At 66.4% G+C, this 111,160-nt stretch carries 103 protein-coding genes, 8 tRNA genes and 1 pseudogene (2 of these 112 only partly in view); 62 read left to right on the top strand and 50 right to left on the bottom strand.

Features of this window, described 5'->3' with window-relative positions; all coding sequences use genetic code 11:
- Positions 1-26: the 5' end (the start) of a hypothetical protein gene (locus B3K53_RS04665; RefSeq protein ID WP_292082934.1), read on the bottom strand. The gene continues 352 nt to the left of window position 1, outside the view; only the first 26 of its 378 coding nucleotides appear in the window; the start codon lies at positions 24-26; the stop codon falls past the left edge of the window.
- Positions 23-1,990 (bottom strand): class I poly(R)-hydroxyalkanoic acid synthase, encoded by a 1,968-nt coding sequence (gene phaC / locus B3K53_RS04660; RefSeq protein WP_292082932.1) that lies wholly within the window; start codon positions 1,988-1,990, stop codon positions 23-25. Before phaC ends, B3K53_RS04665 begins: the two co-directional genes overlap by 4 nt.
- A gap of 64 nt (positions 1,991-2,054) precedes the next feature.
- Between phaC and B3K53_RS04655 the strand changes: the two genes are divergently transcribed.
- The 7 genes from B3K53_RS04655 to B3K53_RS04625 all read left to right on the top strand — a co-directional run bounded on the left by B3K53_RS04655 (position 2,055) and on the right by B3K53_RS04625 (position 6,151).
- Entirely contained in the window at positions 2,055-2,519 is a 465-nt protein-coding gene (locus B3K53_RS04655) for a hypothetical protein (protein WP_292082931.1), read from the top strand.
- Between the two features lie 63 nt (positions 2,520-2,582).
- Complete coding sequence (recJ, locus tag B3K53_RS04650; protein WP_292082930.1) at positions 2,583-4,385, top strand: single-stranded-DNA-specific exonuclease RecJ; 1,803 nt, start codon at positions 2,583-2,585, stop codon at positions 4,383-4,385.
- 108 nt (positions 4,386-4,493) lie between these two features.
- Positions 4,494-4,568 (top strand) — tRNA-Glu (locus B3K53_RS04645).
- Between the two features lie 159 nt (positions 4,569-4,727).
- Positions 4,728-4,802 (top strand) — tRNA-Glu (locus tag B3K53_RS04640).
- A gap of 160 nt (positions 4,803-4,962) precedes the next feature.
- On the top strand, positions 4,963-5,511 hold the full coding sequence (locus B3K53_RS04635; RefSeq protein ID WP_292082929.1) for a cold-shock protein: 549 nt from the start codon (positions 4,963-4,965) through the stop codon (positions 5,509-5,511).
- 25 nt (positions 5,512-5,536) lie between these two features.
- Positions 5,537-6,007: a DUF192 domain-containing protein gene (locus B3K53_RS04630; protein ID WP_292082928.1), complete on the top strand. Its 471-nt coding sequence runs from the start codon at positions 5,537-5,539 to the stop codon at positions 6,005-6,007.
- A 67-nt stretch (positions 6,008-6,074) separates the two neighbouring features.
- Positions 6,075-6,151: transfer RNA gene (locus B3K53_RS04625), tRNA-Pro, on the top strand.
- Positions 6,152-6,298: 147 nt separating this feature from the next.
- On the opposite strand, the gene B3K53_RS04620 is transcribed toward B3K53_RS04625, so the two are convergent.
- The 3 genes from B3K53_RS04620 to B3K53_RS04610 form a co-directional block, all read right to left on the bottom strand.
- Positions 6,299-6,517, bottom strand: coding sequence for a DUF7660 family protein (locus tag B3K53_RS04620; RefSeq protein WP_292082927.1), 219 nt, complete (start codon positions 6,515-6,517; stop codon positions 6,299-6,301).
- Positions 6,518-6,687: 170 nt separating this feature from the next.
- Positions 6,688-7,044: a hypothetical protein gene (locus B3K53_RS04615; protein ID WP_292082926.1), complete on the bottom strand. Its 357-nt coding sequence runs from the start codon at positions 7,042-7,044 to the stop codon at positions 6,688-6,690.
- Positions 7,045-7,139: 95 nt separating this feature from the next.
- Positions 7,140-7,859: a polysaccharide biosynthesis/export family protein gene (locus tag B3K53_RS04610; RefSeq protein ID WP_292082925.1), complete on the bottom strand. Its 720-nt coding sequence runs from the start codon at positions 7,857-7,859 to the stop codon at positions 7,140-7,142.
- A 118-nt stretch (positions 7,860-7,977) separates the two neighbouring features.
- On the opposite strand from B3K53_RS04610, the gene B3K53_RS04605 reads away from it, so the two are divergent.
- Both B3K53_RS04605 and B3K53_RS04600 read left to right on the top strand, forming a co-directional pair.
- Entirely contained in the window at positions 7,978-9,423 is a 1,446-nt protein-coding gene (locus B3K53_RS04605; protein ID WP_292082924.1) for a GumC family protein, read from the top strand.
- Between the two features lie 56 nt (positions 9,424-9,479).
- Positions 9,480-10,181 (top strand): hfsB, encoded by a 702-nt coding sequence (locus B3K53_RS04600; RefSeq protein ID WP_292082923.1) that lies wholly within the window; start codon positions 9,480-9,482, stop codon positions 10,179-10,181.
- Here B3K53_RS04600 and B3K53_RS04595 read toward each other — a convergent pair.
- The 5 genes from B3K53_RS04595 to B3K53_RS04575 are packed head-to-tail and all read right to left on the bottom strand — an operon-like array spanning position 10,178 to position 15,801.
- Positions 10,178-11,128 (bottom strand): glycosyltransferase family 2 protein, encoded by a 951-nt coding sequence (locus tag B3K53_RS04595; protein WP_292082922.1) that lies wholly within the window; start codon positions 11,126-11,128, stop codon positions 10,178-10,180. The two genes, B3K53_RS04600 and B3K53_RS04595, sit on opposite strands and share 4 nt — an antisense overlap.
- The gene (locus B3K53_RS04590) at positions 11,125-11,868 is read right to left on the bottom strand and encodes a polysaccharide deacetylase family protein (RefSeq protein WP_292082921.1); all 744 of its coding nucleotides are present in this window, start codon (positions 11,866-11,868) and stop codon (positions 11,125-11,127) included. The genes B3K53_RS04595 and B3K53_RS04590 overlap by 4 nt, the downstream gene beginning before the upstream one ends.
- Entirely contained in the window at positions 11,865-12,797 is a 933-nt protein-coding gene (locus B3K53_RS04585) for a glycosyltransferase family 2 protein (protein ID WP_292082920.1), read from the bottom strand. The genes B3K53_RS04590 and B3K53_RS04585 overlap by 4 nt, the downstream gene beginning before the upstream one ends.
- On the bottom strand, positions 12,794-14,245 hold the full coding sequence (locus B3K53_RS04580) for a lipopolysaccharide biosynthesis protein (protein WP_292082919.1): 1,452 nt from the start codon (positions 14,243-14,245) through the stop codon (positions 12,794-12,796). The genes B3K53_RS04585 and B3K53_RS04580 overlap by 4 nt, the downstream gene beginning before the upstream one ends.
- Positions 14,245-15,801: an exopolysaccharide biosynthesis polyprenyl glycosylphosphotransferase gene (locus B3K53_RS04575; RefSeq protein ID WP_292082918.1), complete on the bottom strand. Its 1,557-nt coding sequence runs from the start codon at positions 15,799-15,801 to the stop codon at positions 14,245-14,247. Before B3K53_RS04575 ends, B3K53_RS04580 begins: the two co-directional genes overlap by 1 nt.
- A gap of 136 nt (positions 15,802-15,937) precedes the next feature.
- Between B3K53_RS04575 and B3K53_RS04570 the strand changes: the two genes are divergently transcribed.
- A tRNA-Ser gene (locus B3K53_RS04570) sits at positions 15,938-16,029 on the top strand.
- A gap of 11 nt (positions 16,030-16,040) precedes the next feature.
- Here the strand turns inward: B3K53_RS04570 and B3K53_RS04565 are convergent.
- Positions 16,041-16,253 carry a hypothetical protein gene (locus tag B3K53_RS04565; RefSeq protein WP_292082917.1) on the bottom strand — a complete coding sequence of 71 codons (213 nt, stop codon included), beginning with the start codon at positions 16,251-16,253 and terminating at the stop codon, positions 16,041-16,043.
- A 287-nt stretch (positions 16,254-16,540) separates the two neighbouring features.
- Here B3K53_RS04565 and B3K53_RS04560 point away from each other — a divergent pair, with 287 nt between their 5' ends.
- From B3K53_RS04560 to B3K53_RS04545, 4 genes are all read left to right on the top strand, one after another.
- Positions 16,541-17,938 carry an ammonium transporter gene (locus B3K53_RS04560; protein WP_292082916.1) on the top strand — a complete coding sequence of 466 codons (1,398 nt, stop codon included), beginning with the start codon at positions 16,541-16,543 and terminating at the stop codon, positions 17,936-17,938.
- Between the two features lie 136 nt (positions 17,939-18,074).
- Positions 18,075-18,749, top strand: a complete 675-nt coding sequence (locus B3K53_RS04555; protein WP_292082915.1) for a TorF family putative porin — start codon at positions 18,075-18,077, stop codon at positions 18,747-18,749.
- Positions 18,750-18,866: 117 nt separating this feature from the next.
- Positions 18,867-19,169, top strand: a complete 303-nt coding sequence (locus tag B3K53_RS04550; RefSeq protein WP_292082914.1) for an SCP2 sterol-binding domain-containing protein — start codon at positions 18,867-18,869, stop codon at positions 19,167-19,169.
- Between the two features lie 76 nt (positions 19,170-19,245).
- On the top strand, positions 19,246-20,454 hold the full coding sequence (locus B3K53_RS04545) for an acyl-CoA dehydrogenase family protein (RefSeq protein ID WP_292082913.1): 1,209 nt from the start codon (positions 19,246-19,248) through the stop codon (positions 20,452-20,454).
- A 61-nt stretch (positions 20,455-20,515) separates the two neighbouring features.
- Here B3K53_RS04545 and B3K53_RS04540 read toward each other — a convergent pair whose 3' ends face one another.
- Positions 20,516-20,752: a hypothetical protein gene (locus B3K53_RS04540; protein ID WP_292082912.1), complete on the bottom strand. Its 237-nt coding sequence runs from the start codon at positions 20,750-20,752 to the stop codon at positions 20,516-20,518.
- Between the two features lie 59 nt (positions 20,753-20,811).
- Positions 20,812-21,417 (bottom strand): sigma-70 family RNA polymerase sigma factor, encoded by a 606-nt coding sequence (locus tag B3K53_RS04535; protein ID WP_292082911.1) that lies wholly within the window; start codon positions 21,415-21,417, stop codon positions 20,812-20,814.
- A gap of 171 nt (positions 21,418-21,588) precedes the next feature.
- On the opposite strand from B3K53_RS04535, the gene egtB reads away from it, so the two are divergent.
- Positions 21,589-23,742 (top strand): ergothioneine biosynthesis protein EgtB, encoded by a 2,154-nt coding sequence (gene egtB / locus B3K53_RS04530; RefSeq protein WP_292082910.1) that lies wholly within the window; start codon positions 21,589-21,591, stop codon positions 23,740-23,742.
- Between the two features lie 74 nt (positions 23,743-23,816).
- Here the strand turns inward: egtB and B3K53_RS04525 are convergent, their stop codons facing one another.
- Entirely contained in the window at positions 23,817-24,044 is a 228-nt protein-coding gene (locus B3K53_RS04525) for a general stress protein (protein ID WP_292082909.1), read from the bottom strand.
- A gap of 188 nt (positions 24,045-24,232) precedes the next feature.
- Here B3K53_RS04525 and B3K53_RS04520 point away from each other — a divergent pair, with 188 nt between their 5' ends.
- Complete coding sequence (locus B3K53_RS04520) at positions 24,233-24,511, top strand: hypothetical protein (protein ID WP_292082908.1); 279 nt, start codon at positions 24,233-24,235, stop codon at positions 24,509-24,511.
- Between the two features lies 1 nt (position 24,512).
- On the opposite strand, the gene B3K53_RS04515 is transcribed toward B3K53_RS04520, so the two are convergent.
- Positions 24,513-25,214, bottom strand: coding sequence for an MBL fold metallo-hydrolase (locus B3K53_RS04515; RefSeq protein WP_292082907.1), 702 nt, complete (start codon positions 25,212-25,214; stop codon positions 24,513-24,515).
- Between the two features lie 169 nt (positions 25,215-25,383).
- Here B3K53_RS04515 and tig point away from each other — a divergent pair, with 169 nt between their 5' ends.
- The 4 genes from tig (at position 25,384) to B3K53_RS04495 (ending at position 28,977) form a co-directional block, all read left to right on the top strand.
- The gene (gene tig / locus B3K53_RS04510) at positions 25,384-26,727 is read left to right on the top strand and encodes a trigger factor (RefSeq protein WP_292082906.1); all 1,344 of its coding nucleotides are present in this window, start codon (positions 25,384-25,386) and stop codon (positions 26,725-26,727) included.
- A 160-nt stretch (positions 26,728-26,887) separates the two neighbouring features.
- Positions 26,888-27,811, top strand: a complete 924-nt coding sequence (locus tag B3K53_RS04505) for a hypothetical protein (protein ID WP_292082905.1) — start codon at positions 26,888-26,890, stop codon at positions 27,809-27,811.
- A 113-nt stretch (positions 27,812-27,924) separates the two neighbouring features.
- Entirely contained in the window at positions 27,925-28,566 is a 642-nt protein-coding gene (locus B3K53_RS04500) for an ATP-dependent Clp protease proteolytic subunit (protein ID WP_292082903.1), read from the top strand.
- A 90-nt stretch (positions 28,567-28,656) separates the two neighbouring features.
- A complete protein-coding gene (locus B3K53_RS04495) occupies positions 28,657-28,977 on the top strand; it encodes a hypothetical protein (protein ID WP_292082902.1) in 321 nt (106 codons plus the stop codon).
- A gap of 17 nt (positions 28,978-28,994) precedes the next feature.
- Here B3K53_RS04495 and B3K53_RS04490 read toward each other — a convergent pair whose 3' ends face one another.
- Positions 28,995-29,642: an HAD-IB family hydrolase gene (locus B3K53_RS04490; protein ID WP_292082901.1), complete on the bottom strand. Its 648-nt coding sequence runs from the start codon at positions 29,640-29,642 to the stop codon at positions 28,995-28,997.
- 204 nt (positions 29,643-29,846) lie between these two features.
- Between B3K53_RS04490 and clpX the strand changes: the two genes are divergently transcribed.
- From clpX to B3K53_RS04470, 4 genes are all read left to right on the top strand, one after another.
- Entirely contained in the window at positions 29,847-31,115 is a 1,269-nt protein-coding gene (clpX, locus tag B3K53_RS04485) for an ATP-dependent Clp protease ATP-binding subunit ClpX (protein WP_207821894.1), read from the top strand.
- Positions 31,116-31,471: 356 nt separating this feature from the next.
- On the top strand, positions 31,472-33,871 hold the full coding sequence (lon, locus tag B3K53_RS04480) for an endopeptidase La (RefSeq protein WP_292082899.1): 2,400 nt from the start codon (positions 31,472-31,474) through the stop codon (positions 33,869-33,871).
- 118 nt (positions 33,872-33,989) lie between these two features.
- The gene (locus B3K53_RS04475) at positions 33,990-34,265 is read left to right on the top strand and encodes an HU family DNA-binding protein (protein WP_292082898.1); all 276 of its coding nucleotides are present in this window, start codon (positions 33,990-33,992) and stop codon (positions 34,263-34,265) included.
- 42 nt (positions 34,266-34,307) lie between these two features.
- Positions 34,308-34,384 (top strand) — tRNA-Val (locus tag B3K53_RS04470).
- A 210-nt stretch (positions 34,385-34,594) separates the two neighbouring features.
- Here the strand turns inward: B3K53_RS04470 and B3K53_RS04465 are convergent.
- Complete coding sequence (locus B3K53_RS04465) at positions 34,595-34,825, bottom strand: hypothetical protein (protein WP_292082897.1); 231 nt, start codon at positions 34,823-34,825, stop codon at positions 34,595-34,597.
- A gap of 435 nt (positions 34,826-35,260) precedes the next feature.
- Here B3K53_RS04465 and B3K53_RS04460 point away from each other — a divergent pair, with 435 nt between their 5' ends.
- Together B3K53_RS04460 and B3K53_RS04455 are read left to right on the top strand one after the other, a co-directional pair.
- The gene (locus tag B3K53_RS04460) at positions 35,261-35,953 is read left to right on the top strand and encodes a pyridoxamine 5'-phosphate oxidase family protein (protein ID WP_292082896.1); all 693 of its coding nucleotides are present in this window, start codon (positions 35,261-35,263) and stop codon (positions 35,951-35,953) included.
- Between the two features lie 314 nt (positions 35,954-36,267).
- Positions 36,268-36,483, top strand: a complete 216-nt coding sequence (locus tag B3K53_RS04455) for a hypothetical protein (RefSeq protein ID WP_292082895.1) — start codon at positions 36,268-36,270, stop codon at positions 36,481-36,483.
- 112 nt (positions 36,484-36,595) lie between these two features.
- On the opposite strand, the gene B3K53_RS04450 is transcribed toward B3K53_RS04455, so the two are convergent.
- Positions 36,596-37,441 (bottom strand): Crp/Fnr family transcriptional regulator, encoded by an 846-nt coding sequence (locus B3K53_RS04450; RefSeq protein ID WP_292082893.1) that lies wholly within the window; start codon positions 37,439-37,441, stop codon positions 36,596-36,598.
- A gap of 226 nt (positions 37,442-37,667) precedes the next feature.
- Here B3K53_RS04450 and B3K53_RS04445 point away from each other — a divergent pair, with 226 nt between their 5' ends.
- Positions 37,668-38,438 carry a Crp/Fnr family transcriptional regulator gene (locus B3K53_RS04445; RefSeq protein ID WP_292082892.1) on the top strand — a complete coding sequence of 257 codons (771 nt, stop codon included), beginning with the start codon at positions 37,668-37,670 and terminating at the stop codon, positions 38,436-38,438.
- A gap of 268 nt (positions 38,439-38,706) precedes the next feature.
- On the opposite strand, the gene B3K53_RS04440 is transcribed toward B3K53_RS04445, so the two are convergent.
- The gene (locus B3K53_RS04440) at positions 38,707-39,450 is read right to left on the bottom strand and encodes a Crp/Fnr family transcriptional regulator (protein WP_292082891.1); all 744 of its coding nucleotides are present in this window, start codon (positions 39,448-39,450) and stop codon (positions 38,707-38,709) included.
- 288 nt (positions 39,451-39,738) lie between these two features.
- A pseudogene (locus tag B3K53_RS04435) lies at positions 39,739-39,896 on the bottom strand (DUF1328 domain-containing protein).
- 57 nt (positions 39,897-39,953) lie between these two features.
- Between B3K53_RS04435 and B3K53_RS04430 the strand changes: the two are divergent.
- The 6 genes from B3K53_RS04430 (at position 39,954) to B3K53_RS04405 (ending at position 47,192) form a co-directional block, all read left to right on the top strand.
- Positions 39,954-40,304: a TonB family protein gene (locus B3K53_RS04430; protein ID WP_292082890.1), complete on the top strand. Its 351-nt coding sequence runs from the start codon at positions 39,954-39,956 to the stop codon at positions 40,302-40,304.
- A gap of 145 nt (positions 40,305-40,449) precedes the next feature.
- Positions 40,450-43,875, top strand: coding sequence for a response regulator (locus B3K53_RS04425; RefSeq protein WP_292082889.1), 3,426 nt, complete (start codon positions 40,450-40,452; stop codon positions 43,873-43,875).
- A complete protein-coding gene (locus B3K53_RS04420) occupies positions 43,872-44,708 on the top strand; it encodes a CheR family methyltransferase (RefSeq protein WP_292082888.1) in 837 nt (278 codons plus the stop codon). The genes B3K53_RS04425 and B3K53_RS04420 overlap by 4 nt, the downstream gene beginning before the upstream one ends.
- A complete protein-coding gene (locus B3K53_RS04415) occupies positions 44,705-45,280 on the top strand; it encodes a chemotaxis protein CheB (protein ID WP_292082887.1) in 576 nt (191 codons plus the stop codon). Before B3K53_RS04420 ends, B3K53_RS04415 begins: the two co-directional genes overlap by 4 nt.
- Positions 45,277-46,416, top strand: a complete 1,140-nt coding sequence (locus tag B3K53_RS04410) for a hybrid sensor histidine kinase/response regulator (RefSeq protein WP_292082886.1) — start codon at positions 45,277-45,279, stop codon at positions 46,414-46,416. The genes B3K53_RS04415 and B3K53_RS04410 overlap by 4 nt, the downstream gene beginning before the upstream one ends.
- Positions 46,417-46,529: 113 nt before the next feature.
- The gene (locus B3K53_RS04405) at positions 46,530-47,192 is read left to right on the top strand and encodes a hemerythrin domain-containing protein (protein WP_292082885.1); all 663 of its coding nucleotides are present in this window, start codon (positions 46,530-46,532) and stop codon (positions 47,190-47,192) included.
- A 42-nt stretch (positions 47,193-47,234) separates the two neighbouring features.
- Here the strand turns inward: B3K53_RS04405 and pdeM are convergent, their stop codons facing one another.
- Together pdeM and B3K53_RS04395 are read right to left on the bottom strand one after the other, a co-directional pair.
- Complete coding sequence (pdeM, locus tag B3K53_RS04400; RefSeq protein ID WP_292082884.1) at positions 47,235-47,954, bottom strand: ligase-associated DNA damage response endonuclease PdeM; 720 nt, start codon at positions 47,952-47,954, stop codon at positions 47,235-47,237.
- Positions 47,951-50,413 (bottom strand): ligase-associated DNA damage response DEXH box helicase, encoded by a 2,463-nt coding sequence (locus B3K53_RS04395; protein ID WP_292082883.1) that lies wholly within the window; start codon positions 50,411-50,413, stop codon positions 47,951-47,953. The genes pdeM and B3K53_RS04395 overlap by 4 nt, the downstream gene beginning before the upstream one ends.
- Positions 50,414-50,485: 72 nt before the next feature.
- Here B3K53_RS04395 and B3K53_RS04390 point away from each other — a divergent pair, with 72 nt between their 5' ends.
- The 3 genes from B3K53_RS04390 (at position 50,486) to B3K53_RS04380 (ending at position 52,449) form a co-directional block, all read left to right on the top strand.
- Positions 50,486-51,700, top strand: coding sequence for an NAD(P)/FAD-dependent oxidoreductase (locus tag B3K53_RS04390; protein WP_292082882.1), 1,215 nt, complete (start codon positions 50,486-50,488; stop codon positions 51,698-51,700).
- A gap of 73 nt (positions 51,701-51,773) precedes the next feature.
- Positions 51,774-52,040 (top strand): SemiSWEET family sugar transporter, encoded by a 267-nt coding sequence (locus B3K53_RS04385; protein ID WP_409515769.1) that lies wholly within the window; start codon positions 51,774-51,776, stop codon positions 52,038-52,040.
- Positions 52,041-52,257: 217 nt separating this feature from the next.
- Positions 52,258-52,449 carry a DUF3008 family protein gene (locus B3K53_RS04380; protein ID WP_105562386.1) on the top strand — a complete coding sequence of 64 codons (192 nt, stop codon included), beginning with the start codon at positions 52,258-52,260 and terminating at the stop codon, positions 52,447-52,449.
- A 247-nt stretch (positions 52,450-52,696) separates the two neighbouring features.
- Here B3K53_RS04380 and B3K53_RS04370 read toward each other — a convergent pair whose 3' ends face one another.
- Together B3K53_RS04370 and B3K53_RS04365 are read right to left on the bottom strand one after the other, a co-directional pair.
- The gene (locus tag B3K53_RS04370) at positions 52,697-54,319 is read right to left on the bottom strand and encodes a cisplatin damage response ATP-dependent DNA ligase (RefSeq protein ID WP_292082880.1); all 1,623 of its coding nucleotides are present in this window, start codon (positions 54,317-54,319) and stop codon (positions 52,697-52,699) included.
- A complete protein-coding gene (locus B3K53_RS04365; RefSeq protein ID WP_292082879.1) occupies positions 54,319-55,338 on the bottom strand; it encodes a ligase-associated DNA damage response exonuclease in 1,020 nt (339 codons plus the stop codon). The genes B3K53_RS04370 and B3K53_RS04365 overlap by 1 nt, the downstream gene beginning before the upstream one ends.
- Before the next feature lie 204 nt (positions 55,339-55,542).
- On the opposite strand from B3K53_RS04365, the gene B3K53_RS04360 reads away from it, so the two are divergent.
- Complete coding sequence (locus B3K53_RS04360; RefSeq protein ID WP_292082878.1) at positions 55,543-56,436, top strand: SDR family oxidoreductase; 894 nt, start codon at positions 55,543-55,545, stop codon at positions 56,434-56,436.
- A 17-nt stretch (positions 56,437-56,453) separates the two neighbouring features.
- Here B3K53_RS04360 and map read toward each other — a convergent pair whose 3' ends face one another.
- The 3 genes from map to B3K53_RS04345 all read right to left on the bottom strand — a co-directional run bounded on the left by map (position 56,454) and on the right by B3K53_RS04345 (position 57,664).
- Positions 56,454-57,224 (bottom strand): type I methionyl aminopeptidase, encoded by a 771-nt coding sequence (map, locus tag B3K53_RS04355; RefSeq protein WP_292082876.1) that lies wholly within the window; start codon positions 57,222-57,224, stop codon positions 56,454-56,456.
- Positions 57,221-57,433 (bottom strand): ParD-like family protein, encoded by a 213-nt coding sequence (locus tag B3K53_RS04350; protein ID WP_292082875.1) that lies wholly within the window; start codon positions 57,431-57,433, stop codon positions 57,221-57,223. Before B3K53_RS04350 ends, map begins: the two co-directional genes overlap by 4 nt.
- Before the next feature lie 96 nt (positions 57,434-57,529).
- The gene (locus B3K53_RS04345; protein ID WP_292082874.1) at positions 57,530-57,664 is read right to left on the bottom strand and encodes a hypothetical protein; all 135 of its coding nucleotides are present in this window, start codon (positions 57,662-57,664) and stop codon (positions 57,530-57,532) included.
- 37 nt (positions 57,665-57,701) lie between these two features.
- Between B3K53_RS04345 and B3K53_RS04340 the strand changes: the two genes are divergently transcribed.
- From B3K53_RS04340 to B3K53_RS04325, 4 genes are all read left to right on the top strand, one after another.
- The gene (locus B3K53_RS04340) at positions 57,702-58,943 is read left to right on the top strand and encodes a putative DNA modification/repair radical SAM protein (RefSeq protein WP_292082873.1); all 1,242 of its coding nucleotides are present in this window, start codon (positions 57,702-57,704) and stop codon (positions 58,941-58,943) included.
- Positions 58,943-60,388, top strand: coding sequence for a UdgX family uracil-DNA binding protein (locus B3K53_RS04335; RefSeq protein ID WP_292082872.1), 1,446 nt, complete (start codon positions 58,943-58,945; stop codon positions 60,386-60,388). Before B3K53_RS04340 ends, B3K53_RS04335 begins: the two co-directional genes overlap by 1 nt.
- 232 nt (positions 60,389-60,620) lie before the next feature.
- The gene (locus B3K53_RS04330) at positions 60,621-63,140 is read left to right on the top strand and encodes a TonB-dependent receptor (RefSeq protein WP_292082871.1); all 2,520 of its coding nucleotides are present in this window, start codon (positions 60,621-60,623) and stop codon (positions 63,138-63,140) included.
- A gap of 11 nt (positions 63,141-63,151) precedes the next feature.
- On the top strand, positions 63,152-64,840 hold the full coding sequence (locus tag B3K53_RS04325) for an alkaline phosphatase D family protein (protein WP_292082870.1): 1,689 nt from the start codon (positions 63,152-63,154) through the stop codon (positions 64,838-64,840).
- A gap of 327 nt (positions 64,841-65,167) precedes the next feature.
- Here the strand turns inward: B3K53_RS04325 and B3K53_RS04320 are convergent, their stop codons facing one another.
- On the bottom strand, positions 65,168-68,458 hold the full coding sequence (locus B3K53_RS04320) for an autotransporter outer membrane beta-barrel domain-containing protein (RefSeq protein ID WP_292082869.1): 3,291 nt from the start codon (positions 68,456-68,458) through the stop codon (positions 65,168-65,170).
- A 304-nt stretch (positions 68,459-68,762) separates the two neighbouring features.
- Here B3K53_RS04320 and B3K53_RS04315 point away from each other — a divergent pair, with 304 nt between their 5' ends.
- Positions 68,763-70,013, top strand: a complete 1,251-nt coding sequence (locus B3K53_RS04315; RefSeq protein WP_292082868.1) for a glycosyltransferase — start codon at positions 68,763-68,765, stop codon at positions 70,011-70,013.
- A gap of 107 nt (positions 70,014-70,120) precedes the next feature.
- Here the strand turns inward: B3K53_RS04315 and B3K53_RS04310 are convergent.
- From B3K53_RS04310 to B3K53_RS04295, 4 genes are all read right to left on the bottom strand, one after another.
- Positions 70,121-70,197: transfer RNA gene (locus B3K53_RS04310), tRNA-Asp, on the bottom strand.
- 174 nt (positions 70,198-70,371) lie between these two features.
- Positions 70,372-70,448 (bottom strand) — tRNA-Asp (locus B3K53_RS04305).
- 99 nt (positions 70,449-70,547) lie between these two features.
- Positions 70,548-71,090, bottom strand: a complete 543-nt coding sequence (locus B3K53_RS04300) for a GNAT family N-acetyltransferase (RefSeq protein ID WP_292082867.1) — start codon at positions 71,088-71,090, stop codon at positions 70,548-70,550.
- Complete coding sequence (locus B3K53_RS04295) at positions 71,087-73,309, bottom strand: S9 family peptidase (RefSeq protein ID WP_292082866.1); 2,223 nt, start codon at positions 73,307-73,309, stop codon at positions 71,087-71,089. Before B3K53_RS04295 ends, B3K53_RS04300 begins: the two co-directional genes overlap by 4 nt.
- Positions 73,310-73,375: 66 nt before the next feature.
- On the opposite strand from B3K53_RS04295, the gene B3K53_RS04290 reads away from it, so the two are divergent.
- The gene (locus tag B3K53_RS04290) at positions 73,376-74,185 is read left to right on the top strand and encodes a trypsin-like serine peptidase (protein WP_292082864.1); all 810 of its coding nucleotides are present in this window, start codon (positions 73,376-73,378) and stop codon (positions 74,183-74,185) included.
- A gap of 56 nt (positions 74,186-74,241) precedes the next feature.
- On the opposite strand, the gene B3K53_RS04285 is transcribed toward B3K53_RS04290, so the two are convergent.
- Positions 74,242-76,026, bottom strand: a complete 1,785-nt coding sequence (locus B3K53_RS04285) for an acyl-CoA dehydrogenase (RefSeq protein ID WP_292083369.1) — start codon at positions 76,024-76,026, stop codon at positions 74,242-74,244.
- A 123-nt stretch (positions 76,027-76,149) separates the two neighbouring features.
- On the opposite strand from B3K53_RS04285, the gene B3K53_RS04280 reads away from it, so the two are divergent.
- Both B3K53_RS04280 and B3K53_RS04275 read left to right on the top strand, forming a co-directional pair.
- Positions 76,150-76,701 carry a cytochrome b gene (locus B3K53_RS04280; RefSeq protein ID WP_292082862.1) on the top strand — a complete coding sequence of 184 codons (552 nt, stop codon included), beginning with the start codon at positions 76,150-76,152 and terminating at the stop codon, positions 76,699-76,701.
- The gene (locus tag B3K53_RS04275; RefSeq protein ID WP_292082861.1) at positions 76,698-77,621 is read left to right on the top strand and encodes an L-threonylcarbamoyladenylate synthase; all 924 of its coding nucleotides are present in this window, start codon (positions 76,698-76,700) and stop codon (positions 77,619-77,621) included. Before B3K53_RS04280 ends, B3K53_RS04275 begins: the two co-directional genes overlap by 4 nt.
- Here B3K53_RS04275 and B3K53_RS04270 read toward each other — a convergent pair.
- From B3K53_RS04270 to B3K53_RS04255, 4 genes are all read right to left on the bottom strand, one after another.
- The gene (locus tag B3K53_RS04270; RefSeq protein WP_292083368.1) at positions 77,618-78,661 is read right to left on the bottom strand and encodes a patatin-like phospholipase family protein; all 1,044 of its coding nucleotides are present in this window, start codon (positions 78,659-78,661) and stop codon (positions 77,618-77,620) included. The two genes, B3K53_RS04275 and B3K53_RS04270, sit on opposite strands and share 4 nt — an antisense overlap.
- Positions 78,662-78,680: 19 nt before the next feature.
- The gene (locus B3K53_RS04265) at positions 78,681-79,478 is read right to left on the bottom strand and encodes a 3-hydroxybutyrate dehydrogenase (RefSeq protein ID WP_292082860.1); all 798 of its coding nucleotides are present in this window, start codon (positions 79,476-79,478) and stop codon (positions 78,681-78,683) included.
- 64 nt (positions 79,479-79,542) lie between these two features.
- The gene (gene yaaA / locus B3K53_RS04260; RefSeq protein ID WP_292082858.1) at positions 79,543-80,316 is read right to left on the bottom strand and encodes a peroxide stress protein YaaA; all 774 of its coding nucleotides are present in this window, start codon (positions 80,314-80,316) and stop codon (positions 79,543-79,545) included.
- Positions 80,317-80,410: 94 nt separating this feature from the next.
- The gene (locus B3K53_RS04255) at positions 80,411-81,814 is read right to left on the bottom strand and encodes an FAD-binding oxidoreductase (protein ID WP_292082856.1); all 1,404 of its coding nucleotides are present in this window, start codon (positions 81,812-81,814) and stop codon (positions 80,411-80,413) included.
- Positions 81,815-81,891: 77 nt separating this feature from the next.
- Here B3K53_RS04255 and B3K53_RS04250 point away from each other — a divergent pair, with 77 nt between their 5' ends.
- Genes B3K53_RS04250 through B3K53_RS04240 form a run of 3 tightly spaced genes read left to right on the top strand, consistent with a single transcriptional unit; the run spans position 81,892 to position 83,869 of the window.
- Complete coding sequence (locus tag B3K53_RS04250; protein WP_292082855.1) at positions 81,892-82,359, top strand: NUDIX hydrolase; 468 nt, start codon at positions 81,892-81,894, stop codon at positions 82,357-82,359.
- Between the two features lie 25 nt (positions 82,360-82,384).
- The gene (locus B3K53_RS04245; RefSeq protein ID WP_292082854.1) at positions 82,385-83,407 is read left to right on the top strand and encodes an SPFH domain-containing protein; all 1,023 of its coding nucleotides are present in this window, start codon (positions 82,385-82,387) and stop codon (positions 83,405-83,407) included.
- A gap of 3 nt (positions 83,408-83,410) precedes the next feature.
- Positions 83,411-83,869, top strand: coding sequence for an NfeD family protein (locus B3K53_RS04240; RefSeq protein WP_292082853.1), 459 nt, complete (start codon positions 83,411-83,413; stop codon positions 83,867-83,869).
- Positions 83,870-83,872: 3 nt separating this feature from the next.
- On the opposite strand, the gene rnhA is transcribed toward B3K53_RS04240, so the two are convergent.
- A complete protein-coding gene (rnhA, locus tag B3K53_RS04235) occupies positions 83,873-84,325 on the bottom strand; it encodes a ribonuclease HI (protein WP_409515770.1) in 453 nt (150 codons plus the stop codon).
- Between the two features lie 110 nt (positions 84,326-84,435).
- Between rnhA and B3K53_RS04230 the strand changes: the two genes are divergently transcribed.
- Genes B3K53_RS04230 through tatC form a run of 3 tightly spaced genes read left to right on the top strand, consistent with a single transcriptional unit; the run spans position 84,436 to position 86,115 of the window.
- A complete protein-coding gene (locus B3K53_RS04230) occupies positions 84,436-84,654 on the top strand; it encodes a twin-arginine translocase TatA/TatE family subunit (RefSeq protein WP_292082851.1) in 219 nt (72 codons plus the stop codon).
- 25 nt (positions 84,655-84,679) lie between these two features.
- Positions 84,680-85,237: a Sec-independent protein translocase protein TatB gene (gene tatB / locus B3K53_RS04225; RefSeq protein WP_292082849.1), complete on the top strand. Its 558-nt coding sequence runs from the start codon at positions 84,680-84,682 to the stop codon at positions 85,235-85,237.
- Positions 85,234-86,115, top strand: a complete 882-nt coding sequence (gene tatC / locus B3K53_RS04220; RefSeq protein WP_292082847.1) for a twin-arginine translocase subunit TatC — start codon at positions 85,234-85,236, stop codon at positions 86,113-86,115. Before tatB ends, tatC begins: the two co-directional genes overlap by 4 nt.
- Positions 86,116-86,138: 23 nt before the next feature.
- On the opposite strand, the gene B3K53_RS04215 is transcribed toward tatC, so the two are convergent.
- From B3K53_RS04215 to B3K53_RS04205, 3 genes are all read right to left on the bottom strand, one after another.
- Entirely contained in the window at positions 86,139-86,384 is a 246-nt protein-coding gene (locus B3K53_RS04215) for a hypothetical protein (protein WP_292082846.1), read from the bottom strand.
- Positions 86,385-86,496: 112 nt separating this feature from the next.
- A complete protein-coding gene (gene glnA, locus B3K53_RS04210) occupies positions 86,497-87,906 on the bottom strand; it encodes a type I glutamate--ammonia ligase (protein WP_292082845.1) in 1,410 nt (469 codons plus the stop codon).
- 72 nt (positions 87,907-87,978) lie between these two features.
- Positions 87,979-88,317: a P-II family nitrogen regulator gene (locus B3K53_RS04205; RefSeq protein WP_292082843.1), complete on the bottom strand. Its 339-nt coding sequence runs from the start codon at positions 88,315-88,317 to the stop codon at positions 87,979-87,981.
- 120 nt (positions 88,318-88,437) lie between these two features.
- On the opposite strand from B3K53_RS04205, the gene B3K53_RS04200 reads away from it, so the two are divergent.
- Positions 88,438-89,262 carry an NAD(P)H-hydrate dehydratase gene (locus tag B3K53_RS04200; RefSeq protein ID WP_292082842.1) on the top strand — a complete coding sequence of 275 codons (825 nt, stop codon included), beginning with the start codon at positions 88,438-88,440 and terminating at the stop codon, positions 89,260-89,262.
- Positions 89,263-89,268: 6 nt separating this feature from the next.
- Here the strand turns inward: B3K53_RS04200 and B3K53_RS04195 are convergent.
- Positions 89,269-89,353 (bottom strand) — tRNA-Leu (locus tag B3K53_RS04195).
- A 156-nt stretch (positions 89,354-89,509) separates the two neighbouring features.
- Complete coding sequence (locus tag B3K53_RS04190; protein ID WP_292082841.1) at positions 89,510-91,168, bottom strand: amino acid permease; 1,659 nt, start codon at positions 91,166-91,168, stop codon at positions 89,510-89,512.
- Positions 91,169-91,323: 155 nt separating this feature from the next.
- On the opposite strand from B3K53_RS04190, the gene hrpB reads away from it, so the two are divergent.
- Positions 91,324-93,759 carry an ATP-dependent helicase HrpB gene (hrpB, locus tag B3K53_RS04185; protein WP_292082839.1) on the top strand — a complete coding sequence of 812 codons (2,436 nt, stop codon included), beginning with the start codon at positions 91,324-91,326 and terminating at the stop codon, positions 93,757-93,759.
- A gap of 64 nt (positions 93,760-93,823) precedes the next feature.
- Positions 93,824-95,113: an MFS transporter gene (locus B3K53_RS04180; protein WP_292082838.1), complete on the top strand. Its 1,290-nt coding sequence runs from the start codon at positions 93,824-93,826 to the stop codon at positions 95,111-95,113.
- A 3-nt stretch (positions 95,114-95,116) separates the two neighbouring features.
- Here B3K53_RS04180 and B3K53_RS04175 read toward each other — a convergent pair whose 3' ends face one another.
- The 3 genes from B3K53_RS04175 to B3K53_RS04165 are packed head-to-tail and all read right to left on the bottom strand — an operon-like array spanning position 95,117 to position 98,335.
- Positions 95,117-95,929: a TrmH family RNA methyltransferase gene (locus B3K53_RS04175; protein ID WP_292082837.1), complete on the bottom strand. Its 813-nt coding sequence runs from the start codon at positions 95,927-95,929 to the stop codon at positions 95,117-95,119.
- 1 nt (position 95,930) lies between these two features.
- Complete coding sequence (locus B3K53_RS04170; RefSeq protein ID WP_292082836.1) at positions 95,931-96,827, bottom strand: class I SAM-dependent methyltransferase; 897 nt, start codon at positions 96,825-96,827, stop codon at positions 95,931-95,933.
- A 17-nt stretch (positions 96,828-96,844) separates the two neighbouring features.
- Complete coding sequence (locus B3K53_RS04165; protein WP_292082835.1) at positions 96,845-98,335, bottom strand: glycosyltransferase family 2 protein; 1,491 nt, start codon at positions 98,333-98,335, stop codon at positions 96,845-96,847.
- 28 nt (positions 98,336-98,363) lie between these two features.
- On the opposite strand from B3K53_RS04165, the gene B3K53_RS04160 reads away from it, so the two are divergent.
- Genes B3K53_RS04160 through B3K53_RS04145 form a run of 4 tightly spaced genes read left to right on the top strand, consistent with a single transcriptional unit; the run spans position 98,364 to position 101,540 of the window.
- A complete protein-coding gene (locus tag B3K53_RS04160) occupies positions 98,364-99,008 on the top strand; it encodes a TetR/AcrR family transcriptional regulator (protein WP_292082834.1) in 645 nt (214 codons plus the stop codon).
- A gap of 32 nt (positions 99,009-99,040) precedes the next feature.
- Positions 99,041-99,799: an ABC transporter substrate-binding protein gene (locus B3K53_RS04155; RefSeq protein WP_292082832.1), complete on the top strand. Its 759-nt coding sequence runs from the start codon at positions 99,041-99,043 to the stop codon at positions 99,797-99,799.
- Positions 99,796-100,785 (top strand): FecCD family ABC transporter permease, encoded by a 990-nt coding sequence (locus B3K53_RS04150; RefSeq protein ID WP_292082831.1) that lies wholly within the window; start codon positions 99,796-99,798, stop codon positions 100,783-100,785. The genes B3K53_RS04155 and B3K53_RS04150 overlap by 4 nt, the downstream gene beginning before the upstream one ends.
- The gene (locus B3K53_RS04145; protein WP_292082830.1) at positions 100,782-101,540 is read left to right on the top strand and encodes an ABC transporter ATP-binding protein; all 759 of its coding nucleotides are present in this window, start codon (positions 100,782-100,784) and stop codon (positions 101,538-101,540) included. Before B3K53_RS04150 ends, B3K53_RS04145 begins: the two co-directional genes overlap by 4 nt.
- On the opposite strand, the gene B3K53_RS04140 is transcribed toward B3K53_RS04145, so the two are convergent.
- Positions 101,537-103,567 (bottom strand): lytic transglycosylase domain-containing protein, encoded by a 2,031-nt coding sequence (locus tag B3K53_RS04140; protein WP_292082829.1) that lies wholly within the window; start codon positions 103,565-103,567, stop codon positions 101,537-101,539. The two genes, B3K53_RS04145 and B3K53_RS04140, sit on opposite strands and share 4 nt — an antisense overlap.
- A 119-nt stretch (positions 103,568-103,686) precedes the next feature.
- Between B3K53_RS04140 and dapA the strand changes: the two genes are divergently transcribed.
- The 4 genes from dapA (at position 103,687) to prfB (ending at position 108,771) form a co-directional block, all read left to right on the top strand.
- Positions 103,687-104,571, top strand: coding sequence for a 4-hydroxy-tetrahydrodipicolinate synthase (gene dapA, locus B3K53_RS04135; protein WP_292082828.1), 885 nt, complete (start codon positions 103,687-103,689; stop codon positions 104,569-104,571).
- Positions 104,571-105,038, top strand: a complete 468-nt coding sequence (gene smpB, locus B3K53_RS04130; protein WP_105563368.1) for an SsrA-binding protein SmpB — start codon at positions 104,571-104,573, stop codon at positions 105,036-105,038. The genes dapA and smpB overlap by 1 nt, the downstream gene beginning before the upstream one ends.
- 103 nt (positions 105,039-105,141) lie before the next feature.
- A complete protein-coding gene (locus tag B3K53_RS04125) occupies positions 105,142-107,526 on the top strand; it encodes a penicillin-binding protein 1A (protein WP_292083366.1) in 2,385 nt (794 codons plus the stop codon).
- Positions 107,527-107,654: 128 nt separating this feature from the next.
- Positions 107,655-108,771 (top strand): peptide chain release factor 2 gene (gene prfB, locus B3K53_RS04120; RefSeq protein ID WP_292082827.1). Its coding sequence is split into 2 segments (ribosomal slippage): positions 107,655-107,723 and positions 107,725-108,771, totalling 1,116 coding nucleotides; the frame shifts between segments, so codons are not numbered across the junction.
- A 51-nt stretch (positions 108,772-108,822) separates the two neighbouring features.
- Here prfB and B3K53_RS04115 read toward each other — a convergent pair.
- The 3 genes from B3K53_RS04115 to tyrS all read right to left on the bottom strand — a co-directional run.
- On the bottom strand, positions 108,823-109,380 hold the full coding sequence (locus B3K53_RS04115; RefSeq protein ID WP_292082826.1) for a bactofilin family protein: 558 nt from the start codon (positions 109,378-109,380) through the stop codon (positions 108,823-108,825).
- 114 nt (positions 109,381-109,494) lie between these two features.
- Complete coding sequence (locus B3K53_RS04110) at positions 109,495-109,962, bottom strand: peroxiredoxin (RefSeq protein ID WP_292082825.1); 468 nt, start codon at positions 109,960-109,962, stop codon at positions 109,495-109,497.
- Positions 109,963-109,974: 12 nt separating this feature from the next.
- Positions 109,975-111,160: the 3' portion of a tyrosine--tRNA ligase gene (gene tyrS / locus B3K53_RS04105; protein ID WP_292082824.1), read on the bottom strand. The gene runs 71 nt beyond the window's last position; only the last 1,186 of its 1,257 coding nucleotides appear in the window; its start codon lies beyond the right edge, outside the window — the gene reads right to left on this strand; the stop codon is at positions 109,975-109,977.

Raw genomic sequence — 111,160 nt, 5'->3', positions numbered from 1 at the left:
AGCAGGTTGGGTTCGATACGCTTCAAGACTTCACTTTCACATAGGCGCCGGGCGCGGGCTCGATGGGCTTCAGCGGGCCGGTCTTCGGGTCGCGGGCGGGAATCTGTTCGCCCGATTTCTCGCGCAGCCAGGCGGCCCAGTGCGTCCACCAGCTGCCGGGGTGTTGCTGGGCGCCCGCTTGCCATTCCTGAAGCGTCTCGGGAAGGGCTGGGTTGGTCCAGTGCTGGTATTTGTTGGCGGCGGGCGGGTTGATGACCCCGGCGATGTGGCCCGAACCGGCGAGGGTGTAGGTCACCGGGCCGCCGAACAGACGCGCCGAGCGATAGACCGAGTTCATCGGGGCGATGTGGTCCTCGCGGCTGGCCAGGAAGTAGAGGGGCGTATTGACCGTCGATAGGTCGATAGGCTGGCCGCCGATCTCGAACTCGCCTTTCGCCAGAGCGTTCTTGCCGTACATCTGGCGCAGGTAGTCGAGGTGCAGGCGCTTGGGCATCCGCGTCTGGTCGGCGTTCCAGAACAGCAGGTCGAAGGCGGGCGGCGCCTTGCCCATCAGATAGTTGGACACAAAGAAGGACCAGATCAGGTCGTTGGCGCGCAAGGCGTTGAAGGTGTCGGCCATGGCCGCGCCGGGCAGGACGCCGCCCGCCGCATCCATCTGCTGCTCGATCTCGGCCAGCCAGTGCTCGTCGGTGAACAGCAGCAGGTCGCCGGCCTCGGCGAAGTCGTGCTGGGCGGCGAAGAAGGTGGCCGAGGCGACGCGCGCGTCCTTGTTGGCGGCCATGTGCGCCAGGGCCGACCCGAGCAGGGTGCCGCCGATGCAGTAGCCGACGGCGTTCAGCTGCTTCTGGCCGGTCTGTTCCAGCACCTTTTCGACGGCGCGATAGACTCCCTTTTGCAGGTATTCCTCGAAGCCGAACCCGGCCTTGTCCTGATCCGGGTTGACCCAGGAGCAGACGAAGACGGTGAAGCCCTGGGCCGACAGCCAGCGGATCAGCGAGTTCGCCGGCTGCAGGTCCATGATGTAGAACTTGTTGATCCACGGCGGGAAGATCAGCAGCGGGATGGCGTGCTGAGTGTCCGTCGCGGCGTCGAACTGGATCAGTTCGAACAGTTCGTCGCGCCAGACCACCTGGCCGGGGGCGGTGGCGACGTTTTCGCCGACCTTGAACTGGCCGTAGTCGGCCTGGCTGATCTTCAGCTTGCCGTTTCCGCGTTCCAGATCGGCGGCGAAGTTCTGCATGCCTTTCACCAGGGACTCGCCCCCCGTCTCGGCCAGGGCCTTCAGCGCCGCCGGGTTGGAGGCGAGGAAGTTGGAGGGCGAGAAGGTGTCGGTCAGCAGGCGGGTGAAGAACTCCGCCCGGCGCTTCACGCGCGGATCGACGTCCTCAACGCTGGACACCAGGCCGTTCATCCAGTCGGAGGTGACCAGATAGGATTGGCGCATGACGTCGAAGACGGGGTTTTCGCTCCAGGCCGGGTCGCGGAATCGCTTGTCGGTCGAGGGGGCGGGGGCGACATCCTCGCCCATGGCGCGACGTGCGGTCGTGGACCACAGGTCCATGTAACGGCCGAACAGGTCGGCCTGGGCCTGGAACAGCTTTTCGGGACGGGCGGCCAGGCTGGTCATGACCGAGGTCATGGCCGGGGCGACGTTGAACGGGTCAGGCGACAGGGCGGCGGGACGGTCGGCCTGCGACAGGGCGGCCTCGGCGATGGCCGACTGGGCCGTCATGGCCGCCTTGGCCAGGTTCAGCGACAGGGTTTCCAGCAGGTGGCGCTGATCGGCGCCGAACGCGAAGGGATCGGCGGCGGGCTCGGGCCGAGGCGGGGTCTGCGGCTGCGCTTCAGCCCTTGCGGGCGATTCGGGCGCGGCATCAGGTGGCGGGGCCTTTTTCGCGCGCGGCTTGGCCGAGGTCGGCCGTCCGGATTTGCGCGGCGCGGCGGCAGCCGGCAACGGGGCGGGGGGAGCCTTGGTCGGGCGCTTGGCCATGGGCGAACCTCCGGAACCGGCGCGCGTCGGGTCGCGAGCCTTCCTCCGGGCGCGATGATGGCATATGACCGGGGTCGAGATGAACGTGTTCCTGCCGAAAAAGACCATGGCGCCGGCGATGACCGGCCTGCTGCTGTTTACGGGCGGCTGCGTCGGCTCGTTCGACCCGCAGACGGACGCGACCTCGCCGCTGGCGCCGCGCATTCAGGAACTGGTGGACCAGAAACGCGAGTACCCCCGCTGGGCTGATTTCCCGGCCACGCCGACGGACCTGCCGCAGCCGGCCCAGGTGGCGGCGAACGTGCAGGCGCTGAACGCCGACAGCGGCGCCCTGGCGCGCCAGGTGGCGGGCATCGACTGGACCCTGAGCGACGATCCGACGGCCTATGTCGAATCGATCACCCGTCGCTTTGATCCGGCGAAGATGGCCCCGATCGGCGCCCAGACGCCGGAGGAGGTTGAGGCCTTCGCTGAAGCCCTGCGTCGTCGCGCCGCCGCGCCGCCGCCGATTGATCGCCCGCGCTCCTGAAGCCGCTTCTGTCGTCTGAACGACAGAATCCCGGAATGATGGCCGGGCTGACAAGGATATTCCATGGCTGACGGCAGCAATGCTCCCGCCTTTCTCGGCGTTTCGCGGTCCCTGTCGGGGCGCGCCTGGCGACAGCGTCCGGCCGAGGCAGGAACCATCCGCGCCCATATGCAGGCTCTTGATCTGGACGAGCCGATGGCGCGGGCCCTGGCCGCGCGCGGCGTGGCGGCGGATCAGGGCCGCAACTTCCTGACGCCGACGCTGCGGGCTCTGTTCCCCGATCCCTCCAGCTTTATGGACATGGATACGGCGGCCAGCGCCATCGTTGACGCCTTGCAGGCGGGCAGCAGCATTCACGTCTTTGCCGACTATGACGTGGACGGCGCCTCCAGCGCGGCCCTACTGGTGCGCTGGTTCCGCACCTTCGGAGCGGACCTGCCCATCTATGTCCCTGACCGTCTGACCGAGGGATACGGCCCCAGCGCGCGAGCGTTCGATACGCTGAAGGCGCGCGGCGCCGATCTGGTCATCACCGTCGACTGCGGCGCGGCGGCCAATGAGGCGGTGGCCCACGCCGCGGCCATCGGGTTGAAGGTCGTGGTCATCGACCACCACATGATGCGCGAGGAGCCGCCGGCCTGTCTGGCCGTGGTCAATCCGAACCGGCCGGGCTGCGAGTCGGGGCAGGGCAATCTGGCGGCGGCGGGGGTGGTCTTTGTTTTGCTCGCGGCGTTGAACCGCGAGGCGCGGGCGAGGGACCTGTTCGAGGGCAAGAGCGAGCCCGATATTCGCCAGTGGCTGGACCTGGCGGCCATGGGGGCCATTTGCGACGTGACGGGGCTGACCGGCTTCAACCGGGCGCTGACCAGTCTGGGCCTGAAGGTCATGTCGGACTGGAACAATCCCGGGCTGCGCGCCCTGCTGGCCGCCGCCGGGGCTGAGCCGGGACCGGCCAAGTCGAACCACGCGGGCTTCATCCTGGGGCCGCGCATCAATGCGGGCGGGCGGATCGGCAAGTCGGACCTGGGGGCGCGCCTGCTGTCCACCGACGACCCCGATGAGGCCAGGATGCTGGCGCAGGAGCTGGACGGGCTGAACCTCGCCCGGCGCGAGGTCGAGGCCCAGGTGACGGAACAGGCCGTGCGCCGTGTCGAGGCGACGGGCGCGCACGCGGACGAGTCGGCTCTGGTGGTGGTTTCGGGCGAGGACTGGCACCCCGGCGTGGTCGGCATCGTGGCCGGGCGCCTGCGCGAACGCTGGAGGAAGCCGGTCATCGTCATCGGCGTCGACGCGATCAACGGCGTGGGCAAGGGGTCGGGTCGGTCGCAGCCGGGCATGAATCTGGGGCGCGCCGTGCAGGCGGCCTGGAACGAGGGCGTGCTGATCGCCGGGGGCGGACACGCCATGGCGGCGGGCCTGACGGTGGCGGCGGACCGCATCGACGAACTGCGCGCCTTCCTCAACGATCGGCTGTCGGGCGAGCGGGCCGAGGCCGTGGCCCAGGATTGGGTCGAGGTGGACGCCCTGATCGATCCGCGCGCGGCGACCCGCGACCTGTTCGAGGCTTTTGAGCAGTTGGCGCCCTATGGTCCCGCCAACCCGGAGCCCCTGTTCGCCCTGCAAGGCGTGCAGGCGCGCGAGCCGGTCGCGATGAACGGCGGCCATGTGCGCTGTCGTCTGGTCGGGCCGGACGGGGCCTCGGTGCGGGGTATCGCCTGGCGTTGCGCCGACCTGCCCGGGGGCAAGGCGCTGCTGGCGGGGCAGGGCGGGCTGAATCTGGTCGGGCGGCTGAAGGCGGACGACTGGAACGGCCGTCGCGGGGTGCAGTTCGAGATCGAGGACGTGGCCGACCCGCGCATGGCCTGAGGTTTCCAGCGTGGCCGAGCGCAGGTCTTTGAAAAAGTCGCACAAACTGCGCAGCAAGCGCTTGCAAGCGGCGGAATCGACGGCTATTACCCCGGTCCTCCGCGCAGCGGTCCCTTCGTCTATCGGTTAGGACGTCAGGTTTTCAACCTGAAAAGAGGGGTTCGACTCCCCTAGGGACTGCCACGCGGAGCCTTCGCTCTCCCCCGACATCGACAGCCTCAATCGTTCCGCAAGGGGCGTTTTCGCGCGCATGGTGCGTCGGCGAAGTCTTTGTTCGGAAAGTTGAAAAACAGACTTGCGTCGTCCGAAGAGGGCGGCTATCAGACCACTCCTCCGCGCAGCGGTCCCTTCGTCTATCGGTTAGGACGTCAGGTTTTCAACCTGAAAAGAGGGGTTCGACTCCCCTAGGGACTGCCACGCGGAGCTATCTCCCTGACATCGATGGTTTCCGGCGCGTTTTGCTGCGGCGCGCCTTTTTGTGCGCCCGCGACCTTAAAATCGTCATTTTTGTTTTTCCGCCACTCAAAGAACCGTGTTAATCATAGCGGCTGCGCGCGTTGCAGGCGGGGGTTGTGAGTTGTCGGATTACGACGAGATTGAAGCGCCGGACATCGTTTTGATCGCCGGTACGGTGAAGTGGTTCGATCCGGGCAAGGGGTACGGCTTCATCGTGCCTGACGAGCCGGACCTGACGGAATTGAAAGACGTGCTTTTGCACGTCAGCAGCCTGCGGGACGGGGGGCATGAGGCCGCCGCTGAAGGTGCCGCGATCACGTGCGAGTGCGCGCGCCGGCCCAAGGGTTGGCAGGTCGTGCGCGTCATTGATCTGGGCGAAGGGGCGCCCTTGCCGGTGCGGCGAGAGGCGGCGCGTGCTTCGGTGTCGCCGCGGGCGGCGATAGACGCTTCTGCGGACGGTCCCATGGAGACGGCCGTCGTCAAATGGTTCAATCGCACCAAGGGCTATGGATTCGTGGTGCGCGACGGCGCGGCCGGCGATATCTTCGTCCATGTCGAAACGCTGCGGCGCTGCGGACTGGATGATCTGGTGCCGGGCGATGCGGTGCAGGTGCGGTTCGCCGACGGTCCCAAGGGGCTGGTGGTGGCTGCGATCAGGCCGGGCGAATAGGTTTCGCCCTCTAAGGGGCGAAGTCATGGGTTTCTCGCGTCGTATCGTGCTGGCGGCCGCACTGGCGGGCCTGGCCTCGGCCTGCGCGCCCAAGGGGCCGGTGGATGCGGCAGGGCGGCCGCTGGAGCCGCTCAGCATCGTCACGGCCTCGGGCGAGCACAGGTTCATGGTCGAGATCGCGGATAACGAGGCCGAGCGCGAGCGCGGCCTGATGTATCGTCCCCCTCTGGAAGACGACCGGGGGATGCTGTTCCAGTTCCCGGCGGCGACCGAGCAGAGCTTCTGGATGAAGAACACGCCCAGTTCTCTGGACATCATCTATATCGATCCGCAGGGCCGCATCGTCTCCATCGCCAGCCACGCCACGCCCTATTCAGAAACGCCTCTGCCCTCGAACGGGGCCGCCAACGGCGTGCTGGAGCTGCGCGCGGGCCGTGCCGAAGAAATCGGCGCCAAGCCCGGCGACCAGGTCCGCCACAGCTTCTTTCGTCCCTGATCCAGATTAAGGCGTTGAATGCGTTGCGGTCCGGCGCCCGCCGTGTCATGAGGGCGCTCCATCGGATCGGGGTGTAGCGCAGCCTGGTAGCGCATCTGGTTTGGGACCAGAGGGTCGGAGGTTCGAATCCTCTCGCCCCGACCATGGGTTAGCCTGTTTGGGCGGGGCGGGTTTTAAGCTCGCTCAAGCGGCGGAAGCGCTGTCTTTCGATCGGTCTCTCGATCAAAATTGACCTTGGTTCCCAAAAGCAGCCGCGACGAACGTCCGCAGTGGGTGGATAGCGGACGTCAGCTACTCGTAACCAATGGCGGCGGTGATGACTTCGGCAGCGTGCCGCCATGGGTTGGCCTGGACGGCTTGCTGCGAGTCTTGCGCCCATGCCTGCATCGCTTCCAAGAAGCTGGGCAGGTCAATGTTTTCCCAGTCCTGGCCGCCAGAAATGAGTTGCTGCCTAAGCACGCCGACATAGGCAGCGAAGCTCTTGCGATCGTCAACTTGGTCGTGTTCCATGGCCAAACCTAACAGCAATCCGCAATCCGCAAACCTGAAAGCGGACTCTGTCAGCGTCGCTGACGGGTCGATTTCAGTCCTGTGCTTCGGTGCCGAAAGCGGACGTTGGCCGCTAAGCCGAAAAGCGGGCACCGTCGACGTCAGCTAGGCGTTGTTAGCGGACCCGATGGTCAGCCAGAAACCAAGCGATAAGTGGCGTGGCTTTCGATCCATTCACCCTGACGCCGATTTTTCCAGACCTTCGGCTCGGGAGTGAAATCGCACAGTTCGACATGCACGGTCTCGGTCGGCTCCCATTTCGCATCGGCATACCGAAGCTGAAGCACGACCGTCGAACCAGACAGGCTTTCGCCACTGATTGGTTCGTCGAGCTGGACCACGACAGCACGCGATCCATTCTGATCGGGTATGAACTGGCTCACCGTGCCAAGAACCGATGTCCGACCGGACAGCCAAGCGGGATCGGGTTCATAGCCGCCGCCAAGCCGCACGCGGTCCCCTATAGTCAGGCTATCTTGGGTCGACATCGGGCGACATTGGATTGTTGTGCTCGTGTCCGCAATGGGTCGAAAGCGAACCATGACGCCCTCCCGAATATGGAAGCTCGTCAGGATGGGCCTGTTCAGGTCGAGGCGTAGCCGCCGTTCAGGGCGTAGCTGAAGCCGATTGGCAGGGCTGAACGGAACAGGGTGAAGAAGGCCGCCAGTTCGCCCAGGGTCGAGCGCGGGACGAAGATGATGTCTCCGCGTCGCAGGGCCACAGCTTCGCCCCGACGGGGGCGCAGATCCACCACGCGCATCATGCGCACGCCGCCCGGTCCGCGCCGGATCAGGGCGGCTTGCCGGGTCTTGGCCGAGGGCAGGGCGCCGCCAGCCTGGATCACCGCCTGATAGGCGTCGATGTCGCCGGGCATGTCGAAGACGCCCGGATTGCGGACCTCGCCGTCGACCCAGACCTTGAGCGGACCGGCCAGACGCAAGGTGACCTCGACCTCGGGGCGTCTGAGCTGCGTGGCGTAACCCGCTGAAATATCGGACTCGAGCTGCGACAAGGTGCGGTCCGCCGCCATCACGTGCCCAAGCAGGGGCAGGGAGATGCGGCCGTCCGGCCCGATCTTGAGTTGGCGGGTGAGCTCGGAGGCGGTGGGGGTCGCGACCTCGATCTCGTCGCCGGGGTACAGGAGGTACTCGGGCTCGACATCGGTCCAGTCGGCGAAGTCGATGTCGGGGAAGCGGTCGGAGGAAACGCCCTGAATGCGGCGAGCGTCGTCCGCAGCGGCGGCGCCACAGCCGGTCAGGCCGGCGGCCAGGGCCATCAGGACGAAGCGGCGATCAGGCATCATGGAGGCGGCGACCTGGCTGAGAATGCGGACGGAAGGTGAAGCTGAACGGTTATGGGTAACGCGTGGTTAACGCACAGGCCGCAAAGGTGCGATCGACTTCAACGGAATCCCCTGGTTCATGCGTTCGACAGCCTATGCTGCAGCCCGACCGCGATACGGCGTCATCGACGTCGTGGCGCTGCTGTTGCGCGAGCTGTGGATCATGGTGCTGGTGTTCGCCGTCCTGTTCGCCATCGGCGTGGCGGCGGCGCTGACGATGAAGAAGACCTACACGGCCGGCGCCAGCCTGTTCGTCGGCGTGGGCCAGGAATATGTCTATCAACCGCGCGTGGGCGCAACCGACCGCGCCACGCCGCCCGCCGCGGGCGAGGTGGCGCAATCGGAAGCCGCCATCCTGAACAGCCTGGAGGTCAAGCAGCGGGTCGTCCGGGCTCTGGGGGTCGAGACTTTTCAGGAAGGGCATCCCGCAACAGGAACTTTGCAGGAGCAGGAAGCCTCGGCCGTGCGCGCCGTCAGCGCGGGTCTGGATGTGACGGCCGCGCCGCTGAGTCCGGTCGTCGGCCTGTCCTACAAGAGCGATGATCCCGCCCTGTCGGCGCGGGTTCTGAATACGGTCATCGACCAGTACCTGACCTATCGTCGGGAGGTGTTTCAGGACCGGGCGACCCCCGCCATCCAGACGCAGCGCCAGACCTTCGAGGGCGAACTGGCGGACGCCGACCGGGCCTATGAGGCCTTCCTGAGCAGCAACGACATCGGCGACTTCGCCACGGCCAAGGCGACCCTGGCCGGAACCTATCAGTCGGTCTTTGCGGAACGAATGAACGTGCAGGCGCAGTTGAACCAGGCGTCGCAACGGCTGGCGACCCTGGTGGCGCAGCAGAACCGCACGCCGGCGGAAATCGCCCTGCAGCAGGATCTGAACATTTCGGCGCAAGACCAGATTCTGCAGCTGCGGACCCAGCGCGAAACCTTGCTGGCGCGCTATCAGCCCGATGCGGCGCCGGTCCGTGAGATCGAAACCCAGATCGCCCAGTTGCAGTCCTATGTCGGCACCGGCACGGCGGTCGGCGCCAAGGAGGTTCGCACCGGACCGAATCCCATCTGGGTCGAGCTGGAGACCACGCGGATCAACGCCCAGGCGGAACGCGACTCGCTTGCGGCGCGTCTGGCTGTTCTGGACCGCCAGGTGGTGGATCTGCGCGCGCGTCAGGCCCGCCTCACCGAGCTGGAGTCGCGCAACGCCACCCTGTCGGGCAATCGCGAGGTTCTGTCCGCCTCGATCCGCGAATTCCAGCTGCGCGAGACCCAGAGCCGCGCCGATAACGAGCTGGTCAAGGCCGGGGCCGATAACGTCACGGTCATCGAGCGCGCCCAGCCTCCGTCCAAGGGCAAGAGCATGAAGGCCTTGCTGCTGATCGCCGCCTTCCTGTTCGCCGGGTTCACGGCGCTGTGCGTCGGCCTGCTGCGCGTCTTCCTGCGCAAGGGCTTCTCGACGCCGTCCACGGCCAGCCGGACGCTGCAGCTTCCTGTGCTGGCGGTTGCGCCGATGAAGCGCGCCTGATCGGCGGACGGCCATGCTAGGCTGACCGCTTGAGGGCGAGCGTGTAACCGATTCGAATGGTCGATCTGACGACGGAAATGGCGGGACTGTGGGCGGCGCTGGGGCCGGCCTCGGCGCATCGTGGCCGTGTGATCCAGTTCGTCTCGGCTACGTCGGGCGAAGGAACCTCGACTGTGGCGCGCGAGTACGCGCGGCTGGCGGCGGTCCGGGCCAGGAAGCCGGTTTGGTTGATCGACGGAGATCTGGCGCAGCAGGGCCAGATGGACTCCATCGGGGCGGAACCCGAGCGGTTCGGGCGCTTGACCATGCCGGTGCAGGCTTCGCCCGACGGGTCGGCCTTCTATGTGGTGACCCCGCCCATGCGAGGCCGGGACGGACGGCCGGTCGCCCCGGCGCGTCTGATGACGGCGCGAGCCTGTCTGGGGGGGCGTCTGTTCGTCACTCGTTTCCATATGGAACTGACGCGCGCCGGCCAGCGGGTCGAGGCCTTGGGCGAAGCCCGCTACTGGGACGCGTTGCGGACTCATGCCGACACTGTCGTCATCGATACACCCGCAGCGGACCGCAGCGACATGGCGATCACCTTGGCGCCCTTCGTCGACGCCACCATCATCGTCGTGGCGGCGGAAACGACAGCAGCGGGCGATCCCGTGGTCCTACGAGACGAGATCGACGCTGTGGGCGGCCATATCGCCGGGGTGGTGATGAACCGCTCGATCTGGACGCCGCCGTCGATCCTGAGACGCCTGGCGGGCTAGAGCGAAGCCTGGCGCTCCAGCCGCGCCAGTTCGCGCGTGCCGTAAAAATGCGGCTCGAAGCCCTTCATCCAGAACAGTTTTCCGATCCCGCGCGCGCAGCGGTCCAGCATATCTGCGCGACGAGGGCTGGCGACCAAGGTCAGTCCGAGCGCTGCGGCGCCCCAGACAGCCGCCTGTGCCGCGCCGACCATCATCCAGCGCGCGACGGCCCACCAGTCCCGCGCGGCGGCGGCGGTCTGGCTGGGGCCCTGACCATAGGCGAAGGCCCGTGTCAGGGCGTAGCGCAGCGTGGCTCGGTGGGGCGGCGCGAACTCATCGACCCATGCGTCTGCGGCCCAGCCGAAGCGTCCGCCGCGCGCCGCGAGAGCCGCGAACAGGGCGTCGTCCTCGCCGCCCGATTGATCGGCGGCGGCGTTGAAGGGGGCGGCGCCGGGCAGGGCGGTCGCCCGCACCAGCAGGGAGTTGCCGCAGCCGTAAGGCGCGTCGATCAACTGGGTCCGGTTGGGGCCCTCGCGACCGAAGAAGCGCTCCAGATAGGGGCGGGTCCAGCCGGTCCCGTCCGGCACGCGACCGCGGACCGGACCGAAGACGGCGTCGGCGTCGGTCATGACCTGCGCCGCGATCAGAGCGGCGAGCCAATCCGGCGAGGCCGATTCATCATCGTCGAGAAAGGCGATCAGGGGCGCGGTTGTCGCCGCCAGCCCTTCATTGCGGGCGGTGGCGACGCCGGGGCGCGGGGCGTGTCGCCAGACGATCGGAATCAGGGCGGCCTCCGCGGCGAGGCGCGCGGTCACGTCGCGCGAACTTGCCTGGGGGTCATTGTCGACCACGACGATTTCTCTCAGGCGAGCTGACACGCCGGTCTGGGCGAGCACCGATCGGACGGCGCGCTCCAGGCTTTCCGGGCGGCGCAGGGTCGGGATGATGACGGCGACGTCGGCGGTCATGCGCTCAAGACCTCGCCCACGGTGCGGATGTCGCATCCGGCTGCGCGGGCGTGGCGGATGAGCCGCTCCAGTGCGTCGGGCGTGCAGCCCCAGGGCGACGGCGTTTCGCGCACGTCGTGGGTGTAGAGGATCAGCCAGGCCTTTTCGGCCACGGCACGGTCGATCCAGCCGCGAGCAACCAACTCGCCGTCGGCGCCCTCGATGCCGACGCCGGGCAACTGGTTGCGGTCGCCGCCGTCATGAACCAGGCCCTTGTGGACCCCGCGTAGCGAGGCGTAACGGGCGCCGAGCTGCTTCTTGGCGCGCGGCGAGACCTCGCCGTAGGGATAGGCGAAATGGACGGGGTGTGCGCCGAGGCGGTGCAGGGCAGCGTCGTTGGCGTCCAGATCCGCGTTCAGGTCCGCAGGCGCCGTACGGTGGCAGTCCACATGATCGAGGGTGTGGCCGGCGACTTCGTGCCCCTGATCGACCAGGGCGCTGATCTCGGCGGCGTCGGCGAAGCGGCCCATATGTCCCTCTTGTCCGAAAAGGCCGGCGCAGACGTAGAAGGTGCCGCGCGCGTCGTGCTTCTCGAGGGCTGCTGCGCCAGCGTGAGCGGCGCTGGCGGGAATGTCGTCAAAAGTGAAGCTGACCGTAGGCCGCGTCAGGTCGAGTTGGGCTGGGCGTTGGTGGGTCAGTCGGGCGAAGCGGCGACGCAGCTTGCCCATCAGGCTGACATCGGGGGTGTAGGGCTGGATCATATCGCCTCCGCATAGAGGGCGACGCGGTAGAGCCGCAGGCTGAAGGCGCGCAGGGCGACGGGCAGGATGGGCAGGCGTGCGGCCTGTTTGAACAGCGGGCGGATGGCCTTGAGACCCGGCACGGCCTGCAGGCGTCGCGCGACGCGGTAGCTGGGATAGGCCGCGACGAAATCGGGATGGCGAGCCACCACGCGGGCGAAGTTGGGCGCGGACTGCTCGTACTTGGCGGCCAGGCTGTCGACCGTGTCCAGGCCCATGTGGGTGGCCGGGTTGTCGATGTGCTCGACCTTGAAGCGGCGCGAAACCCGCATGGCCCATTCGACGTCTTCCCAGCCCCAGCCGCTGAAGCCTGTGTCGAAGGCCTCGGTCTCGAATACGTCGCGGCGAACCAGCAGGTTGGAGGTGAAGACGTGCTTTTCGGGCTGAAGCGCGCGCTGCTCGCGGGGCGTGCAGTCGGAGCGCGCCGCCATACTGCGATGGACGGCGAAGCGGGCGTCGTCCGGGGCCTGCAGCAGGGAAAAGCCGCCGAAGGCGACGGCGGTGTCCCTTGTCGCAGCAAGGTCGGCCCAGGTCGTGAGGAAGCGGTCATGGTCGGGGCGCATGTCGCTGTCGAGGAACAGCAGGCTGGATCCGCGCGCCGCGGCCGCCAGCCGGTTGCGACCGACCGACCGGCCCTCGTTTTCCGACAGGGAGATGAGGCGGATCGGCAGGGCGCTGGCCTCGATCCGCGCGATCAGGCGCGCTGTCAGGTCGGGGTCGTTTGTGCCGTCGTCAAGAATGACCAGTTCGGCCGCCCCGTTCAGCCTTGAGGCTTCCCGGTCGAGCAGCTCGATCAAGGACTCGGGATCGTCGCGGAGAAAGGGGATCAGCACCGACAGGGCCGGGCGGGCCGAAAACCAGGCGAGGTTGTCGTGAACGGCGGCGGTCATGCGGCGGCCCTGCGGGCTTGAACCGCGCCATGAAGGCGGCGGGCCAGATCGCGGACGCCGCCAGCGTTGATGGCGAAGGCGCAAGCGCCATAGACCGTCGCTCCGACCGAGGCGTCCAGCATCAGCTCAGGGAAGCCTCCGATAGACGGAAGGAACCAGAGGGCGCAGGCCATGACGACGCAGCACAGGCCGCACTGGACCAAGGTGGTCCACGGCACCGGCAGCGCCAGGACGCGCCGACCCATCGCCCAGGACGCGACCAGGCCGATGGCGAAACTGGCGGCCGTGGCCCAGGCGGCGCCGAGAACGCCGAAAGGGGGAATGAGCACGATATTCAGCGCGACATTGGCCAGGGCCGGGACGCTCATGGCGGCCAGAAGCCAGCCGGTGCGACGGCCCAGGGTGAAGGCCTGATGGAAATAGTACACCGTCACGCCCGACAGCAGGGCCGACAGGGCGATCCACGGCGTGACCAGGGTTGCGGCGTCGCGCAGATCCTCGCCGATCATGAACTCAGACAGGGGGCGCGCCACCAGGGCCACGCCCACCGCGGCGGGCAGGCCGATCAGGATCAGGGTCGAAGCCTGCTCGCGCGCCGCCTTGACCAGTTGCTCGCGCCCGCCGCGTTCCAGCGCCATGACGAGGGCGGGCGTACCCGCCGTCCCCAGCCAGATGAACAGGACGTCGAGGGTCCGATTGGCGATGCTGTAGCCCGCGTGATAGGCGCCGACCGCCGCCTCGTCCATGAACAGGGCCAGCAGGAAACGGTCGGTGGAGGCCAGGACCAGGGCCAGGCCCAGCGAGGCGGCGATGGGATAGCCATACACCGCATAGGTTTTCAGACGCTCGCGATCGACGCGGCCCCGACGGGCCTCGCTGAGTTCAGCGGGCAGGATGAAGGGCAGGGCGAACAGGGGGGCGATCAGCAGGCCCGCCAGAGGGGCGGAGGCGCCCCCGCCGGACAGGGCGAAGGCCGCGCCGACGCCGAAGCCGGCCAGGGTGTTCCAGATGTCGAGGCTGGCGGCCTTGCGCACTTCGCCCGCCGCGCGATAGCGCTCCTGCGCCAGCTTGGTCAGGCATCGCACGGGAATGCCAAGCAGGGCCACGGCGATCGGCAGGCGGAAGCCTTCGGGCATGGGCCACAGCCAGATCGCCAGACCCGCCAGCGGGAGGAACAGGCCGGTCATGATGAAGGTTGTGCGGTACAGGCTGGCGAAATGGCTGGCCATGTCGGCCCCGTCGCGCTGGGCGGCCCAGAATCGCGCCATGGCGGCTTCCAGCCAGCTGAAGGTCGCGACGTGCGCCATGGTCATGACCGAGAAGGCCAGGGCGTAGCGGCCGAAATCCTCGGGGCTGAGCAGGCGCGTATAGACGATGATGGCCAGGAAGCCGACGACGCCCTGGATGATGTTGGCGGGCAGGTAGCCCAGCACTCCACGCCAGAACATCAGCGCACCGCCATCCGGTCCCCCAGCAGGACGGGAATGGTCACGGCGATGATCCAGAGATCCAGCCAGAAGGACTGGCGCTCGACGTAGTCGATGTCGAGCTGGACGCGGCGACGCACTTCGGGCGCGGTGTGCATGGGCCCGCGCGAGCCCTTGATGGCGGCCCAGCCGGTCATGCCCGGCTTGATCCGGTGGCGATGAGCGTAGTCAGCGACCAGCCGGGCCGACTCGACCTCGCCAGTCTTCATGCCGATGGCGTGGGGGCGGGGCCCGACCAAGGACATCTCGCCGCGAATGACGTTCAGCAACTGCGGCAACTCATCCAGGCTGGTGGCGCGAAGGAAACGACCGATGCGCGTGATGCGGTCGTCGTCGGCCGTGACCTGACGGCTGGCGGTCGCGTCGGCGTCGGCGTGGCGCATGGTGCGGAACTTCCACACCACGATCTCTTCCTGATTGAAGCCGTGTCGACGCTGGCGGAACATCGCCGGACCGGGGCTGTCCAGTCGGACCAGCAGGGCGATGAGCAGCAGGGCCGGCGACAGCAGCACCAGGCCGATGGACGCCAGCACCATGTCTTGCAGTCGCTTGTTGAAGGCGCGGCGCTCCAGATCGGGCGGTCCTTCGAGCGGAGCCATCGGCGCCTGGGCCAGCTTCTCCAGCGCCGCGTTGCGCTGTTCTGCTGTTTTCGGATCGATCAGCAGGGTCAGGCTGATAGGCAGGACGCTCAGGCGGGCGGTCAGGTCTCGCACGCGCGCTTCCGCCTTGGGGTCGATGGCCAGGACGATCCGATCGAGGTAGGGGGTCAGCCGATGATTCAACAGGGCGTCGGCTTCGCCCAGGACCGGCACGCCCTCTACGGCGTCGGGCGATCGCGCCAGGCGGTCGTCAAACACGCCGAGAACATTCACGTCGCGGCGTTGCAGCGCTTCACGGATCAGGCGCTCGGCATGGCGGGTCGCGCCGACCACGGCGATATTGGGGGTGAGCGCGCCCTTGCGTCGCCAGTCCGCGACCATGAGGCTCCAGCCGGCGTGCAAGGTCAGCAGCAGGGCCAGAACCCCGACGCTCCAACGACCATAGACCGCCCAGGGCGTCGCCGCGCCGTGAAGACCGTAGCCCAGCGCCGCGGTCAGAGCCGCGCCGATGCCGGCGACACAGGCCACCGCGCCAAGGTGTGACGGGAAGCCATGCCCCTTGTCGAAGCGATAAAGGCCCAGGGATCGAAGAAGGCCCAGAATGGCGGATCCGCCCAGGAAGAGGGGCGCCGCGTCGATCAGACGCACGGCCATCGGTGCGCCGCCTGCAAGTGCTGCGAGGCCGGCGATGACCGCGGCGCTGACTCCCAGAACATCGACAACCCGGAAATAGAAGACGCGCCGCCGCGCGGCGTTGCGCTGGCGCGTGTTCAGCCAGAGGTCGGGTCGGAAAGGGCCGCGCCGCGCACGACGGGGAGGGGGCGCCGAATCGCGCGCCGTCGATCCCGAATCAGTGGTGCGTCGCACCCGAAGACCGGCGCCGTCCGCTGTGGGAAGTAGGTTTTCGGCGGACGTCATGGGGCGAACGGCGTGATCCAGAAGCTCATATATCCGCTATTTCCTTGCATGCCGCACGTCTATCCCCCGTTAACGCGATAGAATTCAGCTCCCCCGTTGCGCAGCGTCCAAGGACTCGCTATCCACGCCGCCTGCCGGAGACGTGGCCGAGTGGCTGAAGGCAACGGTTTGCTAAATCGTCGTACCCTGTAAGGGGTACCGAGGGTTCGAATCCCTCCGTCTCCGCCAGAAACTTCCTGTCATTGCCGATCTTTCGCCTTGGCGCCCTTCGGGGCGAGCGAGGGTTCCGGCCTGCTCGAAGCGGAATGGTTCAGGTCTCTGGCCGGGACGCCGTTCTGGAGCAGGATGCGCCGCACGATATCCGGCGCGCCGATGACCGGCATGGGTTGACCGAAAACCGTCTTCCACAGGTGGTTCAGATGAGCGTCGTCGGGGGACAGTTGAGGGTTCACGGGGCGGCCTCTCGCATCAGCTTTGACGGCCATCCTAGGGGGATGCCGAGCGCGCAATCGTAAAAACCTGTCAACTTGGTGATTTGGGGACGCAGGGATGTGCCAGAGCGCTAGTTGTTGGTGGAGGATTTCACTTCTCTCGAGTTTAGGAGAATTTCATTCCGTGATGCTGTCTCGCTTCATGACTGCGCGGTGAAAAATTCTCAGGTCGCCGCATTTTTCCTCTTGTCGAGTTCGCGGATGCAATAAACAGTTCGCAACTGCGAAACGCATGAGGGGATACGCGCATGACGCAGTTCAAAAACAGCTTACCGGGGCTACTCGCCCTGCTTTGTCTCACCGGGGGGCTATTCGCGGTCGGCGCGGCGCTCGCAGCGCCCGACGCCGCCGTCGTCGCCAACGTCGCCAATGCCGCTGTAACAGCGTCGGAGCCTGCTCCGGCGCTGTTTTCACATCAGGTTCCGCTGGAGCTGGACGCTGCGGGCACGGCCTGGCTGGGGACGTCCACCGCCCTGGTCCTGCTGATGACCCTGCCGGGTCTGGCGCTCTTCTACGGCGGCATGGTGCGCCGCAAAAACGTGATCGCGACGATCACCCAGTCGGTCGCCGCCTTCGCCGTGGTGTCGCTGACCTGGTTCATCGCCGGATACACCATCGCCTTCGGCACGAACGGCGACGCCGGGGTCAATCAGTACATCGGCAGCCTGGACGCCCTGTTCCTGAACGGGGTGACGGTCGACACGGCGCACAGCCTGCTGCCTGGCATTCCTGAGTTCCTCTGGGTGTCGTTCCAGCTGACCTTCGCCATCATCACCCCGGCGCTGATCACCGGGGCCTTCGCCGAACGGCTGAAGTACTCGGGCATGCTGCTGTTCACGGCCCTGTGGTCGCTGGTGGTCTATGCGCCGATCGCCCACTGGGTCTGGGGCGGCGGCTTCCTGGGCGCGCAGGGCGTGCTGGACTTCGCCGGCGGCGCCGTGGTGCACGTCAACTCGGGGGTGGCGGGTCTGGTTTGCGCCCTGTTCCTCGGGCCGAGGAAGGGCTACGGCGTCGAGCCCATCACGGCGCACAACCCGGTTCTGACGATGATCGGCGCCTCGCTGCTGCTGGTCGGCTGGATCGGTTTCAACGCCGGTTCGGCGGGGGCGGCCAACGGCCTGATGGGCGCGGCCCTGATCAACACCCTGCTGGCGGCGGCCGCAGCTTCGCTGGCCTGGAAGTTCGTCGAGGTCGTCTACAAGAAGAAGTGGTCGCTGATCGGCGTCCTGTCGGGCGTGGTCGCAGGTCTGGTCGCGATCACGCCGGCTGCGGGCTTTGTCGATCCCAAGGGGGCGGTCATCATCGGCCTGATCGCCGGTCCGGCCTGCTACGTCTCGTCGGTCTGGCTGAAGAAACTGCTCAAGTATGACGACAGCCTGGACGCCTTCGGCCTGCACGGCGCGGGCGGTCTGGTCGGCGCTCTGCTGACGGGCGTCTTCGCCTCGACGGCGATCAACAGCCTGTCGGAAGGGGCCAATATCGGGGCTCAGGCCCTGGGTCTGGTCTGGACCATCCTGTGGAGCGCGGTCGGCACTCTGATCATCCTGCTGATCTGCAAATACACGACGGGCCTGCGCGTCACCGACGAGCAGGAGACGGAAGGCCTGGACGCCCACCTGCACGGCGAAGTGCTGGACGGCGTTTGAGGCGAGGGGGCGGGACGCGGCGCCTCCCCGCCGCGTCCCGTCAGGGATTAACCTTCGCACAAGGCTCGTCAGTCGCTTTTCATCAACGACTTGCGGGCAGACGTGCGGCAATCAAAAAACAATGAGGGGATATGTCATGAAACTAGCTCTTATCGGCGCCAGCGCGCTGGTTCTGTTCGGCGCGGGCTCGGCCCAGGCGCAGACGCAGCCCGAGGTGGCGTTCAACATCGGCGTGGTCAGCGACTACGTCTTCCGCGGCGCCAGCCAGACCAATGAAGATCCGGCGCTTCAGGGCGGGATCGACGCCACGTTCGGCAGCTTCTACGCCGGAACCTGGGCGTCCATGGTCGACTTCGGGGACGACACCGACGCCGAAATCGATCTTTACGGCGGCTATCGCACCGAGGCGGCGGGCTATGCGCTGGACTTCGGCGTGCTCGGCTACTTCTACGTCAATGAGCCGAGCGGCGCGGACTATAACTTCGTCGAGTTCAAGGCTGCGGCTTCGCGGGCCGTCGGACCGGCGACCCTGGGGGCTGCGGTCTATTATTCGCCGGACTTCTTCGGCGTGGACGACAGCGCGACCTATCTGGAAGCCAATGCCGCCTACGCCCTGGCGGACAAGTGGACGGTCTCGGGCGCGGTCGGCCATCAGTGGCTGGACGTGAGCAGCGACTACGCCACATGGAACCTGGGCGTGGCCTATGCCCTGACGGACAATCTGGCGGTGGACGTGCGCTACCATGACACGGACGTGGACGGACCGCTGACCGACGACCGTTTCGTGGTCGGGCTGAAGGCCAGCTTCTAGGGATCGGCGGGGCGGCGACACGGCGCGACCGGTCGCCGCTTTCCCTAGCGTGATCTTGGCGCCGCCCTCGCAGCGGGCTACGCCTGCGCCTCAATCTTGCTCTTGGGAGAGACGCACATGGACCTTAACGCCGTCACCGATCACATCCGTAACGCCGTTGGCGACAACTCGGGCCTGGGCAAGACCGTCAAGCTGGACCTCGGCGACGTCGGCAAGATCTTCATCGACGGGGCTTCGGCGCCCAACTCGGTGACCAACGAAGACAAGCCCGCTGACGCCACCGTTTCGATGAAATGGGATGACTTCGTCGCCCTGTCGGAAGGCAAGCTGGATCCGATGATGGCCTTCATGCAGGGCAAGCTGAAGATCGCCGGCGACATGATGATCGCCCAGAAGCTGGCGCCGCTGCTGAAGCGCTGATGCGTTTCTGAGCAGTCAGAATTATCACGGCGCGGTCCCCCGGGGCCGCGCCGTTTTGCTGTCGGAGGAACAGCCTATGAATTTCCAGCCGAGCGAACGCGGCCTGCACTGGCGCGAACGCGTGCGTCGCTTCATGAACGAACAGGTCCTGCCCCGTGAAGCCGAGTACCGCGCCCAGGTCCATGCCGATCCGAGGACCCAGCCGGCGGTGATGGAGGAACTGAAGGCCAGGGCGAAGGCCGAAGGGCTGTGGAACATGTTCCTGCCGGGGGATCACGGTGCGGGCCTGAGCAATCTGGAATACGCCCCCATCGCCGAGTTGATGGGCCGGGCCCTGTGGTCGGCTGAGGTGTTCAACTGCAACGCCCCTGACACCGGCAATATGGAGGTCCTGCACATGTACGGGGACGCCGCGCAGCAGGAGCGCTGGCTGAAACCCTTGATGGCGGGCGAAATCCGCTCGGCCTTCCTGATGACGGAGCCCGAGGTTGCCTCGTCGGATGCGACCAACATCCAGACCAGCATCGTCCGTGACGGCGATCACTATGTGATCAACGGGCGTAAATGGTGGTCGACCAATATGGCGCACCCGAACGTCGCTGTGACCATCGTCATGGGCAAGACCGACCCGGAGGCGGCGACGCACCAGCAGCAAAGCCAGATCATCGTGCCGGTCGACACCCCAGGCTTCCGCGTCGAGCGGATGCTGTCGGTGTTCGGCTATGACGAGGCGCCGATCGGCCACGCCGAGGTGGTGCTGGAGAACGTCCGCGTTCCGGTCGATAACCTGATCGCAGGCGAGGGGCGGGGCTTCGAGATCGCTCAGGGGCGGCTGGGGCCGGGCCGTATCCACCACTGCATGCGCGTGATCGGCGCGGCCGAAAAAGCGCTGGAGTTGATGGTCGAGCGGCTGCTGAGCCGCACCGCCTTCCGCAAGAGCCTGGCCGAGCATTCGGTGTGGGAGCAGCGGGTGGCCGAGGCGCGCACCAATATCGAGATGTGCCGCCTGCTGGTGCTGAAAGCCGCCTGGATGATGGACGAGGTCGGGGCCAAGGGCGCCAAGTCGGAGATCGCCCAGATCAAGGTCGCCGCGCCGCGCATGGCCCTGAAGGTCATCGACGACGCCATCCAGGCCTTCGGCGGAGCCGGCGTGTCTGGCGACACGCCTCTGGCTGAGCTTTACGCCACGGTGCGCACGCTTCGGATCGCCGATGGGCCTGACGAGGTGCACAACCGCACCATCGCGCGGCTGGAGTACGTTCTGCACGGCGGTCTGCGTCGCTAGAAAGAGATCGGGGCCGTGGCGTTCGCCATGGCCCCTTTTGCTTAACCGCCGACCGTGTCCGTCAATGCCGCTTGTCGGGCCGGAACAGCTGATGCCGGTGGTGCGAGCCGATGCCGCCTTCGGTCACGTCGCTGATGAAGAAATTCTCGCTGTGGCGATGTGGCGGCTCTGAGCCGAAGTGCTGCCGAATCCAGTTGGCGAAGCCGGATTTTCTGACTTCTGGTCCGCTGGATTGGGCTGACGACGGCGCGTCCTGGGCGGACGTCTCTCGGGGGGGCATATGCAGGGGGTTCATCATGATCGACTCTCCCAAAAACTGAGTCATCAACTTGGGAAATCTGCCCTCGTTCCCTCTGCCTAGCTGTCATTCCCGATTACATTTTGGACAGCTTCCAGAGGTGCTTCCATGTCCAGCAGTGTCGCTAGCCGATGCCGGGCGCGGTTGACGCGGCTCTTGATCGTGCCGACGGCGCAGCCCGAGATTTCGGCCGCCTCCTGGTAGGACAGGCCCACTGCGCCGACCATGACGATCGCCTCGCGGTGTTCTGGGGGAAGAGCGTTCAGCGCCGCTTGCAAGGATCTTAACTCGGCTGTCCATTCCTGGCTGGGTTCCGCCGTCAGGCCGGCTGCGTAGCGACCTTCTTCGTCAAGCACCTCACGACGGCGTTTGGCGGCGCCTGTGTACCAGCTGTTTCGCAAGATGGTGAAAAGCCAGGCGCGCAGATTGCTGCCTGGCTCGAACCGTGTCCGGTGCGCCCAGGCCTTGGTCAGGGTCTCCTGCACCAGGTCGTCAGCGTCCGCCGCATTGCGCGACAGGGAGAAGGCGAAGGCGCGGAGAGAGGGCAGGAAGTTGGTCATCGCATCGCGCCAGTCGACCGGGTCGATAATGCCGACGGGGCGACGGGAGGCGGTACGACGCGGGCCATTGTCCTGCGGCCCGTCAGGCACGCGAACATGGGGCATGCAACGGGAATCCTGAAGTCTGGGCCGCGCGCCCCCAACGCGGGTCGTGAGTGTCAGAAACGTCGCCTCGTCGCGACCGTTCCGCCGAGCGAGCGCAGAGCGGCCCAGCGGAACCGGGTTGCGCCAGCCTGCATTCAAGAGAGCTGGACAAGACTTTCCTCAGAGAGATCAATGACCCAAGCCGTGCGGGCGACGACGATCACTGGACGGGATGATGAGGTCTATCGGCGGGTGAGGGCTCGCATGCCGGATTTGGCCGCGGGGCTGTCGGCGGAGGATCTGGCCGCCCAGTCCATGTCGGAGGCCAGTCCGGGCAAGTGGCATCTGGCCCATTCCAGCTGGTTCTTCGAGGCGATGATCCTGGCGCGGCGGGCGGGCTATGTTCCCGTTGATGAGCGCCTGAACCGGCTGTTCAATTCCTACTATGAGACCCTGGGCGAACGGGTCGAGCGGGGAGAGCGGGGGCTGATGACCCGCCCCTCGCTGGCCGAGGTCATGGCTTATCGCGACGAGATAGACCGTCGCATGGAGGCGCGGCTGGCCGAAGGACTGGACGACGGGTCTGAACGCTATCTGTTCGAGCTGGGCCTGAACCACGAAGAGCAACATCAGGAACTCTTCCTGATGGACCTGCTGAACCTGATGGCGCGTTCGCCGCTGGATCCGCCGGCCTATGAGTTCGAGCCGCGTGCAAAGTCGCTACAAGAGCGGCGCGAGGGGTGGGTTTCATTCGAAGGCGGGTTGGCGGAGATCGGCGCGGGCGAGGACGGCTTCGCCTTCGACAACGAGAAACCCGTCCATAAGATCTGGCTGGAGCCTTTCTCGCTGGCCGCCGACCTGACGACCAATGCGGACTGGATCGCCTTCATCGACGACGATGGCTATCGGCGAGCCGAGTTCTGGCTGTCGGACGGCTGGGCGCGGGTGAAGGCGGAGGGCTGGACGTCGCCCCTTTACTGGCGGGAGGAGGCGGCAGGGTGGAGCGTCATGACCCTGGCGGGGCGGCGACCCGTTGATCCAGCCGCGCCGGTGCGCCACGTCAGCTTCTACGAGGCCGACGCCTTTGCACGATGGTCGGGACGGCGGTTGCCGACCGAGGCGGAATGGGAGCAGGCCGCGCGGGCCTCAGCCGGGGCCTTCTCGAACCTGGCGGGCGAGGTCTGGCAATGGACGGCCAGCGCCTATGCTCCCTATCCGGGGTTCCGTCCGACCGAGGGGACGGCGGCGGAGTATAACGGCAAGTTCATGGCCAATCAGATGGTCCTGCGTGGCGGGGCGTTCGCCACGCCCGAGGAGCATACGCGGCCCAGCTATCGCAACTTCTACTATCCCCATCAGCGCTGGATGTTCGCGGGTGTCCGTCTGGCGGCGGACGGAGCCTTGGTCGAGGAGACGGGCGCGCACGACGCCTTTCGTCAGGACATGATCGACGGCCTGTCGCGCCGGGTGAAGGCCCTGCCGCCCAAATGGTTTTATGATGCCGAAGGGTCGCGGCTGTTCGAGGAAATCACCCGTCTGTCGGAGTACTATCCCACCCGGCAGGAGGCGGCCTTGCTGCGGCGGGTGGCGCCGGAATGGGCCGAGCGCTTCGGCCCGGACGCGGTGCTGGTCGAGTTGGGCTCTGGGGCCAGCGAGAAGACGCGGATCGTGTTGAACGCGGCACGAGACCTCGCGGCCTACGTCCCCATCGACATCAGCCCGACGGCGCTGAATGAGGCGGCCGAGCGTATTGGCGCCGATTATCCGGGCCTGAGGGTTCTGCCGGTGGTCGGCGACTTCGAGCACCTGGCGCCGCCTCCCGACAAGGCCGGGCAGGGGCGAAGGATCGGCTTTTTCCCGGGATCGACCATCGGCAATCTGACGCCAGAGGCCGCGGTGGCCTTGCTGCGGTCGGCGCGGCAGGTAATGGGCGAAGGCAGCCTGTTCATCCTGGGCGTCGACCTGGTGAAGTCGCCAGAGGTTCTGATTGCGGCCTATGACGACGCCCAAGGGGTGACGGCGGCCTTCAATCGCAACCTCCTGGTTCGCGCCAACCGCGACCTGGGCATGGATTTCGAGCCCGAGGCTTTCGACCATGTGGCGCTTTGGAACGCCGAGCATTCGCGGATGGAGATGCACTTGCGGGCCGCCCGGCCGATGACGGTGCGCCTGGGCAAGCTGGCCTTCCGCTTCGGCGAGGGCGAGACCATCCACACCGAGAGTTCGCGCAAGTATGACGAAGCCTCTGTTCGGGCTTTGGCTTCGGCGGGCGGGTGGCGTCTGGAGGCGTTCGAGGTCAGCGCGTCCCCAGCAGTCGCTCTGGCGCTACTGGCAGCGGAAGAGTAGGGCGGAGACCAGTAGCGCGTAAAAAAAGCGGCGCGCCGAAAGGCGCGCCGCTTCAATGCATGATGCAGACGATCTCAGCCCTTGGGGGCGTCGTTGTCTGTCTTGCTGCGAGATCCATGCGAGGCCTCGCCGCCCTTGCGGCCCGCCTGGGCGGCCAGGCTGCGGTCCTGAGAGAAGCTGCGCTTCTCGCTGGGGACGCTGGCCCCGCCCTTGCGGGCGATCTCGCGTTGGCGTTCGGGGTCCATCGAGGCGAATCCTCGTTTGGAAACACCCGACCCGCGGGTGGGCTGACCTTCGGCCATCGGTTGTTCCTTTCTAAGACGGCGGCGCTTGGCTGATGAACCCGGTCGGAAGGTCTAGGTTCCGGGGAAGGATGATTTCCTCGTTCGCCGACCCGCGCGACCCACGGCGGATGAGACGCGCCCGGGACGTGCTCGGAACCCCGGCGGGCGCGGCGGGTTGATCGGCCATCCCCAAAAGGACTTGAGACATGCCTGATCCCTATGCGTCCACGCCCTCGCCGGAAGACATCGTCAACGGCAGTTCCTACCGTTCGCAGACGCTGGAAGAGGAAGCCGACGCCATTCTGGTGCGTGGCGCCTCGCCAAGGCCCTTGCGGGCGGCGGTGCGCGAAGACGCGGCCGAGGCGAGGGTCTGGGCTGATCGACGCGTCAAACGGGTGCGCGACGCCATCCGGGACGAGCCGATGCGGGCGACGCTTTATGCCTTGGGAATCGGAGTGATCATCGGCCTGCTGGCCGCGCGCTAGATCAGGACGGACCGCTCGCCGGACGGGCGATCGGCGCGCGCGACATGGCCTGATCCGAGACGTAGGGGTTGCTGCGTCGCTCGGCGCCGAAGGTCGAGTGGGAGCCGTGACCCGGTACGAAGGTCACGTCGTCGCCCAGAGGCCAGAGCTTTTGCGTGATGGCGTGCAGCAGGGCGCCGTGGTCGCTACGCGGGAAGTCGGTGCGGCCGATCGAGCCCTGGAACAGGACGTCGCCGACCTGAGCGAAGCGGGCCTCCCGGTTGAAGAAGACGACGTGGCCCGGGGTGTGGCCGGGGCAGTGGACGACCTCCCAGGTCGTTTCGCCCAGCGTCAGAACGTCGCCGTCGTTCAGGAAGCGCGTCGGGGTGAAGCTGCGCACGTCAGGCAGGCCGTACTTCTGACCCTGGGTGGGAATCAGATCGATCCAGAATTGGTCCTCGGCCTGGGGGCCGATGATGTCGACACCGGACTTTTCCTGCATCTCGGCGGCGGCGCCGGCGTGGTCGAGGTGGCCGTGGGTGATCCAGATGGCCTCCAGCGTCAGGCCGCGCCGCGCGATCTCGCCCAGAATTGCATCCACGGAGCCGCCGGGATCAATGACGGCGGCCTTGTTCGTCCTGGTGCACCAGACGGTCGTGCAGTTCTGCTGCAGCGGCGTGACGGGCGTGATGAAGACGCCGATGGGGGCAGGGGACTGGCTCATGGTTCTTCAGATAGCGAGGCGAAGACGCCAAAGGAACCCGCGTGCGTTGACCTTTCCGCCCCTTCTCGACATAAGGGCGGGCTTCGAGGAGCCGCTCCAAAAGGGCGGCCCTATTGCTTTATCCACCGCGCGCCGTCCGGCGTCGCCCCAGAGCGTCAGAATCCCGACCATGCAAGTCGTCGAAAAGTCGAACGAAGGCCTCAGCCGCGTGATCGCGGTGACCATCCCGGTAGCCGAGCTGAACGAAAAGCTTGAAGCGCGCATCAAGGAAGTCGCGCCCCAGATGAAGCTCAAGGGCTTCCGTCCGGGCAAGGTGCCGGCCGCCCACGTCAAGAAGACCTTCGGCCGTGACTTCATGGGCGAAATCATCAACGCCTCGCTGAACGAAACCAGCCAGAAGGCCCTGGACGAAGCCAAGATCCGCCCGGCCGCCCCGGCCGAGATGAAGCTGATCTCGGACATGGACAAGGTCATCGCCGGTCAGGAAGACCTGGCCTATGAAATGTCGCTGGAAGTCATGCCCGACTTCACCCCGGTCGACCCCAAGACCCTGAAGCTGGAGCGTCCGACCTACACCGCTTCGGACGAGGACTTGGACGAAGCCCTGAAGGAACTGGCCTCGCAGGCCAAGACCTACGAAGACAAGACCGGCAAGTCGGTCAAGGCCGCCGAAGGCGACCAACTGACCATCGACTTCGTCGGCAAGCTGGACGGTGAAGTGTTCGAAGGCGGCTCCGCCGAGGACGCCGACCTGGTGATCGGTTCGAACCGCTTCATCCCGGGCTTCGAAGAGCAGCTGAAGGGCGCCAAGGTCGGCGAAGAGAAGACCATCGAGGTCACCTTCCCGGAAGAATATCAGGCCAAGAACCTGGCCGGCAAAGCCGCCACGTTCGACGTCAAGGTCAAGGCCATCAAGGCCGAGGCCGAAGCCAAGATCGACGATGAGTTCGCCACCCGCATCGGCCTGGAGTCGCTGGACAAGCTGAAAGAACTGCTGAAGGCCAACCTGGACCAGCAGTACGCCGGCGCCGCCCGCTTCAAGCTGAAGCGCGCCCTGCTGGACCAACTGGACGAAGCCCACGACTTCGCCCTGCCGCCGAAGATGGTGGACGCCGAGTTCGAAGGCATCTGGGCCCAGGTGTCGGCTGACAAGGATGCCGGCCGTCTGCCGGAAGAGGACGCCAAGAAGTCGGAAGACGAACTGAAGGCCGAGTACAAGAAGATCGCCGAGCGCCGCGTGCGCCTGGGTCTGGTGCTGGCCGAAATCGGTCGCGCCAACAATGTCGGCGTGACGGACCAGGAACTGTCGGGCGCCATCATGGCCGAAGCCCGCAACTACCCGGGTCAGGAAAAGATGGTTCTGGACTTCTATCGCCAGAACCCGAACGCCGCCGCCCAGCTGCGCGCGCCCATCTATGAAGAGAAGGTCGTCGACCTGATCGTCGGCGTCGCCGAGGTCACCGACAAGCCGATCTCGAAGGAAGAGCTGCTGAAGGAAGAAGACGAGGGATAAGCCCCTCTTCGCCAACTGCAGATGATGAACAGGCCCTCGCGTTTCGGCGCGAGGGCTTTTTCATGGGTTCTGACCAAGAATTAATCTGTGCGTCGCCCGGAGCCTCATTCCGGCCTGCATGCTGATTTCAGTAACGTAACAACGAAATCCGGAGGCGGTAATGGGTGCAGTGTTCGCAGCGGGCCTGATGAGCATGACGATGATGATCGCGCCTGCCGATCGAGCGCAGTCACAGCAAGCCGATGGAGTCCAGGCCACGACCGAACTTGAGGATGTCGTGGTGCGGGGGCGTCGTCTGGACGAGCAGGTGCAGGGCTTTATTGACGAGGTCTCTGCTCCGCCGGTCGGGCGTGGACCCGCGAGATGGCAGGACAACATCTGTGTCGGCGTGGCCAATCTAAGGGGCGAGGCGGCGCAGTACCTCGCGGACCGCGTTTCTGAAGTGGCGACGGAAATCGGCCTCGAACCCGGGGAGCCGGGCTGTCGGCCCAACATCCTGATTATCGGAACGGATGACGGCCCCGCGATGGCGCGAGGGCTGGTCGAGGCCCGTCGCAACGTCTTCTGGCCGGGCGGGGCGGGCATGAGCCGCAGCCGGGCCGCGCTCGAGGCCTTTCAGAGCAATACGGACCCCGTGCGCTGGTGGCATATCAGTGTGCCGGTCGACTCCCAGACGGGTGCGGTCGCCGTCCGGCTGCCCGGAGAGAGTGCGCCGATGGTCGCCAAGACGACGTCCGGTCGCCTGCGCACGACGATCCGGAACGACTTGAGCCGCGTCATCATCATCGTGGACATGGCCCGGGCCGATGGTCTGGATATGCGTCAGATCGCTGACTATGCCGCCATGGTGGCGTTCTCGCAGGTCGATCCGGATGCTGACACCCAGGGCTACGATTCCATCCTCAACCTGTTCCGAAATCCGCAGCAGACTCCGGGCCTGAGCGACTGGGATATGGCCTATCTGAAGGCCCTTTATGGTGCCGAGCTCAATCAAGCATCGGCGAGGCATCAGGCCGGCGAGATCCAGGGGCTGATGGCGCGGGATCAGAAGCGCGCTCAAGCGGCGGTTGCTGAATCCGATTGAGCGAGCGCAGAAGCAGCCGTCGCGACCCTTGCGCCGTGCGCTTCGGGTGGTGATATCTTGGCGACTAAGGTCGCGGCAGCGAGTCGCGCCGGCAGAATTCGAAAAAGGCCTTCATGCGCGATCCGATCGACTACATCTCCAACAACCTGGTGCCGATGGTGGTGGAGCAATCCAGCCGCGGCGAACGGTCGTTCGACATCTTTTCGCGCCTGCTGCGCGAGCGGATCATCTTCCTGACCGGCCCGTTCGAGGACGGCATGGCCTCGCTGATCTGCGCCCAGCTGCTGTTCCTGGAATCGGAAAACCCGAAGAAGGAAATCAGCATGTACATCAACAGCCCCGGCGGTCAGGTGACCTCGGCGCTCGCGATCTACGACACCATGCAATACATCAAGTCGCCGGTCTCGACCGTGGTCATGGGCATGGCCGCCTCGGCCGGTTCGCTGATCCTGACGGCCGGTGAAGCCGGCCAGCGCATCGCCCTGCCGAACGCGCGGGTCATGGTGCACCAGCCCTCGGGCGGCTTCCGCGGCACGGCCTCGGACATCGAGCGCCACGCCGAGGACATCATCGCCACCAAGCGTCGCCTGAACGAGATCTATGTCCACCACACGGGCCGGACCTATGAAGAAGTCGAGCGCACGCTGGACCGCGACCACTTCATGACCGCCGAGGAAGCCAAGGCCTGGGGCATCGTCGATCACGTCTACGACAAGCGTACCGAGGCCGACGCGGACGGCGTCAAGGCCCCCTGAGCCTGAGCTTCAGGACCTGAGATGAGCGAGGCGGGGTCTGGCGACGGGCTCCGCCTCGAATCGTTTCAGGGCGCGTGCTATCAGGCGCTCATGCAGTACACGCGCGATTCCAAAGGCACCGTCGAAGTCGACGGCGACATCTATGAGTGGGAGATCCGCCGACAGCCCCAGCCCAAGTCGGGCGGGCAGTGGGAGGGCATGGCCGTCACCCTGTGCCTGGTCGACTTCAAGCGCGAAGCCATCATCCAGTTCCCGCCGCCGCTGCGCCCCAATGGCCGGCCGGATGTCGAGAAGCAGCGGGTCAACGTCGACGCCGTTCGCAACGCCGTGATCTCGTCGATGGAGGCGGGGTGGAATCCCACCTCGCGCGGCAAGCCCATGGTCTTCGATGTGGACGCCGACGGTCACTGACCGCAACGGCCTCGCGATCAGGGGCGGCCGGTGAAGACGCGGAAGCCCTTTTCCCCGGCGATGGCGATCATCTCGGTGTCGCCGGAGGTGTCGCCATAGGCGGCGGCCAGCGTCATGTCGTCGCCATAGGCCGCGCGCAGGCGGCGCACCTTTTCCTCGCCCCGGCAGTTCTCTCCCACGAAGGCGCCGGTGACGCGGTCCTGAGCATCAAAGACAAGCTGCGTGCCGAGCAGACCCTCGGCCCCCAGGCGGCGTGCGAAGGGGGCGACGGTCGTTTCGGGCGAGGCGGTGACGATGACACGGTGCGCGCCTTTCTCGCCCCAGGCCTTCCAGCAGGCGAGGGCGTCGGGGCGCATGAAGCGGTCCCAGACCTGATCGGCGTAGCGCTCGGCCTCGGCCTCCAGCGCCGTGCGCTCCAGGCCGTGCAGGAATTCACGCACCGAGGCGGCCTTGATGCGTCCCCGGTCGCGGTCGCTGATGTAGGCGGCCAGCGCCGGAGCCATCTTTGCCAGACCGATCGCCCAGCCCGCCGCGCCCGCCCGCCAGCGCAGGAAGGCGGTGAAGCTGTCGCGAATCGTCAGGGTGCCGTCGAAGTCGAAAGCGACGATCGGGCGCTCCCCAACGGGGGACTGGCGAAACGAGTGTGCGGCGCCCATGTCAGACATTAGCCGTGATCCCCATAGAAACTGTTCGGTCCGTACCTGTTCGCGACACTTCAATGCGTTGTCGCGTCGCAACAGGCTTGTGGCGGAACGTGTGATGGGTGATTGTCTTTTTTTGAAGACCTTCGTGCATAGATTCACGGATCAGTTGCGAAGGAAGCGCCTTTCGTCCCATGTCGGGCCGGATCGCGGGAGTGAGAAGGGTCTATGACCAAAGCCGCCGGCACCGACGCCAAAAGCACCCTGTATTGCTCGTTCTGCGGAAAGAGCCAGCATGAGGTCCGCAAGCTGATTGCGGGACCGACGGTGTTCATCTGCGATGAATGCGTCGAACTGTGCATGGATATCATCCGCGAAGAGCACAAGATCGCCTTCAAGACGACCAAGGACGGCGTTCCGACTCCGAAGGAGATTCGCGACGTTCTGGACGACTATGTGATCGGGCAGAGCCACGCCAAGAAGGTGCTGAGCGTCGCCGTTCACAACCACTACAAGCGCCTGAACCACGCGACGAAGAACAACGACGTCGAGCTGGCCAAGTCGAACATCATGCTGATCGGGCCGACCGGCTCGGGCAAGACGCTGCTGGCCCAGACGCTGGCGCGCATCATCGACGTGCCCTTCACGATGGCCGACGCCACGACCCTGACTGAAGCCGGTTATGTCGGTGAAGACGTCGAGAACATCATCCTGAAGCTGCTGCAGGCCTCGGACTACAACGTCGAGCGGGCCCAGCGGGGCATCGTCTACATCGACGAAATCGACAAGATCTCGCGCAAGTCCGACAACCCGTCGATCACCCGCGACGTGTCGGGCGAGGGCGTGCAGCAGGCCTTGCTGAAGATCATGGAAGGCACTGTCGCCTCCGTGCCTCCGCAAGGCGGCCGCAAGCATCCGCAGCAGGAATTCCTGCAGGTCGACACCGCCAACATCCTGTTCATCGTCGGCGGCGCCTTCGCCGGCCTGGAGAAGGTGATCTCGGCGCGCGGCGAGGGGGCCTCGATCGGCTTCGGCGCCAAGGTCAAGGAGATCGACGAGCGCCGCACCGGCGAGATTCTGAAGCAGGTCGAGCCTGACGATCTGATGCGCTTTGGCCTGATCCCCGAGTTCATCGGCCGTCTGCCGGTTCTGGCGACGCTTGAGGACCTGGACGAGACGGCGCTGATCAAGATCCTGACTGAGCCGAAGAACGCCTTGGTCAAGCAGTACAAGCGTCTGTTCGAGATGGAGAACGTGACGCTGACCTTCACCGACGACGCCCTGTCGGCGGTGGCCAAGAAGGCGATCACCCGCAAGACCGGCGCCCGCGGCCTGCGTTCCATTCTGGAAGGCATCCTGCTGGAGACCATGTTCGAACTGCCGACCTTCGAAGGCGTTGAAGAGGTTGTGGTCAACGCCGAGGTGATCGAGGGCCGCGCCCAGCCGCTGCTGATTTACTCGGAAGCCTCCAAGAAGAAGGCCGACGGCGCCGCCTGAGGCTGACGCTTGTCACAGACGCAGGGGGCGGTCCGGCGACGGGCCGCCCCTTTCGCTTCGTCCTCTGATGAAACGGCGCCACAGGGGGCTTGGGCGCGAAATCGCCGCAAGAACGGCGTGACGGCACGATCTGACCGGGTTCGATGAGAGCGCAGGGCGGGCCGTTCAGCGTCACCGCCATTTCACGCTTCTGTGGGCCTTGCGTCCGCTACGCTTGAACACGGCGTTCGCAGCGCCACATACTCATACGAAAGCCGCCGATAATGGCGGGCTGAGTCGAGACGTCGACGCATTCGCGCCGAGACGGGTCGGTTCAGTGGGCCGGAGATCCACGAAGGCCCTGGAAAGTACGCATCATGACCGAGAGCAAAATCCTCCCCGTCCTGCCGCTGAGAGACATCGTGGTCTTTCCGCACATGGTCGTGCCGCTGTTCGTAGGACGCGAAAAGTCCGTGCGGGCGCTGGACGAGATCATGAAGGGCGACAAGCAGATCCTGCTCGCCACCCAGAAGAACTCCGTCGACGACGATCCTGCGCCCGACGCCATCTATCAGACCGGCGTGCTGGCCACGGTTCTGCAACTGCTGAAGCTGCCCGACGGCACCGTGAAGGTGCTGGTCGAGGGTAAGGGGCGCGCCCACCTGACGCGCTTCACCGACCGTGAGGATTATTACGAGGCCGAGGCCGTCGAGATCGCCGACGAGGAAGGCGACGCCTCGCAGAGCGAGGCCCTTCTGCGCGCGGTGATCGAGCAGTTTGAAAACTACGTGAAGCTGAACAAGAAGGTCCCGCCCGAGGCCCTCAGCTCCATCCCGCAGATCAGCGATCCGTCCAAACTGGCGGACAGCGTGGCCGCGCACCTGTCGGTGAAGATCATCGACAAGCAGGGCCTGTTGGAAACCATCGCCGTCCCGGCGCGCCTGGAGAAGGTCTATGGCCTGATGGAGGGCGAGATCAGCGTCCTTCAGGTCGAGAAGAAGATCCGCTCGCGCGTGAAGCGCCAGATGGAGAAGACCCAGCGCGAATATTATCTGAACGAGCAGATGAAGGCGATCCAGCGCGAGCTGGGTGAGACCGACGACACGCGCGACGAACTGCTGGAACTCGAAAAGCGCATCCGCAAGACCAAGCTGTCCAAGGAAGCGCGCGCCAAGGCCGAGGCGGAGCTGAAGAAGCTGCGCAACATGTCGCCGATGTCGGCGGAATCGACCGTGGTGCGCAACTACCTCGACTGGCTGCTGTCCGTGCCGTGGGGCAAGGCCAAGACCAAGCCCATCGACCTGCAGAAGGCCGAGGACATTCTTGAGGAGGACCACTACGGCCTCGAGAAGGTCAAGGAACGGATCATCGAGTATCTGGCCGTCCAGGCGCGCACTGGCAGCCTGAAGGGCCCGATCCTGTGCCTCGTTGGTCCTCCCGGCGTCGGCAAGACCTCGCTGGCCCAGTCCATCGCCAAGGCGACCGGGCGGGAATATGTGCGCATGTCCCTGGGTGGCGTGCGTGATGAGTCCGAAATCCGCGGCCACCGCCGGACCTATATCGGCTCCATGCCCGGCAAGATCATCCAGTCGATGAAGAAGGCGAAAACGACCAACGCCTTCGTCCTGCTGGACGAGATCGACAAGCTGGGTTCCGACTGGCGCGGCGATCCGTCCTCGGCTCTGCTGGAGGTGCTGGACCCGGCCCAGAACTCGACCTTCGGCGACCACTATCTGGAGGTCGACTACGACCTGTCGCAGGTCATGTTCGTGACGACAGCCAACAGCCTGAACATGCCTCAGCCCCTGATGGACCGGATGGAGATCATCCGGGTCAGCGGCTACACCGAGGACGAGAAGGTCGAGATCGCCAAGCGCCACGTCCTGCCCAAGCAGCTCAAGGACCACGGCCTGAAGGAAGGCGAGCTGATCGTTCCGGAAGAGACGATCCGCGACCTGATCCGCTACTACACGCGCGAAGCCGGCGTGCGTTCGCTGGAACGCGCCCTGGGCGGTCTGGCCCGCAAGGCCGTGCGCGAGATGGCCAAGACCAAGGCCGTATCGATCACCGTGGACGCGGCCAAGCTGGCTGAATATGCGGGCGTCAAGAAGTTCCGCTATGGCGAGACGGACGCCGAGGATCAGGTTGGCATCGTCACCGGTCTGGCCTGGACCGAGTTCGGCGGCGACATCCTGACCATCGAGGCGATCAAGATGCCGGGCCGCGGCCGCATGACCGTGACCGGCAACCTGAAGGAGGTGATGAAGGAGTCGATCTCCGCCGCCGCCTCCTATGTTCGCAGCCGCGCCCTCAGCTTCGGCGTCAAGCCGCCGGTGTTCGAGAAGACCGACATCCACGTCCACGTGCCGGACGGCGCCACGCCCAAGGACGGCCCCTCGGCCGGCGTGGCCATGACCGTGGCCATGGTCTCGGTCCTGACCGGCATCCCGATCCGCAAGGACATCGCCATGACCGGCGAGATCACCCTGCGCGGCCGGGTGACCGCCATCGGCGGCCTGAAGGAGAAGCTTCTGGCGGCCCTGCGCTCCGGCGTGAAGACGGTGCTGATCCCTCAGGAGAACGAGAAGGACCTTGAGGATGTGCCGGCCAATGTGAAGTCGGCGCTGGAGATCGTGCCGATCTCGACCGCCGACGAGGCGCTGAAGTGGGCCCTGACCGGCACGCTGACGCCGGTGGAGTGGGACGAGGCGGCCGAGCCGCTGCTGCCCGCGCCGCAGGCTCCGTCGACGCCGGACGGCGCCGCCGTCAGCCACTAGGTCCGACAATCTGATCGACAGCGCGCGGCCCGGGCAACCCCGGGCCGCGTTGCTTTTGACCTCAGCGTCAGGAAGGCCTTAAGTGCGCCCCGGGGAATTTTGCTGGGGAGCAGAAACGATGAACAAGACCGAGTTGATCGGCGTCATGGCCGACGCGGCGGGCATCAGTCGTGACCAGGCCAAGCTGGCGCTGGAGGCCTTCACCGACAACGTGACCGCATCTCTGACCAAGGGCCGCGACGTGCGCCTGGTTGGTTTCGGCAGCTTCATCGCCGTCGAGCGCAAGGCCGGAACCGCCCGCAATCCGCAGACCGGCGAGGCCATCGCCCGCCCGGCGTCGCGCACCGCCCGCTTCCGGGTTGGGGAAGGATTGAAAAGCGCCTTGAACGGCTGACCAGAGACGGGCATGAAGCGCGCCTGACGCGCAACGTCATGAGGGCGGCTAGCTCAGCTGGTCAGAGCATCTCGTTTACACCGAGAGGGTCGGCGGTTCGAACCCGTCGCCGCCTACCATTTTTTCCATAAAATACAGTGAGTTGTCGGAAATCTGGCGGCGTCAAATGTTCCGAGCTCGGATCAATTTGGGGCGAGGGGCAATAGGGGGGCATTTCTGCGGATTTCGCTGAAATGGCCTGAAATGGTTCTGGTCGCTCGAGGCCGGTTTGGACCCCAAGCGATCAGCGCTTGATGGTATTTTCGCATGAAGGGTTGTTGGGGCGTCGACTAGACGCCCGAGCCTGATCCATCGGCCCCGTCGAACCCAGCCGTGACGATTGCTGCAGGGATCGAGGCCACGATTTCTTCACCGTGGATCACATGCACCATGAAGGCGCTGGCGTGCCGCGCCATCAACCGCTTGGCTTCGCTTGTGGCGGCCTGGGCGCATTCGGCTTCCAGGACCTCGAGGTGCGAGGGTGTCGGGCCACCAGTTTCGATCAAGCAGAAATAGACCACGGCAAGTCTCTCAGACCAAAAGGCGGGAGTTTGCGGCGTGCGCTACCGATCTCTTCCAGTCGCAGGCGCCCGGATGATCTCGGCCTGCAATGCATCATGGCTACACTGAATAATGCCTGTGCGTCCTAACCTATGTTGGTCGCCATATTTCCCTTCCGTGTTTCAGTCCGCTGTCGTGAAGGCTGGGGTCGGTTTTCCAGGCTCGGCGGTGGGGCAGGTCTTCCCAACCCCTTCGCGCGTTTCGCAAGGCTCCGGGAGTGTCGATGAAGCGTTCTGGATGCAAGCTGCTGATCCTCATGATTTGCGCTACCGCCATCTTCACTCTGGTTAGCCTTGGCGTCCTCGCCCAAGGCATTGTTGCCTTGGGGTGAGAACTGCGCACCGGCCGCGCTCCTCGCCGACGGTCGTCGCTGGCTGGGGGACGCATAAGACTGGATGAACTTCGTGCTCTTCGGCCTTGGTGTTCTGTTCACGAAAGGCGTCCTTTGGACAGGCAAAGACGGTGGAGACCGCGCGATGGCCATGGTGGCGCGCAGGCGGCGCCGGGGCGAGGCCGCTGTGCCGCCTTGTGTGCTCAGGAACCTGTTTCCGGCCGATCGGTTGATCGCTGACAAAAGGAGACGTTTCATGAGTGATCATCTGACTCCAGCCGAGGCGGAGACGGCGTTTTGGAAAAGCCTCAAGCAGTCCAACACGGGCATGCTGGGGATCGAACGACCGGGGTATCATCACCAGCCGATGACTGGATTTGGCGAGCCCGAAACCGGGACGATCTGGTTTTTCACGCGCAACGACACGGACTTCGCGCGAGATGTCGCCGCCGGCGGTCAGATGGGAATGTTCTGCTACCAGGCCAGGGACGAGAAGCTTCAGGCCTGTATTCACGGGAGGCTGGCGATCGATCTGGATCGCGAGCGCATCGACCGATTCTGGAACCCGGTCGTTGCGGCCTGGTATCCCGATGGAAAGGCCGATCCGCATCTGACGCTCATACGCTTTGATGGCGATGACGGGCGGGTCTGGGTTTCGGACGCGGGTGTGCTCGGCTTCGGTTACCAGATCCTCAAGGCAAACCTGACCAAGAGCACGCCTGACGCTGGCGAGGTAGCGGACGTCAATCTGGGCTGACAAACCGTCGCATATTTAAAGATGGGGGCGGATCGTCGGGTTGGGCGTCCCTGCTTGAGGGAGCGTTCGCACCCTGGCCTGATCCCTGACCTGTTCAGTCAGGGGGCGGGTTTACGACCGCGTGCCGGACAGGCCAGAGACCAAGTCAATAAGCACGGGCGAAGGTTCAAATCGCGCCCCTTTTCGGTTTCGAGGTCGGGCGCCTGCAACGCGGTAGGGTTCCAAAGGACCAGGACCTGACCTTGCGGGCCTGCGCGATCCGCTCCCGGGAACCGTAGCGCTCGGCTTTCGCTCTCTCTGGCCACGGAGGAAACATGAACCAGATCCATGTCATCGAGCGGGCCTTTCAGATCGCCGACGAAAACCGCGCCTGCATCAAGATCTCCGATCTCCATGAAGCCCTGGTGCGCGAGGGCTACACGATCACCGATCTCATGCATCTGCAGGGCTGGACCATCCGCGAGCAGTTGCGGACTCGAATGAAGGCGCGCGCGGCGGCCCGCCCGGGGCTGTGCACGGCCACGGCCTGACGTCTTTCACTCCGGGGCGAAGATCGCGGGGCGTCGAGCAAGGGCCTTCAAGGGGGCGAGGTCTGGGGACGCTGAGCCGGGTTGGGGTTGGCGCGCCGCTTTTGGTCGCCCCCTAGCCGGCGCGCGCCAATGGAGCCAAGGCGACCACGCCCCCCGGCGCGGAGAGGTCGTGAGACGGTGAACCGGGATGCGCGGGCGACCAGGAGACGGCTTCCGCATCGAGGCCTGGACTCCTTACCGCCGGCCGGGAGGCCGCAGAGGCCGGCGCGACAGCTTCGCCGCAACCGCAAGAGGCCTGACGCAGGCCGTCGAGGTTGAGCACCTGGACCCTTCCTCGCCCGAAACGCACGAGGTCCTGACTCTGAAGACGGGCGGCGGCGGCGTTGACGCTCGTTCTCTGGACCCCAAGCATCCCCCCGAAATCCGCCTGGGTGAGAAGGAGCGGCGCGCCGTTTCCGCCGCAGTGAAGGCGAACCAGCCATTTGGCCAGCCTTTCAGGCACCAGGTGCGAGGCGTTGCACGCCGCCTCCGTCGCCAGGGCGTCAAGACGGGCCGTCGCATGACGCGCCACGAGACGGGTCAGCCATTCCCGGCCCATGGCCTCTACGAGGGGAGCGGCGGCGACACGGCAGACGATGGTGTCGATCAGGGCTCGCGCCTCCGGGCGACGGGCCCCCGGCTCAAGAGCCTGGTCCCAGCCGTGGACGGACCCGGCTGTCACCGCCGCCACGCAAATGCGGCCGCCGCCCGGGAAGAGGCCGACCACGCCGGAGAGAATGAAATAGAGCCCGCCGTCGTTCGGCAGGACCTCGCCGGCCGCCAGCGACGCCATTCGACCACCGGCCTCTATCCGGGCTTGGGCGTCAGCGGGCAGGGCCTGGAATACCGGGTGATCCTGAACCTCAAGACGAGAGCGAGGGGAAGAGGCCATGGCTGTCAGGCCGGTCCTAGTCTGCATGCCGCACTCCTAAGAGGGGGAGTGTGGCCCATGGCGGGGCGGTCGCCACTTACATGGGTTAGGAGGCCTAGGGGCCGGTTGAACGCGTACGCCTGCGACCCTGGTGAACCGGGATCGTCTCGGCCCGGGGACGGTTCACCGCCTGGCCCGGGTAAGGCGCCGCTTCGGCGTCGGTTGAACGGCGGAGGCGGCGCGCCGTGCAGCGGAGGAACCGGGCGAGGGCTGGATGGTTTTGCAAGCGTTGCCGCAATGGGCGGCGCGGACTCTGGAGGTCATCCTGATCAGTCCCCTGATCGACAAGCTGTCGCGTCGAGATTTCATCTCTGACGAGGAAAAGGCCGTTCTGGCGGACGTGGTCGCGCCGCCAGTCACCTTGAAGGCCGGCGACAACATCGTCGAACAATATGATCGCCCGTCCCGCAGCACGCTTCTGCTTGAAGGCTTCGCGGCGCGATATGTCGTGCTGATGAACGGCGCCCGCCAGATCACGGAACTCAACGTCCCGGGCGACTTCGTCGACCTCCATAGCCTGCTGATGAGTCCGATGGATCATGGCGTGATCTGTCTGACGGACTGCAAGGTGGGCTATTGCCCCCACGAGGCCCTGCGCTTCATTTCCCAGACCCAACCCCATCTGACGCGCCTTCTGTGGTTGGAGACCCTCATCGACGCCGCCGTGCACCGCCAATGGCTGGCGGGTTTGGGGCGGCGCACCGCTTTCGCTCGGTTCGCCCACTTCCTGTGCGAGGTCTATCTTCGCCTGTCCTCCGTGGAACGGGCGGAGGGACATCGGATGGTGCTGCCTCTCAGCCAGGCCATACTCGCCGACGTGCTTGGCCTCTCGGCCGTCCACGTCAACAGGTCCGTGGCCCAGCTCCGCGCCGACGGCCTTGTCGAATGGAGGGGGCGCAACATCAGGATCCTGGACTGGGACCGGCTGGTGCGGGTGGCGGAGTTCGATCCGACCTATCTGCGCCTGGGGCGCGATCCGGTCTGAGCCTGTCTAAGGCGGCACGGCGAGAGGTCCCCCCGGCCGCGTTCCTCAGTGACGCCCGGTGCGTCGGGGCCAATGGGGATGGTGCAGGCGTCGGGACGTCCGCATGTCGGGCGTCCGGCCTAGCAAGATGGCGACGAGGCGCCGCCACAGTTCCTCAGGTCGAGGCATGACCGGCCTCCTCGGCAAGGGCGCACTCTGATCCTGCTCCGAGCAAGATCAAATAACATGGGTTAACCCTGCGGCGGATGAGAGGGTCTCTAGCCCGCCATCAGAGGCTTGGTCCGCAGTCGGCGCTCAGGTTGGCGGCCTGGGCCAGGCTCGTGAGGTTCTGAAGCACCGCCCGCCCCGCTCGGTAGTCGACCAGGGCGTTGCGCCTGAGCTGCTGCAGGGTCCGGTTCATGTGCACCGCGCTGAGGCCCAGGATATCGGCGAGAATATCCTGGGTCAGAGGAAGATGGAGCACCCCCGCCACGACAGGACCCAGACGCGCCTGGCGTTCGTGGAGCTCCAGCAGGAGGTGGGCTGTGCGTTCGTAGGCGCTAAGCCGACCAAGCCTTATCACTTGGCGCGCCATGCGCAGGCGTTCGGCCGTGCGGTAATGCCTCCAGGCCTCCAGCAACGGCGCGCTCTGTGTGCGTAACTCGGACATGCCGGTCCAGAAGGCGGTGCCGTCGATCGTCACGACGTCCGTCAGGGCCCAGACCAGCATGTCGGTGTCGACGGCGCCCGATGCGACAATCATCTCGCCGGGGAGATTGAGGCCCACGATCTGACGACGTCCGTCCTCCAGCATGGCGCCGCGCGCGGCCCAGCCCTTGAAGACCAGTCTGGCTTCATTGCGCTCCGGAGCCAGGATGACCGGCGTTCCCGCCGCATGGGTCTGAAGCGCGCCGGTGAAGCAGTCCCGGATGTAGGCGATGTCGTCGGCGCCGAGCGGCCCGAAACTGGACAGCATCCGCTCAAGCGACGCGGTGTGACGAGTTTCGAGATGGGTTTCCGACTGATTCTTCATGGCCTTAGACCAACAGCATGGCTTCGGCGTTTTTGTTCTTCACATAGGTTGGTTTCGCGCGACTTGGCGCGCGGCACTGGAGGCCCGGGCTCGATAGCAGAACCCTCCGGCCTTATGCATATGTCGGCTCTCCGTACCCGTCCGCTGTGAGGCGGCGGACGGGGAGGCGGGCGCATCACACGGTCTCGCGCTCGCCAGCCCGATGTCTCCAGGGATTCGCGGACGAGCCTGGCCGCCATGTCCCCGATGAGATCAGGAGTTTGCGCCATCGACGGCCAAGGCTGTCCGTCAGGTGACTTTCTTCGCGGCCGTGAAGCCCAGGAACAGGAAGACTATGAAGACAGTCAAGGCGAGGAATCTGGCGATCCCCCCGCGGTCCCGGCGATTCCGCCGAACCCGAGAAGTCCGGCGACGATGGCGATGACGAGAGACGGCGGCTGCTGCAAACGCCAGCTCGCGCTGCGGCTCCGACCTACGCTTGGACGTGGCCGATGGCCGGGGCGTTGGAACAGATCGCGACCCGCCTGGTTAAAGAAGCGGAGGGTGTTGCAATGATGATCCTAGTCTTGACCGCGGCCATCCTGCTGGATGCGTCGCCGAAGATCGACCGTCTCCCGAAGAGTGAAAAAGCCGTGGCCGCTCAGCATGACGCGCCGGCCCCGCTTCTGACTGTAGCGGTGACCCTCGAGTGCACCGCGCGGGCCGCCGGGCGGGTCGAGGATTGCCGCGTCCTGGGCGAGACCCACCCTGGTCTCGGCTTTGGCGAAGCGGCCATAGCCCTGATGCGTGACGCCGAGGTCGAGCCGGGCCCCAAGGATTATCAGTTCGCCCGCACGATCCAGTTCACGCCCTGAGCTGATTGCTTTGCCGGCGCACGCCGCTCAGGCGTGAGACCGATGGCCTCGACCCCGCCGAGAAAAACCAGCACAGGTTATTGCGTTGAGCGCTCCGCCCTCTACGCAGGGACGCTCCCGTCGCTCACCCGAGGTCAGACTGCTGATGATGTTGTTCCGTCGCCCGCCCGCGGGCTCGAAGACCGAAGCCTGGTCCGGAGCAGGACTGGCCCTGGTCCTGGCCTTCTTTCTGGCGACAAGCGGCGTGGCCTGGCTCAACGTCCAGGTGCTGAGGGCGAATAATCAGCAGATCATTCACACCCATCAGGTGATCGTCGCCGTCGACGACCTCCTGTCGACGGTTCAGGACGCCGAGACAGGCCAGCGCGGCTATCTGCTGACGGGCAACCCCCTCTACCTTCAACCCTACGACATGGCCGCGGCCGCCGTGGAACGCCGTCTGGAGGAGGTGGCGCGCCTGACCCGGGACAACCCGGTGCAGCAGGCCCACCTGAGTCAGGTCCGCAGACATGTCGAAGCCAAGATGACCGAGCTGGACGCCACCATCCAGGCGCGTCGCAGCGAGGGTCTGCAGGCCGCCGTGTCCAGGATGAGCACGGATCGCGGCAAGGCGGAGATGGACGCCATCCGGAGCGAGGTGAATCTGATGAGGCAGGAGGAGCAGAAGCTCCGCCTCGCACGCCTCCAGGAGATGGACGCCGCCTATCGCACAGCCCTGGTCAGCGGCGTCCTGTCCGGGCTCCTTGGCGCGGCCCTGACCTTGGGCGTCTACGTCCTTATCCGGCGCAGCGCCCGTCAGAAGGCCCGCCAGGAGTGGATTCACAAGGGCCAGGTCGGGCTGGCGGACGCCATGATGGGCGATCAATCCGTAGAACAGCTGGCGGAAAGCATTCTGGCCTATCTGGCGCGCTACGCCGATGTTCAGGCCGCCGCCCTCTTCAAGGGCGAGGGCGGCGTATTCCGGCGCGTCGCGGCCCTCGGCGTTCCCGCTGATGCGCCTGTCCCGGAGCGTTTCGGCCCCCGCGAGGGCCTGTTGGGGCAGGTCGCCGCCGAAGGGTGCGCCCTGACGGTGCCCGAGGTGCCGGAGAACTACCTGACGATCGGCTCGGCGCTGGGACGCTCCAAGCCCCGGCACCTCGTCATCGCCCCGGCCCGCGCTGACGGCGAGATCAACGCTGTTCTCGAACTGGGTTTCCTTCGTCTTCCCGACGAGCGTCTCCTCGCGCTCCTGGAGGAAGCCGCGCCGCTGATCGGCACGGGATTGAGATCGGCACGCTACCGGGCCCGGTTGCAGGACATGCTGGAAGAGACCCAGCGCCAGTCCGAAGAACTTCAGGTCCAGAGCGAAGAGCTACGGGTCTCCAATGAGGAGCTGGAGGAGCAGGGGCGGGCCCTCAAGGAATCCCAGGTGCGTCTGGAACAGCAGCAGGCTGAACTGGAGCAGACCAACAGCCAGCTCGAAGAACAGGCCCAGGTGCTGGAAACCCAGCGCGATGATCTGGAGCGTGGATCGGCCGCCCTGGAGCTCAAGGCCCGGGAGCTGGAGCAGGCCAGCCAGTACAAGTCCGACTTCCTCGCCAACATGTCCCATGAGCTGCGCACCCCGCTCAATTCGCTGCTGATCCTGTCGAAGCTCCTGGCCGACAATCCCGACGAGACCCTGTCGGAGGACCAGGTCAAATACGCGCGCACCATCCAGTCTTCGGGCAATGACCTGCTGACCCTGATCAATGACATTCTCGATCTGTCGAAGATCGAGGCCGGCCATATCCAGGCCCGTCCGGAAGCGGTCTCCCTGCAGCGCCTCGGAGACGATATCCGCCAGATGTTCCAGCCGGTGGCCGACGATCGCGGCCTCGCCTTCGAGATCGACCTGGGATCGGGCGATGACGGGGTTGAGACGGATCGCCAAAGGCTTGAGCAGATTCTGAAGAACCTTCTGTCGAACGCCTTCAAGTTCACCGAGAAGGGCAAAGTGAGGCTTTCGGTCACGGACGCCGGACCGGACGAGGTGGCCTTCGCGGTCTCGGATACGGGCATCGGCATCGCCCCGGAGCAGCAGAACAGCGTGTTCGAAGCCTTCCAGCAGGCGGACGGCACCATCAGCCGCCGCTACGGCGGGACCGGCCTGGGCCTGTCCATCTCGCGCGAACTGGCGCGTTTGCTCGGCGGCCGCATTGGTCTGGAAAGCCGGGCCGGCGAAGGCAGCGTCTTCACCCTGATCCTTCCTCGAACCTATGACGCCGCGCGCGTGGCGCCGCGCGAAGCGCCCTCCGGCGCGAAGGCTCCGGCCCCAACGGTCCGGGGGCCAGCGCCTCTTGCGGCGGAAGCGGCGACACTCGCCCGGGCCCTGGACGATGATCGTGATCACCTGGCCGGGACACGTCGCCTGCTTCTGGTCGTCGAGGACGACGACCGTTTCGCCGCCATTGTCCGGGACCTGTCACGGGAGCTGGGATTCCAGTGCATTCTGGCGGGCACGGCCCAGGAGGCTCTCAAGCTCGCCAAGCGCTATCGACCCAACGCCGTCGTGCTGGACATCGGCCTGCCGGACCAGTCCGGCCTCACCGTGCTCGACGTGCTCAAGCGCGACGACGACACCCGCCATATTCCCATCCATGTCGTCTCCGCCGATGATCACAGCCAGACGGCCCTGTCGTTGGGGGCAGTCGGCTATGTGGTGAAGCCAGTGGGGCGCGAGGCGCTCGCCGAGGTGCTGCGATCGCTCGAGGAGAAGCTCACGCGAACCGTGCGGCGCGTCCTTATCGTCGAGGACGACGTGGTTCAGCGCGAAGCGGTCAGCGAGCTGCTGGAATCGGGTGATGTCGAGACGGTGGGCGTCGGCACGGCCGCGGAGTGCCTGGAGCAACTCAAGAGCCAGACCTTTGACTGCATGGTCCTCGACCTGACCCTGCCGGACGCGTCCGGCTTCTCCCTTCTGGAGACCCTCAGCCGCGAGGGCGGGCAGGGCTATCCGCCGGTCATCGTCTACACCGGTCGCGATTTGTCGCCAGAACACGAACAGCAGCTTCGTCGCTATTCCAACTCCATCATCATCAAGGGCGCCAAGTCGCCTGAACGGCTCCTCGACGAGGTTTCCCTCTTCCTTCACCAGGTGGTCTCGGAGCTGCGCCCTGAGCAGCAGAAGATGATCCGCAAGGCCCGCCATCGCGACGCCGTGCTGGAAGGACGGCGGATCCTCATTGTCGAGGACGATGTGCGCAACATCTACTCCCTGACCAATGTTCTGGAGCCGCGCGGCGCCCGCATCGAGATCGCGCGCAACGGCAAGGAGGCGATCGAGCGCCTGGAGCGGTCTGCTGAAGATGCCGAGCAGGCGATCGATTTGGTCCTGATGGACGTCATGATGCCCGTCATGGACGGCCTGACCGCCACGCGCGAACTGCGGAAGGATCCGCGCTGGCGCGACCTGCCTGTTCTGATGCTGACGGCCAAGGCCATGCCCGACGATCAGGAGCGCTGCATCGCAGCGGGGGCGAATGACTACATGGCCAAGCCTCTGGACGTGGACAAGCTGCTCTCTCTCGTGCGCGTCTGGATGCCCCGTTGAGTCCGGTCGCACCCCATGAGGTGGAGGACATAGAGATCCAGCTGCTGCTGGAGGCCCTGTTCCAGCGCTACCATTACGACTTCCGTCACTATGCGCGGGCTTCGATCAAGCGCCGCCTGCTCCAGGCGCGCACCCATTTCGGCCTGCCCAGCCTGACGGCTCTGCAGGAGCGGGTTCTGCATGATCCGGAGATGCTGCCGCGGCTGCTGGGTTTCCTGACGGTCCAGGTCAGCGAGATGTTCCGGGACCCGGCCTATTTCCGGGCCCTGCGCGAACAGGTGCTGCCGCACCTGCGGACCTATCCGTCCCTGAAGGTGTGGATCGCGGGGTGCAGCGCCGGCGAAGAGGTCTATTCGCTCGCCATCCTGTTTCGGGAGGAAGGTCTTTTCGAACGGACGATGTTCTACGCCACGGACATCAATCCCGATGCGCTGCGGGCGGCGGAGGCGGGGGTCTATTCTCTGGATCGCATCCGCAAATTCACCGAAAACCACCAGAAGTCGGGCGGTCGAACCTCGCTGTCGGACTACTACACCGCCGACTACGGGCGAGCGGTCTTCGACAAGTCCCTGCGGGCCAATGTCGTCTTCTCGGACCATAGCCTGGTATCGGACGCGGTCTTCGGCGAGATGCAGCTGATCTCCTGCCGCAATGTGATGATCTACTTTGATCGTCCGCTACAGGACCGCGCCGTCGGCCTGTTCAAGGATTCCCTGGCGCGCGGTGGCTTTCTGGGGATCGGCTCCAAGGAGAGCTTGCGCTTCTCGCGGCACGTCGGCGCCTTTGCCGACTTCGTGCCGGAAGAGAAGATCTATCGCAGGCGCGAGCCATGAACCCCCATCCCGCCCGCGCTGTCGTGATCGGCGCCTCGGCCGGAGGCGTGCAGGCGCTGCTCGCCATCCTGCCGTCGCTTCCCGCCGACTTCGCCCTGCCGATCCTGGTGGTCCTGCACGTGCCAGCCGACCGGAGCAATGTGCTGGCGCCCCTGTTTGCGTCCAAATGCGCGCTCACGGTGAAGGAGGCCGAGGACAAGGAGCCCGTGGAGCCAGGCGTGGTCTATTTCGCCCCTTCCGACTATCACCTCCTGGTCGAGGCTGACGGCGCTCTGGCCCTCTCGTCCGACGAGCTGGTCAACTACTCCCGGCCTTCCATCGACGTCCTCTTCGAAAGCGCCGCGGACGCCTACGGAGCCGGTCTGGTCGGTCTGGTTCTGACGGGGGCCAACGAAGACGGGGCGGCGGGGTTGAAGGCGGTCGCCGCCGCCGGCGGTCTGGCCTTGGTCGAAGACCCGGCCTCCGCCCATGCCCGCCCCATGCCGGAGGCCGCACTGCGCGCCTGTCCGGTCGCACAAGTAATGCCGCTCGCGCGCATTCTCGAAGTTCTGAAAGGTCTAGGCCAAGCATGACGCGCCCTGACAAGCCGATCCATCTCCTTCTCGTCGACGATCTCGAGGAGAACCTCCTGGCCCTGGAGGCCCTGCTGAAGCGCGACGGCGTGGTTTGTCTCAAGGCCAGGTCCGGCGACGAGGCGCTGGAGCTCCTGCTGGTTCATGACGTCGCCCTTGCCCTGGTCGATGTCCAGATGCCGGGGATGGACGGGTTCCAGCTCGCGGAGTTCATGCGCGGCAACGCCAATGCGCGTCACGTTCCGATCATTTTCGTCACCGCCGGCAGCGCCGATCAGCAGCGACGCTTCAGGGGCTACGAGGCCGGAGCGGTGGACTTCATCCAGAAGCCCGTCGAAACGGACATCCTGAAGAGCAAGGCGAACGTCTTCATCGAGCTCTACCGCCAGAGACAGGAGATTCTGTCGCATCGGGATGAGCTCAAGGCCTATGCGGCGGCCCTCAGCGCCGCGGACCGGCGCAAGAACGACTTCATCGCCATGCTCGGACACGAGCTGCGCAATCCCGTCATGGCCTTCCGGGCAGGGCTGCAGTTGCTCGAGCGGCAGCAGGATCCGGAAAAGAGCGCTCAGATCCACACCCGAATGGAGGTCCAGGCCCACCATTTGGCGCGGCTGATCGAGGATCTGCTGGACGTCGCCCGCATAGACCAGGGCAAGATCTCGCTTCAGCGTGAGCGGGTGACCGTGCAGAGCATCATCGACTCGGCGGTGGACACCAGTCGTCCCAAGATCGATGCCGGGCGCCATGACCTGACGGTGTACGTCCCGGGTGCGCCGATCTGGCTCGACGGCGACTTCACCCGCCTGTCCCAGGTGGTGAGCAACCTGCTGACCAATGCGGCCAAGTACACGCCGTCGGAGGGGCGGATCGAGGTGTCGGCCAACCGGGTCGAGGACCGCGTGCGGATTGATGTCGCCGATAACGGAGTCGGCGTGCCTCAGGATATGCAGGTCCGGGTCTTCGACCTCTTCACACAGTCCAAAGGGCCGGACGACAGGTCGCGTGAAGGCCTGGGCATAGGCCTCGCCCTGGTTCGCCAACTGGTCGAAATGCATGAGGGCGCCGTTGAACTCGAGAGCGCCGGGGCGGGGGCAGGGAGCCGGTTCACGGTCTGGTTCCCGGTTGTCGCCTAGGCAGACTCTGCCGGCTTTCGGACACTCGGGAACCGGCTGATCGCCGAAAGGTTCGTACTGCGAATGTAGAGCTTGTCGACCTCCGGGGCGGCGGCTCCAGTCAGGAGCAGGGTATGCGGAAATTGGTCTTGGAGAGCGAGCGACGGGCGAAAGCCGGTGGAAAAGAGCCGCGGGCGGAAAAGCGGTTGCAGCCTGTGGCGCCCCGGAAGGCCAAGGCTGACGCCGTAGCCAAGGCGCGGGTTGTAGCGCCTGACCTCGCCGCGCGGATCGGCAGCACCCCCGCCACCAAATTCAGGGGGGATCCCGACATCTTCGGTCGGCTGGTCGAGGACCACGATCGCCATCGCGCGCTCCTGGCCATGCTTGAGGAGACGAAGGGGAAGTCTCCTGATCGCGAGCGCCTCTTTGTTGAACTGGTCCATGAACTGAAGGCGCACGCCGCCGCAGAAGAGCAGGCGCTCTGGTCCAGCGTGCTGCGAAACCCGGCCACGACGGACTTCGCCCGCCACGCCGTCGCCGAACACAAGGAAATCGATGATCTCCTGGCGGACCTGGCCGCGCGGGACATGGCGTCGCCCGGATGGATCCGCCGTTTCGCCGCCCTGCGCGAAGAATACCTGCATCACATCCGCGAGGAGGAGCAGGAGCAGTTTGTCGCCGCTGAAGAGGTCTTGAGCCTTGCGGATCGCCGCTTCATGCGCACCGTCTTCAACAGGCGCAAGCAGGAAGAGAAGGCGGCCGCCGAGGTAGAGAAGAAGATCCGCCTCAAGGCCTGACGGTAATCTAGGGGGCGTCGCCGCGTGACGTCGGGGAGGCGGTCAGCCGGGCAGCGACCTCTGATCGGGTCGCATCTTCTCAAAGGAGACCGCCGCAACGCGCCGCGCCAGGAGGTAGCCTGTGGGCGGAAGGCGAAAAAGCCCGGAGAAGGCGAGATCGCGCAGGTTGAGCCCGCCGGCATAGGCGCCGAAGGCCGGCAGGATCAGGCGGCTCCCGTCCGAAGCAAAGCAGGGGCGGCGAACCGAGCCTGCGGGGCCCTTTACGCGTGCGCAGGGATGTAGGTGTCCCGCGACCTCGGCCTCCACGGGCCCGGGCGTGGGTTCGTGGCGAAGCGAAAGACCCGCGACCTCGAACAGGTCCGCTGTTTCGCCGCCCAGGTCGCCTGCGCCTTCGGGGTCGTGATTGCCGACGACCCAGATCAGCCTGACCCTTTCCGCCAGGGCCCTGAGACGTGCGCGCTCGTCCGAGACGAGACGTGTCGGCGCTCCACGGTCGTGGAGGGTGTCGCCAAGCAGGACGACGGTTCGGGGGGCGAGGGTCGCCACCTCGCGCTCCAGGCGGTTCAGGGTTTCGCGCGTGTCGTAGGGCGGAAGGAGCTGTCCGCGGGCGGCGTAGGCGGATCCCTTTTCGAGATGAAGGTCGGCGACCACCAGGGTACGCTCCGCCGGCAACCAGAGGGCGCCGGACACCCGAAACACCACATCGGTTCCGGCCAGGCGCGTTGCGAAGGCGCCGTCGTCCGCCAGGCTTGAGACGGTCAAGACATGGCCTCGTCAATCAGGGCGGCGTCCTCCAGCATCATGTCTGCGGCGGTGGTCCCAGGCGCACGCTCCGTGCCGATCTCCATCAGCAGGGGCACGGCGAAGGGGGAAACATGCTGGAGCCGCTCAACCCTGATCCGGCCCGAGATGCGGGTGAGAAACTCCCCCAGGCGCGCCAGGTCGAGAAGTCCGCGCGCCGCATCCTCGCGCGCGCAGGACAGGAGCAGATGGTCCGGATCGTGTCGGCGCAGGGTGTCGTAGATCAGATCGGCGGAGAAGGTGACCTGCCGTCCGTTCTTCTCATGGCCGGGGATGCGGCGCTCGATCAGGCCGCTGATCAGCGCACATTCCTTGAAGGCGCGTCTCACCATGAAACTCTCATCCAGCCAGGCTTCAAGATCGTCCCCCAGCATGTCCTGCTGGAACAGGGCGTCGAAATCGAGGCTTTCCATCGGCCGCAGGGACCAGACGCAAAGCGCATAGTCGTTGGCGAGGTAGCCGATCGGCCCGACCCCGGCCCGGTCCAGTCGGCGGGTCACCAGCATGGCCAGGGTGGCGTGGGCCAGCCGGCCCTCGAACGGATAGCAGACCATGTAGTGCCGTTTGCCCCGGCTGAAGGTCTCGACCAGGAGATCATCCTCACCGGGCAGGCTGGAATGCGACTGCTGGGCGAACAACCATTCGCAGACGTCGGGCGGTAGCCGGGACCATGACGCCTGGTCGCTGATCATCCGCCGGACACGCTTGGCCAGGAAGGTGGAAAGCGCAAATCTGGAGCCGCCCCAGCTGGGAACCTTGGGCTGTTTCTCGTCCGAGCGGGTGACGATCGCGTCCGTCGCCCGAACCCCCTCGAAACGCCAGATCTCGCCGGCGAAGAGGAAGCTGTCGCCCGGGGTCAGCTGTTCGAAATACCACTCCTCGGCCTGGCCGATCTTGCGCCCGGCGCCGCGTCGACCCGCAAGCCGGATGTTGAGGGTCTGCGCCGTGACGATGACGCCGACATTCATCCGGTGCCGTCGTGCAGTCTCCTCATTGAGGACGCGCCAGCGGCCATCGGAATTGCGTATGATCCTTCGGAAGCGATCATAGCTTCTGAGCGCATAGCCGCCTGTCGACACGAAATCGACGACCTGCTCGAAGGCCTCCCAGGAAAGTCCCGCATAGGGCGCGGCCCGGCGCACCTCCTCATAGAGGTCAGCAAGGTCGAAGGGCTCCGAACAGGCGCAGCCCATGATGTGCTGCGCGAGGACGTCTCTCGCTCCGATCCGGGGCGGATCGCCGTCGAGGGCGTTTTCGGCCACCGCCTCCGCCGCCGCCTGGCACTCCAGCATCTCGAACCGGCTGGCGGGAACCAGGATAGCGCGGGAGGCCTCGTCCAGCCTGTGGTTGGCGCGTCCGATCCTTTGCACCAGCCGCGAGGCGCCCTTGGGCGCCGCAAGCTGGATGACCAGATCAACGGCGCCCCAGTCGATGCCCAGATCCAGCGTCGAGGTGCAGACCACCGCTCTCAGTTCATGGCGCGACATCGCCGCCTCGACCTTGCGGCGTTGCTCGGCTGAAAGGCTGCCGTGATGCAGAGCGATCGGCAGGTTGTCGTCATTGAGCCGCCATAGCTCCTGGAAGGCGAATTCGGCCTGCCAGCGGGTGTTGACGAAGACCAGGGTCGTGCGCGCCGTCTTCAGGGTCTCATAGACCTCCGCCATGGCGTGCCGGGCGGTGTGACCGGCCCAGGGGACCCGGTTCTGCGACAACAGAACCTCGAGCCGGGGCGGCGCGCCGGCCTGGCCAAGGACGATGTCGTCGCCTCGGTCCGACAGCCAGCGTCTGACGCGGGCCGGATCGTCCACGGTCGCCGACAGACCGACGCAGCGGACGCCAGGCGCAAAAGTCCTCAGCCGCGCCAGCCCCAACGACAGCAGGTCCCCTCGCTTGGATCCATGGATGGCGTGGATTTCGTCGATGATCACGCATTCCAGATCCTGGAAATAGTCGCGCGCGCCCTTCCAGGCGCAGAACAGGGCCAGCTGTTCGGGCGTGGTCAGCAGAATGTCCGGGGGTGACGTCCTCTGACGCTGGCGGCGGGCCTGGCCGGTGTCGCCCGTGCGCGACTCCACGAGGATGGGGAGATCCATGTCCCTGACCGGGGTCAGGAGGTTCCGTTCGACATCGACCGCCAGGGCCTTGAGGGGGGAGATGTAGAGGGTGTGAAGGGTCTTGCGGCCTTTGCGCGGGCCGCGTTCGGCCAGCTGCAGCAGGCTGGGCAAGAAGCCGGCGAGGGTCTTGCCGCCGCCTGTCGGCGCCACGAGCAGGACATCGGCGCCGGCCTTCGCTTTCTCGATCATGTCCAACTGGTGGGGGCGCAGCGTCCAGCCGCGATCCACGAACCAGTCGCGAAAGGGTGCAGGAAGCTGGCGTGTCGGATCCAGGGCAGACGTCGTGATCCGATGAGGCTTGGCCATGGTTTGAGCAACCCTCGACGGGAGCGCGCGTTCCCCGAAGCGGAGACGCAGGCTGTGCATGTCGGGGGTTGAATGGCGAGGCTGACCCAGAAACGCGACCTGAGGAGCGGTCGATCTCTTTGGGCCGACAGCCCGTTTACAGGGACGTCGGTTCGTCCTCTGAAGCAGGCCGTTTCGGTTGATGTCGCCGTCGTCGGCGCCGGGATCAGCGGCGCCCTGATGGCGCATGAGCTATCGCGCGACCACAGGCTGGCCGTCCTTGATCGCAGGGCGCCCCTGATGGGATCGACCATCGCCTCGACAGCGCTCCTGCAATGGGAGATCGATCTTCCACTGGAGGCGCTTGCGAGACGCATAGGCCGACCGAAGGCGCAGCGGGCCTATCTGCGCTCGCGGCGCGCGGTCGACGACCTGAAACAGCTCATCGTCCAGGAGGGTATCCGTTGCGGCTACCGCGATCGCGACGCCCTCTATCTTGCCGGTGACGCCTATGGCCGCAGAGCCCTCGAAAGCGAGGCCGCAGCGAGGGCCGACGCCGGGTTGGAGAGCCGTTTTCTGCCGGCGGCGGAGGTTCTTGATCGGTTCGGGATCGACCGAACCGGCGCTATCCTCAGCGGCGGATCGGCCAGCGCCGATCCTGCTCAACTGACCGCGGGACTTCTGAGGCGCGCCCAGGCCCGGGGGGCAAGGCTCTTCTCACCGGTGGATGTGATCGAAGCCGTGTCGGATCCTGACGGGGTGACCCTGGTAACCAGCGCCGGTTTCGCTGTACGGGCTTCAGCGGCGGTCTTCTGTTGCGGTTATGAACGTCCCAAGGGCGTGACTGCGCCTGACTCCAGGGTGGTCTCGACCTGGGCGCTCGCGTCAAAGCCGGGATTCTCCGGTCCAGCCTGGCTGCGAGACACCCTCGTCTGGGAGGGATCAGACCCCTACCTCTACATGCGCACGAGCAACGACGGGCGATTGATCGTCGGCGGCGAGGATGAGGATTCGCCCACCGCCCACGCCAGCCAAGCGCTTCTGAAACGCAAGACAGCGCGCATCCTGGCCAAGCTTAAACACCTGCTTCCCGAGGTCGTGCTGGAGGTCGGCTACGCCTGGGCCGGAGCCTTCGGCGAGAGCGCCACCGGCCTGCCCCATATCGCGCCTGTCCCCGGAATGGCCCATGCCTGGAGCGTCATGGGCTTTGGGGGCAACGGCATCACCTCCTCGGTGATCGCCAGCCAGATCGTGGCGGCCTGGGTGAGGGGAGAGACTGACCCGGACGCGGACCTCTATCGTCCCTGACAGGGAGCCCGCGGGCGTCCTTGGCGTTAGGCCAACTCACTGCGGCCGGACCGGTCGAGTTCGGGACTGACCTATGATCTCCATGGCCGATGTGGTGGGCGTCGCCGCCGCCCTGTGCTCCGTCAGCAGTTTCGCGCCCCAGATCTACAAGATCTGGAAGGAGCGCGACGCCTCCAGCGTCTCGCTCAAGACCTACGCCCTGACCGTGAGCTGCTTTATTCTATGGGTGTGTTACGGCCTGCTGACCGACGCATGGCCCGTGACGCTCGCCCACGGCTGCGCCCTTGTCATGGCCAGCGGCGTCCTGCTGATGAAGTGGCGCTTTGAACGGAAGGCATAGGGACCGCCAAACGCACCGGATTGATCGAGGTCGCGCGGCGGCTCGCGGCCTTCTGTTCGGTACAGGACTCTTCGGTCGTTAGGCGGCCGTGGCGCGACCGCGATCTCGCGTCAGCGCAGTCCCTGAGGAACCCGGGTTTCGGGGGCGGGTTGAACGAAGGCGTCTGACCGGCCTTTCGCTCGATCCGGCGATGACCCGATATCAGGGAGATTTCGACATGCCCGCCAAATCCGCAGCCCAGCAGAAGGCGGCTGGGGCCGCCCTGGCCGCAAAACGGGGCGATGCGCCGAAAAGCAAGCTTCGGGGCGCCTCGAAGTCCATGGAGGAAAGCATGACCCGCAAGGAGTTGGAGGAGATGGCTTCAACCCCACGCAAGGGCAAGCCGGAGCACACGGGCAAGTCGGCGTGATCCCTGGTTCCTTTGTCCTCTTCGCACACCTGGGAGACGCCTGATGACTCAACCGGATAGACCTGCCGAACGCACCGGCCGCGAGGCCGAAAATGAGAATCTGCGCCCGCCGGACCGGGCCGGACAGCCGCCGCGGCCGGCGACCGAACCCAGGGGCTCCAAGGCCTCCGGGCTATCGACCGAAACGCGTACGGATCCGGGCTCGGGCGAGCCCAATCCCCGACACAGGGACAGCCGCTAGCCGAAGTCAGGGTGCGGGCGAGGGCGCATCAAGCATGGCTTCCAGCGTATGCAGCTCGTCCGCCTCCCTGGCCGGCTTGTCCCAGCGGATGCGGCTGATGCGGGGAAATCTCATGGCGACGCCGGACTTGTGGCGTTTGGACCTTTGCAGGCCCTCGAAGGCGACCTCGAGCACTAGTCCGAACTCGCGCGTCGCCGTGACGGAGCGGACGGGACCGAAACGCTCGACCGTGTGCTCGCGCACGAACCTGTCGAGCTGTTTCAGCTCTTCGTCGGTGAAGCCGAAATAGGCCTTGCCGACGGGGGTGAGCACATGGACGCCGTCGGCGTCCTGGGTCCAGACCCCGAAGGTGTAGTCGGAGTAGAAGCTGGAGCGCTTGCCGTGACCGCGCTGGGCGTACATCAGGACGGCGTCGATCAGACGCGGATCGCGCTTCCACTTGAACCAGGGCCCTCTGGGACGGCCGGCTTCATAGACGCTGTCGAGCCGCTTCAGCATCAGCCCCTCCGCCGACTGCGGATCGCCCGGCGGCGGCTCGGCGCGACGGGCCGCCAGGTCTTCCCAGGTCCGGAAGGGCACGAGGGGCGACAGGTCGATGCGGTCAGAGCTGATCTGGGCGACGAAACCTTCCAGGCGCTTGCGGCGCTCGGCGAAGGGCAGGGCGCGCAGGTCTTCCCCGTCGGCGGCCAGAAGGTCGTAGGCGCGCACGCCCGCCGGGTGGCTGATCATCAGCCTGGCGTCCGCCGTCTTGCGGTTCAGCCTTTGCTGCAGGTCGCCGAAGGGAGCGACCCGACCCTCGCGCAGCACCAGAAGCTCGCCGTCGATGACCCCCTCGTAGGCCAGGGCGGCCACGACATCGGGAAAGGCTCCGGACACATCCTCGCCGGTGCGGCTGTAGAGGCGTTTGACGCCCCCTTCGCTGACTGCCTGAACGCGGATGCCGTCCCACTTCCATTCGGCGGCGTATTCGCCGGGCTCCAGCCTGGGCAGGTCGACGGCTTCGTCGATCGGCTGGGCCAGCATGACCGGGCGAAAGCGGCCGTGCGCCATGGCCGAGGGGCGCTCGGTCCTGCCGTCCAGCCAGGCCAGAAGGTCGGCATAGGGCGGGGGCTGGGCGTGCCAGACTTCCTGTATGTCGGCGACCTCGACCCCGCCGAAGTCCGCCGCCGCCTGCCAGGCCAGTCGCGCCGAGACGCCGACGCGCAAGCCCCCGGTCACCAGCTTCAGCAGGGCCCAGCGCCCGTCGGCGTCAAGGGCGTCCAGCCAGGCTTCCAGCAGGGCCTGAACCTCGACCCGTTTGGCGGTGTTCAGCGTGTCGATCACCTCGGACAGTTCCGGCTCCCGGTTGGCGCCGTGACGCGCAGGCCAGATCAGGGCGACGGTCTCCGCCAGGTCGCCGACATAGTCGTAGGACAGGCGGAAGAGCTCGGGGTCGACCCGCCCCTCGACGACCTGACGAATGACAGCCGGCTTGGCGGCGGTGAAGGAGAGGGCGCCCGTCAGGGCAGCCAGCGCCCAGCCCCTGTCGGGATCGGGGGCGTCGGCCAGGTGGTCGCGGATCAGCCGCAGCTTGGCGTTGCGCGAGGCGGTAAAGGACAGCCGGTCCAGCAGGGCGGCGAAGGCGCGCATCAGTCGTCGTCCTCGTCTTCATAGCCGACCAGATGCAGGGCGCGCGCCTTCAGCCCCTGGAGTTCAGCCCAGCGCCGCAGGGCGTCGTCGCGGCCGTGGGTGATCCAGATTTCCTGCGGCGACAGCTCGGTCAGGGTGGCGGTCAGCTCGTCCCAGTCGGCGTGGTCGGAGAGGATCAGCGGCAGCTCGACGCCGCGCTGGCGCACCCGCGCCCGGACGCTCATCCAGCCCGAGGCGAAGGCCGTGACAGGCTCGGGGAAACGTCGGCTCCAGCGGTCGGCGATGGCGGAGGGCGGAGCGACGACGATGCGCCCGGCTAAGTCGGCCTTTGATCCCGTGGCCGGGGCCAGCGGTCCCAGATCGACGCCGAAATGCTCGTACAGCCGGTTCAGCCTTTCCAGGGCGCCGTGGACATAGATGGTCTCGTCATAGCCCGCCTCGCGCAGCAGACGGATGACGCGCTGCGCCTTGCCCAGGGCGTAGGCGCCGACCAGATGGGCGCGCTCCGGGAACTGCTGGACCGAGCGCAGCAGCCTTCCGATCTCCTGGGCGTCGGGAGGATGGCGAAAGACCGGCAGGCCGAACGTCGCCTCGGTAATGAAGACGTCGCTCGGCACGGGCTCGAAGGCGGCGCAGGTGGGATCGCGACGGCGCTTGTAGTCGCCCGAGGCGGTGACGGTCAGGCCGCCCTGACGGACGGTCGCCTGGGCCGAGCCCAGAACATGTCCGGCCGGGGCCAGGGAGACCTCCACGCCGCCGACCTTGAGCCGCTCGCCATAGGCCAGGGCCTGGGTGCGCCCGGCGAAGTCCGCGCCATAGCGCTCGCCCATGATGGCCAGGGTCTCGACCGTGGCCAGGACGGCGCCATGTCCCGCGCGGGCGTGATCCGCATGACCATGGGTGATGACGGCCCGGTCCACCGGGCGCGGCGGGTCGATGTAGAAGTCGCCTCCCGGGCACCACAGGCCGGCGGGGGTGGGCTGGAGGACCGAGGCGAAACCTTGATTGGGCGAGGGCATGCGCTTTCAGGCGTCTCCAGGTGAAGGCCGTCGCCCGGCGGCGGCAAGCGCGCCGTGGGACGGCAAGGGAGAACGCGGCGGGCTCGCCAGCGTTGCGAGGGTCGGGTCGGCGGCCGGGTGGAACGTCGCGAGGGACGAGGACATTAGATCGGCGTCCCCCGCGCCGCCCCTGGCCGGGGCCAAGCACCAAAACGAGGAAGACCCATGCCCGATCGCCTCGCCATGCAGGATCCGCGCAGCCAGTATCCCCGACCGCCCTTTCCCCGTCAGCCCCAGGCTGAACCCGGCCTGGCGGGCCGGATGATCCCGCGGCCCGACCACGGAGAGGACAGCTATGTCGGACATGGCCGTCTGAAAGGGCGCCGGGCCCTGATCACGGGCGGTGATTCCGGCATCGGGCGGGCGACGGCGATCGCGTTTGCCCGAGAAGGTGCGGACGTGGCCATCGGCTACCTGCCGTCCGAGGAGGCGGACGCCGCAGAGGTGGTCGCCCTGATCGAGAAGGCCGGGGTTAAGGCCCTGGGCCTGGCCGGCGACGTCAGTGACGAAGCGTGGAACAGGACCATGACGGCCCGCGTCGTCGAGGCGTTCGGCGGCCTGGACATCCTGGTCGTCAACGCCGGCCACCAGCAGTACCGCGAGGATATATCAGAGGTCTCGACGGCGGATTTCGACGCCACGATGAAGACCAACCTCTACGCCTTGCACTGGATTTGTCAGGCCGCAGCGCCTCATCTGCCGCCGGGCGCGGCCATCATCACCACCGCCTCGATCCAGGCTTATGAGCCGTCGGACATCCTGTTGGATTATGCGACCACCAAGGCCGGGATCGTCGCCTACACCAAGGCCCTGGCCAAGCAGATGATCGAAAAGGGCGTGCGCGTGAACGCCGTCGCGCCGGGCCCCTTCTGGACCGTCCTTCAGCCCAGCGGCGGTCAGCCCCAGGAGAAGGTCGAGCGGTTCGGGGCCCACAGCGCCTTCGGCCGGCCGGGGCAGCCCGTGGAGATCGCTCCGGTCTATGTCCTGCTGGCCTCCCAGGAAGCCAGCTTCGTCACCGGAGAGGTCTGGGGCGTGACCGGCGGGGCCGGGATCGGCTGACCAAAAGCCCGCCTGATCTAGGCGGCCTGCCGCCCTTCGTCCGGTCGAAGGGTCAGGACCCGGACGCCGTCGCGGGTGACGGCGACGGTGTGTTCGAACTGGGCGGACAGCTTGCCGTCGGTGGTCACGACGGTCCATCCGTCGTCCAGGGTTTCGACGGTGCGGCGGCCCTGGTTGAGCATGGGCTCGATGGTGAAGACCATGCCTTCGCGCAGTCTCATGCCGCTTCCGGGTTTGCCGAAGTGCAGGACCTGAGGCGCTTCGTGCATCTCGCGGCCAATGCCGTGGCCGCAGAAGTCGCGTACGATGGAATAGCCGTTCTTCGTCGCGTGCCGCTCAATGGCGTGGCCGATATCTCCCAGAGTGGCGCCGGGACGGACGGTGCGGATCCCTTTCCACATGGCCTCATAGGTGGTCTGGACCAGGCGTCGGGCGGGGCGGGCCACATCACCTACGAGATAGGTCTTGCTGGAATCGGCGATGAAGCCGTCCTTCTCCAGCGTGATGTCCAGATTGACGATGTCGCCGCCGCACAGGATCTCGTCGGCGGACGGCACGCCGTGGCAGACGACGTGGTTTCGCGAACTGTTGAGCACGAAGCCGTAGCCGTACTGGCCCTTGCTGGCAGGTCGAGCTTTCAGTTCATCGACGATGAAGGTCTCGACCAGGCTATCGATCTGCAGGGTGCTCATGCCTGCCAGCGTCAGGCCGTCCAGATAGGTGAAGACCGAAGCCAGCAGCCGTCCGGCCTCGGCCATCAGTTCGATCTCGGCAGGGGTCTTGGTCATGCGACGGCAGAGCCGGCCAGGTCGGCGCAGACGCCGGCCGCCTTGAGTTCGCGCGCGGCCAGTTCCTGAAAGGACAGGCCGGGGTTCAACTCGCCCAGCATGCCGATCCTGATCCAGAAGGCGGCTTGGGCGTTGATGGAGCGACAGGAGGCCTTGCTGGCCCGGCGCAACTGCTCGTGCAGTTCGTCTTCGATATTGACGATGCCCATGGGGGATTCTGAATATATGTTTCGCACATGAATCATATATCGACATGTCTTGAAGGGCAAGCGCATGCGGTGATCCGCCTGCGGGCCTCGGCCGCTTCAGACTTCAAACATGCGGTAGGGCTTGTCGCCCAGGGCGAGAGCGGCGCGGGTCTGCCAAGGGCTCTGGTCGCCGGGATCGGCGTCCTCTGGCAGACGGCTCCATTGGCCTTCTGACCCATGCTTTACGGTCACGCTGTACCTCGTCGAGAAAGGAACGTATCATGAACAAATGGCGCGTATCGAACTTCGACGAAAGCTCTCCATCCTGTCCGACGCGGCCAAGTATGACGCCTCGTGCGCATCCTCCGGCGCCCCCAGGCGCAACTCCCTCGGGGGCAAGGGCGTAGGTTCGACGGAGGGTATGGGAATCTGCCACGCCTATACGCCGGACGGGCGCTGCGTCAGCCTGCTGAAGATACTGCTGACCAACTTCTGCATCTACGATTGCGTCTACTGCATCAATCGGTCGTCCTCGAACGTCGAGCGGGCGCGGTTCACGGTCGACGAGGTGGTCGACCTGACGCTGGCCTTCTACAAGCGCAACTACATCGAGGGACTGTTCCTCTCGTCCGGCGTCGTTCGCTCGGGGGATTACACGATGGAGCAGCTGGTCGAGGTTGCACGCCGCCTGCGCGAGGATCACGACTTTCGAGGCTATATCCACCTCAAGCTGATCCCCCAGGCGGACGAACGGCTGGTGGCTTTGGCGGGACGCTACGCCGACCGTCTGTCGGCCAACATCGAGCTGCCGCGCGACGAGGCCCTGGGGCGGTTGGCGCCCGAAAAGGACGCCCGCCTGATCCGCAAGACCATGGGGCAGGTCAGGCTGAGGCTGGAAGCGGCAAGGCCCGAAAAGAGGGACCGTGCCCGCCCCCCGGCTTTTGCGCCCGCGGGCCAGTCGACCCAACTGATCGTCGGGGCGGACGGCGCGCCGGACACGGAAATCCTGGACCGCAGCGCCTCTCTCTATGGCGGTTACCGCCTGCGCCGGGTCTATTATTCGGCCTTCAGCCCCATTCCCGACAGCTCCAGCATCCTGCCGCTGTCAAAACCCCCGCTCATGCGCGAGCATCGCCTCTATCAGGCGGACTGGCTGATGCGCTTCTACGGCTTCACCGCGCCCGAGATCGGGGAGGGGGCGTCGGACGGCATGCTGGATCTGGCGGTCGATCCCAAGCTGGCCTGGGCGTTGAAGCGGCGCGACGTCTTCCCGACGGATGTCAATCTGGCGGCCCGCGAAGATCTGTTGCGCGTTCCGGGGCTGGGGGTGAAGGCGGTGGATCGCATCCTGTCGGTCCGGCGCTATCGCACCCTGCGCCTGGAGGACGTGGCGCGTCTGACGCGTTCCATAGACAAGGTGCGCCCCTGGATCGTCGCCGTGGACTGGACACCCGGAGGATTGACCGACGCGGCTGATCTTCGCGCCCGACTGGCCCCCAGCCGCGCACCGGAACAGTTGAGCCTGTTCTGATGCGCACCGTCAGGCTGGAGACTGAGACGGATTTCGCCGGATGGAAGGCGGTCGCGCGCCGGCTACGCATGGGCGGGGTCGAGCCCGCCAGCGTCCGCTTTGTCACGGCCGGTTCTTTCCAGGGCGGGCTTTTCGACGCTGACGGGGAGGCGAGCGCGGTCGCCGGGGACGACGCCTTCGTCGTCCCTCGAGCCTTCATGGAAACAGCAGGCGACCTGATCCTGCATCGCGCGCCGGATCGGTTCGACCTGATGTACCGGTTGCTGTGGCGGCTGCGGGACGAACCTGATCTGATGCGGGTGGCGTCTGATCCGGATGTCGCCGCAGCGGCCGAGCGTGTGAAGAACGTGCGCCGCGCCAGCCACAAGATGAAGGCCTTCGTCCGTTTTCGCGAGACAAGGGATGGGCAAGGCGACCGCTGGGTCGCCTGGTTCGAGCCGGCGCATCGCGTACTGGAGAAGACCGCCCCCTTCTTCGCGCGACGCTACAGCGCGATGCGGTGGACCATTCTCACGCCGGACGGGACCGCTCACTGGGAGGGGGACAGGCTCGTCTTCGGCCCGCCGGGACGACAGGAGGAGGCGCCGCAGGACGACGAGGTCGAGGACTTCTGGCGCACCTACTATGCCTCGACCTTTAATCCGGCGCGTCTGCGCACGCGCATGATGCAGTCGGAGATGCCGAAGCGGTACTGGAAGAACCTGCCCGAGGCGTCTCTGATCCCCGGACTGGTGGCCTCTGCGGCGACCCGCACCGAGGTCATGGTCTCCGAACCCTCGCCCCTTCCCAATGAGAAGTTCCGGCGCCTTCGCCCGCCGACCGTGGATCGGACGGCGACCGATGAGCTTGTCGCCTTGGAACCGGCGGACCTGGAGCGAGGCGTGCAGAACTGCCGTCGCTGCCCCCTCTGGCGGGATGCGACCCAGGGCGTTTGCGGGCAGGGAGCGCGCGAGGCGCGTCTGATGATCGTGGGCGAGCAGCCCGGCGATCATGAAGACCTGGCGGGACAACCCTTCGTCGGGCCAGCAGGTCAGGTTCTCGACGCCGCCCTGGCTGAAGCGGGCGTCCATCGCGCAGAGGTCTACCTGACCAATGCGGTCAAGCACTTCAAGCATGAGCCGCGCGGCAAGCGCCGCCTGCACAAGACGCCCGGCGCGGGCGAGGTCCAGGCCTGCCGTTGGTGGCTCGATCAGGAACGAAGACTCGTCAAACCGCGGCTCATCCTCGCCATGGGCGCGACCGCGGGCCTGGCGGTCCTGGGACGAAAGCCCTCCATCCTGTCGGAGCGGGGCGCCGTGATTGAAACCTCGGATGGCGCGCGCGTTCTGCTGACGCTCCATCCCGCCTTTGTCTTGCGTGCGCCCGATCCTGAAGCGCGTCGCCGCGCCTATGCGACACTCGTCGAAGACCTCAGGATGGCTTGGAAAGAAGCGGAGTTGGCCTGATCCGGTCCGACCTCGGCAGGGCCACGAGCAGTGACCACTAGCGTCGCTTGTCTACATTGACGGCAGGGGAGGCGTCGACGAGCGGCGCCTCCCTTGTCTCTTTAAAACTGTTTCGCATCCGGAGTGTTGGTCGCTGATTTGAAGCGCCAGCTTCACTGTGGATTTGCGGAGGCGTCGTGGGTGCGACACCGACGCCCACTACGCCTCCCGGACCTTCAAGGGGGATGCGATGATGAAATCCGTAGCGAACAAGGCTGGCCTGCTGACGGGCGCGGCGATGCTGGGTCTGATGGCGGGCGGCGCGGCCCAGGCCCAGAGCGTGGCCCAGGACCATGTCTCGACAGTGGACGACGTCATCGTCACCGCCCAGCTGCGTGCTCAGGACCCGATCGAGGTTCCTTTCGCCCTGACGGCCTATAGCGGCCAGTTCCTGGAGAACCTGGGCGTGCAGGAGTTCGAACAGCTGTCGGCCTTCGTGCCCGGTTTCCTGGTGCAGAACCAGTCGCCGAACAATCCGGGCTTCGTCATGCGGGGCATCACCTCGGACTCGGGCGCGGCCACGGCCGAGCCGCGCGTTTCGGTGTTCCAGGACGGGGTGTCGATCTCCAAGTCGCGCGGTTCCTATGTCGAGTTGTTCGATCTGGAGCGGGTCGAGATCGCCAAGGGACCGCAATCGACCCTCTATGGTCGCGGCGCCTTGATCGGGGCGGTCAATCTGGTGCAGAACCGCGCCCGTCCGGGGCAGTTCGACGCCGAGATGCGCGCCGAGATCGGCGACTACGGCTACCGCTCGGTCGAGGGTTTCGTGAACGCGCCGGTAGGCGAGGATGCGGCCCTGCGTCTGGCCACGCGGATGAAGACCCGCGACGGTGCGGTCGAGAACCTGCTGGGCGGGGAAGACTACAACGGCATCGAAACCAAGGCCTTCCGCCTGTCGGGCGCCTGGACGCCGATGGACACCCTGCGCGCCGACCTGATCGCCAACTATCAGACCGACGCCGCCACCGGCACCTCGTTCAAGTCCATCGCCTATGATCCCGCCGACCCGACGACGGGTGCGGTTCTGGGCAGGCGGGCGCCGTGGGACGGCGCGGCACTGACGCCGGGCGCCGCCTTCGACGGCGGCAAGAGCCTGGGTCTGGACCGCAAGGTCTGGGGCGTGACGGGCTTGGTGAAGTGGACGCTGACGCCGTCGCTGTCGCTGAACTCGACCACGGCCTATCGCCAGTTCGACTCCTACGAGACCTTCGACGCTGACGGTTTGTCGCTGCCGCTGCTGACGGCGGCGGAGGAGGCCTATGGCGAGCAATGGAGCCAGGAGTTCCGACTGAACTGGGACAATGGCGGGCGCCTGTCGGGCTTCGCCGGCGCCGGCTGGTTCCGCGAGGAGGGCTATCAGCGCACGCCGACCCAGTTCGACGAGCGCATCGCCCTGGCCCAACTGGCCGGACTGCTGGACGGCTCGCCCACGGCGGTCGGTCACAACACCCTGCCGGTTTCGGCCTATCCGACCGTGGCGCGCCAGTTCCTGCAGGCGACGCTGACGCCGCTGGGCGCCGGGGCCCTGGCCGCGCCGATCGCGGCGAACCTGAAGTCGGCGCACATCGAGATCCCGATCAACAGCGCCGATCTGACCTCCTGGGACCTGTTCGCTGATCTGACGTTCAAGGCCACGGACCGGCTCGAGTTCGCGGGCGGGGTTCGCTACACCCGCGATGACAAGACCACGGGCTACGCCAGCTCGGTCGCCAACGGCCGGTCCATCGCCGGCGGTCTGCTGGCGGTGCTGCAGGGCGCGGTCCCGGCAGCCCAGGTTCCGGCCCTGCTGGGCGGTCTGGCCAATCCCAATGCAGTCAACCTGCCGGCCTCGGCCCTGCCGCTCTTTGGCCTGACGGCCCAGCCGACCGCCAACAACGGCGACTTCGTCTACGGCGACCATGAGGACGACGGCTTCACCTGGCGTCTGACCGCCCGTTACGCCCTGTCGGACGAGGCCAGCCTCTACGCCAACTACGCGCGGGGCCGTCGCCCTGAGGTTCTGAGCGTTAGCGGCCCTTCCGCTCCGCTGGGCGCGCCGACCTTCAAGGTCATCGAGGCTGAGACGGTCGACAGCTTCGAAATCGGCGCCAAGGCGGCGCTGATGGACGGTCGCCTGCGTCTGGACGGCGCGGTCTTCCACTACGCCTATGACAACTTCCAGACCACGGTCCAGGAAGGCACCCGCTTCATCACCACCAATGCGGGCGAGGCCAGCGCCTATGGCTTCGAGGGGCAGGTCTTCTGGGCCGCCGCCGAGAACGTCGATCTGTTCGGCACCTACGGCTACAACCACTCGCGCTTTGAAGCGGGCCTCTATGACGGCAACCATTTCCGCCTGTCGCCGGACAACATGGCCTCGATCGGCGCGATCTGGCGTCTGCCGGTCGCGGGCGGCGTGGTCGAGGTCCAGCCGACCTGGACCTGGCAGTCCAAGGTCTTCTTCGACGACAACAACGACATCCCGGCCTTGCAGACCCAGAACTTCGTCGCCGACCTGGTCCAGGACGAATATCAGGACAGCTACGGCTTGCTGAACCTGCGGGTCCGCTACGCTCCGGCGTCCGGAAACTGGGGCGTCGAGGCCTTCGGCGAGAACCTGCTGGACGAGGAATACATCAAGGACGCGGGCAATACGGGCGATGCGCTCGGCCTGCCGACCTTCATCGCCGGACGCCCCGCCAGCTACGGCGTGGGCTTCACCGTTCGCTACTGAGGGCCAGCCGCATGACCATGAACCGTCGCGGCCTTCTGGGCCTGTTCGGGGCTGGAGCGGCCATCGGCGCGACGCCCGCAATGGCGGAGGCGGAGGCGGATTCGGTCGCTTTCGCTCACGGCGTCGCCTCAGGAGATCCCGGGACGGACCGGGTGATCCTGTGGACGCGCGTGACGCCGGGGGAGGGCTTCAACGGCCCGATCTCCGTGACCTGGCGCGTTCTGGATGGTGAAGCAGTAGCGGCTTCAGGCCGGTTCGAGACCGGCCCTGAGCGCGACTACACGGTCAAGATCGATCCCGCGGGTCTGCGTCCCGGCCGGGACTATCGCTATGATTTCGCCGTTGGCGAAACGCGTTCGCCGATCGGCCGCACCCGCACCCTGGCGGCCGAGGGCGTGACGCCGGTCAATCTGGCGGTCGTGTCGTGCCAGCTCTATCCGGGCGGCCTGTTCAACGCCTATGAAGCCATCGCCGCCCTGCCGTGGCTGGACGCCGTGGTCCATCTGGGCGACTACATCTACGAATATGGGTCCGAGGCCGACGCCTATGGCATGGTCACGGGCGCCGCGCTGAACCGCATCCCAGAGCCGCGCCACGAGATTGTGACCCTGGCCGACTATCGGAGCCGTCACGCCCAGTACAAGACCGACGCCGACCTGCAGGCCGCCCACGCACGCGCCCCCTTCATCTGCGTCTGGGACGACCATGAGACAGCCAATGACGCCTGGCTGCACGGCGCCGAGAATCACCAGCCTGAGACCGAAGGCGACTTCGCGGTTCGCAAGGCGGCGGCGCTCAAGGCCTACTATGAGTGGATGCCGATCCGCGAAGCGGCGCCGGGGGCGCTGAAGGAGGCCATCTATCGCAGCTTCCACTTCGGTGATGTGGCCAGCCTGATGATGGTTGAGACGCGGCTGACGGGTCGAACCGAGGCCCTGGATTACAGCAAGGATCTGACCGCAAAGGACGGCCCTGACGGCGAAGCCGTGCTGGACCTCGATGCTTTCCGAGCCAGGCTCAATGACCCGGAGCGTGATCTGATGGGCCCGGAGCAACGCGCCTGGCTGACGCGCGAACTGGCGGCGTCCAAGGCGGCCGGCCGTCCGTGGCAGGTGCTCGGCAACCAGGTCGTGACCGCCCGCGTGGCCGGCCCCGACGTATCGCGCACCATGACGCCGGATCAGATCGAGGGCCTGATGGCGCGCGTGCCCGAGGCCTTCCGCGAGCAGTTCGAGCAAGCCCTTTTCCTGTTCAAGATGGGGCTGCCGTTCAATCTGGACGCCTGGGACGGCTATCCGGCAGGACGCGAGCGCCTCTACGCCGCCTTTGCCGAGGCGGGGGTCCAGCCCATCGTCCTGGCGGGCGACAGCCACGCCTTCTGGGTCAATGAGCTGAAGGATGCGAGCGGCGCACGTCGCGCGATCGAATTCGGAACCAGCGCTGTCTCCAGCCCCTCGATCGGCGACGCCATCGGCGGCTTCCCGCTAGGGGCGGCGCTCATGCAGGCCAACGACGAGGTCGTCTTCTGCGACCAGTCGGCCAAAGGCTTCATTGTCATGACCTTGACGGCGGACAGGGCGGATGCGGCGTTGATGCGGGTCTCGACCATCTTGGCCAAGCCGTTCGATGTCGTTCAGTTGAAGCGCTTCAGTCTGGGGCTGGATGGCCGGCTCGCCGACGAGACGGCCGCTTCGACGTAAGGCGCCCGGTGGAAGCGCGCAGGGGACGGAGGCTCGCTCCAGTCCTTGACGATGAGCTGGTGTCTTCCGAGGCCCCTTGGGGCACAATGGCGCGCGGAATCATGCGTCAGGAGGCTTGCATGTCGATCGGTCGAGCCGGCTTTGAGGTCTATCGCGGGAAGGGCCGCCACGCTCGTCGCGTTCGGATGTCGTCGGGCGGAGTCTTTTTGAACCTCTTCATGGCATGGCTCCGTCAGCGCGGCTGATCGAACCACGTCGCTGTCGCATGACAAAAAAGGCCGCCGGGTTCGCCCGGCGGCCTCTTTGCAGTCCGTGATCGGGAGCCGATCAGAACTTGAAGCTGGCTCGCAGCAGCAGGGTGTAGCGGACGTAGTCTTCCAGCAGTTCGGCGTCGCCGGTGATGGAGAGCATGCCCAGATCGTTGCCGACGTTGAGGCGGAAGCCCAGGATGGGGCCGCCGCCCTCGATGCTGGCGGGGTCGAGCGTGAAGGCGTCGCCGCCGGAGGCGAAGCGGGCGATCGTCGAGCCTGCATCGACCGAGAAGTTCTGACGCCAGCCAGCCCGGATTTCGGGGCGGATCCAGCCGTCCTTGCCGAAGCCGTACCCAATGTTCACGGCGGCGACGCCAGAGAACATATGGCCGTCGCGTTCGTCGATCTCGAGGTCGAAGCCGTCGCCGCCGCCCTTTTCAGTGCGGGCGTCTTCGCTCAGCGAGAAGTACTCGCCGTAGATTTCGGGGCGGATGTTCAGCCGACCGAAGTTGCGTTCATACGAGGCCCCGCCCGCAGCGGCCAGAGTGAAGCCGTGCCAGTCGGACTCGTTCTTCAGGTTGATGCCGTCGGCGACCAGCTTGCGGGTCGCGTTGAACGAGGCGTAGCCGCCCGCTGCACGCGCCCAGGTCGTCCAGTACTGACCTTGAGCGCGCCAATAGAGGCCCAGCTCGAGCAGGTTGGCCGACAGGACCTCTTCCGCCGCCGCTTCAGGATCTTCCAGGTCGGAAGACGTGAAAGCTGCCGTGAGGCCGATCGCGCCCATATTGGTGCCGCGCTCGACGCCGCCGGCGACGCCGAAGCCTTCCGAACGGAAGCCGTAGGAGTCGGTCTTGTCCTTGTCGGCGTAGAAGTTGATTTCCTGGACCCAGGCGCTGGTCTCGCCCGGCGCAGCCGAAGCGTTGCGGCCGGTCAGGGCGCGGGTGACGGCATCGACGCCGCTGGCCAGGGAGAGCAGGGGGCCGCCGGAGTGATCGGGCAGCATCTGCTCATAGATGTCGAAGAAGCCGTCCCGGCCCGTCTGGTTCAGGATGGCGTTGCGAATCGCTTCGTTCTGGCCCAGCGCGCCATAGATCGAGTCATAGGCCGCAGCCTCGACGTCGATCATGCCAGCTTCTTCCGCTGTGCGGCGACGCGCATCGATATAGATGTCGCCGGCCGCCAGGTCAGCACCGGCCTTGACCACGAAGGCGTAGGGCGAGTTGGCCTGCACCGCATCGCCGTCAATGGTTCCAACATTCAGCGTGTTGGCGTCGATGATGGTGAAACGCGTCGGATCTTGAAGCAGGGAGTTGAAGCGAACGCCCAGCCCCGCGCCGTTGGCGATATTGGCGACGCCATCAACCTTGAAGCCGCTGCTTGCGCCATTGGCGGGATCAAGGGCGACGATCAGGTCGCCGTCGGCGCCGATATTCAGGTTGCTGATGGTCGTCACGCCGCTCTGACGAGCGTCGAGCGTGCCCTTGGAAATGTCGATATCCAGTTGCCCGTCGGAGTTGGTGATGGCTCCGCGGACGATAGCTCCGCCGGAGATCGACAGGCGGTCAGCCCCGGCGCCGAACGAGATATCGCCCTGAACCAGGCCATTCTGGATGTCCAGGAGGTCTGCGCCCGAGCCAAGCTTGATGTCGCCGAAGGTGGTGGGCTCTCGCGAATCCGTCACGCCGTCGCCGTCGGTGTCCGGGTCGGAGGTCGTGGCGGTTCCAGCAATGCCTTTCTGGGTGAAGGTGACGCCCGAAGTGTTGGCGCTGACGTCAATGGCCGTCGCCTTGCCGGTGATGGGGCTGCCGTCGGCGTTAGCCGAAACATTGGCCTGGATGGACCGGGTGTTGGTGATGGAGGTCAGGCTGCCGCTGAGATCCGCGATTGCGGTCGTATTGGCCTTGCCGCCGCCCGCCGTGGCCGCGATCGTGCCGTCATTGTTGAGTGAGGTGACGTTGGCGCCGGCTTCAATCTTGATGGCGGTGACCTGATCCGCGTTCGTCGTGGCGGAGGCCGCGCTGATGGTGCCGGTGTTGACCATGGTCGGCGTCGTCGCGCCGGCGGCGAAACGGATGGCGGTGGCGTCAGCCTCGTTGGCCAGAACCGCGATCGAGCCTTCGTTACGAACGCCGCCCTCAATGGAGACCGTCTGACCGCCCGCGACGCCGAACTGGACCGCCGTGGCGGCGACGTCGTCATAGACGCCGATGCCGAAGATCTCGCCGCGATTGACGAAGCCGTAGGCGTTGTTGCCGGTCCCGGCCACGCCGAGCGTCACTGCGCTGTTCGCAGATCCCACAACGACAGCCGGTGCGGCGCCGTACGACGTGATCTTGGCGGCGCCCTCGTTGGCGTCGAGCAAGCCGTCGCCGTCGCGATCCGTGTCCTCGCGGTTCTTAACGCCGTCGCCGTCGTCGTCCTCATCGCCGTTCTTCACGCCGTCGCCGTCATCGTCGCCCTCGATGCCGGCGGCGCCATAGCTGGGGCCCACGTCGAAGAGGACGCCCTTAGTGGCGCTGGCCGAGATGCTGACGGCCGGTCCGCCCTGCAGAAGGTCGTCGGCGTCGAGGTTCTCGAGGAACAGGACTTCAGCCGGCACCGTACCGGTCGTGGGCTTGCTCTGGGGGCGCGTGGTGTAGCGGTAGCCGGTGGAGGTTACGGTCCCTTGAATGTTGAGACGTCCATCGACCGGGCCGTCAACGGCCACGCCGACGGCGTTCTCGCCACGGGCTGTCACGGAGCCCAGGATGTTCACATTGCCGGTGACGGGCCCCGTCACGCTGACGCCGCGCGTATTGTCGCCGGTGACCGAGATGGTGCCGAAGTTGGTGAGATTGCCGATCAGCGGCGCTTCGATGGAAACGCCGTACGAGTTGTTGCCTTCGACAAGGATAGAGCCCGAGGTCTCGACCAGAATGTCTCCGGTCTTGGGAGCGGGGCCCGTAACACGCAGGCCGTAGCGGTTGTTGCCTGAGGCGAAAGGACCGTCCGGGTCGCCGTCCTTATCGGTGTCCTTGTATTCGTCGATGTCGTCCGAAATCGAGATCGAGCCGCCGATGGTGATCGGACCGGTCGTACCGCCCTGGGCCAGGATGCCGGTCGCGCCGTCCGCTGCCTTGGCCATCGTGATCGACGAGCCGCTGTCCAGATCGACGCCGTGGCTCGAATCAATGGTCACGGCTGCGCCGCTGGCGACGGCGATCGAACCGCCGCTGGCCAAGCGAATGCTGTCGGGCGTTCCGGCCGCCGTCGCCTTGGAGGTCGTGATCGGCGTGGTGCGTGCGGTCGAGATCACTTCCTCGGCGTGGGCGCCGGCAGCAACCATCAGGGGGGCGATCGCCACTGCGGTCGCGAGTAGAATACGCATTAGTTAGAAACCCCTCGAGGACACACGCGCAAGGACGCCGAACGCCCGTTTAACAGGCTCGACGACACCATGCCCCAAGTTTCTCGAATTTGAGGCGAATGCAAGGCCATGGGTAGAGCGCCCAAGCTGAACGGGGGATGAAAATTCACGTTTCATGGCCGCGCGGACAGGCTGGCTGAAATGGATGCTTGAGCGGAGCAGTTTCCGGCGCTAGGGCCGATTCATGGTGAGTTCCAAACGCGCGCGTCGCATCCAAAGCAGAACCGGTCGCGTTGCGGCGTTGAGTTCCGGAAAGGTCGCCTCCATGAGCGTGACCGACATCGATGTTCAGGAAAGCGAACTACGCCTGTTCCCTGGCCTGGACGAAGAAGTCGCTGAGACGCTGCGGGTCTTGAAGGCGTCGACGTCGGATCCTCGGCCCCGTCTTGTGGACACCACCATGCTGTTTGCGCCCCGTTCAGGGGGAGTGAAGCGATATCTGTTGTCAAAGAAGGCCTGGCTAGAGGTCAATCGGCCGTCGGTGGCGCACACTTTGGTCGTGCCTGGCGCCAAGCATCGCGCCGGCGCAGACGGAATCGTTCAACTGCATGCGGCGAAGCTGCCTTTTGGGGATGGATATCGCTGGCCCAGTTCCGTGCGTCGCTGGGGAGCCTGGGTGGCGTCCATGAATCCTGCGGTGATCGAAGCGGGCGACCCTTACACGCCGGGGCAGGGCGCGCTCGAGGCCGGGCAACGCGCCGGTTGCCCGGTTGTCGGCTTCTGCCATTCCGATCCTGCCGGACTCGCCGCGCTGCACTTCGGCGAGTGGGCGAAGAAGCCGGTCGAGAAACGCTGGGCCAAGCTGTTTTCGCAGTTCGATCGAGTTGTCTCGCCTAGCCGCTTCATCGCGCGGCGGCTGGAGGAGGCGGGAGTTGGGGGCATTGTGATTCGGCCTCTGGGGGTCGAGATCGACACTTTCCGGCCGGATCGTCGCGATCGCGACTGGCTGTTGAAGAAATTGGGCCTGGGCGCAGACGCTCGCCTGTTGTGCTTCGCTGGCCGTCCCGCCAAGGAAAAAAACGTCGATGTCCTGATCGACGCAGTCCAGCGCCTGGGCGCGCCCTATCATCTGGTGCTGGTGGGCGCCGGCGCTGGCATGCCGCCAGAGGATCGGGTGATTTCTCTGCCCTATGAAAAGGATCCCAAGGCCGTGGCCCGGATCATCGCCAGTTGCGACGCTTTCGTTCACGCCAATGACAAGGAGCCTTTCGGTCTTATCGTGCTGGAGGCCATGGCCTGCGGACGCCCCGTCGTCGGCGTCAACGCCGGCGGCGTGGCTGAGACGGTGGATATGAGCGTGGGGCAATTGGCGCGTTCGGCGGATCCCGCTGACTATGCCGAGGCCGTCGAGGCTCTGTTCGCGCGGGACGTAGAGGCCCTCGGCCATGCGGCGCGGGTCAAGACTGTCGAGCAGTTCGCCTGGAACCGCGTCTTTGAAGATCTGTCGATGCTATACGGCGAACTCAGCGGTCGGCCGGAGTTCGTCCTGCCGCAAGAGATCGCGCCGCTGAATTAGCGGCGCAGCGACGGCACGAAACCTGCGATGAGCAGGGCCTTGGTATTTCGATTGAAGAGACCAGGCCCGGCAGAGGCGGTGTGCGCCATTCCTTTCGCTGAAAGGAATGGCGCGAGTGACGGGGCTCGAACCCGCGACCTCCGGCGTGACAGGCCGGCACTCTAACCAACTGAGCTACACCCGCGTTTCCTCCGCGAGGAGGAGTAGGGGCGAATAAGGGCGACTCACGTTCCGGTCAAGCGAGGAGCGCACGACATGAGGAAAAAGCGCGCGCAGATAACCCGAGCAAGCTTGGCGATTAAACAGAATGGGAAGGCATCTGGGGAGCGGTGTGCGCCATTCCCTTCGCTGAAAGGAATGGCGCGAGTGACGGGGCTCGAACCCGCGACCTCCGGCGTGACAGGCCGGCACTCTAACCAACTGAGCTACACCCGCGTTTCCTCCGCGAGGAGGAGAAGGGCGGGATAAGGGCGACTCATGATCCGGTCAAGCGCAATGTGAGTATGTCGTCGAATTGGGCTGAGAATTCAGCTGTTAGCGGCCGCAATCCAGCCCCGCGGCATCCGGTGCGGCCTCAGCACCCCGGCCCAGCGCCTTCTGCATGAAGACCACGTCACGCCAGGCGTCGAACTTCCATCCGGCTGCGTGGAACACTCCGACGTGCTCAAAGCCGGCTGCGGCGTGCAGGGCGATGGAGCCGGCGTTGGCGCTGTCGCCGATCACCGCCACCATCTGACGCATGCCCAAGGCCGTGCAGGCGCTTAGCAGGGCGTCGAGCAGGGCCTTGCCGACGCCCCGCCCGCGAAACGCCTCGGCCACATAGATCGAGTCCTCGACCAGGAAGCGATAGGCGGCGCGCAGGCGGTAGGGCCCGGCGTAGGCGTAGCCCGCGACCTGACCGTCGATTTCGGCGGTCAGCACCGGCAGGCCGAGCGAAGCGGGCGCGGCCAGGCGCGCTCGCATGTCCTCCTCCGAGGGGACGTCCAGCTCGAACGTCCCCGTGCCCTTCAGCACGCTGTCGGCGTAGATGGCCGTGACGGCCGCCAGATCGGCTTCCGTGAAAGGCCGGATGATCACGCCTTTTCCCAGCCCTTTTCGACGGCCCAGACGGCGAAGGCGTAGTCGTGAGCGATGTCCTTGAGATAGTCGAAGCGGCCCGACGAGGCGAAGTGGCCCGCCTCCATGTTGATCTTCAGCAGCACCGGCTTGCCAGAGGTCGAGGCCGGACGCAGCTTGGCCACCCACTTCTCGGGCTCCCAGTAGGTCACGCGTGGGTCGGACAGGCCGCCGGTCGCCAGCAAGGCCGGATAGGGCTTGGCCTCGATCTGGTCGTAGGGGCTGTAGCTGAGCATGTAATCGTAAGCTGCGGCGTCCTCGATCGGGTTGCCCCATTCGGGCCATTCCGGCGGCGTCAGCGGCAGGCTGGTGTCGCTCATGGTGTTGATGACATCGACGAAGGGCACGCCGCCGATCACGCCCGCCCACAACTCGGGCCGCATGTTGGTCACGGCCCCTATCAGCAGGCCGCCCGCCGAGCGACCCTCGGCCACGATGTTTCCGGCCTTGGTGTAGTTGCGCGCGATCAGGTGGTCGGCGGCGGCGGTGAAGTCGGTGAAGGTGTTCTTCTTGGTGAAGCGTCGGGCCGTCAGGAACCAGTTCCAGCCCTTGTCCGAACCGCCGCGGATATGGGCGATGGCGTAGATGAAGCCACGATCCACCAGCGACAGCCGGTTCGTCGAGAAGCTGGCCGCCATGGGGATGCCGTAGGAGCCGTAGCCGTAGAGCAGCAGGGGGGCAGAGCCGTCGACCGGCGTGTCCTTGCGGCGCAGCACCGTCACCGGAACCAGTTCGCCGTCGGAGGCCGGGGCGTTCAGCCGCTCGACAACATAGTCGGCCGGGTTGTGGCCCGACGGCACTTCCTGAACCTTGCGCAGGGTCCGTTCGCGCGTCTTCAGGTCGTAGTCATAGGTCGAGGTCGGCGTGGACGGCGAGTTGTAGCCGTAGCGCATGACCGTGGTGTCGAACTCCGACGCCCCGCCCAGCGACAGGGCGTAGGCGGGCTCGTCCACGGCGATTTCATGCTCGGCGCCGGCGCGATCGCGAATGACGATCTTCGTATTGGCGTCGGCGCGTTCCTGACGGCCCAGATAGTCCTTCACCAGAGCGACGCCTTCGATGAAGCGGCCCGGCGTGTGCGGAATCAGGTCCTTCCAGTTCGCCTTGGCCGGCGTCGCGGTCGGGGCCTCGACGACCTTGAAGTCGATGGCGTCGTCGGCGTTGGTGCGGATCACCCAGCGGTCGCCCCAGTGGTCCAGGTCGTACAGACGGCCGGTATGACGCGGCTCGACCACGACGGGCGTGGCGGTCGGGGTCGCGCCCGGGATGATGCGGCCTTCCGAGGTTTCCTGATTGCCGATGCCGATGACGATGAAGGCGTCGTCGGAGGTGCGGCTGACGCTCTGGAACATGCCGTCGTCGGTTTCCTCATAGACCAGGGTGGTCTCGCCGCCGCGCGACGGGCGGCGGAAGATCTTGTCCGGGCGGCCGTTGTCGTCACGGTTGGTCCAGAAGATCCACTGGCTGTCGGGCGAGAAGGTGAAGTTCTCGGTCGCCGATTCGATGGGGTTGGGCAGGACCTCGCCGGTCGCCAGGTCCTTGACGTAGATCTTGAAGACCTCGGAGCCTTGCGCGTCCTCGGCATAGGCGAACAGGGCGTGGTCGGGGCTGTGCTCGACAGCCGAGACTTCCGAGTAGGCCTTGCCTTCAGCCAGGGCGTTGCAGTCCAGCAGGAGTTGTGGCGTCGGGGCCTTGATGAAGTTCCTGGTCACGGGCTGGCCATCGACCATCCAGGTCCCCTGGCGTTCGACCCGCATATAGCGCGGGTGCTGCTCGCCGGTCCGGTATTCGGTGTAGTATTCCCAGGCGCCGTCGGCGGCGGGGACGGAGCTGTCGTCCTCCTTGATGCGGCCCTTCATCTCTTCGAACATCGCGGCCTGCAGCGGCAGGGTCGAGGCCATCATGGCCTCGCGATAGGCGTTCTCCGCGGTCAGGTGCTCCTTGACGTCGGCCTTGATCAGCGACGGGTCGCGCAGCACGGCCTGCCAGTTGTCGTCCTTCATCCACTGATAGTCGTCGGTACGGACGCGACCCAGTTGCTCGATACGGACGGGCACCTTTTTGGCGACGGGCGGTTGGGGCAGGGACATCGAGACTCCGGTAGTCGAACGGGCGAGTGCAGGGGAGGCGGCGGCGAGGCCGACGGCGGCGGTCGAGGCGATCAGTTCGCGGCGATTCATGAAGCGGGCTCCCCCTATGGTTCGGGCGGACCTTGTGCCTGTGAACCGGCCGCGTCAAATGGCGGAATGATCACTCAGGACGTTCCACCCGCACCGCCCGCAGCCGTCGCTCCCGTCCCGTGGGACCTGACCGTCGGCATGATCAACGCTACGGTGCAATTGGATCAGCCGCTGAACGAAAGTTCGCGCAAGGTCGGCACCGGCTTCCTGATTTCCGCGCCTCGGGCCGACGGCACGCCTCGGGTCGTTTTGGTGACGGCGGCGCATGTCTTCAACGTCATGCCGAACGGGGAAGCGCGCGTCGGCTGGCGCACCGCCGAGGCGGACGGCGCCTGGAAGTTCTCGCCGGCGAACCTGACGATCCGCGACTCCGACGGAACGCCGCTATGGACCCAGCACCCCGAGCGTGACGTGGCGGTCATGGAGATCACCGCCCCCGACGCCTTCGCCCGCGCCGCCATCCCGATGGGCTGGCTGGCGGACGACACGACTTTCGACCGTTGGCGCGTCGGGCCGGGGGACGAGTTGATGGCGCTCGGCTATCCGCACGGCCTGTCGGCGAACAAGGCGGGCTTCCCGATCCTGCGCCTGGGCCGGATCAGTTCCTGGCCGCTGACGCCGATTCGGCACTTCCCGATCTTCCTGCTGGATTTCGCGGTGTCGCAAGGCAACTCGGGCGGGCCGGTCTTCTGGACCCCCGCGGTCGATCGCCTGCCCGGCTCGCCGACGCCCGACCATCCCTATATCGCCGGGGTGCTGGTGCAGGAGGTTCAGGGCGGCGGCGAGGGCCTGGAACTGGGCGTCGTCGCTCATGCCCAATACGTGCGCGAGGCGATCGCGCTGCTGGATCAGCCTGCGGCCGCACCCGCGCCGTAGCGCATCCTACGGCCCCGGATAGGCGCTTGGCGCCTTCCGGGGGCGACAGTTGCTCGTTAGCCCGCCAGGGCTTCTACGCTGAGACCCTGCAGCAGCTCCCCGCCCTGACCGACAGCAGCCAGGCGGCTGGAGACGTGGCCGAGCACGTTGGCGGCGTAGAGTTCGTAGAGGTCCAGCTTGCCTTGCAGCCAGACGGGATCGCCGGCGCCGGCGTCGAGGCGGGCCTTGGCGGCCAGGGCGCCCTTGGCCAGCATCCAGCCGCCGACCACGTCGCCCATCAGCTTCAGATAGGCGTCTGCGCCGGCCAGAACGTCGGCGGCGCCGTCTGCGGCGGCCTTGCGGTCCAGCAGCCACAGGGTGGCGTCCTCGACGGCCTCAATGGCCGTGGCGAAGCGCTCGACGGGCTTGCCGGTGTAGAGGCGATCGATCTGGGCCAAGGTGGCCTTCATGTCCTCGATCAGGGCCTTGGCCGAGTCGCCGCCGTCCATCGACAGCTTGCGGCCGACCAGGTCCATGGCCTGGATGCCGTTGGTGCCCTCGTAGATCGGGGTGATGCGGGCGTCGCGGTAGTATTGGGCCGCGCCGGTTTCCTCAATGAAGCCCATGCCGCCGTGGACCTGAACGCCCAGCGAGGCGACTTCGCAGCCGACTTCGGTGGACCAGGCCTTGGCGATGGGGGTGAACAGGTCTTCGCGGCCCTTCCACAGCTTGCGCTCGGCCTCGGTGGCGGCGTGTTTGGCCAGGTCGGCGGCGACGCCGGTGGACAGGCAGATGGCGCGGGCGGCTGCGATCTTGGCCTTCATGACGCCCAGGGTGCGGCGCACGTCGGGGTGGTCGAAGATCGGGGCGTTCTTTTCGCCGGTCCAGATGCTGCGGCCCTGACGGCGCTCCAGAGCATAGGCCAGGGCGTGCTGATAGGCGCGCTCGGCCACGCCGACGCCCTCGACGCCCACGGCCAGGCGGGCGGCGTTCATCATCACGAACATGTGGGCCAAGCCCTCGTTAGGGCGGCCGACCAGTTCGGCGCGGGCGCCTTCATAGGCCATGACGCAGGTGGGCGAGGCGTGGATGCCCAGCTTGTGCTCGACGCCGACCGGGTGGAAGGCGTTGCGTTCGCCCAGCGAGCCGTCGGCGTTGACCGCGAACTTGGGCGTCAGGAACAGGCTGATGCCCTTGGGCCCGGCAGGTGCGTCGGGCAGGCGGGCCAGCACCAGGTGGACGATGTTGTCCGTGGCGTCGTGATCGCCCCAGGTGATGAAGATCTTCTGGCCGTTGAGGGCATAGGTCCCGTCGCCGTTCGGCGTGGCCGTGGTGGTCAGGGCGCCCAGGTCCGAACCCGCGTGCGGCTCGGTCAGCACCATGGCACCGGTCCATTCGCCCGAGACCAGTTTGGGCAGATAGGTCGCCTTCTGATACTCGTTGCCGACCTGCTCCAAGGCCTCGATCGAGGCCAGAGACAGCATGGGGCAGAGACCGAAGGCCATGTTGGCGGCATGGACGGTTTCATAGGCCGCCAGCTCCAGCGCCTTGGGCAGGGCCTGGCCGCCGGCCTCGACCGAGGCGGTCAGGCCGGTCCAGCCGCCCTCGGCGAACTGGCGATAGGCGTCGGCAAAGCCGGGGGCGGCGGTGACGGCACCATTGGCGTATTTGGCGCCGGCCAAGTCGCCGGGGCGGTTCAGCGGGGCCAGGACCTGTTCCGAGAACTGGCCTGCGGCCTCCAGCACCGCGCCCATGACGTCGGCGTCATAGTCGGCGAATGCGCCCGTGGCGGCGACCTGATCAATGCCGGCGACGGCTTCCAAGGCGAAGGCGAGGTCACGGACGGGGGCGCGGTAGCTCATGGCGGTCTCCAGAATCTTCAACATGCTTCTGACGCCCCAGCGGTCGCTGATGCAAGGGCGCTTGGACTTTGGTCGCGGTTCGCGCCACTCTCTGCCTCAGTGCCGTCGCGGAAGGAAAGACCCTTGGCCGAGCCTCGAAATCGCTATTCGACCGTGTCGCTGATCCTGCACTGGGTCATCGCTCTGGCCGTGGTCGCCCAGGTTGGGCTGATCATGGCCCATGACGCGACCGAGGGACCGTTGTCGCGCGAGTTCGTGCAGATTCACAAGGCGGTCGGCCTGACCATCCTGGTCCTGACCCTGGGCCGGATCGGCTGGCGGCTGGCCAATCCGCTGATCGCCCTGCCGATCGAGATGCCGAAATGGGAGCGGGTTCTGGCGCGGACCACGCAGATCGCCTTCTACGTCGTCCTGCTGGCCATGCCGCTGACCGGGTGGCTGGCGTCGTCGGCGGGCGGGCGCGAGATCAATTGGTTCGGCCTGTTCCAGTGGCCCCTGTTGCCGGTCGGCGGCGGGCGCGAGGCGGCGGGTCAGTTCATGGACGTCCACGGCGCGGTGGCCAAGCTGCTCTATCTGCTGATCGCCCTGCACGTCATGGGGGCGCTGAAGCACCAGTTCATCAACCGGGACAATGTGCTGCACCGCATGATCCCCCTGATCCCGCGCCGGCCATGAAGGGCGACACCCCCGAAATCGCCGCCGAGGCGCTGAAGACCGGGCGGCTGGTCATGCTGCCGACCGAGACGGTGTATGGGCTGGCGGCCGACGCCTCCAACCCGCAGGCGGTGGCGCGCATCTTCGAGGCCAAGGGAAGACCGCGCTTCAACCCCTTGATCGCCCACGTCGCCAACGCCCTGGACGCCGAGATGATCGCTGTCTTTGACGAGCGAGCGAGGGCGCTGGCCGAGGCGTTCTGGCCCGGCCCCCTGACCATTGTGGCGCCGGTGCGCGACCGCGAGCGGGTCTGCGACCTGGCCCGCGCCGGACTGGACAGCGTCGCCGTGCGCGTTCCGGGTCATCCGCGCGCGCGCGCCGTGATCGCGGCCTTCGGCGGGGCCGTGGTGGCGCCCTCGGCCAACCGCTCGGGCCGTCCCAGTCCGACAACTTTTGATGATGCGCTGGAGGAGACCGGCCAGTCGGTCGGGGCCGCCGTGGACGGCGGGCCCTGCGCGGTAGGGGTGGAAAGCACGGTCGTTTCAGTGCTGGACGGTCGGGTGGCCCTCCTGCGTCCCGGATCGGTGACGCGCGAGGAGATTGAGGCCGTGGTCGGGCCGCTGGCGGAAGAAGACGGGCAGGGGCATCGCTCGCCCGGTCGGCTGGCCCTGCACTACGCTCCCGACGCCCCGGTGCGGATCGAAGCCGAAGCGGCGAAGGATGGCGAAATCTTGCTCGGCTTCGGCCCCGCCATCGGTGACCCGCGCTGGAGCCTGAGCCCGAACGGAGATCTGCGCGAGGCGGCGGCCAATCTGTTCCGCCTGCTGCGAGAGGCGGACCGCACCAGGCCGGTCGGCATTGCGGTGTCGCCGATCCCGCACAAGGGGCTGGGCGAGGCGATCAATGACCGACTGCGCCGCGCGGCGGGCTTCGTCGGCTAGAGGAAACGGGCTTTCAGATCGACGCTGGAGGCCTCGCCAACCTGGGCCGCGCAGGTTTTCAGCCATTGCTCAGCCGCCTGACGCCCGCGCGACTTCAGGTCGTTGAGGAAGCTCCATTCCGTGTCGAACTTGGTCGATAGCGACAGACTGCCCAGCCAGTCGTCGGCTTCGATCGCGTGCATGCGGACGGCGCGATGGCGATCCTCGGTACGGCTGAGTTTGCCCTCGGCGATCAGGTCCTGCACGAAGGCGACTGCGCGCAGTTCGGCGACTAGGGGCGCGTTGAACAGGATTTCGTTCAGCCGATCCATGATCTCGCCCGCCTCTCGCGGGGCCTCGTCGCGCACGAAGGGGTTGAGCGGCAGCAGCAGGATGTCGTCAGGCGTGTCGGCGTAGAACAGCGGCCACAGCGCCGGATTGGCCAGATAGCCGCCGTCCCAATAGGGCTCGCCCTCGATCTCGACCGCGTGGAAGAGGTGGGGCAGACAGGCCGAGGCCAGCAGAACGTCAGGGGTGATCTCGGCCGAGCGGAACAGACGCGAGCGCCCGGCGCGCACCGCCGTGGTCGAGACGATCAACTGGATTTGGGAGGCCCGAACGGCGTCGAAATCGACGGCGGTCTCCAGCACGCGCTTCAACGGGTTCAGGTTGAAGGGGTTGAAGGCGTAGGGGCTCATGGACATGGCGAGCGTCTCACCTGCCTTCCACATCGGGCTGTCCTTCAGCCAGCCTGGCGTCAGGGCCTTGGACCAGATGGCGCTGTCGCCGAAGACGTTTCGGCCGCCGGACTGATTGACCTCACGCCACAGCCTATCGAGGGCGACGCGGGCGCCCTCGGCGCCGCCCTGTTCCAGTCCGGTGATCAGGGCCGCCGCATTCATCGCCCCTGCGGAGGCGGCGGTGACGGCGCGGATGTCGAGGAAGTCCGCTTCCAGCAGTCGATCCAGCACGCCCCACTGGAAGGCACCGTGCGAGCCGCCGCCTTGCAGCGCGAGGCAGATGGGGCGACGGGCGGGGCGGGATTTCGACTTGGCCATCATCCGCCCCAGGTTCAGATCGCTATTGAGCGGTCCAGCCGCCATCGACGGAATAGTGCGAGCCGTTGGCCGAAGCGCCCAGGTCGGACACCAGATAGAGGAAGATGCCCGCCAGTTCGTCGGTCGTGACAAAGCGCTTGGTCGGCTGCGAGCCGAGGATGACGTTCTTCATCACGTCCTCGGGCGTCATGCCGCGCGTGCGGGCCTGATCCTCGATCTGTTTGGCGACGATGGGGGTCTCGACGAAGCCAGGGCAGATGGCGTTGCAGGTGATGTTCTGCTGGGCCAGTTCCAGGGCCACTGTCTTGGTGAAGCCGATCACGCCGTGCTTGGCGGCGACATAGGCCGATTTGAACGGGCTGGCGACCAGGCCGTGGGCCGAGGCGATGTTGACGATGCGGCCGCGCCCCTGGGCCTTCATGATCGGGATCGCCGCCTTGGTGGCGTAGAAGGTCGAGGACAGGTTGATCGAAATGATCTTCTCCCACGCATCGGCGGGGAAGTTCTCGACGGCCTCGACGTGCTGGATGCCGGCGTTGTTGACCAGGATGTCCAGGCGGCCCAGTTCGCGATGCGCCGTGGCGACCATGTCGGCGATCTGATCCGGCTGGGTCATGTCAGCGGGGTGGTAGAGGACGCGAACGCCCGTCTCAGCCTCCAGATTAGCGCGGGTCTGCTCTATGACCGTCGGATCACCCAGGCCGTTCAGCACCACGTCGCCGCCGCATTGGGCGACGGCGCGCGCCAGCGCAAGGCCGATGCCGGAGGTCGAGCCGGAGACGACGGCGACCTGGCCCTTGAGATCGTTCATGGCGAACATGCAGAGAGAACCCGTGGATTAGTTTGCTGCAACGCAGCCTAACCGCAGTCGTTCAATCTGGCGATCAGGAATTTCCTTCTCTGATGAATATCCAGTCCGCGTTGGTCGAAAGCGTCTTGTCGAAGCGATAGCCGTCGCGGTCGAAGGCCTTGAGATCCTCCGCCTTCTCAATGCGGTTCTCGATAGCGTAGCGGGCCATGGCGCCGCGCGCCTTCTTGGCGAAGAAGGAGATGATGCGGGCCTCTCCGTCCTTGCGCTCCTTGAAGTGGGGCGTGACGAGCGGCAGCTTCAGCGCCTTGGCGTCGACGGCGCCGAAATATTCCTGGCTGGCCAGGTTCACCAGAGTCCGGTCGGGCAGGGGGGCTGCGTCTTCGTTCAGGCGAAGCGAGATGCGCTCGCCCCAGAAGTCATACAGGTTGGCGCCGCGCGGGGTCTTCAGGCGTGTGCCCATCTCCAGCCGATAGGGCTGGATGGCGTCCAGCGGGCGCAGCAGGCCGTAGAAGCCCGACAGGATGCGCAGATGGTCTTGCGCCCAGGTCAGATCAGCCGGGGCCAGAGAGCGCGCGTCCAGCCCGTCATAGACGTCGCCAGCGAAGGCGAAGACGGCTTGTAGCGCGCCTTCGGCGGTCTCGTTGTCGAAGGACTGGAAGCGCTCGTAGTTCAGGTCGGCCAGGGCGCCCGAGATCGACATCAGGCGGCGCAGATCGGCGCGGCTCAGCTTCTTCGTAACCTTGGCCAGTTCCGCGGTTTCATCGGCGCAGCGACGCGGGGTCGCAGGTACGTCGACGGCGGGGGGCGTGAAGTCCAGCCGTTTGGCCGGGGACAGGACGATCAGCAAGGCGACACAGGCTCCGAAGCATCGGGAAGCGGGCCTCATAGGCCGCTTCCGTGACGATTTGAACCGTCGGCGGCGTCACATCCGGTCATATGACCTAGAAGAGGACGGCCGGGTTCATGATCCGCTGCGGGTCGATGGCCTGGCGGATCGCCCGCATGGTGGCGATCTCCAGAGGCGACTTGTAGCGGCGCGCCTCGTCGGTTTTCAGGCGGCCCAGGCCGTGTTCCGCCGAGATGGAGCCGTTGTAGCGGGCGACGACGTCGTGGACGACTTCGGAGCCTTCCATCCAGCGGGCGATGAAGGCGGGCACGTCTTCGCCGACGCCGGGGATCACATCATAGTGAAGGTTGCCGTCGCCGACGTGGCCGAAGACCGAGACGCGGCAGCCGGGGTGGAATTTCTCGACCGCCGCCGTGGCCTCGTCGATGAAGTCGGCGATCTGGGACACCGGCACCGAGACGTCGTGCTTCCAGCCGCCGCCCTCGGGCTTGAGGGCCGCCGAGTGTTCCTCGCGCAGACGCCAGAAGGCGGCCTTCTGAGCGTCGTTCTGGGCGATGGCGGCGTCGTTGATCAGACCCTCCTCGAAGGCGCCGGTCAGCAGGCGCTCCATGGCCGAATCGGCGCCGCCCGGCTCGCCCGAGGTCAGTTCGATCAGGACGTACCAAGGGGGCGTGCTCTCCAGCGGCTCGCGCGTGTCGGGAATGTTCTTGAGCACCAGAGCCATGCCGAGACGCTTCATCAGCTCAAAGGCCTCGACCCCGCCGCCGGTCTCGGCCTTGGCGCGGGCCAGCAGGGCGACGGCGGCGTGGTGGCTGTCCAGGCCGACAATGGCCGTGGCGCGGCTGCGCATGATGGGGAAGAGCTTCAACGTCGCCGCCGTGACCACGCCCAGGGTGCCCTCGGCGCCGATGAACAGCTGCTTCAGGTCATAGCCGGTGTTGTCCTTGCGCAGACGCTTCAGGCCGTTGAACACCTGACCGTCGGGCATGACGGCTTCGATGCCCAGCACCAGATCGCGCATCATGCCGTAGCGCAGGACGGCCGTGCCGCCGGCGTTGGTCGAGATGACGCCGCCGATGGTGGCCGAGCCTTCCGCCGCGAGACTGAGGGGGAAGAAGCGGTCCTTCTCCTTGGCCAGTTGCTGGGCCTCCAGCAAGGTCACGCCGGCCTCCAGCGTCATGGCGTCGTCCAGCGGCGTCACGTCGCGCACGGTCCGCAGCTTGCGCGTGGACAAAAGGACTTCGCCGAACGGGATCTGGCCGCCGACCAGGCCGGTGCCGCCGCCCTGGGTCACGACGGCGACGCCGTGGCGCGCGCAGATCGCGATGGCCTTGGCCGTTTCCTCGGTCGTGCGTGGCTGCAGCAGGATGGGCGTCGCGCCCGTCCACCGCCCGCGCCATTCGGTCAGCCAGGGCGCCATGTCTTCGGCGTCCTGGGTCCAGGAACCGGCCAGGGCGGATTTCAGCTCTTCGAGGGCGGCGGGCGTGGGGAGGGTCATATCCGCCTTGTGGCAAAAGGCGCGGCGTGGTGGAAGCGCAAAACCCTGCCTTCAAGGGCTCAGTTTGCGGAGAAAACATGATTCCGACCCCGGCCGTCGGCGTGGTCTGCCTCAAGGGCGACGACGTCCTGCTGATCCGTCGCGGCACGCCGCCGCGTCAGGGGGAATGGAGTCTGCCGGGAGGGCGAATCGAGCCGGGTGAACGGCTGGCCGACGCGGCTTTGCGCGAACTGCTTGAGGAGACCGGCGTCGAGGCTGAACTGATCGGCCTGATCGACGTGGTGGACGGCCTGTTTCCTGAGGCGGGGCGGCATTATGTGCTGATCGACTACGCCGCAGTCTGGACCGGCGGCCAGCCGGTGGCGGGCGATGACGCGGCCGAGGCCGTCTTCCTTCCGCTGGAGGAAGCGCTGCAGCGTGTCGACTGGTCCGAGACGCGACGCATCCTTCGTGAGGCCCACGCCATGGCGACGGATCGTCGCGCTGACGGCCTTGTCATCCTGGCTGAACCGGATTCTGTGGCGTCGGGCCCGGGCGACCGTTAAGCTCGTCTCGTAACCGGAGGGGCTTATGGATTTCTCGATTATCTTCTTTGTGATGTTCGCGGCCTTCGCGATCATCTTCCTGTTCAGCGTCATCAAGATCGTGCCGCAAGGCCGTGAATTCACGGTGGAACGCTTCGGCAAATATACCAAGACGCTGAAGCCGGGCATCAGCATCCTGACCCCGTTCGTCGAGCGCATCGGCAAGCGGATGAACATGATGGAGCAGGTGCTGGACGTCCCGACCCAGGAGGTCATCACCAAGGACAACGCCATGGTGAAGGTGGACGGCATCGTCTTCATCCAGGTGATGGACGCAGCCCGCGCCGCCTATCGCGTCGATGATCTGCCCTACGCCATCGCCCAGCTCTGCATGACCAATCTGCGGACCGTGGTCGGCTCGATGGAGCTGGATGAGGTGCTGTCACAGCGCGACGCCATCAACACCCGCCTGCTGCACGTCATCGACGCCGCGACTGAGCCATGGGGCGTCAAGGCTAACCGTATCGAGATCAAGGACCTGACCCCGCCGACCGACATCACCAACGCCATGGCGCGTCAGATGAAGGCCGAACGCGAACGCCGCGCCGTCATCACCGAGGCGGATGGCGAGAAGCAGGCCGCCATCGCCCGCGCCGAGGGCGCCAAGCAGGCGGCGATCCTGGAGGCCGAGGGCCGCCGCGAAGCCGCCTTCCGCGACGCCGAGGCCCGCGAGCGTGAAGCTGAGGCCGAGGCCAAGGCGACGGCCATGGTGTCGGAAGCCATCGCGCGTGGCGACGTCAACGCCATCAACTACTTCGTGGCCCAGAAGTACGTCGAAGCCTTCGCCGAACTGGCTCGCAGCCCGCAGCAGAAGACGGTCATCGTCCCCGCCGAGATGGGTGGTCTGGTCGGCACTATCGCCGGTCTGGGCGAACTGGTCGGTCTGGCCAAGGAACAGCAACATGTCCGCACGGAGACGCGTGCGGTCGCTCGTCCTGCCCCGGCGCCCGCTGCGCCGGCGCGCCCCGCGCCGCGCCGCCCCGGCGGCGCCGTGCCGACCACGGAGTAGGGCATGGACTGGATTCTGAACCTCTACGCCGCCCAGCCTTTCTGGCTGTGGTTGGCGGTGGGCGTGGTCCTGCTGGCCATCGAGGCGGCGGCCTCGACCGAGTGGCTGCTGTGGCCTGCGGTCTCTGCCGGGATCGTGGCGCTGATCTCAGCACTGGCGCCCAATCTGGGCCTGCCGGTCGAGATCGGGATATTCGCCGCTCTGACCGTGGCCTCGACGGTCCTGTCGCGCCGTCTGATCAAGCGGGTGAACCCCGTCGACGAGCCCGACATCAACGACCGGGACCTGCGTTTGGTCGGTGAACGGGCGCGGGTCGTCGAGGCCTTTGTCGAGGGGCGCGGCCGGGTCTTCGTCTCGGGAGCCGAATGGCCGGCCGAAATCGAGGGCGCGGCGCCCCTGGCCGGCGAAAGCGTGGTGGTCGAATCGGTGGATGGTCCGCGCCTGCGGGTGCGCTCCGTCTGAGGCTTAGCGGCGTCGCATATCGTCGACGCCGCGATTCGCCAGGGCGTCGGCCCGTTCGTTCAGGACGTGGCCGGCGTGACCCTTCACCCAATGCCATTTGACCTCATGGCGGCTGCGGGCCTCGTCCAGGCGGCGCCACAGGTCGTCGTTCTTGACCGGCTTCTTGTCGGCGGTCTTCCAGCCACGGGCCTTCCAGCCCCGGATCCACTCGGTGATGCCCTGCATGACGTATTTGCTGTCGGTGTGCAGGTCGACGCGACAGGGGCGTTTCAGGGCCTCGAGCGCGGCGATGGCGGCCATCAGCTCCATGCGGTTGTTGGTCGTGTTGGGCTCGCCGCCCCACAATTCCTTCTCGTGACCGCCGCCGGTCTGCAAAATGGCGCCCCAGCCGCCGGGGCCGGGATTGCCCTTGCAGGCGCCGTCGGTGTGAATGATGACGTGATCGACCAGACTCATGGCGGGATGCCTACAGCGTCCCTTGGCGCGCCGCCATCAGTCAGCCTATATGACACACAACAATCAGTCGGACGGGACCGCGTTCGTGGTCCCTTTGAGGAGGTAACGCCATGGGCTCCATGAGCATCTGGCACTGGGCCATCGTCGTTGTTGTCGTGCTGGTCCTTTTCGGCGGACGCGGCAAGCTGTCCGGCATCATGGGCGACGCCGCCAAGGGCATTCGCGCCTTCAAGGACGGCCTGAAGGACGACACTGATTCCAAGGGCCCGAAGGAAGGCGTCAGCTCGCTGCCGCGCACCGAGGCTGAAAAAGAAGAACTGAACCGCTAAGCCGGTCGCAGAAAGACGCTGAATCATGGGTGGTCTTGGCCCCGGAATCGGCGGGTTCGAAATCCTTGTCATCGGTCTGGTGGCCCTGCTTGTCGTGGGGCCCAAGGATTTGCCGATGCTGATGCGCAAGGTCGGTCAGTTCGTCGCCAAGGCGCGCGGCATGGCCAACGAATTCCGCGCCAGTTTCGACGAAATGGCTCGCCAGTCCGAGCTGGATGACCTGCGCAAGGAGGTCGAGGCGCTGCGGTCGGGGCAGGGCATGCACCCGCTCGGCGCCGAAGCCGAGGCGGCCTTCAAGGATATCCGCAAGGATCTGGAGGCTCCGCTGGACGCCCCGGCCCTGGCCGCTCCTGCTATGGTCTCGACCGGCGTCGATGAATGGCCGGACGAGTTCCAGCCCGTGGCTGAACCGGCCGTCGAGACGGTTGTCGCCGAACCCAAGGCCAAGGCTGCTGCAAAGCCCAAGACGGCGCGCGCTCCGAAAAAGACCGCCGCCAAGCCGACCGCGAAATCCGCCAAGGCCGTCGCTGAAGCTGCAACGCCCAAACCCAAGTCCGTGCGTAAGAAGAAGGTCGATCAATGACGTCGTTCGACCGGGACGAGGCCGAGATCGAGGCCTCGCGCGCGCCCCTGATGGATCACCTGATCGAGCTGCGCGGGCGGCTGTTGATCTGCGTCGTCGCCTTTGCGATCGCCTTCATCGGCTGCTTCGCCTTCTCCGAGAAGCTCTACCTGTTTCTGGTCCAGCCCTATGTGGTGTCCGCCGCCTTCCACCAGACGGTGGGGGCGCACGGCCATGTCTCGCCGTTCGACCTGATTCTGGGGACGGCGCGGCTGATCCCGGTGCCCGATGTGGACCACCAGAGCGTCAAGCTGATCTACACGGCTCCTCTGGAAATCCTGTTCACCAAGATGAAGCTGGCCGGTCTGGGCGCCGTCATCGTGGCCTTCCCGGTTCTGGCCTGGCAATTGTACCGCTTCGTCGCACCGGGGCTTTATCGCAATGAGAAGGGCGCCTTCCTGCCCTTCCTGATCGCGGCGCCGGTGCTGTTTCTGCTGGGAGCGGCGCTGGTCTATTATGTCATGCTGCCGTTCGTCATGTGGTTCTCGCTGAGCCAGCAGATCATCGGCGACGGCGTTGCGGCCGAGCTGTTGCCCAAGGTGTCGGACTATCTGAACCTGGTGACGGCTCTGATCCTGGCCTTCGGCCTTTGCTTCCAGTTGCCGGTCGTCATGACCCTGCTGGGACTGGCGGGCCTCATCAGTTCGAGTGTCATGGCCAAGGGCCGTCGCTACGCCATCGTGGCCGTGGTCGTGGTCGCAGCCGTGGTCACGCCGCCGGACCCTATCAGCCAGCTGATGCTGGCCGTGCCCATGGTGCTGCTCTACGAGGTCTCGATCTGGTGCGTTCGCATCATCGAATTTCGCCGCAAGAAGGCGGATGCGTCGGAAGCTGTCTGACGGCCTCGTCAGTGCAAGGTCGGCTAATGTCGACCGTCGCGCTCGTGCTTCTTTTCCTGAGACGTGGCGTGCTTGGCGTGTTTCGCCTTGGCTGAGTGGCCTTTGTGCACGTCGCCCTCGCCGCCGCCCCCCGAAATCTGGCTGCGGGGCGATAGATGGTCCGGTGCGTCGGCGTCCTTGACCCGAGGGTCGGGCCTGGGCTTTTCCCGGTCTTCCTGACTGGCCCCTGGGCCGCCCCAGCGACCTGTGTCGGCGTGTTTATGCGGCATGGCGACGCGCTCCTCTAAGCAGGCAAACCGCGCAGAGGGGCGGTTGTTCCCGCCATGAAAAAGGCGCCGGACGTTTCCGCCCGGCGCCTTGATCGTCAGACCGATCGTGGAATCAGCAGCTGTAGTACATGTCGAACTCGACCGGGTGCGGGTGCAGCTGCAGACGGGCGACTTCTTCCGACTTCAGCGCGATGTAGCTGTCGATGAAGTCGTCATCCATGACGCCGCCCTTCTTGAGGAAGGCGCGGTCGGCGTCGAGGGCTTCGAGGGCTTCCTTCAGCGAACCGGCGACCTCGGGGATCGAGCCGCGCTCTTCCGGCGGCAGGTCGTAGAGGTTCTTGTCGGCGGCCGCGCCCGGATCGATGCGGTTCTCGATGCCGTCCAGGCCCGCCATCAGCAGGGCCACGAAGGTCAGGTAGGGGTTGCCCATCGGGTCGGGGAAGCGGGCCTCCAGACGCTTGGCCTTGGGCGAGGAGACGTGCGGGATGCGGATCGAGGCCGAACGGTTGCTGGCCGAATAGGCCAGTTTCACCGGGGCTTCATAGCCGGGCACCAGACGCTTGTAGGAGTTGGTGGTCGAGTTGGCGAAGGCGTTGATGGCCTTGGCGTGCTTGATGATGCCGCCGATGTACCACAGACATTCCTGCGACAGCCCGGCGTACTTGTCGCCGGCGAACTGGGGCTTGCCGTCCTTCCAGATCGACATGTGGACGTGCATGCCCGAGCCGTTGTCGGCGAACATGGGCTTGGCCATGAAGGTCGCCGACTTGCCGTAGGCCGCGGCCACGTTGTGGATCACGTATTTGTAGAGCTGCAGACGGTCGGCCATGGTCAGCAGGTCGCTGAACTTCAGGCCCAGTTCGTGCTGCGCCGGGGCGACCTCGTGGTGATGCTTCTCCGGGTCCATGCCTAGGTCCTTCATCACGCCCAGCATCTCGCCGCGCAGGTCCTGGGCGGAGTCGACCGGGTTGACCGGGAAGTATCCGCCCTTGTGACCGGGACGGTGGCCCAGGTTGCCCTCGGCGTATTCAGCGCCGGTGTTGGACGGCAGTTCGATCGAGTCGAAGCTGTAGCCGGTGTTGTGCGGGGCGGTGTTCCAGCGCACGTCGTCGAAGATGAAGAACTCGGCTTCCGGGCCGAAATAGACCACGTCGCCCACGCCCGACGACTGGACATAGGCCAGGGCCTTCTTGGCCATCGAGCGGCTGTCGCGGTTGTAGGGCTCGCCCGTGTCGGGGCTCAGGACATCGCAGAACAGGAACAGCGTCGTCTGCTGGTAGAAGGGGTCGATGTAGGCGCGCGACAGGTCCGGCTTGAGCAGCATGTCGGACTCGTTGATGGCCTTCCAGCCCGCGATCGACGAGCCGTCGAACATGGTGCCTTCTTCCAGGAAATCTTCGTCGACCATGTCGATATCGAAGGTCACGTGCTGCAGGCGGCCGCGCGTATCGGTGAAACGGATGTCGACGTACTGGACGTCTTTTTCCTTGATCTCTTGAAGGATCTTTTGGGCGGCGCTCATTCTCGAAGTCCTGTCAGTTCGGGGAGGAGAAACGAAAAGCGGCCGCCCTTGCGGGACGGCCGTGGTGGTGGGTCAGATAGCCTGGGCGCCGGTTTCGCCGGTGCGGATGCGGATCACGTCCTCGAGCGAGGAAACAAAGATCTTTCCGTCGCCGATCTTGCCAGTGCGGGCTGCGGTCTGGATGGCGTCGATCACAGCCGGAGCCAGATCATCGGCCACGACGACCTCGATCTTGATCTTGGGCAGGAAGTCGATGACGTACTCGGCGCCGCGATAAAGCTCGGAATGGCCTTTCTGGCGGCCATATCCCTTGGCCTCCAGCACGGTCATGCCCTGCACTCCGATATCCTGGAGAGCGTCTTTCACTTCATCCAGCTTGAATGGCTTGATGACGGCTTCAATCTTCTTCATGGCGAGTCCCGAGCCGGCTCCCTTGGTTGGTCCGACGCTCGGGGGGTAAAGGGACATTGCATCGCACAATAAGGCAAGCAATTTTCGTGCGTAGAGGCCATCCGTGAACGGAATTCGATCATGAACCCGATCAACGACCCCATGACATGGCAAAGCCGACTGCCCTGGCCCGGCGCCGAGGCGCACAAGCATGCGCGCGGGCGCCTCGGCGTGGTGTCCGGCGGGGCTTGTTCGACGGGCGCTGCAAGGCTGGCGGCGCGCGCGGGGCTGAGAATCGGGGCGGGACTGGTGAAGGTCTTCTGCCCGCCCGAGGCTGCGCCGGTGCTGGCGCCTGCGCTGGAGGCGGTCATGCTGGCCAGCTTCGTGTCGGGCGATCAACTGGCGGCGTTGGCCGAGCCGATGGACGCCGTGGTGATCGGCCCGGCGGCGGGACTGACCGAGGCGACGGCGGCCAATGTTGCGGCGCTGGCGCGGACAGGAGCGGCCCTGGTGATCGACGCCGACGCCCTGACCCTGTTCCGTGACCGGCCGGGCGATCTGTTCGCCAGTCTGGATCGCGATGACGTCCTGACCCCGCACGAGGGCGAGTTCGAGCGTCTGTTTCCGGAACTGTTGGCCGAGGGACGCGCGTCGGCGGCGCAGGAGGCCGCCGGGCGGGCGGGATGCGTCCTGGTGCTCAAGGGAAGCGCCACCGTCATCGCCGCGCCGGACGGACGCTGCGTGGTCAACGGCAACGGGGCGCCCTGGCTGGCGACGGCGGGGAGCGGCGACGTTCTGGCCGGAATGATCGGCGGGCTGCTGGCCCAGCATATGGACAGCTTCGACGCGGCCTGTGCGGCGGTCTGGATGCACGCGGATGCAGCGCATCGTTTCGGGCCGGGGCTGATCGCCGAAGATTTGCCGGACCTGATCCCGGCGGTGCTGGCCGAGCTCTATTCCGGCTGAAGCCCGTGGTGCGGATGAGAGGACTCGAACCTCCACGCCTCTCGGCGCCAGAACCTAAATCTGGTGCGTCTACCAGTTCCGCCACATCCGCATAGGTAGGCGAATGCCTGTAGGCGAGGGCAGCGGATTGGGCAACTGACAAGGTTGGTTCTGATGGGAAAAAGGCCCCGGATTTCTCCGGGGCCTTTCTCTTTTTGAGCCTATCACGCTTACGCAGCTTGAGGCCATGAAGGTTGTCCCGAAGGGATCAGTCCTTCTTGTTGTCGACGCCGTGGCCGAGGGCCTCCACAGCCGTTTCCAGCGTGGCGTCCTCGGTGATGTCGATGCCCTTGGCCAGCTTGGAGTGCCAGAAGCCGTAGGCGGCGTAGATGACCGCACCGATGACGGCGTAACCGCCGAGCAGCATCAGCGGCAGAGGGTTGTCCTCGGCGGCGTGCTGGAACATCGGGATCAGGTTCTGGCTGGCCAGGAAGAGGCAGGCCAGGATACCCAGAACCGCTGTGAAGATGCCGCCCGGCACCTTGAACGGACGCTCCATCTCGGGGTGCTTCACGCGCAGGACGATCACCGACAGGCAGACGATGGCGAAGGCCGTCGCGGTGCCCAGCGACACCAGGTCGCCCAGGATCGAGATGGGCAGGAAGGCCGCCGCGATGGCGATCAGGATGCCCAGGACGATCGTGCCGATCCATGGCGTGCGGAACTTGGGATGAACCTTGGCGAACGACTTCGGCAGCAGGCCGTCGCGGGCCATGGTGTAGAAGACGCGCGTCTGGCCGTAGCAGAGCACCAGCATGACCGAGGACAGACCGGTGATGGCGCCGATCTTGATCAGGAAGGCGATCAGGTTCAGCTGACCGCTGGGCGAGGCCGCCAGCGGAACATTGGCCCACTCCAGACCCATGCGGTCGATGGCGACGGCGATCGGAGCCGGCGACGCCAGCTCCAGATAGGGCACCACGCCGGTCATGACGGCGGCCACCGCCATGTAGATCAGGGTGCAGACGAACAGGGCGCCCAGGATCCCGATCGGCACGTCCTTGGACGGGTTCTTGGCTTCGGCGGCGGCGGTCGAAACCGCTTCAAAGCCCACATAGGCGAAGAAGATGATGGCCGCGCCGCGGAAGATGCCGCCGACGCCGAACTGACCGGCCTGGCCGGTGGGCTCGGGGATGAAGGGGACCCAGTTGTCCGGGTTGATGTACTGGATGCCGACGGCGATGAAGGTCAGCAGGACGATGATCTTGATGACCACGATGGCGTTGTTGATGTTCGCCGATTCCGACACGCCCAGCACCAGCAGGCCGCACACGGCGGCGATGCCGACAGCCGCGACCAGGTTGAAGGTGCCCGTCATCGGGAAGGAGGTCGCGCCGGCGTTCTGGACCAGTTGGACCAGGGGGGTGGCCCACTGGGGCCCTTCGCCGCCCGCATATTGGATCGTCGGGAACAGACTGGCGCTGAGGCCGAAGTCGTTCATGATCGACACGACATAGCCGGACCAGCCGACCGCGACGGTCGATGCCGCGACGCCGTACTCGAGGACCAGCAGCCAGCCCATGATCCAGGCGAAGACCTCGCCCAGGGTGCCGTAGGCGTAGGTGTAGGCCGAGCCGGACACCGGCATGGTCGAAGCCAGTTCAGCATAGCACAGGCCAGCGAGGGCGCAGGCGAAGCCGGCGACCACGAAGGACAGCATGATGGCCGGGCCGGCGTTGGCCGAGGCCACCTGACCCGTCAGCACGAAGATGCCGGCGCCGATGATGGCGCCGATGCCCAGGCTCATCAGATTCAACGGGCCCAGGGTCCGTTTCAGCTCGCTCTTGGCGGCTTCCTTCTGGATCTGGGCAATGGATTTTTTAAGAAATAGCCGGTTGCCGGCTGGCTTTACGCCGTCTGCGGACATGAAGTCGCGCCCCCAATTACGCAACGACCCCTCCCGGGTCGTCTTCTTGGGGGCGGACGCTAACCATCCGAAGAGCTGCGCGCAACGCGGTTTCGGTTGGATGAAGCGACGACGACGCTTTCGTGAACAGTGCTGTTGCGGCTAGAGCCCATCTGATGCTGCCGATTCACGCCGTACTGGAGCCGCTGAAAGCGGCCTTGGCCGCCACCAATGCGGTCGTCCTGGCCGCCCCGCCTGGGGCGGGCAAGACTACGGTCGTGCCCTTGGCCTTGCTGGATCAGGCATGGCTTGGCGAGGGCAAGGTGCTGGTTCTGGAACCGCGTCGTCTGGCGGCGCGGGCGGCGGCCGACCGGATGGCGGCGAGCCTGGGTCAGAGGGCGGGCGAAACCGTCGGCTATCGCACCCGGCTGCAGAGCCGCGTCGGCCCCGAAACGCGGATCGAGGTCATCACCGAGGGCGTCTTCACGCGGATGATTCTCGACGATCCGGCGCTGGAAGGCGTCGGCGCCGTCCTGTTCGACGAATTCCACGAACGGAGTCTGGACGCCGATCTGGGACTGGCCCTGGCGCGCGAGAGCCAGTCGGTGCTGCGCGACGACCTGCGGCTGCTGGTCATGTCGGCCACGCTGGATATCGCGGGGGTGTCGAAGCTGCTCGATGGCGCGCCGGTGATTGAGGCCGAGGGGCGGATGTTCCCGGTCGAGACCCTCTATCTGGGCCGAAACGCCGCCGACCGATTCGAGGACGCCGTGGCGCGGGCGGTCATGCAGGCGCTGAGCGATCAGAGCGGGTCGGTGTTGGTCTTCCTGCCGGGGCAGGGCGAGATTCACCGCACGGTTCAGCGTTTGAATGAGCGGCTGCGCGATCCGTCGGTGGATATCGTCGCTCTCTATGGCGCGCTGGACAAGGGCGAGCAGGACCGGGCCATCGAGCCGGCGCCGCCCGGACGGCGGAAGGTCGTGCTGGCGACCTCGGTGGCCGAGACCAGCCTGACCATTGAGGGCGTGCGGGTGGTGATCGACGGCGGCCTGTCGCGCGTGCCGCGGTTCGAGCCGTCCAGCGGCTTGACGCGACTGGCGACGGTCAAGGTCAGCCGATCATCGGCCGAACAGAGGCGCGGTCGAGCCGGCCGTGTCGAGCCGGGCGTCTGCTATCGCCTGTGGGACGAGGAACAGACGCGGGGTCTGATCCCGCATCAGCGGCCTGAGATTCAGGAAGCCGACCTGACCGCCTTTGCATTGGACCTGGCGCGTTGGGGCGCGAAGTCGGTCGAGGGGTTGGCCCTGCTGGATCCGCCGCCCGCCGGGGCGCTGGCCGAGGCGCGGAAGGTGTTGACCCGGCTGGGGGCGCTGGACGCGAAGGGTGACCTGACGGGCCATGGACGGCGGCTGACGCGCATCCCGCTGCCGCCGCGACTGGCGCACATGGTGGCTGTGGCCTCGGATCAGGACGACGCTCTGGGCGGCGCGAAGATCGCGGCGGTGCTGAGCGAGCCGGGTCTGGGCGGCAACGCCGTTGATCTGCACGATCGTTTGAAGGGGCTGGAGCGGGATCGCTCGCCGCGCGCCCGTGACGCGATGAAGTTGGCCGACCGCTGGGCGCGAGCGGCGGGCGGCGGTGCAGGCGGCGAGGCGGACGCGGGCCTGCTGCTGGCCGAGGCCTTCCCCGAGCGGATCGCGCGGGCGCGGGGCAAGCCGGGCGAGGTGCTGCTGGCCTCCGGGCGCGGGGCCTTCCTTGATCCGACCGAGCATATGGCGCGCGAGCCTTGGCTGGCGGTGGCGGAAATGGGCGGCGGAGATGCGCGCGACCGCATCCGGCTGGCGGCGGCGCTGGATGCGGCGACGCTGGAGGCCGATCTGGCCCACCGGATCGAGGTCGAGGACCGCTTGGCGCGCGAGCCCTCGGGCAAGCCGGTGATCCGCCGCATCCGCCGGATCGGGGCGCTGGTGCTGGACGAAAAGGTCGTCGGCGCGCCGGACCGGGCGACCATGACGGCGGCGCTGAAGTCCGAGCTCGAGGCGGGCGGGTTGTCGGCGCTGAACTGGGGCGAGCAGGCCGCGGCGCTGCGGGCGCGACTGGCCTTCCTGCATGGGCTGGATTCGACCTGGCCGGATCTGTCGGCCGAGGGCCTGCTGGCCCAGCGCGAAGACTGGCTGTGGCCGCTGCTGGACGGGGCGCGGTCGCTGGGCGACATCGGCGATGGCAAGCTGGCCGAGGCCCTGCGGGGGCTGATCCCCTGGGACTTGCAGCGCAAGCTGGATGACCTGGCTCCGCCGCGACTGACCACGCCGCTGGGGTCGGCCAGCATCGACTACGCCGCCGAGGGCGGGCCGCGCGTCGAAATCCGGGTTCAGGAACTGTTCGGAGTGAAGGCGCATCCCACGGTCGGCGGCGGGCGCGTGCCGCTGACGCTATCCTTGCTGTCCCCGGCGCGGCGGCCGGTGCAGGTGACCAAGGACCTGCCGGGCTTCTGGGCCGGGTCATGGGCGGCGGTGCGCAGCGAGATGCGCGGTCGCTATCCGCGCCATCCCTGGCCGGAAGATCCCGCCAACGCAGAGGCCACCAGCCGGGCCAAGCCGCGCGGGACCTGAGGCCTCACCTTGACGATAGCGCGTGACGCGGCGCAATGACCGTGCAGCAATGCAAGGATTTCGCGTGGTCGACGCTAAACTCTCACCGCCCATCGCCTCCAAGCGGAGAATTCTGTTCGCCAGCCTGATCGGCACCACGATCGAGTTCTTTGACTTCTACATCTACGCGACGGCGGCGGTGCTGGTGTTTCCGGCCCTGTTCTTCCCCGGGGAGGACGCGACGACGGCCATGCTGTCGTCCTTCGCCACCTTCTCCATCGCCTTCTTCGCGCGGCCGGTCGGGGCGGTCGTCTTTGGCCATTTCGGCGACAAGGTGGGGCGCAAGGCGACGCTGGTCGCGGCCCTGATGACGATGGGGCTGTCGACGGTGGCGATCGGCCTGCTGCCGACCTGGCATTCGGTCGGCGTGGTCGCCCCCCTGCTGCTGGCCCTGTGCCGGTTCGGTCAGGGCCTGGGTCTGGGCGGCGAGTGGGGCGGCGCGGTGCTGCTGGCGACCGAGAACGCGCCTCCGGGCAAGAAGGCCTGGTATGGCATGTTCCCGCAGCTGGGCGCGCCGATCGGCTTCGTCCTGTCGACCTTGAGCTTCATCATCCTGACGGCGACCCTGCCGAACGAGCAGTTCCTAAGCTGGGGCTGGCGCATTCCCTTCATCGCCAGTTCGCTGTTGGTCCTTGTCGGCCTGTGGGTTCGGCTGCGCATCACCGAAACGCCCGAATTCAAGAAGACCATCGACAAGGCCGAGCGGGTCGAGACGCCGATCCTGACCCTGTTGGCGCGGCACAAGTTCGCCCTGCTGACCGGGACGCTAGCGGGGATGGCGACCTTTGTCCTCTTCTACCTGATGACCGTCTTCGCCCTGGGCTGGGGCACGACGGCCATGGGCTATACCCGCGAGCAGTTCCTGCCCATCCAGTTGCTGGGCGTCTGCTTCTTCGGCCTGTTCATCCCGCTGGCGGCGCTGGCGGCGGATCGCTGGGGGCAGGGGCGGACGCTCCTGGCGACCTCCATCGCTATCGCCCTGTTCGGACTGGTGCTGGCGCCCCTGTTCGGTGGCGGGGGGCTGACCGGAGTGGTGGCCTTCTTCATCATCGGCTTCAGCCTGATGGGCTGCACCTATGGCCCGCTGGGCGCGGCCTTGGCGCGGCCTTTCCCGACGGCGGTGCGCTATACTGGGGCGTCGATGACCTTCAATCTGGCGGGGATTCTCGGCGCATCGCTGGCGCCGTTCGCGGCGACCTGGCTGGCCGGGCGTTACGGCTTGCAGGCGGTAGGCGCCTATCTGGCGGTCGCCGCCGTCCTGACCATCCTGGCCCTGCTGGGCATGAATCGGATCAGGACAGACGGCGAGGCGTGAGCCCTAGATGTCTGTGCCGTAGGCTGCATCAGTCACGGCATAGACCATGATGCCGGTGGCGATAGCCAGGTTCAGGCTGTCGGCCCGGCCGCGCATGGGAATCTTGACGTTCAGGTCACAGGCGGCGGCCAGTTCATCGGTCAGCCCGGCCTGTTCGTTGCCCATCATGATCAGGGCCGGATGCCGGACGGGGCTGTCGCGATAGCCGTGTTTCGCATCCAGACGGGTGCCGATGACGCTGCCCGGCCACTTGGCGCGCCAGGCCAGGAATTCCCCACGCGTCGCCTTGCTGATGGAGACGGCGAAGACCGAGCCCATGGTGGCGCGCACGGCCTCGACCGAGAAGGGATCGACACAGTCGCCGATCAGGATGACCCCGCCGCAGCCGGCGGAATCCGCCGTGCGGATGATGGTGCCGAGGTTGCCCGGATCGCGCACCTGCTCCAGCGCCACCCAGCAGGGCTTGGCCTCGGGCTGGATGGCGTCCAGCGGCGTATAGACCTGCTCGAACACGCCCAGCACGGTCTGAGGATTGTCGCGACGGCTGATCTTTTCGAGGATGGCGTGGGTGACGACGATGATCTGACCGCCGGCCTTGATGGTCTCGGCCTTGGCGCGATCCAGCAGGGGGTGAGGGCGAGCTTCGTCGCCGACCAGCAGCATGACCGGAGCGCGGCCCTGATCCAGGGCTTCGCCGACGAATTTCAGACCCTCGGCCAGGAAGCGGCCGGTCAGGTCGCGTTCCTTGCGCATGTGCAGGGCGCGGATCGACTTGATGGTGTCGTTGGTCAGGGAGGTGATGACGCGCTCGACCATGTCAGGCGCTCCAGCGCGCGAAGAAGGACAGGCCGATGGAACGGGCGCTCGGACCGTCTTCGGACAGGGCTAGTTCTCCCCAGTCGATGCGCCCGCCGCGATCATGGGTCGCCTCAGCCATCATGTGGGCCAGCGATAGGCCGGAAATCCGCGCCGCATAGGCGTTCAGCAGCAGGAAGGAGGCGTCGTCGGACAACAAGGACGCGCAGTCCTTCAGCAGATCCGGCATGTCCTCGAACAGACGCCAGACCTCGCCATTGGCGCCGCGACCATATTTGGGCGGGTCCAGGATGATGCCGTCGTACTTGCTGCCGCGACGGACCTCGCGCGCCACGAACTTGCGGGCGTCCTCGACGATCCAGCGGATCGGTCGGTCGGACAGACCCGACAGCTCGGCGTTCTCACGGGCATAGGCGACCGACTTCTTGGAGGCGTCGACGTGGGTGACGTGAGCGCCCGCCGCCGAACAGGCCAGGCTGGCCACGCCGGTGTAGCCGAACAGGTTCAGGATCCTGGGTTGCTGCAGGGTGCGAACGCGCGCGTCCAGCCAATCCCAGTTGGCCGCCTGCTCGGGGAAGAAGGCCAGGTGGCGGAAGGGGGTGAAGCGCCCCATGAAACGCACGTCGCGCCATTTCAGGGGAAAGGCGTCGATCGGGCCGTGCTGGTCGAAGCGCCAGCGGCCGGAATCCTCTTCCTCCTGCTGCGGGTCGAACATGGCGTTGGCCTGCTCGAAGGCGGTTTCGTGGTGGGCCTTCCAGAAACATTGAGGCTCGGGGCGAACGACGGTGTAGCGGCCATACCGCTCCAGCTTGCGACCGTCGCCGCTGTCGATCAGGGCGTAGTCCGACCAGCCTCGCGTGACGAGGGTTTCGGGCGTGGAGGAGAGAACGGGAGCCATGTGCGGCTGATAGGCGCTCAGGCCGCTGCTCGTCCAGCACCCACGGCGTCATTGATGTCTTCGATGGGCGCGACGTCGGGAGAGTGGGGAGTTTTGTCCCATCGGTGAGGTTCAGTGACGAGCCGAAAGGCTGCATGAACGAACGCCAGACTCAGCAGGCACCAGTAGGCAGGCGACGCGGCCATTTCCCTTAATCCGTAGCGAACGCCGGCGCGGCGCGCTCCCGTCAGCTTGGCCAGCCATGCTGTCGCCACACCGGCTATCAGCACGCTCATTCCCAATGGAGGTGCAGGCGGAAGCTGGCCGCTGACAATCGACGCCAGCGCCACGACGCCGATCCATGCGAAAGAAGCGGCATGGATGGCGGCAGAGGCGCAGCCTGCGCCAAGGGTCAGGCCCAGGGCGGACCAGCCACGCCATCCCATTCCGCCCAGGCTGCGAGTATGAACCGCCAGTGTCTGCAGATGTCCCTTTAGCCAGCGCGTACGTTGGGGCAACCAGAGCCGCAAGGCGCCGGGCGGCGTTTCATATGTCGGACGCTCCAGCATCCCCATGCGTCCTCCGGAACGCCAGATACGGAAGCCGAGGTCGGCGTCTTCCGTCACGTTCCAGGCATCCCAACCGCCGAGAGTGCGAAGAGCGGAGGCGCGGAAATGATTGCTGGTCCCTCCAAGCGGAAACGGCAGACCCAAGGCCGCCATGGCTGGCAGGGTCACCTCAAAAAGCGCGGCGTACTCCGCTGCGAACTGTACATCCAGGAAGGGCGATGCGCTTTTACGTTTGTCGCGTCGCTGAATGCGCAGCGGCGCCTGAAGACATACCAGGTCGTTTTCTTCGACCGCGAAACGAGCGGCGGCCTCTCGAAGCTGGAGAGGGTCCGGGTCGTCCTCGGCGTCATAGATTGTCACCAGATCGCCGCTTGCGACTGACAGGGCGAAGTTCAACGCGCGGGGCTTTGTGTTCGGCGAGCCTGGCGGAACGATCAGCACCTTCAACCAATCTGGGCGCTCGGTCGCCAAGGCAGCGGCGATAGTGACGCTGTCGTCGGCCTCCAGAGCAAGGAAACCCTCAAGACGGTCTTCGGGGTAATCTATCCGGCCAAGACGCTCGACCAGTTGGGGCAAGACGGCCGCTTCGTCATAGAGAGCCGCGATGATTGTATACCGAGGCCAAATGGCAGGAGCAGGATGCTGGGGGCTCGAGGGAAGCCGTGTCAGCAATGTCATGAGCCGCCAGCCGGCGACGCTCAGAAAGCCGAGTTGTATGGCGATCAGGATCAGGGGCGCGATGTAGGGTGACAGGAATAAGCTGGCGACTACCCCTGCCGTCGAGCCCGAAAAAACAATGAGTTGAGCGCGCGTTACTGTGGTCCGCGCAGCGCATGCCGTGTGGTTGGCTTTTCCTTGAACTTGTCTGTTGCGCATGGGCGAAGTCCCCCGACCCGCTGCAAATGCGAATTTGTTAAGATCATTGTTCTTTGAGTGCAAGCGATTGGCGGACTCAGCCATTCCGGCTATTCAAGCGGGGATCCCAGCCATGGAGTCTGGATTGCCCGGTTCATTGCTCCCCACGCCCCGATCAGCGCGCAAGCCCAAGGGTGAAGGCTATGCGCGACGCGCGGAAATCCTGGCTGCGGCGGAGCGCATTTTTGTCGAGCATGGTTATGAGGGGGCGACTATCCGCAAAATTGCGGATGAGGTCGGCTTGTCATCGACGGCGCTCTACATGCACTTCCCTGACAAGGCCGCGATCCTGCACGAAATTTGTCGCGGCGCCTTCGAGACTCTGATCGCGACCCATGAAGGGATCACGGCGGAACCGGCGCCTGCCGATGTTCGGTTACGGAGGATGATCGAAGGGTATGTGCGCTTCGGCTTCGACAACCCGAACGCTTATCGCCTGACCTATCTCACTCGGCCGGTTGAGGCGCGCGAGGGCGCCGAGACGGTGGCGCAGGAGACGGGCTTCGAACTGTTTCGATCCTTTACGTCTGTGGTGGAGGAGGCGGTGGCCACCGGGCGAATGAAGGGCGATCCGCGCGCCATCGCCCAGGTGATCTGGGCCAGCGGGCACGGCATTGTTTCCCTTATGATCACCAAGCCCTATTTTGATTGGGTGGATCGCGATGAGCTGGTCCGCGTCCAGATGGACGCTCTGTTCGCGGGGCTGCTCCAATCGTGATTCAGACGCGCGCCGTCCTCATGGGACTGGTGATGTTGTTGCCCGGTGTCGCTGAGGCGCGGCCGTTGCGAGTGCTGTCGCTGGACCAGTGCGCGGATCAGTATGTGCTGGCCTTGGCGCCCGAGGCGACGCTGGCCTTGTCGTCGCGGGCGGACGACCCGGATTCCTGGATGCGGCAGGCGGCGCGGGGACGCCCGCGAGTTCGACCGACGCTGGAGGCGGTCATCGGCTTTCAGCCCGACGTGGCGGTCCGCTACTGGGGCGGCGAGCCGCGTCTTCTGGCGGCGCTGGAAAAGCGCGGGACGCGTGTGCTGGCCATCAATGACGCGACCGACATGGACGGCGTTCGCGAGAACCTGAGGGCTGTCTCGCACGGCTTGGGACAGGAAGCGCGGGGCGCGGCCCTGATCGCCCATATGGATCGGCGACTGGTCCAGGCGGCGGGCGCGGGGCGGGGCCGAGAGGCCGTCTATGTCACGCCCGGCGGCTACACCACCGGATCGGGGTCGCTGATCGATGCCATCTTGAAGGCGGCGGGGTTCCGCAACGGCGTGACCGGATCGGGCTATCAGCCGCTGGGGATCGAGAAGATCGCCCTGAGCCCGCCGGTCCTGTTCGTGCGGGGCTTCTTCCAGCAATGGCGGGCGGACTGGCGTGGCCCGGGACGGCATCCAGTGGTGGCGCGCGCGGCCAAGGGACGGACGGTGGCTGATTTGCCGGCTTCGACGCTGAGCTGTCCGGCCTGGTTCGCGGCTGACGCGGCGGCTTTGCTGGCGGAGGCCGCGCGATGAACAGACATTTGGGCCTGAACCTAGGATTGTCGGCGGCCACCCTGCTGGCATTGGTCGGGGCGGTGTTGCTGGGAGAGACGACGCTGTCGGCCGCCCAGTATGGGCAGGCCCTGGTCGATCCCGCCTCGGGACCGGGCGAGGTGCTGTGGCAGGTGCGGGCGCCGCGCGCGGTCTGCGCCCTGATGGTCGGGGCGGCGCTGGGGCTGGCGGGGGCGGTGCTGCAAGGCCTGTTGCGGAACCCGCTGGCGGACCCGGGCGTGCTGGGCGTGTCGGCCACGGCGGCGCTGGGCGCGGCGGGGGCCATCGTGCTGGGAGCGGCGGCCATTCCCGGACTGGTCGAGGGCGCGGCCCTGATCGGGGCGGCGCTGGCGGGGCTGCTGCTGGTCGCCATCGCCGCCAGGGTGCGAGCGCCCGAGGCGCTGATCCTGTTCGGGGTGGCGCTGTCGAGTTTTGCGGGCGCCCTAACGGCCCTGATCTTCAACCTGTCGCCGTCGCCGATCGCCTCGGCAGAGGTGATGAACTGGCTGCTGGGTTCGGTACAGAACCGCAGCTGGATCGACGTTGCTTGGGTCGCGCCGGCGCTGGTCGTGGCTGCTCTCTTTGCTGCGCAGGCGTCGCCGGGCCTACGGATGCTGACGCTCGGCGAGGAGGCGGCGCGGGCCTCAGGCCTGTCGATGGGGCGGATGCGGGTTCTGGCCCTGATCGCCTCGGCGGTCGCGGCGGGGGCGGCGGTGGCTGTGGCCGGGGTGATCGGTTTCGTCGGTCTCGCGGCGCCGCATCTGGTGCGGGCGGCCGTCCGCGGCGATCCGGGACGGCTGCTGCTGCCTTCTGCGCTGACCGGTGGGTTGATCTTGGTGCTGGCCGATCTGGCGGCGCGGCTGACGCCGACGGATCAGGAACTGAAGCTGGGCGTGTTCACGGCCCTGGTCGGGGCCCCGCTGTTCGCCCTGATCGCATGGCGCGCGGCGCGGGAGTGGCGGCTGTGAGCGCCTTGCTGGAACTGGACGGCGTTGTTGCGCGCATGGGTGCGGCGACGGTGCTGAACGGGGTCAGCCTGTCGGTGGCGGCAGGCGAACTGGTGGCCCTGTGCGGCCCGAACGGGGCGGGCAAGTCCAGCGCCATTCGGGCGGGCCTGGGCCTGACGCCCTTGCAAGCCGGCGTGGCCAAGCTGGGCGGTGAAGATGTGCGCCGGCTATCCGAGCGGGAGCGCGCGGCGCGGGCGGCCTATCTGCCGCAGGAACGGCATATCGCCTGGAATCTGCCGGCCCTTGAGGTGGCGGCGCTGGGCGCGCCTTTCCTGTCGGGGGATGCGGCTCTCGAACGGGCGCGCGCGGCGCTGGACGAAGTCGGGGCTGGGCATCTGGCCGAACGCGGAGTGGCCGAGATGTCGGGGGGCGAGCGGGCGCGAGTCCTGCTGGCGCGGGCCCTGGTGGTTCAAGCCCCGCTGTTGCTGGCGGACGAGCCGATCGCCGGGCTGGACCCGGATGCGCAGCTTCTGGTGCTGGAGCGTCTGCGGGCGCGAGCCGATGCGGGCGGAGGGGTGCTGGTCAGCCTGCACGACCTGACGCTGGCGACGCGGATCGCGGATCGTGTGGTGGTGCTGGAGGCGGGACGGGTGGTCGCGGATGCGGCGCCGGTCGAGGCTCTGTCGCCAGCGGTGCTGCGCGCGGCCTTCCATCTGGACGGGGTCTGGATCGAGGCGCCGGACGGGCCGCTGCTGGCGGCCCGTCGTTTGGCTTAAGGCTGGTAGGCGCGCGGGCCGCTGTTGGGCGGCGTGCCGCGCGCCAGGTCGGCGGAGGGCGTCAGCGGGGCGGAACCGCCGTTCAGGCGGGCGCGATAGACCTGCATGTTCTCCATCACCCGCATCATGTAGTTGCGCGTCTCGGTGAAGGGGGCGCACTCGATGAAGTCGATGGGGTCCACCTGTTGGCTGCGGGGGTCGCCGCAACGGGCCACCCACTGCGGCGGGCGGGCGGGACCGGCGTTGTAGCCGACCGTGGCCAGGAGCGGCGAACCGCCGAAGTTGTTGATCAGCTCGCCGAGGTGATAGCTGCCCAGGCGCATGTTGGCGTCCGGGTCCCACAGCTGTTCGGACGAGAAGCCGATGCCCATGCGGCGGGCCACGCCCTGACCGGTGGCGGGCAGAAGCTGCATCATGCCGCGCGCGTCGGCGTGCGAACGGGCCAGGGGATCGAAGCTGGATTCCTGACGGGTGATGGCCAGGGTGAACTCCAGCGGCGCGGCGCCCGAGGTCTGGGGCGGCATTCGAACGGGATACATACGCTCGGGCATGACGAAGCCGCGCTGGCTGGCGGCGCGGCCCACCATCATGGAACCGAACTGGTCGCCGTAACCCTGCATCAGGTCGAACAACTGGGTCAGGTCGTAGGGCGAGGGGAGGGTGTCGTCGAGGTGATAGGCGAAGACCCGCAGCAGGGTCTTTTCGCCCGCCGCGCCCAGGATGCGGGTGGCCCGCACGACCTCATTGCCCTCGAAGCGGTTGACGTCCTCGGGCGTAGGGGCGGGTTCGCCCGGCAGGGTCAGGGTGGTGATTCCGGCCTTTTCGGCGGCGAGTTGGCCGTAGAAGGTCTGCCAGTGCTCGGCGCCCGCCTTGTACCAGGCTTGCGCGCCCGCGCGGTCGCCTCGCGCCTCGGCGGCGCGACCCAGCCAGTAGAGGGCGCGGCCCTGGGTGATCGGGGTTGAGGAGCTATTGCGCAGAATTTCGAAATGCTGGGCGGCGGCGGCCGGATCGTTCAGCTTGGTCAGGGCGACCCAGCCGGCGAAGAACTCGGCGTCCACCTTGCGCTCGCCCGACGGGAAGCCGTGGCCGTTCATGGCGGCGTAGGCGGCGCGGGCATTGCCCTGTTGAAGAGCGTCCAGGAAGTAGTTGCGGCGCTCGCTCCACAGGGTGTCCTGGCCTTCCTTGTGCGAGGGCGCGGCCGGCAGGGCGGACAGGAGTGGGAAGGCCTCGGACTGACGACCAGCCGAGCGCAGCAGGCGGACGCGCTCCAGCACCACGGCCGGGTCGTTGGCGACGGCGGGGCTGAAGCCCGCGACGAGGGCGTCGGGCGAATAGGCGGTGCGCAAGGCCATGGCGGCGCTGGCGACGGCCTGGCGGTCGGAGGGCACCATGGCGGTCATGGCGCGGGTCGCCGGGCCGTGCGGGCCAAGCAACAGCATGTTCAGGCGCGCGACGTGGTCGTCGGTATTGAACCATCCGCCCCAGCGGTTGGCGATGACGGATTGTTGCGCTTCCTCGAAGGAGCGGTTGCGCCACCAGTCGCGGATCAAGGCCTGGGCCTCGCGACGCTGTCCCTTTTGCTCCAGTGCGCCAGCCAGGGCGATGGCGCCCTCGGCGGTCGTGGGCTCGGAGCCGTTGAAGAAGGCGATGACCGCGTCGGGCGAGGCGTTGGCCAGGTTCAGCGCGCGTTCGCCCGCGGCCCGGCGCGAATCACCCCGCGGCCAGTTGGCGAGGTCGGTCTGGGCCCGGGCCAGGTCGGTGTAGGAAAGCTGCTTATCCGAGGTGTCGACCAGAGCCCATTCGACCAGCTTCTTCGCCGTGGGATCGGAAATGCGGCTCATGATCGACTGCGTGCCGATTACGTCGCGGGCGCGAGCCGAGGCCAGGCCTTGCTGGAACAAGGCCATGTCCTGGCCGCTGATGACGCCATTCTGGCTGGAGGCGTAAGGCGCTGGCGTGCTGTTCAGCACGTCCTGGGTTGGCGGAGTCAGAATCGCCAAAGCGGCGGCCACGGTCGTCGCGATCATCAGATGTCTGATCCTCATTCATCACTGGTTGCGGCCGAGCGGCGAGCAACCTACGCTCCCTGCCTCTTCAAAAGGGTGGCACGCCGCCGCCCGAAACACCGCGCAGGTAACTTGTTTCAATGACCGCCCCCTTGTTCAAGGGCGTGATCACCGCCTTGATCACACCTCTTCGTGACGGAAACGTGGACGAAGGGGCTTTTGAAAAACTCCTGGAACGTCAGATCGCCGCTGGCGTCCACGGCGTCGTCCCGGTCGGAACGACCGGCGAAAGCGCTACCCTGAAGATGGACGAGCACAAGCGTGTCATCGAGCAGTGCGTCCAGATCGCGGCGGGCCGTGTGCGCGTCATCGCCGGCGCCGGATCGAACGCCACGCATGAGGCCATCGAGCTGTCGGCCTGCGCCAAGGAGGTCGGCGCCGACGCGACCCTGGTGGTGACGCCCTATTACAACAAGCCTTCACAGGAAGGCATGATCGCCCACTTCGAGGCGATCTCCGACGCCGTGCAGATTCCCATGGTTCTGTACAACGTGCCCAGCCGTTGCGGCGTCGATCTGTCCAACGAGGCGGTCGCTCATCTGGCGAAAAATCCGAACATCGTCGGCATCAAGGACGCCACAGGCGACATATCGCGGGTCAGCTGGATGCGCCGCCATATCGATGGTCCGTTCGACCTGATCAGCGGCGATGACACCACCTGGCTGGGCTATGCCGCGAGCGGCGGCGTGGGCGTGATCTCGGTCACGTCCAATGTCGCGCCGGAAGCCATGGTGGCCATGTATGACGCGGTCTCGGCCGGCGACTTCGCCACGGCGCGGGCCTGGCAGGACCGTCTGATCGACCTGCACAAAGGGTTGTTCCTCGATAATTCGCCGTCCCCGGCCAAGTACGCCCTGGCCAAGCTGGGCCTGTGCAGCGAAGAAGTCCGCCTGCCGCTGTCCCTGACCCGTGACGCCGTGAAGCCCGCCATTGATCGAGCCATGGCGGAGGCCGGAGTCGCCTGATGGCTGCTGATGCGCCCAAGAAGGTGATCGCCGAGAACCGGCGCGCGCGCTTCGACTACTTCCTTGAGGATTACATCGAGGCCGGGATCCAGCTGCTGGGCACCGAGATCAAGGCGCTGCGCGACGGTCGGGCCAATATCGCTGAAAGCTATGCAGCGGTGGAGGGGCGCGAGATCGTTCTGATCAACTCGGACATTCCGCCCTACAAGCAGGCCAACCGGTTCAACCACGAGCCGCGCCGCCACCGGAAGCTGCTGCTGCACCGCAAGCAGATCGACAAGCTGATCGGCGCCGTCCAGCGCGATGGGCGGACCATCATTCCGGTGCGCCTCTACCTGAACGAAAAGGGCAAGGCCAAGCTCGAGATCGCCCTGGCCAAGGGCAAGAAGCTGCACGACAAGCGCGAGGCCTCGGCCGAGCGCGACTGGCAGCGCGACAAGGCTCGCCTGCTGCGCGACAAGGGCTGAGTTTGCGGTTCCGCTTTGCGGCGCGGCCGACGCGCGATAAACGACAATTCCTGGGGCGCGTCTTGCGGAGTTCACGGTGAAGATAGCCGAACGCTGGTTCGTGATGGCGGGCGTCGCCTTGCTAGCGGGTATCGCCGTGGCCGGTCTGGTCGTGGCCATCTATGCGGCCTGGGTCCTTCACGACATGCCGGATGCGTCGGAGCTGGCGGATTACCGTCCGGCGACAGCGACGCGCGTCTTCGCCGGCGACGGTACCCTGATCGGCGAGTTCTCGGACGAGCGGCGCATCTACGTCACCTATGAACAGGTGCCGGAACAGGTGATCCATGCCTTCCTGGCGGCCGAAGACAGCCACTTCTTCCAGCACGGCGGCATCGACGTGTCCGGCATCGGCCGGGCCATGTTCAAGAATGTTTTCAATGTCCTGTCTGGGCGGCGCCTCGAAGGTGGTTCGACCATCACCCAGCAGGTGGCCAAGAACGTCCTGCTGACCAACGAATCCAGCCTGAACCGCAAGCTGAAAGAGGCCATCCTCTCCAGCCGCCTGGAAGCGACGCTGACCAAGGAACAGATCCTCGAGCTCTATCTCAACGAGATTTACCTGGGCTATCGCTCCTATGGCGTGGCTTCGGCCGCCTATAACTATTTCGGCAAGTCGCTGAATCAGCTGACGCCGGACGAGGCGGCCTTCCTTGCGGCCCTGCCCAAAGGTCCGAACAACTATAATCCGAAACGCCACCCTGAGGCCGCCAAGGGCCGGCGCGACTGGGTTCTGGGCGAGATGGCCGACAACAGGTGGCTGACCCAGGAGGAGCTGGCCGCCGCCCTGGCCCGTCCGCTGAATACCCGCGCCGCACCACGCCGCGCCGAATACGCCGACGCAGACTTCTTCGTCGAGGAAGCCCGCCGCCGCGCCATCGGTCTGTTCGGGCAGGAAGAGGTCAACCGCGGCGGCTACTACATGCGCACGACGCTGGACCCGCAGCTGCAGTCCGCGGCACGCGAAGCCTTGATGAACGGGCTCGAGAATTATGACCGTCGCCATGGCTGGCGCGGCGCCTGGGGCACGACCGACTTCGCCGAAGGCTGGCAGGCCGAGGCGCTGAAGAAGAACACGCCGCCCGAGCGCCGCACTTGGCAGGCCGCCGCTGTCGAAAACGTCGTCGGCAATAATGTTCGCGTCCGCACGGCCAAGGACGACCGAACGGGCTCGCTGATCGTTTCCGACGCGGCCTGGGCCAACGCCAATAGACCTCTAAAGCGCGGCGATCTGATCTTCGTCGAACCGCGCGGCGGCCAGTTCGCCCTGAAGCAGGTGCCGGCGGTGAACGGCGCCCTGGTGGCCATCGAGCCCCAGTCCGGTCGCGTCCTGGCTATGGTCGGGGGCTATTCCTACGCATTGTCCAGCTTCAACCGCGCGACCCAGGCGCGTCGTCAGCCGGGCTCGGCCTACAAGCCCTTCGTCTATGCGGCGGCGCTGGAGGGGGACTTCACGCCGGCCTCGATCGTCCTGGATGCGCCGATCAGCTTCCCCGGCGGCGCCAACGGCGGCCGCTGGACGCCCGAGAACTATAGCCGTCAGTACTATGGCCCGCAGACCCTGCGTCGCGGTCTGGAGCTGTCGCGCAACGTGATGACCGTGCGCCTGGCCCAGGCGGTCGGCATGAAGAACATCGTCGACCTGTCCAAGAAGATGGGCGTGGTCGATGATATGTCGCCGAACCTCGCGATGTCGCTGGGGGCGGGGGAGACGACGCCCTATCGCATCACCGCCGCCTACGCCGCCTTCGTCAATGGCGGTCGCCGGGTCGATCCCTATCTGATCGAAATGGTGCAGGATCGGAACGGTCAGACCATTCACCGGGCCGACCGTCGTCAGTGCCGCGACTGCAGCCGCGGCTTTAGCGGCCAGGAATCGCCGCGCCTGCCTGATCGCGGGACGCAGGTCATCGACCCGATCACCGCCTATCAGGTCAGTTCCATGCTGGAAGGCGTCATCCAGCGCGGTACTGGCGCCAGCGCGCGCGGATTGGGTCCCTGGGTCGGCGGCAAGACCGGCACCACCAACGAGTATCGTTCGGCCTGGTTCGTCGGCTTTTCCAGCGACATCGTGGTCGGCGTCTTCGTCGGCTTCGACGACAACCGCTCGCTGGGCGGCGGCGAGGCCGGCGCGGCGACCGCCGTGCCGATCTTCACCGACTTCATGCAGGTCGCCCTGAAGGAACGGCCGGCGCGGCCCTTCGTCCGACCCAAGAACGCCGTCTTCCGCACGGTCAACGGCATTGAGGAAGCCTTCCGTCCCGGTACCGAGCGTCAGATCCGCGAGGAGGCCCCACGTCCCGTTCAGCCGGTCGGACCACAGAACTATTACGACGTGATCCGCCGCGAACAGGAGGCCGCGCAAGCCCCGGCGACGCCGCCGCCCGCAGCCGTCGCGCCGCCGCCGCCGAAGAAGCAGCCGGCAGAGGACTTGAGCGGACTCTACTGAGGCTCTAGTTAGACCTACCAACCGGCGCGCCTGTCCGCAGGCGCGCCGTTTATTTTGTTGCTTTCCCTATCGGTCCGCACGCGATGCGGCCCTGCTTGAGGGAAGGCGTTCGTTCGCAGGAGTTTGCGATGAGACCGGATGTCGAGGCCATGAAGGCCGACATCGAGCAGAGCGTCGCTCTGCTCAGGAGGCGACTTTGACTGGGATGTCGCTCTAAGAAAGCTCGATGAGCTGAATGCACGGGTCGAGGATCCGACCCTGTGGGACAACCCGGAACAGGCTCAGGCTGTCAGCCGCGATCGCTCGCGCCTGGAAGCCCAGATCAACAGCGTCCGTGCGCTGGAGACTGATCTGGAAGAAGGCGTCATGCTGGCCGACATGGCCGATGAGGAAGGCGATGAAGCCACCCTCGAAGACGCCCGCGAACAACTGCGCGGCGTCAAGGATCGCGCCGCCCGCGCCGAGCTGGAAGCCCTGCTGTCCGGCGAGGCCGACGGCAACGACGCCTATCTGGAAGTGAACTCCGGCGCCGGCGGCACCGAGTCCAACGACTGGGCGGGCATGTTGCTGCGCATGTACACGCGCTGGGCCAAGGCCCACGGCTATGAGGTCACGATCGAGGCGCACGAAGAGGGCGAACAGGCCGGGGTCAAGTCGGCCACCGTCCTGATCGAAGGCCCCAACGCCTATGGCTGGCTGAAGTCGGAGTCGGGCGTGCACCGTCTGGTCCGCATCAGCCCCTATGATGCGGCGGCCAAGCGGCACACCAGCTTCGCCTCGATCGGGGTGTCGCCGGTCGTGGACGACACCATCGAGATCGACATCAACCCGTCCGACGTGCGCACCGACACCTATCGCGCGTCCGGCGCTGGCGGTCAGCACATCAACAAGACGGACTCGGCCGTTCGCCTGACCCACGTTCCGACCAATACCGTCGTGGCGTGTCAGGCCGGACGTTCTCAGCACCAGAACCGCGACATGGCGTGGAAGATGCTGCGCGCCCGCCTGTACGAGCTGGAACTGCAGAAGCGTGAGGCGGCCGCCCAGGCCCTGGCTGACGCCAAGACCGACATCGGCTGGGGTCACCAGATCCGATCCTACGTCCTGCAGCCCTATCAGATGGTCAAGGACCTGCGCACCGAGGTCGAAACCTCGGACACGCAGGGGGTTCTGGACGGCGATCTGGACCAGTTCATGGGCGCGGCCCTGGCGGCCCGGGTCGGCGAGACCCGCGACGGGAACTAAAAAAAGGGGCGGCCCGCCGGCCGCCCCTTTTCATTTGCGCGAAGCGCCGGATCAGGCGGCGGGCTTGGCCTCGACCTTGTCCGTCTTGGCGTTGGCGGCGGCGGGCTTTTCAACCGGCGTCGGCGCATCCAGCATATTGGCGCCCGGCGTGTCGCGCTTGGCCTGGGTGCAGCGACCCTGGAACCAGGCGCCTTGCTCGATCGAAAGCTGCTCCTGGGTGATGTCGCCCTCGATGCGAGCGGTGGCGAACAGCTTGACCTGCTTGGCGACAATGGCGCCCGAGACGCGGCCGCGCACTTCCAGAATATCAGCGTGGACCGTGCCCTCGACCGAGCCGCCTTCACCGATGGTCACGCGCACGACGCGGATGTCGCCCTTCAGCGAGCCGTCGACCTGAAGCTCGCCGGCGCCCGAGATATTGCCCTCGTATTTCACGCCAGCCGACAGGGTCGACAGGCTGGACGAGCGCGAAGCCGCTGGGCGCGAAGGCTCAGGCGCGCGCGGCGCAGCGGCCGGCGAGGGCGTGGCGGCGGGCGTCGGCTCAGGCGCGGGCGGGATACCCAAGCCGCTGGACGGGCCGTTGTCGAAGGGTTTGCTCTTGTTGAACATGGTGCGCTCCGCATCTCGCCAGCAAGGCCGGCCTAATCCTACTGTAGCCCCTTGGCGGGCAGTTAGGATCAGGTCGGCGAGAGAGGCAAGCTTGGCCTCAGAGCATTCCGTCGATCAGAGTTTCTGGGCCGCTTCCAGCACCTGCTCCGCGTGGCCCTTGACCTTGACGCTGCGCCAGACGTGGCGAACCACGCCCGCGCCGTCGATCAGGAAGGTGGCGCGTTCGACGCCCATGTATTCCCGGCCATAGAGCTTCTTCATGATCCACGTGCTGTAGGCCTCGCAGACCACGCCGTCCTCGTCGGAGCCAAGCACAACCTTGAGGTCATGCTTGGCCTTGAAGCGGTCCAGCTTTTTCACCGCATCCCGCGAGACGCCGATGACAACGGCGTTCACCGCCGCGAATTGTTCGGCCAGAGCCGAGAAGTCCAGGCCTTCCGTCGTGCAGCCGGGTGTGTCGGCCTTGGGATAGAAGTAGAGGACGACCGACTGGCCTTTCAGCCCGTCCAGCGTGACGCGGCCGCCGCCATCGGTGGCGAGATCGAACGCGGGGGCGGCCTGGCCTTCGGTGATGTTGGTCATCCTCTTTGCTCCTTAGACCGGCCGAACCAGGACGATCTTCTTCTTGCCGGCGGCCAGCTTCAGAACGCCGTCAGCATTGACATCGGCAGCCTCGATCAGGCGTGCGCCGTCGGCGATGGCTTCATCGTTCAGGCGCAGGCCGCCGCCTTGGGCCAGGCGACGGGCTTCGCCGTTGGAGGTCGTCAGACCGGCCTTGGCGACGACGGCGGCGATCATGGCGCCGATCACCTCGTCACGCGGCAGCTCGACGGTGGGCAAATCGGCCGACAGTTGGCCCTTCTCGAAGGCGGCCTCCGCGGCGGCGCGGGCGGCCTGGGCGGCCTCGGAGCCGTGCAGCATCGAGGTCGCGGCGTCGGCGAGAGCCTTCTTGGCTTCGTTGATGCCGGCGCCTTCCATCGCTTCGTAAAGCGCGATCTGGTCCAGCGGCAGGTCGGTGAACAGGCGCATGAATCGGCCGACGTCGGCGTCCTCGGCGTTGCGCCAGAACTGCCAGTAGTCATAGGGGCTGAGCTGTTCGGCGTTGAGCCAGACCGCGCCCTGGGCCGTCTTGCCCATCTTGCCGCCCGAGGCCGTGGTGAGCAGCGGAGTGGTCAGGCCAAACGAGGCCTTCTGGTCCACGCGGCGCACCAGATCGACGCCCGAGGTGATGTTGCCCCACTGATCCGACCCGCCCATCTGCAGCGTCACGTTCAGCGAGCGGTTCAGCTCCAGGAAGTCCACTGACTGCATCAGCATGTAGTTGAACTCGAGGAAGGTCATCGGCTGCTCGCGCTCCAGGCGCAGCTTGACCGAGTCGAAGCTCAGCATCCGGTTGACCGTGAAATGCGTGCCGTAGTCGCGCAGGAACTCGACGTAGCCGAACTTGGACAGCCATTCATCGTTGTCGACCATGACGGCGTCAGACGGGCCGTCGCCAAAGGTCAGGAACTTCTCGAACACGGTCTTGATCGAGGCGATGTTGGCCTGGATCGTCTCGTCGGTCAGTTGCGGGCGCGAGGCGTCCTTGCCGGTCGGGTCGCCGACCTTGGTCGTGCCGCCGCCCATCAGGACGACGGGCTTGTGTCCGGCCTGCTGCAGGCGGCGCAACATCATGATCTGGATCAGGCTGCCGACGTGCAGCGACGGCGCCGTGGCGTCGAAGCCGATATAGGCCGTCACGATCCCGTTCGAGGCGGCCTCGTCCAGCTCCACCGGGTGG

It is taken from the genome of Brevundimonas sp. UBA7506 (genome assembly GCF_002479495.1).
Lineage (GTDB): Bacteria > Pseudomonadota > Alphaproteobacteria > Caulobacterales > Caulobacteraceae > Brevundimonas.
Note: the sequence above shows the minus strand (reverse complement) of the source record. Positions and strands in the feature narration are given on the sequence as shown.

Bases quoted from the DNA above. Each gene is read 5' to 3' on its own strand.
- phaC (WP_292082932.1), bottom strand. From the start codon at position 1,990: ATGGCCAAGCGCCCGACCAAGGCTCCCCCCGCCCCGTTGCCGGCTGCC.
- B3K53_RS04655 (WP_292082931.1), top strand. From the start codon at position 2,055: ATGACCGGGGTCGAGATGAACGTGTTCCTGCCGAAAAAGACCATGGCG.
- recJ (WP_292082930.1), top strand. From the start codon at position 2,583: ATGGCTGACGGCAGCAATGCTCCCGCCTTTCTCGGCGTTTCGCGGTCC.
- B3K53_RS04630 (WP_292082928.1), top strand. From the start codon at position 5,537: ATGGGTTTCTCGCGTCGTATCGTGCTGGCGGCCGCACTGGCGGGCCTG.
- B3K53_RS04620 (WP_292082927.1), bottom strand. From the start codon at position 6,517: ATGGAACACGACCAAGTTGACGATCGCAAGAGCTTCGCTGCCTATGTC.
- B3K53_RS04615 (WP_292082926.1), bottom strand. From the start codon at position 7,044: ATGTCGACCCAAGATAGCCTGACTATAGGGGACCGCGTGCGGCTTGGC.
- B3K53_RS04610 (WP_292082925.1), bottom strand. From the start codon at position 7,859: ATGATGCCTGATCGCCGCTTCGTCCTGATGGCCCTGGCCGCCGGCCTG.
- B3K53_RS04605 (WP_292082924.1), top strand. From the start codon at position 7,978: ATGCGTTCGACAGCCTATGCTGCAGCCCGACCGCGATACGGCGTCATC.
- B3K53_RS04600 (WP_292082923.1), top strand. From the start codon at position 9,480: ATGGTCGATCTGACGACGGAAATGGCGGGACTGTGGGCGGCGCTGGGG.
- B3K53_RS04595 (WP_292082922.1), bottom strand. From the start codon at position 11,128: ATGACCGCCGACGTCGCCGTCATCATCCCGACCCTGCGCCGCCCGGAA.
- B3K53_RS04590 (WP_292082921.1), bottom strand. From the start codon at position 11,868: ATGATCCAGCCCTACACCCCCGATGTCAGCCTGATGGGCAAGCTGCGT.
- B3K53_RS04585 (WP_292082920.1), bottom strand. From the start codon at position 12,797: ATGACCGCCGCCGTTCACGACAACCTCGCCTGGTTTTCGGCCCGCCCG.
- B3K53_RS04580 (WP_292082919.1), bottom strand. From the start codon at position 14,245: ATGTTCTGGCGTGGAGTGCTGGGCTACCTGCCCGCCAACATCATCCAG.
- B3K53_RS04575 (WP_292082918.1), bottom strand. From the start codon at position 15,801: ATGACGTCCGCCGAAAACCTACTTCCCACAGCGGACGGCGCCGGTCTT.
- B3K53_RS04560 (WP_292082916.1), top strand. From the start codon at position 16,541: ATGACGCAGTTCAAAAACAGCTTACCGGGGCTACTCGCCCTGCTTTGT.
- B3K53_RS04555 (WP_292082915.1), top strand. From the start codon at position 18,075: ATGAAACTAGCTCTTATCGGCGCCAGCGCGCTGGTTCTGTTCGGCGCG.
- B3K53_RS04550 (WP_292082914.1), top strand. From the start codon at position 18,867: ATGGACCTTAACGCCGTCACCGATCACATCCGTAACGCCGTTGGCGAC.
- B3K53_RS04545 (WP_292082913.1), top strand. From the start codon at position 19,246: ATGAATTTCCAGCCGAGCGAACGCGGCCTGCACTGGCGCGAACGCGTG.
- B3K53_RS04540 (WP_292082912.1), bottom strand. From the start codon at position 20,752: ATGATGAACCCCCTGCATATGCCCCCCCGAGAGACGTCCGCCCAGGAC.
- B3K53_RS04535 (WP_292082911.1), bottom strand. From the start codon at position 21,417: ATGCCCCATGTTCGCGTGCCTGACGGGCCGCAGGACAATGGCCCGCGT.
- egtB (WP_292082910.1), top strand. From the start codon at position 21,589: ATGACCCAAGCCGTGCGGGCGACGACGATCACTGGACGGGATGATGAG.
- B3K53_RS04525 (WP_292082909.1), bottom strand. From the start codon at position 24,044: ATGGCCGAAGGTCAGCCCACCCGCGGGTCGGGTGTTTCCAAACGAGGA.
- B3K53_RS04520 (WP_292082908.1), top strand. From the start codon at position 24,233: ATGCCTGATCCCTATGCGTCCACGCCCTCGCCGGAAGACATCGTCAAC.
- B3K53_RS04515 (WP_292082907.1), bottom strand. From the start codon at position 25,214: ATGAGCCAGTCCCCTGCCCCCATCGGCGTCTTCATCACGCCCGTCACG.
- tig (WP_292082906.1), top strand. From the start codon at position 25,384: ATGCAAGTCGTCGAAAAGTCGAACGAAGGCCTCAGCCGCGTGATCGCG.
- B3K53_RS04505 (WP_292082905.1), top strand. From the start codon at position 26,888: ATGGGTGCAGTGTTCGCAGCGGGCCTGATGAGCATGACGATGATGATC.
- B3K53_RS04500 (WP_292082903.1), top strand. From the start codon at position 27,925: ATGCGCGATCCGATCGACTACATCTCCAACAACCTGGTGCCGATGGTG.
- B3K53_RS04495 (WP_292082902.1), top strand. From the start codon at position 28,657: ATGCAGTACACGCGCGATTCCAAAGGCACCGTCGAAGTCGACGGCGAC.
- B3K53_RS04490 (WP_292082901.1), bottom strand. From the start codon at position 29,642: ATGTCTGACATGGGCGCCGCACACTCGTTTCGCCAGTCCCCCGTTGGG.
- clpX (WP_207821894.1), top strand. From the start codon at position 29,847: ATGACCAAAGCCGCCGGCACCGACGCCAAAAGCACCCTGTATTGCTCG.
- lon (WP_292082899.1), top strand. From the start codon at position 31,472: ATGACCGAGAGCAAAATCCTCCCCGTCCTGCCGCTGAGAGACATCGTG.
- B3K53_RS04475 (WP_292082898.1), top strand. From the start codon at position 33,990: ATGAACAAGACCGAGTTGATCGGCGTCATGGCCGACGCGGCGGGCATC.
- B3K53_RS04460 (WP_292082896.1), top strand. From the start codon at position 35,261: ATGAACTTCGTGCTCTTCGGCCTTGGTGTTCTGTTCACGAAAGGCGTC.
- B3K53_RS04455 (WP_292082895.1), top strand. From the start codon at position 36,268: ATGAACCAGATCCATGTCATCGAGCGGGCCTTTCAGATCGCCGACGAA.
- B3K53_RS04450 (WP_292082893.1), bottom strand. From the start codon at position 37,441: ATGCAGACTAGGACCGGCCTGACAGCCATGGCCTCTTCCCCTCGCTCT.
- B3K53_RS04445 (WP_292082892.1), top strand. From the start codon at position 37,668: ATGGTTTTGCAAGCGTTGCCGCAATGGGCGGCGCGGACTCTGGAGGTC.
- B3K53_RS04440 (WP_292082891.1), bottom strand. From the start codon at position 39,450: ATGAAGAATCAGTCGGAAACCCATCTCGAAACTCGTCACACCGCGTCG.
- B3K53_RS04425 (WP_292082889.1), top strand. From the start codon at position 40,450: ATGATGTTGTTCCGTCGCCCGCCCGCGGGCTCGAAGACCGAAGCCTGG.
- B3K53_RS04415 (WP_292082887.1), top strand. From the start codon at position 44,705: ATGAACCCCCATCCCGCCCGCGCTGTCGTGATCGGCGCCTCGGCCGGA.
- B3K53_RS04410 (WP_292082886.1), top strand. From the start codon at position 45,277: ATGACGCGCCCTGACAAGCCGATCCATCTCCTTCTCGTCGACGATCTC.
- B3K53_RS04405 (WP_292082885.1), top strand. From the start codon at position 46,530: ATGCGGAAATTGGTCTTGGAGAGCGAGCGACGGGCGAAAGCCGGTGGA.
- B3K53_RS04395 (WP_292082883.1), bottom strand. From the start codon at position 50,413: ATGGCCAAGCCTCATCGGATCACGACGTCTGCCCTGGATCCGACACGC.
- B3K53_RS04390 (WP_292082882.1), top strand. From the start codon at position 50,486: ATGGCGAGGCTGACCCAGAAACGCGACCTGAGGAGCGGTCGATCTCTT.
- B3K53_RS04385 (WP_409515769.1), top strand. From the start codon at position 51,774: ATGATCTCCATGGCCGATGTGGTGGGCGTCGCCGCCGCCCTGTGCTCC.
- B3K53_RS04380 (WP_105562386.1), top strand. From the start codon at position 52,258: ATGCCCGCCAAATCCGCAGCCCAGCAGAAGGCGGCTGGGGCCGCCCTG.
- B3K53_RS04370 (WP_292082880.1), bottom strand. From the start codon at position 54,319: ATGCGCGCCTTCGCCGCCCTGCTGGACCGGCTGTCCTTTACCGCCTCG.
- B3K53_RS04365 (WP_292082879.1), bottom strand. From the start codon at position 55,338: ATGCCCTCGCCCAATCAAGGTTTCGCCTCGGTCCTCCAGCCCACCCCC.
- B3K53_RS04360 (WP_292082878.1), top strand. From the start codon at position 55,543: ATGCCCGATCGCCTCGCCATGCAGGATCCGCGCAGCCAGTATCCCCGA.
- map (WP_292082876.1), bottom strand. From the start codon at position 57,224: ATGACCAAGACCCCTGCCGAGATCGAACTGATGGCCGAGGCCGGACGG.
- B3K53_RS04350 (WP_292082875.1), bottom strand. From the start codon at position 57,433: ATGGGCATCGTCAATATCGAAGACGAACTGCACGAGCAGTTGCGCCGG.
- B3K53_RS04340 (WP_292082873.1), top strand. From the start codon at position 57,702: ATGGCGCGTATCGAACTTCGACGAAAGCTCTCCATCCTGTCCGACGCG.
- B3K53_RS04335 (WP_292082872.1), top strand. From the start codon at position 58,943: ATGCGCACCGTCAGGCTGGAGACTGAGACGGATTTCGCCGGATGGAAG.
- B3K53_RS04330 (WP_292082871.1), top strand. From the start codon at position 60,621: ATGAAATCCGTAGCGAACAAGGCTGGCCTGCTGACGGGCGCGGCGATG.
- B3K53_RS04325 (WP_292082870.1), top strand. From the start codon at position 63,152: ATGACCATGAACCGTCGCGGCCTTCTGGGCCTGTTCGGGGCTGGAGCG.
- B3K53_RS04320 (WP_292082869.1), bottom strand. From the start codon at position 68,458: ATGCGTATTCTACTCGCGACCGCAGTGGCGATCGCCCCCCTGATGGTT.
- B3K53_RS04315 (WP_292082868.1), top strand. From the start codon at position 68,763: ATGAGCGTGACCGACATCGATGTTCAGGAAAGCGAACTACGCCTGTTC.
- B3K53_RS04295 (WP_292082866.1), bottom strand. From the start codon at position 73,309: ATGAATCGCCGCGAACTGATCGCCTCGACCGCCGCCGTCGGCCTCGCC.
- B3K53_RS04290 (WP_292082864.1), top strand. From the start codon at position 73,376: ATGATCACTCAGGACGTTCCACCCGCACCGCCCGCAGCCGTCGCTCCC.
- B3K53_RS04285 (WP_292083369.1), bottom strand. From the start codon at position 76,026: ATGAGCTACCGCGCCCCCGTCCGTGACCTCGCCTTCGCCTTGGAAGCC.
- B3K53_RS04275 (WP_292082861.1), top strand. From the start codon at position 76,698: ATGAAGGGCGACACCCCCGAAATCGCCGCCGAGGCGCTGAAGACCGGG.
- B3K53_RS04270 (WP_292083368.1), bottom strand. From the start codon at position 78,661: ATGATGGCCAAGTCGAAATCCCGCCCCGCCCGTCGCCCCATCTGCCTC.
- B3K53_RS04265 (WP_292082860.1), bottom strand. From the start codon at position 79,478: ATGTTCGCCATGAACGATCTCAAGGGCCAGGTCGCCGTCGTCTCCGGC.
- B3K53_RS04255 (WP_292082856.1), bottom strand. From the start codon at position 81,814: ATGACCCTCCCCACGCCCGCCGCCCTCGAAGAGCTGAAATCCGCCCTG.
- B3K53_RS04250 (WP_292082855.1), top strand. From the start codon at position 81,892: ATGATTCCGACCCCGGCCGTCGGCGTGGTCTGCCTCAAGGGCGACGAC.
- B3K53_RS04245 (WP_292082854.1), top strand. From the start codon at position 82,385: ATGGATTTCTCGATTATCTTCTTTGTGATGTTCGCGGCCTTCGCGATC.
- B3K53_RS04240 (WP_292082853.1), top strand. From the start codon at position 83,411: ATGGACTGGATTCTGAACCTCTACGCCGCCCAGCCTTTCTGGCTGTGG.
- rnhA (WP_409515770.1), bottom strand. From the start codon at position 84,325: ATGAGTCTGGTCGATCACGTCATCATTCACACCGACGGCGCCTGCAAG.
- B3K53_RS04230 (WP_292082851.1), top strand. From the start codon at position 84,436: ATGGGCTCCATGAGCATCTGGCACTGGGCCATCGTCGTTGTTGTCGTG.
- tatB (WP_292082849.1), top strand. From the start codon at position 84,680: ATGGGTGGTCTTGGCCCCGGAATCGGCGGGTTCGAAATCCTTGTCATC.
- tatC (WP_292082847.1), top strand. From the start codon at position 85,234: ATGACGTCGTTCGACCGGGACGAGGCCGAGATCGAGGCCTCGCGCGCG.
- B3K53_RS04215 (WP_292082846.1), bottom strand. From the start codon at position 86,384: ATGCCGCATAAACACGCCGACACAGGTCGCTGGGGCGGCCCAGGGGCC.
- glnA (WP_292082845.1), bottom strand. From the start codon at position 87,906: ATGAGCGCCGCCCAAAAGATCCTTCAAGAGATCAAGGAAAAAGACGTC.
- B3K53_RS04205 (WP_292082843.1), bottom strand. From the start codon at position 88,317: ATGAAGAAGATTGAAGCCGTCATCAAGCCATTCAAGCTGGATGAAGTG.
- B3K53_RS04200 (WP_292082842.1), top strand. From the start codon at position 88,438: ATGAACCCGATCAACGACCCCATGACATGGCAAAGCCGACTGCCCTGG.
- B3K53_RS04190 (WP_292082841.1), bottom strand. From the start codon at position 91,168: ATGTCCGCAGACGGCGTAAAGCCAGCCGGCAACCGGCTATTTCTTAAA.
- hrpB (WP_292082839.1), top strand. From the start codon at position 91,324: ATGCTGCCGATTCACGCCGTACTGGAGCCGCTGAAAGCGGCCTTGGCC.
- B3K53_RS04175 (WP_292082837.1), bottom strand. From the start codon at position 95,929: ATGGTCGAGCGCGTCATCACCTCCCTGACCAACGACACCATCAAGTCG.
- B3K53_RS04170 (WP_292082836.1), bottom strand. From the start codon at position 96,827: ATGGCTCCCGTTCTCTCCTCCACGCCCGAAACCCTCGTCACGCGAGGC.
- B3K53_RS04165 (WP_292082835.1), bottom strand. From the start codon at position 98,335: ATGGCTGAGTCCGCCAATCGCTTGCACTCAAAGAACAATGATCTTAAC.
- B3K53_RS04160 (WP_292082834.1), top strand. From the start codon at position 98,364: ATGGAGTCTGGATTGCCCGGTTCATTGCTCCCCACGCCCCGATCAGCG.
- B3K53_RS04155 (WP_292082832.1), top strand. From the start codon at position 99,041: ATGTTGTTGCCCGGTGTCGCTGAGGCGCGGCCGTTGCGAGTGCTGTCG.
- B3K53_RS04150 (WP_292082831.1), top strand. From the start codon at position 99,796: ATGAACAGACATTTGGGCCTGAACCTAGGATTGTCGGCGGCCACCCTG.
- B3K53_RS04140 (WP_292082829.1), bottom strand. From the start codon at position 103,567: ATGATCGCGACGACCGTGGCCGCCGCTTTGGCGATTCTGACTCCGCCA.
- dapA (WP_292082828.1), top strand. From the start codon at position 103,687: ATGACCGCCCCCTTGTTCAAGGGCGTGATCACCGCCTTGATCACACCT.
- smpB (WP_105563368.1), top strand. From the start codon at position 104,571: ATGGCTGCTGATGCGCCCAAGAAGGTGATCGCCGAGAACCGGCGCGCG.
- B3K53_RS04125 (WP_292083366.1), top strand. From the start codon at position 105,142: ATGGCGGGCGTCGCCTTGCTAGCGGGTATCGCCGTGGCCGGTCTGGTC.
- B3K53_RS04115 (WP_292082826.1), bottom strand. From the start codon at position 109,380: ATGTTCAACAAGAGCAAACCCTTCGACAACGGCCCGTCCAGCGGCTTG.
- B3K53_RS04110 (WP_292082825.1), bottom strand. From the start codon at position 109,962: ATGACCAACATCACCGAAGGCCAGGCCGCCCCCGCGTTCGATCTCGCC.